We start from the raw sequence: 113,594 nt of genomic DNA on the forward strand, positions 1-113,594 counted from the left end.
GCGCTGGTCAAGCCCCTGCGCAAGCTGCGCGACGGCGAAACCGTGGTCTTCTCGCCCGACCTGTCGGCCACGGTCGAGGGGCGGGGCGAGGGGGCGGCGCTGCTGCGCTTCAACCTGGCGGGCGACGATTTCGACGCCGCGCTGGATGCGGCGGGCGCGATGCCGCTGCCGCCCTACATCGCCTCGAAACGCGCCGCCGACGCGCAGGACCGCACCGATTACCAGACGATCTGGGCCGCCCGCGCGGGCGCCGTCGCCGCGCCCACCGCCTCGCTGCATTTCGATGACGCGCTGCTGGCCGCCGTGCGCGCGCGCGGCGTGGATCTGACGCATGTGACGCTGCATGTCGGCGCGGGCACGTTCCTGCCCGTGAAGGTGGACGATGTCAGCCAGCACCGCATGCACGCCGAATGGGGCGAGGTGACGGCGGATGCCGCCGCCCGGATCGCCGCGACCCGCGCTTCGGGCGGTCGCGTGATCCCGGTCGGCACCACCGCGCTGCGCCTGATCGAAAGCGCCGCGGCGCGGGGGGCCATCGCGCCCTTTCGCGGCCAGACCGACATCTTCATCCGCCCCGGCCATGTCTTTCGCGTCGTCGACGGGCTGATGACCAATTTCCACCTGCCGAAATCCACGCTGATGATGCTGGTCTCGGCGCTGATGGGGGTGGATCGGATGCGCCGCGTCTATGCCCATGCCGTCGCGCGCGAGTATCGGTTCTTCAGCTATGGCGACGCGTCGCTGCTGCTGCCCGACGCCGACGGCGCGCGCGGCTGAATTGCGCGATTGCGCCGCGCCCCCGCACCCGGTACGGGCGCGGCAAAGGAGACGGCGATGTTCAAGGTGCTGACCGGCGGATGGGCGCTGTTTCTGGGCATGGGGTTCCTGATGGTCGGGAACGGCATGCAGGGCACGCTTCTGGGCGTGCGCGGCGCGATCGAGGGATTCTCGACCGGCGAGATGTCGGTCATCATGTCGGCCTATTTCGTGGGCTTTCTGGGCGGATCGCGCCTGGCGCCCGAAATGATCCGCCGCGTCGGCCATATCCGCGTCTTCGCCGCGCTGGCCAGCTTCATCTCGGCGGTGCTGATCCTCTATCCGTCGATCACCGACCCCCTGGCCTGGACGCTGCTGCGGGTGCTGATCGGGTTCTGCTTTTCCGGCGTCTACGTCACGGCGGAATCGTGGCTGAACAACGCCGCCACGAACGAAACGCGCGGGCAGGCCCTGTCGGTCTACATGATCGTGCAGATGCTGGGCATCATCGCCGCGCAGGCGCTGCTGGTGACGGGCGATCCGTCGGGCTTCGTGCTGTTCGTCATCCCCTCGGTGCTGGTGTCGCTGTCCTTCGCGCCGATCCTTCTGTCGGTCGCCCCCACGCCCCCCTTCGCCGCCGCCAAACCGATGAGCCTGCGGCGGCTGTTCCGCTCGTCGCCGCTGGGCTGCATGGGGATGCTGCTGACGGGCGGCGTCTATTCGGCGCAGTTCGGCATGGCGTCGGTCTATGGCGCGCTTCTGGGGCTTTCGGTGGCCGAGATCGCGCTTTTCGTCGGCGCGATCTATGCGGGCGGGCTGCTGTTCCAGTATCCCATCGGCTGGATGTCGGACCGGCTGGACCGCCGCAAGCTGGTCCTGGCCGCGTCGGTCGCGGCGCTGGCGGTGTCGGTGCTGGCCGCGCTGGTGCCCGAACCGTCGCTGACCCTGCTGATGGCGGCGGGATTCGTGCTGGGCGGCATGACCAACCCGATCTACTCGCTGCTCATCGCGCATACCAACGACTATCTGGCGAACGAGGACATGGCCGGCGCGTCGGGCGGGCTGATCTTCATCAACGGCATCGGCGCCATTGCCGGGCCGCTGATCATCGGCGTTCTGCTGGAATGGCTGGGCCCGCCCGGATTCTGGGCGTTTCTGGGGCTGATGATGGGGTGCCTGGCCGCCTATGCCGGCTGGCGGATGACCCGCCGGCCGACCGCCGACGAAACCACCGCCTTCGTCGCCATGACCCCCGCCAGCACCGCCGTCGCGACCGAGGCCGCGCAGGAATGGGCGCAGGAAAAGACCGAAAACGCCGGGGCTTGAAGGCTTGCCCTCGCGCGGCGCGCGGCGCAAGCTGTCCCCGAATGCGAGGAGATGGATCATGCCCCGTCCCGACGATGTGCTGCGCTTCTGGCTGGACGAGGTCGGACCGGACGGCTGGTATGTCGCCGACGACGCCCTCGACGCCACCATCCGCGACGGCTTCGGCGCGCTGGTGGACCGGGCCGCCGATGGCGGGCATTGCGACTGGGCGACGACCCCCCGCACGGCGCTGGCCTATCTGGTCGTCGCGGACCAGTTTTCCCGCAACGTCCATCGCGGCGACGGGCGCGCCTATGCCGCCGACCGCTGGGCGCGCGCCATCGCCAAGCTGGCGCTGCGGCTGGGCTGGGACATGGCCGTGCCCGAGCCCGGACGGCAGTTCTTCTATCTGCCGCTGATGCACGCCGAAAGCCTTCAGGACCAGGAACGCGGCGTGCGCCTCATTCTGCTGCGGATGCCGCGGACCGGCGCGCAGAACCTGCTGCATGCCCGCGCCCATCGCGAGGTGATCCGCCGCTTCGGCCGCTTCCCGCACCGCAACGCGGATCTGGGCCGTGCAACCACCGCCGCCGAAGCCGCGTTCCTCGACCAGGGCGGATATGGCGGCGTCGTGCGCCGCTTGCAGGAGGGTTGAAATGAAAAGCATGTGGACATGGACGGCGGTGCTGCTGGTGGGACTGGCGATCGTGGTGATCTATCCGTTCCTCAGCACCAGCGTCGCCGCCGACATCGACACGCCCGGCGTCTATCCCCAATGGGTGATCCCGGTCGGCTATTTCCTGATGCTGATCGGCGCGGGCGGTCTGGTGGTCGCCTGGATGGCGCGGCGCGCGCGCTGAGGGTCCGCCCCGCATCCCGCCAGTGACCCGCGATCGCACCGACTGGCCGCTGGTGGCGATGCTGTTCGTCGCGGGCCTGCTGGCCGCCGCGCAGTTCAGCAAGGTGTCGCTGTCGCTGGCCGAACTCGGCCGCGCCTACGAACGCGCGCCCGAATCGCTGGCGCATCTGGTGTCCATCGTCGGGCTGGTGGGCATCGCCTTCGGCGTCGTCGCGGGGTCGTTCGTCGCGGCTTTGGGCGCGCGGCGGGTGTTGCTGGGCTGCCTCGTCCTCGGCGGCGCGCTGTCCCTGGCCGAAGCCGCGCTGCCCGCCATCGGCTGGATGACCGCCCTGCGCGTCGCCGAGGGCGCGTCGCATCTGGGTCTGGTCATCGCCGGCCCGACGCTGATGGCCGGCGCGGCGGGCGACCGGGACCGGCCCGTGGCGATGGCGATCTGGGCCACCTTCTTCGGCGTGTCCTTCGGTCTGACGGCGCTGCTGCTGCCTCCGGTCCTGTCCGCCGGCGGCCTGCGGCTGATGTTCGTGCTGCACGGCGTGGGGCTGCTGGCCATCGCGGCGATCCTTGCGCCGATGCTGCCCCGCCAGCGGCGCGCGGCGCTGCACTTCGACCCGGTCCGCATGCACCGCGCGATCTATGGCACCGCGCATCTGGGCGCGCCGGGGCTGGGGTTCGTCTTCTATACGCTGATGTTCGTGGCGCTCATCACCTTCGTGCCGGGGCTTCTGGGGCGTCCGGGCCTGGCCGCGTCGCTGCCGATCCTCAGCCTGGCGGGGACGTTCGGCGCGGGCTGGATCGCGCGCCGCATCGCGCCCGATCTGGTGATGGCGGCGGGGTTCGCGGGCACGGCCCTGCTGGCGCTGGCGCTCTGGTCGGGGATCGACGCCGCGATCTGGCCGCTCTTCGCCGCGATGGGGCTGGTGCCGGGCGGCGCCTTCGCGCTGATCCCGTATCTGAACGCCACCGCGTCCGACCGCGCGCTGGCCACGGGCGGCATCGCGCAGATGGGCAATGCCGGCACGACATTCGGCACGCCGTTCTTCGCGCTGCTGCTGTCCCTGGGCGGTTTTCCCGCAGCCTGCGCCGGTCTGGCCGCCCTTGCCGTGGCCGGATTGGCCACCGTGCTGCTGCTGCGCCGCGCGACGCAACGCACCCGGTCACGTCTCGCGTGATCGTTCCTCATCCGTTCCCGTTCGCCATTGGAGATTGCGCCTCCTGCCGCTATGTAACGCGCATTGGTTAAGGGGTGGCTTATGGCCGAGCTGAAGAACATCGAGGTGCGCGGCGCGCGCGAGCATAACCTCAAGAATATCGACGTCGATATCCCGCGCGACAAGCTGGTGGTCATCACCGGGCTGTCGGGGTCGGGCAAGTCCAGCCTGGCCTTCGACACGATCTATGCCGAGGGCCAGCGCCGCTATGTCGAATCGCTGTCGGCCTATGCGCGCCAGTTCCTCGACATGATGCAGAAACCCGATGTCGACCATATCAGCGGCCTGTCGCCCGCCATCAGCATCGAACAGAAGACGACCAGCAAGAATCCCCGCTCGACCGTCGGCACGGTGACGGAGATCTACGACTACATGCGCCTTTTGTTCGCGCGCGTCGGCACGCCCTATTCGCCCGCCACCGGCCTGCCCATCGAGGCGCAGCAGGTGCAGGACATGGTGGACAGGGTGATGGCCATGCCCGAAGACACGCGCGGCTATCTGCTGGCGCCCATCGTCCGCGACCGCAAGGGCGAATACCGCAAGGAGTTTCTGGAGCTTCGCAAACAGGGCTTCCAGCGCGTCAAGGTGGACGGGCAGTTTCACGAACTGGACGACGCGCCGACGCTCGACAAGAAGTTACGCCACGACATCGACGTGGTGGTGGACCGTCTGGTCGTGCGCGAGGGGCTGGAAACGCGGCTGGCCGACAGCTTCCGCACCGCGCTCGACCTGGCCGACGGCATCGCCATCCTCGAAACCGCCGTTCCCGAAGGGCAGGAGCCCGAGCGTTTCACCTTCAGCGAAAAGTTCGCGTGCCCGGTCAGCGGCTTCACCATCCCCGAGATCGAGCCGCGGCTTTTCAGCTTCAACGCGCCGTTCGGGGCCTGTCCGGTCTGCGACGGTCTGGGGGTCGAGCTGTTCTTCGACGAACGGCTGGTCGTGCCCGACATGAACCTGAAGATCTCGGACGGTGCGCTGGCGCCGTGGCGCAAGGGCAAGTCCCCCTATTTCCTGCAAACGATCGAGGCGATCGCCAAGCACTACAAGTTTCCCCAATCCGCCAAATGGAAGGATCTGCCCGAAGACGTGCAACGCGTCTTCCTGTACGGATCGGGGAAGGAAGAAATCGCCTTCCGCTATGACGAGGGCGGGCGCGTCTATCAGGTCAGCCGCCCGTTCGAGGGCGTGATCCCCAACATGGAACGCCGCTATCGCGAAACCGACAGCGCCTGGATCCGCGAGGAATTCGAGCGCTATCAAAACAACCGCCCCTGCGGCGCCTGCAACGGCTTCCGCCTCCGCCCCGAGGCGCTGGCCGTCAGGATAGCGGGCCTGCATGTCGGGCAGGTGGTGCAGATGTCCATTCGCGAGGCCGCCGCCTGGTGCAAGGCCGTCCCCGAAACCCTGACCGTGCAGAAGAACGAGATCGCCCGCGCCATCCTGAAGGAGATCCGCGAGCGGCTGGGCTTTCTGAACAATGTCGGGCTGGAATACCTGACGCTTGCGCGCAACGCCGGAACGCTCTCGGGCGGGGAATCGCAGCGCATCCGCCTGGCCAGCCAGATCGGGTCGGGTCTGACGGGGGTGCTCTATGTTCTGGACGAACCCAGCATCGGCCTGCACCAGCGTGACAACGACCGGCTGCTGACGACGCTCAAGAACCTGCGCGACGCGGGCAACACCGTGATCGTGGTCGAGCACGACGAGGAGGCGATCCGAGAGGCCGATTATGTCTTCGACATCGGCCCCGGCGCGGGCGTCCACGGGGGCCGCGTCGTGGCGCACGGAACTCCGACGGAAATCCTACAGGATTCTCACAGCCTGACCGGCGATTATCTCGCCGGCCGCCGCGGCATCCCGGTGCCCGCGACGCGCCGCAAGGGCAATAAGAAGTCGGTGAAGGTCGTCAACGCCACCGGCAACAACCTGCAAAACGTCACCGTCGATTTCCCCCTGCGAAAATTCGTTTGCGTGACGGGGGTTAGCGGTGGCGGCAAATCCACCTTGACCATCGAGACGCTGTTCAAGACCGCCTCCATGCGCCTCAACGGCGCGCGCCAGACCCCCGCGCCGTGCGAGACGATCAAGGGGCTGGAACATCTCGACAAGGTCATCGACATCGACCAGCGCCCCATCGGCCGAACTCCACGTTCGAATCCAGCCACTTACACCGGGGCCTTCACCCCGATCCGCGACTGGTTCGCGGGCCTGCCCGAAGCCAAGGCGCGCGGCTACAAGCCCGGCCGGTTCAGCTTCAACGTCAAGGGCGGCCGCTGCGAAGCCTGCCAGGGCGACGGCGTCATCAAGATCGAAATGCATTTCCTTCCAGACGTTTACGTCACCTGCGAAACCTGCAAGGGCCAGCGCTATAACCGCGAGACGCTGGAAATCCGCTTCAAGGGCAAGAGCATAGCCGACGTTCTCGACATGACGGTCGAGGACGCGCAGGAATTCTTCAAGGCCGTGCCGTCCATCCGCGAAAAGATGGACGCCCTGATGCGCGTCGGTCTTGGCTACATCAAGGTCGGCCAGCAAGCCACGACGCTTTCGGGCGGCGAGGCCCAGCGCGTGAAGCTGAGCAAGGAACTGGCCAAGCGTTCCACCGGCCGCACGCTCTATATCCTGGACGAGCCGACGACCGGTCTGCACTTCGAGGACGTGAAGAAGCTGTTGGAAGTGTTGCATGAATTGGTCGAGGCGGGCAATTCGATGATCGTCATCGAACACAATCTCGACGTGATCAAGACCGCGGACTGGCTGATCGACATCGGCCCCGAAGGCGGCGATGGCGGCGGCCGGGTCGTGGCGACCGGCACCCCCGAACAGGTCGCCCAGGTCGAGGCCAGCCATACCGGCCGCTACCTTCGTCCGATGCTCGAACCGCGCAAGGTGGCCGCGGAGTAGGAGTTGCCCGGCGCGGCCCCATGACTGCGCCGGACAGGGGCCAAGCTATTGCTGCCCCTTGTAGATTGCCACCAGCCGGTCGAACATCGCCATCGCCTCGGACCGTTCGCGCTGGAAGCTGTTGCGCCCGATGATCGACCCGTTGCCGCCGCCGTCGCGGATGGCGCGGGCATCGTCATAGACCGCATCCTCGCCCTTCTTGGCCCCGCCCGAGAACACGACGATCCGCCGCCCGTTGAACGCCGACCGCATGCATTCCGCCACCCGCGCCGCCTGGGTCGAAATGTCGATCTGCTGCTCCTCGAAGACCTTCCTGGCCTCCTTCAGCTCCAGATGGTCGGTGGACAGCTTGATCTTGATGATATGCGCGCCCAGCAACGCCGCGATCTGCGCGGCATAGGCGGCAATGTCCACCGCAGTCTCGCCGTCCTTGCTGATCGCCTCGCCGCGCGGGTAGGACCAGATGACGGTGGGCAGGCCCAGGCTGGCCGCCTCGCGCCGCATCTCGGCGATCTCCTCGAACATGTCGAGCGCCATGTCCGAACCGGGATAGATGGTGAAGCCGATCGCCGCGCAACCCAGCCGCAGCGCGTCCTCGACGGTGCCGGTGATCGCCTGGTTCTTGCCCGCGGTATCCGACATCAGCGAATTGGCCGAGTTCACCTTGAGGATCGTGGGGATCTGCCCTGCGAACGTGTCCGCGCCCGCCTCCAGCATGCCCAGAGGGGCCGCATAGGCGTTCAGCCCCGCGTCGATGGCCAGCTGATAATGGTAATGCGGATCGTAGGCAGGCGGGTTCGGGGCGAAGGTGCGCGCCGGTCCGTGCTCGAACCCCTGATCGACGGGCAAGATGATCATCTTGCCGGTGCCCTTCAGCCGCCCGGTCATCAGCATCTGGCAAAGCCTGGCCTTCACGCCGGGCGTCTCGCCCTCGTAATTGGCAAGGATCTTGCGGACGGTGGTCGAGGCTTTCATGGCGATCTCCTGTCAGATGTCGCCAATGCGATAGGCATGGGCGGCCCTGGGCGCAATCGGTTTGGCGCTAACGGCCGCGCGGAATGTCGACTGCTATCGCGCGCCGAACCGCGCCGGCAGATCCCGGCTCAGCCAGTTATCCAGCGCGTCGCGTGCGGCGCGGGCCCTGGCCTCGTCCCAGGCGGCGCGCCCCGCCTCGTCCGCGCGCGCGGCCCGCGCCTCGACGGCGTCCAGCAGGCCGCGCGATTCGCCATCGCCCGCCGCCGCGCCCAGCGTCGCCCAGTAAAGCGCGCGCTCGTAATCGCGGCGCGCGCCCGACCCGCTGAGGGCATCGGCGGCGGCGTCGCGGATTTGCGCCAGCGTTTCGGGCGCGGCAGGCGGTTCGGCCCCGTCGCGCTGCAAGTCGAGGATGCGGGCGAAGGACAGATCCGCCTCGATCCGGTCCAGCAGCGTCGGGGCGCCATCGGCCCCCAGCGTTCCGGCATCCAGCGCGCGGCGATAGGCGGCGGCGGCGTCCTCCTTTGCCAGTGCCTCGGCCAGCAGAAGCGCCGTTTCGCCGTCCGTCCCGGCCTCGGGCCCCGACAGCAGCGCGATTGCGGCGGCGAGGTTGCGCGGCGCGCCGGTGCCGGTGGCCAGCGCGCGCCCGACGCGCAGCCGGTCCTCGGGCGAAAGTGCCGCGGCCCCGTCGCCCAGCGCCTGCCGCAGCAGATCGGCGGGAATTGCCGCGCGCGCCTGTCGCGGCGCAAGGTCGGCCAGGGGTTCCAGATCGTCGAAGGCGCGGCGCGGATCGCGTTCATAGGCGGCGAAATCCAGACGGCGGCTTTCAGCAGGATCGAACCCCGTCTCGACGACCATGGATCGGGGATCGTCCAGGAATTGCGGCCAGATCGCGGTTACGCTGTCGGCGAAATCCTGTTGCGCGGCGTTCAGCGGCGCGCCCGCGTTCAGCTCTGTCAGCCCCTGCCGCAGCACCGCGCCCAGTGTCGCCGCGCCCGTCGCGTCGTCGGCGAAGGCGGGCGGCAGGAATTGCCGCGCCATGTCCCAGCCGCCCAGATTCTCGATACGGATACTGCCCGAGGACAGATCGGCGACCAGGTCCGGTTCGGCCTCGGGGTCGTCCGATCCATCCCGAACCGAGACATAGGCGAAATCGGCCGACGCCTCGATCGCGGCCACACCGTCGATCTGCGCGAACAGCGTCGCGTCGGCGCTGGCCGATGGCAGGTCGTAATCCAGATCGACCGCCAGCCGCGGCACGAAAAGCGGGCCGAGGTCCATCGTCTCCGGCAGAACGCGGGCAGGGGGCGGCAGGCAGGTCAGCGGCACCGTCACGCCGCCCGCCTCGATCCGCGCGCGCAGACGGTCGGGCCGCGCAAAGCCGCCCGTGCGGAGCACCAGCCGGTCCGCCGCGATCCGGCAATCTTCGGCATCGGCATGATCCAGCGGCGGACGCAGCGACACGTCCGTCAGCGTCGCGGTGCCAGCCCGCAGATCGACGGCAAGGGCCGAATAGGTCAGATCGACCTGACTGCGCAGCGCCACGATGCCGGTCTGGATCAATTGCTGCGCCACGCGGTCGGGCGCCAGCAGTTCGGCCCAGCCCAACGGACCCTCCTGCGCGATCAGGGTGCCCGGCAGCAGGATCGTGGCGATGGCAAGGCGTTTCATCACGGGCTCCGTTCGGATTGGCGGCCCATGAAACGCGGCCCTCGCAGCGCGCGCAAGTCCGTTCAGCCCAAGGCCGCGACGCCCGGCAAGGTCTTGCCTTCCATCCATTCCAGAAACGCGCCGCCCGCCGACGAGACATAGGTGAAGTCCTGCGCGACGCCCGCCTTGTTCAGCGCGGCGACGGTATCGCCGCCGCCCGCCACCGATACCAGCCGTCCGTCCCGCGTCAGCCGCGCGGCTTCCTTGGCGGCGGCATTCGTGGCCGCGTCGAAGGGCGGGATCTCGAACGCGCCGAGCGGGCCGTTCCAGATCAGCGTGCGGCATTCGCCCATCGCCTCGCGGATCCGCGCCACGCTTTGCGGTCCCGCATCTAGGATCATCGCATCCTCGGGGCAGGCATCGGCGGGCAGGGTGCGGCTTTCGGCGTTGGCGCGGAACTCGGCCGCGACGACGACGTCCTCGGGCAGCAGGATGCGGCAACCGGCCTCGTCCGCCTTCATCACGATCTCGCGGGCCGTCTTCGCCATGTCGTGCTCGGCCAGCGACCGCCCGACATCCAGCCCCTGCGCGGCCAGAAACGTGTTGGCCATGCCGCCGCCGATCACCAGAACATCGACCTTGCGCACCAGGTTGCCCAGCAGGTCCAGCTTGGTCGATACCTTGGCGCCGCCCACGACCGCCATCACCGGCCGGTCGGGCCGACCCAAGGCACGGTCCAGCGCGGCAAGCTCCTCGGCCATCAGCAACCCCGCGCAGGACGGCAGCAGCCGCGCGACACCCTCGGTCGAGCCATGCGCGCGATGCGCGGCCGAGAATGCGTCGTTGCAATAGACGTCGCCCAATGCGGCCAGGTCGCGGGCGAACGCCGGATCGTTGGCTTCCTCGCCCTCGTGAAAGCGGGTGTTTTCCAGCAGCAGCACATCGCCCGCATCCATCGCCGCGACCGCCTGGCGGGCGGCATCGCCGATGCAATCCTCGGCAAAGGCGACGGACCGTTCCAGCGCCCGTTCCAGCGCCGGCACGATCTGGCGCAGCGACATGTCAGGCACGCGCCTGCCCTTGGGCCGGCCGAAATGCGCCAGCAGCACCGGCTCGCCGCCCGCATCCAGGATGGCCTCGACAGTGGGCACGATCCGCTCGATCCGGGTGGCGTCGGTGACGCGCCCGTCCTCGACCGGCACGTTCAGATCGACGCGGACCAGCACCGTCTTGCCGTTCAGGTCCATCTCGTCCAGCGTTTTCCAGGCCATCGCCGTCTCCATCCTCGGGTGGGCCGTTCATCGCCCAAGGCCGGCCCTTGCGCAAGGTTTCGCCTTTTCCTTCGCCGCGTCCCTGCCTACGTTGACCGCGACCCGGAAAACAGGAGGGCCGCATGGCCGAGATCAAGGATCCCGAGAACACGATCATCATCGAGCTGAAGGACGGCCCCGTCACGGTCGAGCTTCTGCCCGATGTCGCGCCCAAGCATGTCGAGCGGATGAAGACCCTTGCGCGCGCCGGCGCCTACGACAACGTGGTCTTCCACCGCGTCATCGACGGCTTCATGGCGCAGACGGGCGACGTGCGGAACGGCAATGCCGAGAAGGACTTCAACATCCGCAGCGCGGGCACCGGCGGGTCCGACCATCCCGACCTTCCGGCCGAGTTCAGCAAGCTGCCGCACGACCGGGGCACCATCGGCGCCGCGCGCTCGTCCAGCCCCAATTCGGCCAATTCGCAGTTCTTCATCAACTTCGCCGACAACAACTTCCTCAACGGTCAATACACCGTCTATGGCCGTGTCATCGACGGGATGGAGCATGTGGACAAGATCGCGCGGGGCGAACCGCCCGCCGATCCCGACCGCATGCTCAGCGTCAAGGTGGCCGCCGATGCTTAAGCTTGCCACAGCGCTCAGCCTCGTCGCCGCCCCCGCCTTCGCCGTCGGTCTGAACCTCGAGATCGCGGGCGAGGCGGACGGCACCATCGCCATCGAGCTTTTCGACGATGCCGCCCCCGCCCATGTCGAGCGGATCACCACGCTGGCCGAACGCGGCGCCTATGACGGCGTGGTCTTTCACCGCGTGATCGACGGGTTCATGGCCCAGACCGGCGACGTGCAATACGGCCGCATGGGTCAGGACATGCGCCTTGCGGGCACGGGCGGTTCGGACCTGCCCGACCTGCCGGCCGAGTTTTCCGATCGCCCGTTCGAACGCGGCACGGTCGGCATGGCCCGCTCGTCCGATCCCGACAGCGCCAATTCGCAGTTCTTCATCATGTTCGACGATGCCCCGCATCTGGACGGGCAGTATACCGTCGTCGGCAAGGTGACGGACGGGCTGGACGTGCTGGACGCGATCAAGCGCGGCGAAGGCGCGAACGGCGCCGTCATCGGCCAGCCCGACATGATCGAAAGCGCGACCGTCACCGACTGACGCCGCTTCAGGTGCCGCAGAAGGTCGCCGTCACCTCCTCGCCCGGCCGGGGCGGGGCGGCGAAGACCGGATCGTCCTGGAACGGCCGCGTCACGGCGGCCAGCAACGCGTCGAAGAAGGACAGATCGCCGTCCACCGCGGCGGCGATCGCTGCCTCGACATGGTGGTTGCGCGGGATGACCGCCGGGTTGACGGGATCGGCCTCGCGGCGGTCGGACCAGCGGGCGGCCCAGGCATCGAACGGGGCAGGGTCCGCGAACCCGGCCCGTGCCGTTCCGTCCGTCAGCCCCCGGAAGGTCAGCGTGAAATCCGCGCCTTGCGCCGCCATCGTGCCCAGCAGCGTCTGGATCAGGTCGGCATCGCCCGGATCGGGCGTAACCAGCCCCAGCTTGGCCCGAAACACCCCAAGCCAGGCGTCCCCGAACCGCGCGGGAAAGCTGTTGACCATCTCGGTCGCGCGGGGGATCCCGGCCTCGCCGCCCATCAGCGGCAGCAGGGCCGATGCGAACTGCGCCAGGTTCCACACGGCGACGGTCGGCTGCGCGGCATAGGCATAGCGGCCGAACCGGTCGATGGACGAAAACACCGTATCGGGGTGATAGGCGTCCATGAAGGCGCACGGCCCATAATCTATCGTCTCGCCCGAGACGGCCATGTTGTCGGTGTTCATCACCCCGTGGATGAACCCCAGCCCCATCCATCCCGCGATCAGCCGCGCCTGCGCGTCGATCACCGCATCCAGCAGGCCCCACGCATCGCCCGCCTGCGGATGAAGCCGCGCGATGACGTGATCGGTCAGCGCCGCCAGCCCGTCGGTGTCGTTGCGCGATGCCAAATATTCATAGGTGCCGACGCGCACATGGCTGCGCGCCACGCGGGTCAGCACCGCGCCGGGCAGGGGCCGTTCGCGCAGCACCGTTTCGCCGGTCGCCACCGCCGCCAGCGCGCGCGTCGTGGGGATGCCCAGCGCGTGCATCGCCTCGCTGACCAGATATTCGCGCAGCACCGGGCCCAACCAGGCGCGTCCGTCGCCACCCCGGCTCCACGGGGTGCGGCCCGCGCCCTTCAGCACGATGTCGCGGCCCGCCGCCTCGCCCAGAAGCACCGCGCGGCCGTCGCCCAGTTGCGGCGACCAGCCGCCGAACTGATGGCCCGCATAGGCCTGCGCGATGGGAAGCGTGCCCTCGGGCACAAGGTTGCCCGCCAGGATCTGCAACGCCTCGTCCCCGCGCAGCCAGCCGGGCGGCAGCCCCAGCTCGGCCGCCAGCGCGTCGTTCGCAGCCAGAAGGCGTGGCGCGGCGACGGGTGTGGGCGCGGTGTGAGACCACATCCGGCCGGGCAGGTCGGCATAGCGGCTGACGGTGATCGGTGCGTTCTGCATGGAACTTCTTTCGCTGGCGCCTTTCAACATGGGTCGCGCGCAACCGGGCAGCAAGTGGGCGCGCCGTCCTTCGGCAGATCGTCCGGAAATGCCCCGATCCGCAGGGCGACCTTTGTGCGCACTTCTTCCATTGTCGCAATGAGGCGGTTGACATGCACCGGAAGGACGGACGCTTCGGGGTCGTAGCGCAGAAGCAGATAGTCGCGCCGCCCTGTCATCGCGCGCAGATCCGCACGGGTCTTCTTGCGAAGGACCAGTCCCGTTTCTGACGCCAGGTCGAACATGCGCGCAACATTGTGCAGGCATGCCCGGATGTCGCCAGGATCGTGGCCGCAGCTCCGCAGCCAGGCGTTAAGATATAGCTCGATCGCATGCAGCGCGCAGTAGCGCGCGGGAAACCGGGCCAGCGGCCTTCCGCGCGCGCTGCCCTGCAACAACAGCAGGGCGGACGCCCGATAGGCCTCCGCAAGATCGAAGATCGCGGCGGACGATGCCATGCTGCCCGGATAGGGGAGTGGAGAATGGACGTTCACCGCACCAGAACGCATCCTGACGCGGCATATTTAAGGCAGGCGGGCCAGCCGTTCGGACAGCAGCGCGAAGAACCGTTCGTCGTCCACGCCGCCGACGAACAGGGCGTTGCGCGGACGGTCGGTGATCTGCCACCAGTCGGCCACCGTCATGCCCAGCGTCAGATCCGACCGCGTCTCGATCTCGACGTTGATCTGGCGTCCGGCGAACAGATCCGGCTCCAGCAGCCAGGCGATGACCGTGGGGTCGTGCAGCGGCGCGCCGTCGCTGCCGTATTTGGCCTTGTCGAAGCGCTCGAAGAAGTCGGTCATCTCGGCCACGGCGATGCCGGCGCGGGTGCCCAGCGCGCGGAACGCGTCGTTGCGCGCCTTCGTCACCAGCACCTTGTGCGTCGCGTCCAGCGGCAGGACCGTGATCGGCGCGCCGCAGCCGAAGACCACGGCCGCCGCTTCGGGATCGACGAAGATGTTGAACTCGGCCGCGGGGGTGATGTTGCCCACCTCGAAATAGGCGCCCCCCATCAGCACGATGCGCGCGATGCGGCCGGCGATGTCGGGCGCCATCCGCAGTGCCATGGCGATATTGGTCAGCGGCCCCAACGCGCACAGGGTGACGCTGCCCTCCGGCTCGGCGCGCAGCGTCCGCACGATGAAGTCCACGCCGTGCATGTCCTGCAACGGCATCGCCGGATCGGGCAGCACCGGCCCGTCCAGCCCCGTGCGCCCGTGCACATGCTCGGCCGTGACCAGCGGGCGCAGCATCGGCCGGTCGCACCCCGCGAAGACGGCGATGTCGGGCCGCCCGGCCAGTTCGCACACGATCCGCGCGTTTTTCTGCGTCAGCGCCAGCGGCACGTTGCCCGCCACCGCCGTCACCCCCAGAACCTCGATCTCGGGCGAGGCGAGCGCCAGCAGGATCGCCACCGCGTCGTCCTGCCCCGGATCGGTGTCGATGACGATCCGCGTCGTCATCGCGTGATTGCCTGAAGGATGCGCGCCCAGCTTCGCATGCCCTTGTGAAAGCTCTCCATGTCGTATTTCTCGTTCGGGGAATGGATGCGGTCGTCGTCGCGCCCGAACCCGACCAACATCGAATCCATCCCCAGCAATTCGTTGAAATGTCCCGCGATGGGGATGGATCCGCCTGCGCCCACGAACGCCGCGTCGTTCGGCCATTCGTCGCTCAGCGCCCGGCGCGCGGCCTCGAATGCCGGGTCGTCGATGCGCATCCGGCTGGCCCGCGACGCGCCGTGATCGGCGAAGGTCGCGCGGCAATCGGGCGGCAGCATGCCCCGCACCATGTCGCGGAACGCCGCCCGGATTGCCTGCGGATCCTGATCGCCGACCAGACGAAAGCTGATCTTGGCGCGCGCCTGGGCGGGCAGCACCGTCTTGAAGCCCGCACCCGCATAGCCGCCCGCGATGCCGTTGACCTCGCAGGTCGGGCGCGACCAGATCATCTCCAGCGGATCGCGGCCCGTCTCGCCCGCGGGATGCGACAGCCCGACCGATCCCAGGAACGCCGCCGCGTCGAAACCCAGCCCCTGCCATTGCGCGCGGATGTCGTCGGGCAATTCCGTCACGCCGTCGTAGAAACCGGGCACCGTCACGCGGCCCTGATCGTCGTGCAGGGCGGCGACGATGCGCGCCAGAACGCGGATCGGGTTCGCCGCCAGCCCGCCGAACTGCCCCGAATGCAGGTCCTTGTCGGCAGCGTGGATCGTCACTTCCTGCCCCAGGATGCCGCGCAGTTGCGTGGTGATGGCGGGCGTGTCGCGGTCGAACATGCCGGTATCGCAGATCAGCGCCAGATCGGCGCGCAATTCGTCCGCGTTCCGTTCCAGGAACGGCACCAGCGACGGCGATCCCGATTCCTCCTCGCCCTCGAACAGGAACGTCAGCCGGGCGGGCAGGGTGCCGTGCACCGCCTTCCAGGCGCGGCAGGCTTCGACGAAGGTCATCAACTGCCCCTTGTCGTCCGCGGCCCCCCGTCCGCGGATGACCCGGCCTTGCGGCGTCTCCTCGATCGCCGCGTCGAACGGGTCGCGGTCCCACAGGTCCAGCGGATCGACAGGCTGCACGTCGTAATGGCCGTAAAACAGCAGCGGCCGGCCGGTCCCGCCGCCATGCGCCACGACCATCGGATGCCCGTCCGTCGGGCGCACCGACGCGTCCAGCCCCATCCCCGACAGCTCGGCCGCCAGCCAGTCCGCCGCCGCGCGGCAGTCGGCGGCATGGGCGGGGTCGGTGGACACGGACGGGATCGCGATGAAACGCAGCAGCCGGTCGGCAGCTTGCGCAAGATCCGCGTCGATGCGGGACAGGACGGCGTCGAGGGACATGGAAAAGGCTCCGGCAGGGATGCGCCGAACCTTATCGCCGCCCCGCGCGGTGTCCAGCCGTCCGGGCGTTTGCGCCAGATCAAAGACGGGGTGCCCATGAAAGTGCCAATTGCACCTGTCACTTTGGCCCGTTTCGCGCTATCTGACCCCCTGAGACGAGAATGAGGCCCGGTTGTGAATTATGAAGCCAGCATCGACGCCGCTCTTCAGCGCCTGCACGACGAGGGCCGCTATCGCACCTTCATCGACATAGAGCGGCGGCGCGGGGCCTATCCCCACGCGGTCTGGCGCCGGCCCGACGGAACGGAACGGCCCGTCACCGTCTGGTGCGGCAACGACTATCTGGGCATGGGCCAGCATCCCGTGGTGCTGGCGGCGATGCACGACGCGCTCGACGCGACGGGCGCGGGGTCGGGCGGCACGCGCAACATTTCGGGCACCACGGTGCATCACAAGCGGCTCGAGGCCGAACTGGCGGATCTGCACCGCAAGGAAGCGGCCCTGCTGTTCACCAGCGCCTATATCGCCAACGACGCCACATTGTCGACGCTGCCGAAACTGTTTCCCGGCCTCGTCATCTATTCCGACAGTCTCAACCATGCCTCGATGATCGAGGGGGTGCGCCGCAACGGCGGCGCCAAGCGCATCTTCCGCCACAACGACCTCGACCATCTGCGCGAACTGCTCGCCGCCGAGGATCCGGCCCTTCCCAAGCTTATCGCGTTCGAATCCGTCTATTCGATGGACGGCGACTTCGCGCCCATCGCGGCGATCTGCGATCTGGCGCAGGAATTCGGCGCGCTGACCTATCTCGACGAGGTTCACGCCGTCGGCATGTATGGCCCCCGCGGCGGCGGCGTGGCCGAGCGCGACGGCCTGACGGGGCGTATCGACATCATCAACGGCACGCTTGCCAAAGCCTATGGAGTGATGGGCGGCTATATCGCGTCGTCGGCGAAATTGTGCGACGCGATAAGGTCTTACGCGCCGGGCTTCATCTTCACGACATCGCTGCCGCCGGCCGTGGCGGCGGGGGCCGCGGCCTCTGTCCGGCACCTCAAGACCGACCGCGACCTGCGCGACCGCCACCAGACCGCCGCCCGGACGCTGAAGATGCGGCTCAAGGGGATGGGCCTGCCGCTGATCGACCACGGCAGCCATATCGTGCCGGTGCATGTCGGAAATCCGGTGCATTGCAAGAAGCTCAGCGACCTGCTGCTCGACGATTACGGCATCTATGTCCAGCCGATCAACTTCCCCACCGTGCCGCGCGGGACCGAACGGCTGCGCTTCACGCCGTCGCCGGTGCATGGCCCCCTGGAAACTGAAAAGCTGATCCGCGCGATGGATGCGCTTTGGTCGCATTGTGCGCTGAATCGCGCCGAACAAAGCGCCTGAACGCAATTTGCCCGTGTGCACCGGCCCTTGGGTCGTGTAACTCTCATCGCAAATGAACGACCCGATCCGAATCGGAAACCGCTGGGCGGCAGGGTTCGGACAAGGGTTCGCGAGGCAGCGCGAGGGGCGAGCGGAATGATCGGGCGTTTCCGTCACAAGGAAACGAGGACCGTCGAAGAACCGACGGAAATCGTTCGCGGTTTTGACGATTACGACCTGCGGCTGGGCGATGTCATGCGCGGCGAACGGGCGACTTTGGGTAAGTCGCTGCTGGACGTGCAGCGCGAACTCAAGATCAAGGCCACCTATATCGCCGCGATCGAGAATGCCGATCCGTCCGCCTTCGAAACCCCCGGCTTCATCGCGGGCTATGTGCGGTCCTATGCGCGCTATCTCGAACTCGATCCCGACTGGGCCTATCGCGCCTTCTGCACCGAAGGCGATTTCGCCACCGCGCACGGCATGTCGCCCGCCGCGTCGTCGCGCCGCGCCGAACCCGCGCGCGTGACCGGCATGCGCGGCGATCCCTTCGCGGGCAGGGGAACGGGCTTCGTTCCGCCCTCGGAAAGCATGCTGTCGCGGGTGCAGCCCGGCGCCATCGGCTCGACCGCGGTGCTGCTGGGGCTGATCGCCCTGCTGGGATATGGCGGCTATTCGGTTCTGAACGAGGTGCAGAAGGTGCGCTTCGTGCCCGTCGAACAGGTGCCGCAGGTGGTGGCCGAACTCGACCCGCTCGATGCCGTGCGCCAGCCCGATCTCGATACGCCGGACGATCCCGGTATCGCGCCCGCCGCGTCCGACGGGTTCGAACGGCTCTACCGGCCCCAGGCGCTCGACGTGCCGATCCTGGTGGCGCGGGACGGTCCCATCGGCGCGCTTCGGGCCGACCGGCCCAGTGCGCTGGTCCGCGGTCCCGATGCCGCCGCCGATGCCGCTCGCACCGTCCTGGCCGCCGCCACCGACGCGGTCCCCGATACGTCCGACACCCCCGCCGATGCCGGCGCCGTGCAGGTGGTCGCGCAGGCCGTGCCCGACGTCGTGCTGATGGCCGTCCGCCCGTCCTGGGTGCGCGTCAAGGCCGCCGACGGCACGGTGCTATACGAACAGATCATGAAGGAGGGCGACCGTTTCGTCCTGCCCGCCACGGAAAAGCCCGCCACCCTGCGGACCGGCGAATCGGGCGCCATCTATTTCGCCGTGAACGGCACCGCCTACGGTCCCGCCGGCGGCAACGGGCAAGTGACCGGCAACCTCGCCCTCGACGCGGAAAGCCTGACGCAGACCTACCGCGTCGCGGATATGGAGGCCGACGCCGCCCTGGCCCGCGTGGTGGCCGAACTGCGATCCACCCCCGACACGCCGCCCGGAATCGCCGCCCCGTCCGAGTGAGGCGGTTGCGCGCCCGCGCCCGCGGCATACATTAGCCCCATTCCCGACCGGAGCCGCTTCATGTCGCTGAACGCCGTGCGTCCCTGGCGCAACATCCACCGCCGCAAGTCGCGCCGGATCATGGTCGGCACCGTCCCCGTGGGGGGCGACGCGCCGATCTCGGTCCAGACGATGACCAACACCGATACCGGCGACGCCGCCGCCACCATCGCCCAGGTCGTCGCCTGCGCCGAGGCGGGCGCCGACATCGTGCGCGTGTCCTGTCCCGATACCGACGCGACCCGCGCCCTGCGCGAAATCGTCCGCGAAAGCCCCGTCCCCATCGTCGCCGACATCCACTTCCACTACAAACGCGCGATCGAGGCGGCCGAGGCGGGCGCGGCCTGCCTGCGGATCAATCCCGGCAATATCGGCAGCGACGACCGCGTGCGCGAGGTGATCCGCGCCGCGAAGGACCACGGCTGTTCCATCCGCATCGGCGTCAACGCGGGCTCGCTCGAACGGGATCTGCTGGAAAAATACGGCGAACCCTGTCCCGAGGCGATGGTCGAATCCGGCCTGCGCCACATCGCCATCCTGCAAGACAACGATTTCCACGAATTCAAGATCAGCGCCAAGGCGTCCGACGTGTTCCTGTCCGCCGCCGCCTATCAGGCGCTGGCCGACGCTACCGACGCGCCCATCCACCTTGGCATCACCGAGGCGGGCAGCCTCAACGCCGGCACCGTCAAATCCGCCATCGGTCTGGGCAACCTTCTGTGGATGGGCGTCGGCGACACGTTGCGCGTCTCGCTGTCGGCCGATCCGGTTGAGGAAGTGCGCGTCGGCTACGAGATCCTCAAGGCGCTGGGGCTGCGGCATCGTGGCGTGAACATCATCTCGTGCCCGTCCTGCGCACGGCAGGGCTTCGACGTGATCCGCACCGTCGAGGCGCTGGAGGAACGGCTGGCCCATATCAAGACGCCGATGTCGCTGTCGATCATCGGCTGCGTCGTCAACGGTCCGGGCGAGGCGCTGATGACCGATGTGGGCTTCACCGGCGGCGGCAAGGATTCGGGCATGGTCTATCTGGCCGGCCGCCAGCATCACAAGCTGGGCAATGCCGGCATGATCGACCATATCGTCGATCTGGTCGAAAAGAAGGCCGCCGAGATCGAGGCGCAGACAGCCCTCGCTGCCGAATAGGCGCTAGTCGTCCTTCATCGCGTCGCGCAGGCCGGCGAAGGGGCGGGTATCCTCGTCGCGCATCGGCGCCGTTCCCGGTTCGGCATGCAGCACCTGACCGATCTCGGCACCCGGCGCGCGGGGGAATGCCGGCACGGCCAGCGCCAGCGCCTCGAACAGCACCTCGTCGAGATCCAGCGCCGCCGGAAGTGGCTCCTGCGTCACGTCCTGCGGCATCTCGACCTCGCCGCCGGGGGCGGCCGTGTCCATTTCGGCCAGATAGGTCCGCTCGACCGTGTCGTCGATCCGCGTCGTCACCGGCGCCAGCGTGATGCCGCAGGGTTGCACCACGGTCGCGCCCAGATCGGCCCGCAAGGTCCAGTCGCGCCGGCCGTGTGGCGTCAGCGTGCCCCGGAACCGCAGCTTGCGCAGCGCGTCCAGTCCCAGCGCGTCCGCCATCGCGGCGCGGGCCTCGGCATCCGGCTCGATCTCGAACTGCCGCTCGGTCCGGCGGGACGTATCGTCGAGACGCACAAGCGTCTTCCGCATCATGGCATCACCCGTTCTTGAACTTCCTGTCCCTCATCATGTAGTCCGCATGAAGGGCGGGGGAAACCGCGGCAAGGGGGCAGGCATGGCACGCGCATCGCGACTGACGCTGGGGGCGCTGCTGATCGTCCTGGCGGGCTGCACCACGCTTTACCGCAACCACGGCTATGTCCCGACCGACGACCAGCTTGCGCTGGTGCAGATCGGCGATAGCCAGCAGACGGTCGCCGATACCGTGGGCCGTCCCGTGGCGACCGGGGTGCTGGACGACAGCGGCTGGTATTTCGTCCGCTCGCGCTGGCGCGACTACGCCTGGCAGGCCCCGGTCGAGGTTGACCGCGAAGTCGTCGCCATCAGCTTCACGCCGCAGGGCACCGTCAGCAATGTCGAACGGTTCGGGCTTCAGCAGGGCCGCGTCGTGCCGCTGTCGCGCCGCGTCACGGAAAGCAACGTGCAGGGCGTCGGCTTCCTTCAACAGCTTTTCCGCAACGTCGGCAACTTCAATCCCGCCGATTTCCTCGATGGCGGCGACCGCTAGGTCAGGCGCCGCCGGTGGCCGGATCGAAGGTCAGCGCCACGCCGTTGATGCAATAGCGCAGGCCGGTCGGCTGCGGCCCGTCGGGAAAGACATGGCCCAGATGCGCCTCGCACCGCGCGCAATGCACTTCCGTCCGCTTCATGAAGAACTTGCGATCCTCGCTCGTCTCCACGTTGGCGGGATCGGCGGGCTGCCAGAAGGACGGCCAGCCGGTGCCGCTGTCGAACTTGGCCGCCTGGTCGAAAACCGGCAACCCGCAGCAGACGCAGTTGAACGTGCCCGGTTCCTTGGGAAAATCCTCGTGCGTGCCGGCGCGCTCGGTGCCGTGCTTGCGCGTCACCTTGTAGGCTTCGTCGCTCAACTCGGCGCGCCACTCGGCATCGGTCTTTTCGATCTTCTGCATGGGTCGTCCTTTCGGGTATCCGCGCCGTTCCGTCACGGCGCGCTGGCTGTGCCGAATCTAGGGCGTCCGCGCCGCCATCCAAGGCCGCGGCCGTGACCGCGCCCGGCACGATGCGCTACCGGGTCCGGCACGCGGCGGATGCGCGCGACCGGGCCGCCTGCCTCGATCTGCGCCGCACCGTCTTTCCCGCCGACCGGGCCGCCGCCGATCCCCTGGACGCTCTTTTCGCGCATGTGCTGGTCGAGGACGGGCAGGGCCGCGTCGTCTGCACCTTCCGCCATATCGTCCATCCCTCGGGCGGCGATGTCCATCGCGGCTATTGCGGCGGTCTTTACGCGCTCGACGCGCTGGCGCGGCAGCCCGGCCCGATGATCGAACTGGGGCGCTTCTGCATCCGCCCCGGCCCCGACGCGCCCGACATCCTGCGGCTGGCCTGGGGGTGGCTCGCGCGGCTGGTGGACGACAGCGGCGCGGCGATGCTGTTCGGCTGCGCGTCGTTTCCGGGCGCCGATCCGGCGGCGCACCGCGCGGCGCTCGGGCATCTTTACCGCCGCCACCGCGCACCCCCCGACTGGCGGCCGGGCAGGCGGGCCGGTCGCATTGTGGAACTGGCCCCGCTGGCGCGCGAGGGCGCGGACGCGATGGCGGGAATGCCCCCGCTGCTGCGGTCCTATCTGGCGATGGGCGGACGCGCCGGGGACCATGCGGTGATCGACGCCGCGATGGATACGCTGCACGTCTTCGTGGGCGTGCCCGTGGCCGGCATCCCGCCCGCCCGCGCGCGCCTGCTGCGTGCCCTGGCCGGCGCCTGCGACGGTCATTGACGCGGGCCGGGCCGCCGCATACCTCGCGCGTCATGGCGCGCACACCGATCCTACAGCTATCCGACGTTTCTCTTACATTCGGCGGAACCCCCGTTTTCGCGGATCTGAACCTGGTGGTTCAGCCCGGAGACCGCGTGGCGCTGGTCGGGCGCAACGGGTCCGGCAAGTCAACCTTGATGAAGGTGATGGCCGGTCTGGTCGAACCCGATGCCGGTCAGCGCGCCCTGCCGCCCGGCATCCATGTCGGCTACATGGAGCAGGAGCCGACGATGCAAGGCTTTGCCACGCTTGGGGATTTCGCGTCCTCAAGGCTCGACCCCGCCGAGGCATGGCGTGTCGAGGCGGTGGCCGAAGGTCTGCAATTCGACCTTGCCGCCGACCCCGCCACCGCCTCGGGCGGGGAACGCCGCCGCGCCGCGCTGGCCAAGCTGCTGGCCGAGGCGCCCGAACTGATGCTGCTGGACGAACCCACCAACCACCTCGACATTTCCGCCATCGCTTGGCTCGAAAACGAACTTACGACCACCCGAACCGCCTATGTTCTGATAAGCCACGACCGCACTTTTCTCAGGAATCTGACCCGCGCGACGCTCTGGATCGACCGCGGACAGGTGCGCCGTCAGGAAAAGGGGTTCGACGCCTTCGAGGATTGGCGCGACGCCGTCTGGGACGAGGAAGACACCCAGCGCCACAAGCTCGACCGCAAGATCAAGGCCGAAGGCCGCTGGGCCGTCGAGGGGATCAGCGCCCGCCGCAAACGCAACCAGGGCCGCCTGCGCGCTTTGGCCGCCATGCGCGAAGACCGCGCGTCGATGGTTCGGCGCCAGGGCACCGCGGCGATGGATCTGGAAGCCGGCGCACGATCCGGCAAGCGGGTGATCGAGGCGCGCAACATCTCGAAATCCTACGGCGGCCGGGTGATCGTCGCGCCCTTTTCGCTGCGCGTCCAACGGAGCGAACGAGTGGCGTTCGTCGGCCCGAACGGCGCGGGAAAGACCACCTTGCTGAGGATGCTGACCGGCCTTGAGGCCCCCGACACGGGCGAGGTCGTGTTGGGCACCAATCTGGAAATGGCCGTGTTCGATCAGACCCGCGCGCAGCTCGACCCCGAAATGTCGCTGTGGGACAGCCTGACGGGAACGCCCGAAATGCGGGTGTCGGGGGCGGCCGATCAGGTCATGGTGCGTGGCCAGCCGCGCCATGTCGTCGGATACCTCAAGGATTTCCTGTTCACCGAAGCGCAGGCGCGGGCGCCGGTGCGGTCGCTTTCAGGAGGCGAGAAGGCGCGCCTGCTGCTGGCGCGGATCATGGCGCGGCAAAGCAATCTGCTGGTTCTGGACGAGCCGACGAACGATCTGGACCTAGAAACGCTGGATCTGATGCAAGACCTGCTGGGCGATTATGACGGCACGGTGTTGCTTGTCAGCCACGACCGGGACTTCCTCGATCGCGTGGCGACGACCACTCTGGCCTTCGAAGGGGGCGGGCGCGTGATCGCCTATGCCGGCGGGTGGAGCGATTATCAGGCCCAGCGAACCGAGGCGCCGCCGGTAACGCCCGCGCGGTCCGAGGCCCCGCAGCCCGCACGCACCAGGACCAGCGGTCCTGCGGCATCGTCGCTCAGCTTCACGGAACGGCACCGGCTGGAATCCCTGCCGGCCGAGATTGCGCGGCTTGAGGCGGAGATTTTCAAACTGGAAACGCTTTTGGCCGATCCCGGCCTGTTCTCGCGCGAGCCCGTCAAGTTCGCCAAGGCGACCGAGGCCCTGACCGCACGGCAGAAAGCCCTGTCCTTGGCCGAGGACGAGTGGCTGGCGCTGGAGGAGCGCGCGGGCGCCTGATCTCACACCGCCCTCGCGGCTTCGTGACGGCGGTTCGTTGCCGTCAAACCCGCTATGCGTCTGGCGGGACTATCATTCACGAAGGGCGCGGCCTAGGTCGGTGGCAGCAGGCAGGCGCTGCCGCCTGCCCGAGAACGGAAGGAACGAGACATGAAACTATTCGCAATCGGATCGACCGCGCTGGCGGGTCTGATGATCGCCACCGCGTCGCAGGCCGGCGGCCTTGCCCCCGCGCAGCCCGAGCCCGTCGTTGCCGTCGCCGCGCCCGTCGTCGCCTTCGGCCGCGACTGGACCGGCGCCTATGGCGGTCTGTCGCTGGGCTATGGCAACGTCAATGCCAGCACCGGCAACGACGATGTGCTGGGTCTGACGAACGCGCTGGATGAAGCCGATGGCGCCATCGGCGGTATCTTCGCAGGCTACCAGTACGATTTCGGCACCTTCGTGCTGGGCGGTGAAATCGACCTGAACGCAGCCAATCTGGACTATGACGGCACCGACCTGTCCGTCGATCAGGTTCACCGCGTGAAACTGCGTGCGGGCTACGATGCGGGCAAGTGGCTGCCCTATGCCACCGTCGGCGCGGCCTATGCCAAAGCGAAGAACGGCGACGATCTCAGCGATACCGGCGTCGCATACGGTGTGGGCGTCGATTATGCCGTGACCGACCGGGTTCTGGTCGGCGGCGAGTTCCTGCGTCACGACTGGGACGATTTCGACGGCACCGACATTGACGTCAGCGCCAACACGATCCAGGCGCGGGTTGCGCTGCGCTTCTGAACGACGCCATTCGCGTTAGGGGGTCCGGCCAGGCCGGGCCCCTTGCCGTCCGGGGCGCGCGGCGCTAGACCGGCGCCATGAAGACCTGTCGCAGCATCTTTCCCATCTGACCCTGCCGCGGCGGTCCGGTCTTCTTGCCTTGCGTCCCACCGAGCCGACCGCCCTTCATAAAGGACGGCGCGACCCCATGACCCCCATCAGGCTGACCAACACCGCATCGCGCCGCAAGGTCGCGCTGGATCCGATCGACCCCGCGAATGTGCGCGTCTATGCGTGCGGCCCGACCGTCTACGACCGCGCGCATCTGGGCAATGCCCGTGCCGCCGTGGTGTTCGATGTCCTCTACCGGCTGCTGCGGCATCGGTATGGTGCGGACCATGTGACCTATGTGCGCAACATCACCGACGTGGACGACAAGATAAATGCCCGCGCGGCCGAGACCGGGCGCCCCATCGCCGAGATCACCGACGAGACGACGCGCTGGTATCTGGACGACATGGCGGCGCTGAACGTGCTGCCGCCCGACCACATGCCGCGCGCCACCGCCTATGTCCCGCAGATGATCGCGATGATCGAGACGCTGATCGCCAGGGGCCATGCCTATGAAGCGCAGGGCCATGTGCTGTTCGCGGTGGCGAGCTATGCGCAATACGGGGCGCTGTCGGGCCGCACGGTCGAGGACATGAAGGCTGGCGCGCGTGTCGAGGTGGCCCCCTACAAGCGCGACCCGATGGATTTCGTGCTCTGGAAACCGTCGTCCCCGGACCTGCCCGGTTGGGACAGCCCGTGGGGCAGGGGGCGGCCCGGCTGGCACATCGAATGCTCGGCCATGAGCGCGGAATTGCTGGGCGCGCATTTCGACATTCATGCGGGCGGCGGCGACCTGATCTTCCCCCACCACGAGAACGAGATCGCGCAAAGCGTCTGCGCCCATGAAGGCACGCCGATGGCGAATGTGTGGCTGCACAACGAGATGCTGCAAGTCGAGGGGCGCAAGATGTCCAAGAGCCTCGGCAATTTCTTCACCGTGCGCGATCTGCTGGAGGACGGGGTGCCGGGCGAGGTGATCCGCTTCGTTCTGCTGTCCACGCATTACCGCAAGCCGATGGACTGGACGGAAGATCGCGTGGCCGAGGCGGAAGCGACCTTGCGCCGCTGGCAGGATCTCGCCGCGGGCTGCGACGCCAGCGACGACGTTACGGCCGTTGCCGACGCACTGGCGGACGATCTGAACACGCCGGGTGCCATTGCGGCCCTCCACCGGCTGGCCAATGAGGGTGACGGCGCAAGGCTGAAGGCGGGCGCGTCGCTTCTGGGTCTGATGCAGCGCGGCTTGCCCGAGGTCGACGTTCCGGTGGACAGCGCCCTTATCGAGCGTCTTCTGGGCGAGCGGCGCAGTGCCCGGACTGCCCGGAACTTCGCCCGCGCGGACGCGATCCGCGCCGCGTTCGATGCGGCGGGGGTCCAGTTGCAGGACCGGCCCGACGGTCCGACCGAATGGAAGGTCAAGGCAGGCTTCGATCCCGTCCCGTTGAAGGCGCTGTCGTGACCGAGCGTCTGACGATCTACGACACGACGCTGCGCGACGGGCAGCAGACGCAGGGCGTGCAGTTTTCGGCGGCCGAAAAACGGCGGATCGCCGCGATGCTGGACGCGCTCGGCGTCGATTACATCGAAGGCGGCTGGCCCGGAGCGAACCCGACCGACAGCGCGTTTTTCGACGCCCTGCCGCCGACCCGCGCGACGATGACGGCCTTCGGCATGACGCGGCGCCAAGGACGGTCGGCTGCCAACGACGACGTTCTGGCCGCGGTGCTGAACGCCGGAACGCCGGCCGTCTGCCTTGTCGGCAAGACCCACGATTTCCACGTCCGCGCGGCCCTCGGCATCGAACTGGCCGAGAATGTCGAGAACATCGCCGCCTCGGTCGCCCATTGCGTCGGCAAGGACCGCGAGACGCTGTTCGATGCCGAGCACTTCTTCGACGGGTGGTTGTCGGACAGGGGCCATGCGCTGGATTGCCTCCACGCGGCGCTGCAAGCCGGCGCGCGCTGGATCGTGCTGTGCGACACCAATGGCGGCACGATGCCCGGCAGGATCGGCGACATCGTGGCCGCGGTGATCGCGGCGGGCATTCCGGGCGACCGGCTGGGCATCCACACGCATGACGATGCCGGATGCGCCGTGGCCGGATCGCTGGCGGCGATCGAGGCCGGCGCGCGGCAGGTGCAGGGCACGCTGAACGGTCTTGGCGAACGCTGCGGCAATGCCAGCCTGACGACGCTGATCCCCACGCTGGCGCTGAAATACGCCGACCGCGTCACGACGGGCGTGCCCGCCGATGCGCTGACCGGGCTGACCCGCACATCGCGCGCGCTGGACGACATCCTCAACCGGGTGCCGGTGGCGTCGCGCCCCTATGTCGGCGGATCGGCCTTTGCGCACAAGGCGGGGCTGCATGCCAGCGCCGTGGCCAAGAACCCTGCGCTTTACGAACATGTCGATCCGGCCCAGGTCGGCAACACCCGCATCGTGCCCATGTCGAACCAGGCGGGCCAGTCGAACCTGATCGCGCGGCTGGCGGATATGGGACTGGCCGTCGAGAAGGGCGATCCGGCTCTGGCGCGGATCCTCGACGCGGTAAAGGCGCGCGAGGCCGAAGGCTATTCCTATGACACGGCACAGGCCAGTTTCGAGCTGATGGCGCGCCGCGAGCTGGGGCGCCTGCCGCGCTTCTTCGAGGTGAAGCGCTATCGCGTGACGATCGAGCGGCGCAAGGACAAGCGCGATCGCATGGTGTCGCTGTCCGAGGCGGTCGTCGTCGTCAAGATCGGCGGCACCAAGACGCTGTCGGTCAGCGAGTCGATGGATGCGGGCGGCGGCGACCGCGGCCCGGTCAACGCGCTGGCCAAGGCATTGGCGAAGGATCTGGGGCCGTATCAGGCCCATATCGACGATATGCGGCTGGTGGATTTCAAGGTCCGCATCACCCAGGGCGGAACCGAGGCCGTGACCCGCGTCATTATCGAGCACGCCGACGGCGAAGGGCGGCGCTGGTCCACCGTCGGGGTGTCGCCCAACATCGTCGATGCCAGCTTCGAGGCGCTGCTGGACGGTATCCAGTGGAAATTGATCCGTGACGGCGCGACCCCCGCATGAGCGTGCAGGCCTGTGCCGAGATCGTCCGAAACGGCGATCCCGACCGGTTCCTGGCGACGATGGCGGCGCCGCCTGCGGCACGGACGATCCTGTTTCCGCTTTACGCCTTCAACGTCGAGGTCACGCGTGCCCCCTGGGTGACGAAAGAACCGATGCTGGCGCAGATGCGGCTGCAATGGTGGCGCGACCTTCTGGGCGGACCGCGATCCGCGAAGGATCCTGCGCGGCACGAAGTCGCCGCTGCGCTGGGTTTCCTCGATGCCGGATCAGCGGCCCTGCTGGACGGGCTGATCGACGCAAGGCACTGGGACATCGGCACCGATCCGCATGCAGACGACGCGGCGCTGGATGCCTACCTCGACGCGACGGCGGGCAATCTGGCCTGGACGGCTGCCCGTTCGCTGGGGGCGGTCGAGGAAGACGCCGTGCGCAGGCTGGCCCGTGCGGCGGGACTTGCCCGCTATCTCGCCGCCCTTCCCGCGCTGAAGGCGGCGGGCAAGCGTCCGCTGACCGATGACAGCCCCGAGACGGTGCGCGGCCTTGCGCGACGGTATCTGGGGGACATGCCGCGTGCGCGGTCACTGTCGCGGCCGGCGCGCATCGCCACGTTGGAAACGTGGCAGGCGCGGCCGCTGCTGACGGCAATCCTGCGCGATCCCGCCCGCGTGGAACGGGGCGCGGTCGGACTATCCGAAGGCGGCAAACGCCTGCGTCTGCTGGCCGCGTCCGTCTAGGCCGTCTGGCGCGGCCTGAGCCAGAGCCAGATCAGCGCGCCGCCCGCGAGCGCCAGAAACGGCGCCATCGCGATGTTCACCGCGTTCCAGCCATCGACCGGCGTTCCGCCCGAGCAGTTCATCAGACCGCCCGACGCGATCGACGCCAGCGCGACGCAACCCATGACGATGGCGTCGTTCATGCCCTGAAGCCGCCCGCGTTCCTCGGGCCGCTGGGCCGAGGCCAGCATCGACGTGGCGCCGATGAAGCCGAAGTTCCAGCCGACGCCGAGAAGGATCAGCGCCAGATAGAAATTCGGCAGATCCACCCCGGACAACCCGGCGATGCCGGACGCGGCCAGGATCGCCAGACCCAGCCCAAGGATACGCTCGACCCCGAAACGGGCGATGAGGTGGCCGGTGAAAAAGCTGGGCACATACATCGCGAGGACGTGAAACGACACGACATCCGCCGCATCCGCCTTGTCGAACCCGCACCCCACGACGGCCAGCGGCGTCGAGGTCATCACGAGGTTCATCAGCGCATAGGAGACCATGGCGCAGATGATGGCCACCGCGATGCGCGGCGTGCGCAACAGCTCGCCCCGGCTGCGGCCGATGGGCGCGTCGGCCGCGGGCGCCGGTGGCCTCGGAATGCGCAGCCCCAGAAACAGCAGCGATCCGACGAGGTTGATGGCGATCACCGCAAGATAGGTGCCAAGGAACGGCACCACCATCGCATCCGCCGTCACCTTGACCAGTTGCGGCCCGATGATCGCGCTGATCAGCCCGCCGGCAAGGACATAGCTGATCGCCTTGGGCCGGAAGGCATCCGACGCCGTGTCCGCTGCCGCGAAGCGATAGAAGCCCTGCGCGCTCAGGTAAAGGCCGGTGAAAAGCGAGCCAAGAAGGAAGATCGGAAAGCTGGCCGTCATCAGTCCCCAGGCGCCGATCAGCGCCCCCAGCGATCCGCCCGCCGTGCCGCAAAGAAAGCCCGCGCGCCGCCCATAGCGCTGCATGATCGCCGATAGCGGCTGCGCCGACAGCATCGAGCCGACGATGATCATCGAGATCGGCAAGGTCGCAAAGCAGACATTCGCGGCCAGCGATTGCCCCGCGAGGCCGCCGATGACGAAGATCATCGGCATCTGTGCGCCCAGAAACCCTTGCGCCGCGACGAGGATCGCGACATTGCGGCGGGCATGGCGGGCGGTTCGGGCGGCGTCGAGGTTGGTCATCGCCTTGCCATAGGCCGTCGCGGCGACGTTGGGAAGGGTGGCGGCAACCCTGCGGGACAGGCCATGGACGAACGGATCATCACCGGCGAGGCGTGCATTGCCGAAGGGGCGGATTGGCTTGTCCGGGTCGAACCGCGCTTCGGCCCTGTCCTGGCGGCGACCGGCCCCTGGCCGCTGCGCCTGCGTCCGGGCGGCTATCCGGCGCTGGTCGATGCCATCGTCAGCCAGCAGGTCAGCGTCGCCGCCGCTGCCGCCATCGCAGCGCGGGTGCGCGAGGCGGGATTTCACGACCCGGCCATCGCCCGACTCGCCGATGACGACGCCTTGCGCGCCTGCGGCCTCAGCCGCCCCAAGGCCCGCTATGTCAAGGCGCTGGCCGGGGCCGGTATCGACTTCGACGCGCTGGATCGCGCGCCCACCGACGAGGTGATCGCGCGTCTGGTCGCGGTGCCGGGCATCGGCGTGTGGACGGCCGAGATTTACGCGCTGTTTTCGCTGGGGCGTGCCGACGCCTTTCCGGCAGGCGATCTGGCCTTGCAGGAAGCGGCGCGGTTGCTGTTCGACCTGCCCGACCGTCCGCGCGACCGCGCGCTGCGCCAGCTTGCCGAGGGCTGGCGTCCCTGGCGGGGCGTTGCGGCCCGCGCGCTCTGGGCCTACTACCGTGTCGCGAAGGACCGGGAGGGCACGCTTTGACACGCATTCTGAAGGCCGGCCGCAGGGGGGCGCAGAAGGGCAGCGCGCGGCAGGCCGTCATCTTCCTGCACGGCTATGGCGCCAACGGCGCCGACCTGATGGGCCTGGCCGACCCGTTGGCGCCCCATATGCCCGGCACCGTCTTTCTGGCACCCGACGCACCCGAACGCTGTGCCGGGGCGCCGATGGGATTTCAGTGGTTTCCCATCCCCTGGATCGACGGGTCGGATCCCGCCACAGCGGAAGAAGGCATGGACCGCGCGGCGCGTGATCTCGACGCCTATCTCGACGCGGTGCTCGAGGATGAGGGGCTGACCGACGACCGGCTGGTGCTGATGGGATTCTCGCAAGGCACGATGATGGCGCTCGACGTGGCGCCGCGCCGGCCGCGGCCCGTCGCCTGCGTCGTCGGTTTTTCCGGGCGGCTGCTGCGGGCCGACGCGCTGGAAGGGCATGTCGTCAGCCGGGCGCCGATCCTGCTGGTGCATGGCGATCAGGATCAGGTCGTCCCGCCCGAATCGCTGCCCGAAGCCGCGCAGGCGCTTCAGGCGGCAGGCTTCGACGTCTTCGCCCATATCAGCAAGGGAACCGCTCACGGCATCGCCCCCGACGGGCTGAGCGTGGCGCTGGCCTTTATCCGGTCGCACCTGAGCCTTTCAGACGAAGCGCAGACCGGCACACGTTAAGCGCCCGGTAATGCCGTTGTGACACGGTGTGACCTGTTGCCCCGGTGAAACTTGGGGGCAGGTTGTATCAGGGGGAATGGCAAATGGCTTGCGATCCGGCTTTGCAGGGGGCATGGCCCTTTGATACCGCTAACCTTGCAGTTGGTCCCGAACCGGACCGGAACAGTGAACCCATGATGACCGCCACGCCTGCCGTTCGCGTCGACAAGGACGAATTCCGCGCAGCCGTTCTGCGACACCTGACCTATTCGCTGGGCAAGGATGCGGATCATGCGCAGATCACCGACTGGCGGCTGGCGTTCAGTTTCGCCGTCCGCGACCGGATCGTCGATCCCTGGTTCGCGTCCACCCGTGCCAGCTATGCCGCGCAGGCCAAGCGGGTTTATTACCTGTCGATGGAATTTCTGATCGGGCGCCTGCTCGAGGACGCGATCATCAATCTGGGACTGCGCGATGTCGCAGGCGAAGTTTTCGCTGATCTTGGCGTCGATTTCGAAACGCTGCTCGAGGACGAGCCGGACGCCGCGCTGGGCAATGGCGGGCTGGGAAGGCTGGCGGCCTGTTTCCTCGAATCCCTGTCCACCCTCGGCGTGCCGGCCTATGGCTATGGCATCCGCTACGAACACGGGTTGTTCCGGCAGAGTTTCGACAAGGGCCGCCAGATCGAGACGCCCGAGGATTGGCTGCACCAGCGTCACGTCTGGGAATTCGAACGTCCCGAGGCGGCGTTCCGCATCGGGTTCGGCGGCAACGTCGCCCTGGCCGGTCAGGGGGCCGTCTGGACGCCCGCGGAAACGGTGGTCGCCAGTGCCTTCGACACGCCGGTCATCGGGTGGCAGGGGCGGTGGGCGAATACCCTGCGTCTTTGGGCGGCCGAACCGGAACATGGCTTCGACCTCGCCAGGTTCAATCAGGGCGACTATGCCGGCGCGGCGGCACCCGAGGCTGCGGCGCGCACCATCAGCCGGGTGCTGTATCCCGACGACACGACCGATGGCGGCAAGCGACTGCGGCTGAAGCAGGAATATTTCTTCACCGCCGCCTCCCTGCGCGATATCCTGCGGCGGTTCGACAGCGAATACAACGACCTGCGGCTGTTGCCGCGCAAGGTCGCGATCCAGCTCAACGACACGCACCCTGCAATTGCCGGGCCAGAACTTGTCCGTCTGCTGCACGACGAAAAGGGCATGGCTCTGGACGAGGCGATCGCGACGGCGCGCGGATGCCTGAGCTATACGAACCACACGCTGTTGCCCGAAGCCTTGGAACGGTGGTCGGAATCCCTGATGGGCGATCTTCTGCCCCGTCATCTGCAACTGATCGAGCGGATCGATGCAGCCCACGCCAAGGACCATCCGACGCGGTCCGTCACCATGATCGGCGGCGGCGACGTGCTGATGGGACCGCTGGCTTTCGGCATGGCGCATCGGGTGAACGGCGTTTCGGGACTGCATACCGATCTGATGAAGAAGACCGTGTTCGCCGAACTTCACCGGCTTCACCCCGAGCGCATCGTCAACCAGACCAACGGCGTCACGCCCCGGCGCTGGCTGCTGGCCGCCAACCCGCGTCTGTCGGGTCTGATCACCGAAGCCATCGGCGACGGCTGGATCGACGATCTGGAACGGCTGGCCGATCTGGAACCGATGGCGGACGATGCCGGTTTCCGCGCCGCCTTTGCCGCGGTCAAGCGCGCGAACAAGGAAGATCTGGCGACCTTCCTCGCTCAGGGGGGTGCGGAAGTCGATCCGGCGGGGATGTTCGATATTCAGATCAAGCGCATCCACGAATACAAGCGCCAGCACCTCAACATCCTGGAAACCATCGCCCTGTGGCAGGAGATGCGGGACGATCCGCATGCCGACTGGGTGCCGCGCGTCAAGATTTTCGGCGGCAAGGCGGCGCCGGGTTACTTTTTCGCCAAGGAGATCATTCACCTGATCAACGCGGTGTCGGAAACGCTCAATTCCGACCCGGTCACATCGCACCTGCTGCGGGTCGTCTATCCGGCGAACTACAACGTCAGCCTGGCCGAGCGGCTGATCCCCGCCGCCGAACTGTCCGAACAGATTTCCACCGCCGGCAAGGAAGCGTCGGGCACCGGCAACATGAAATTCGCCCTGAACGGTGCACTGACCATCGGCACCCTCGACGGTGCGAATGTCGAGATCCGCGATCTGGTCGGGGCCGAGAACTTCTTCCTGTTCGGCATGGATGCCGCCGCGGTGGAAGATCGCCGCAAGATCGCCGGACATGCGGACCACGCCATCGCCGCCGATTCCCGGCTGGCACGGGCGCTGGCGGCCATTCGCGACGGTGTATTCTCGCGCGACGATTCCCGGCGGTTCGCAGGCATCGCCGACAATATCGCGGGCGAGGATAAATTCCTGGTTGCCTCCGACTTCACCGATTACTGGCGTGCACAACGCGAGGTCGAGCAGGCCTATCGCGATCAGGATGGCTGGAACCGCGCGGCGGTGCTGAACACCGCCCGATCCGGGTGGTTCTCGTCCGACCGGACGATCCGGGGCTATATGGCTGAGATCTGGGACGCACCAGGGATCGCGGCGGAATAGCGGATTGGATGGCAAGTCCGTAATGCAACCTGGCGTTGATCGAGGGCGGGTCCGGGGCGGAGCTGTCCATCATCTGGGAGGAAACCGCTTTACCGTCGCTGAACGTCCTTTAACCTGTCCCCAAGAAGAACGGCCTTTCAGCATGTTTGCGTGAAGGTCGCCAAGAGGCAGGGGACATCATGACCGACCGACCGAATGCGCGGCTTTCGTCACGAACGGTGGCGTTCGTGCTGGCGGGCGGGCGCGGCAGCCGATTGAAGCAACTGACCGACACGCGGGCCAAGCCCGCCGTCTATTTCGGGGGCAAATCGCGAATCGTCGATTTCGCGCTGAGCAACGCGCTGAATTCCGGCATCCGCAAGATGGCGATCGCCACCCAGTATAAGGCACACAGCCTGATCCGGCACTGCCAGCGCGGCTGGTCCTTCTTTCGCGCCGAACGGAACGAATTTCTGGACATCCTGCCGGCCAGCCAGCGCGTTAGCGAGGACAAGTGGTATGTCGGCACCGCCGATGCCGTTACCCAGAACATCGACATCGTGGACAGCTACAATATCGACTACATTCTGGTTCTGGCCGGCGACCACATCTACAAGATGGATTACGAGGTCATGCTGGCCGAGCATGTGGCAACGAATGCCGATGTGACGGTGGGGTGCCTGACGGTGCCGCGATCCGAAGCGTCGGCATTCGGCGTCATGGCCGTGGATGACGACCTGCGCATCACGTCCTTTCTGGAAAAGCCCGCCGATCCGCCGGGAATGCCGGGCGACGACAACCGGACTTTGGCCAGTATGGGGATCTACGTCTTCAAATGGTCCTATCTGCGTGAATTGTTGATGGCGGACGAAAGCGACCTGGACAGCCGACACGACTTCGGCGGCGACATCATCCCGTGGATCGTTCGGCACGGGCATGCGCAGGCGCACCGGTTCAGCGACAGTTGCGTGCGCCATTCGGTGGAAGCGCCGGTCTATTGGCGCGACGTTGGGACTGTCGATGCCTTCTGGAAGGCGAATATCGACCTGACGGATTTCACCCCCGAACTCGATCTATGGGACCGCAACTGGCCGATCTGGACCTATTCGGAAAGCGTGCCGCCCGCCAAATTCGTCCATGACGAGGCCGACAGGCGGGGGGTCGCCATATCGTCCCTGGTCGCCGGAGGTTGCATCGTTTCGGGGACAGAAATCCGCAATTCCCTTTTGTTCACGCAAGTGCATACCAATTCGTTCGCGCAGCTCGACCGTTCGGTGCTGTTGCCTTACGTCCGCGTCGGGCGGCATGCGAACCTGACGCGCTGCGTGGTGGATGCCGGGGTCGTCATTCCCGAGGGGCTGGTCGTCGGCCGCGACCGCGAAGCCGACGCGCGCTTTTTCGAGGTCAGCGATACCGGTGTCACGCTGATCACGCAGCCGATGGTCGATGCCTGGTCGGCCGGCCGCTGATGCGGGTTCTGTCGGTGGCTTCCGAATGTGCGCCGCTGGTCAAGACCGGCGGGCTTGCCGATGTCGTCGGCGCACTTCCGGCGGCACTGGCGGATTTCGGCGTCGACATGCGGGTCATGCTGCCCGGATACCGTCCCGTCATGCACCTCCTGAACGATGCGCATGTAATCTGGCAGGATCCGGCGTTGTTTGGGGGGGCGGCCCGCGTGCTGGAAGGCCGTGCCGGGGGGCTGGACGTTCTGATCGTCGATGCGCCGCATCTCTTCGACAGGCCGGGCGGGCCCTATCTGGACGAGGACTGGCGCGACTGGCCCGATAACATCGACCGGTTCGCCGCCCTTTGCCGCGCGGCCGAAGCGATTGCCGCCGGGCAGTGGCATGACTGGCAGCCCGAGATCGTTCATTGTCATGATTGGCAGGCAGGTCTGCTGCCCTATTTCCTGAAGCAATCGCATGTGCCTGTGCCATCGGTCCTGACCGTTCACAATATCGCCTTCAACGGATCGACCGCTGCGGACGCGGTGCGGCGGCTTGGGCTGGACGCGGCCGACTTTCACCCGGACGGCTATGAATTCTGGGGTCAGGTCAGCACGTTGAAGGCCGGGTTGGTCTGGGCCGACGCGATCACCACCGTCAGCCCGACCTATGCGAAAGAGCTGACGACGCCACAATTCGGCCTCGGGCTGGAGGGCGTCATTCGGGCGCGTGAGGGCGATCTGACTGGCATCCTGAACGGTATCGACACCGAAACCTGGGATCCGTCCCGCGACGCCCATGTCGTGCAATTCGATACTGCCGAGGGGAAGCGCCGTGCGACCCGCGCGCTGAAAGAGGAGCTGGGTCTGCCGCCCGGCGAGGGGCCGCTTGCTGTCGTGGTCTCGCGGCTGAGCGCGCAGAAGGGCCTGGACCTTCTGCTTGAGGCCTTGCCGGGTTTTCTCGATCGCGGCGGAATGCTGGCGCTTCTGGGTTCCGGCGAGCCGGCGCTGGAACAAGGCTGGCGCGACGCAGCCCGACAGCATCCGGGCGTCGCGGTGCGGATCGGCTATGACGAAGCGTTGGCCCACCGGATGATGGCGGGGGGCGAGGCGGTGCTGGTGCCGTCGCGGTTCGAACCTTGCGGACTGACGCAGCTTTACGGTCTGCGCTACGGGGCCGTCCCGGTCGTGGCCAGAACCGGCGGACTGGCCGACACGGTGATCCACGCGAATGCCGCCGCGCTTGCGACGGGGGTCGCGACGGGCATCGTGCACGATCCGGGCTCCGTTGCCGCGCTTTCCGGTGCCCTCGAAACGCTTGCAGACCTTTATGCCGACCGGGATGGGTGGACTTCGATAATCCGGCGCGCGATGAGCCATCCGGTCGGATGGGACGGATCGGCCGAACGGTATGCGGCCCTCTATCGGTCATTGTCGTCATCCCGCACCGAGTGAGCGGAGTGACATTGCAATGGAACCCGGGCGGCTGACGTCCATTGGCTGGCGCGGGGTCGGGCCTGCGGAACGGTGGAGCGGTGATTGATGGCTGATGTTATGACCCCAGAAGAAAGGGACGATGTGAGATTTGCCAGTTTCCGCCACGAGGTATTGCGTATGCTGGGCCGGGCATGAGTGGCGCATCGGCAAGCGGCGACGATCCCCGCGACGCCCTGGCAGCCGCTCTCGGGATACTGCCGGAATACGAGGACCAGACCGGCAAGACGCATCGCCTGTCACCGGCCACCCGCGATGCGTTGCTGGCCGCGATGGGGCAGCCGATCGACCATGCGGGTGCCCACGAGGCGGTGAAAAGGCGGACGGTGGACGATGCCGCGCGCCCGCTACCCGAATGGAAAGTCGTCGAAGCCGACCTGCCGCTGATTCTCGAGGGTCTTCGGACGCGTCGCTGGCGGCTGGAAACCGAAAACGGCGATGTTCGAGACGGCGAGGGGCCTGAAATAGGGGCGTTAGCCGTCGGCATCCATGCGCTCGATGTTGCAGGGTCGCGCTGCTGGCTGCTGTCCGCGCCGAAGTCCCTGCCTGAGCCGCCCCGCACCTGGGGCGTGACATTGCCGCTTTACGGGCTGGGACAGGGAAGCCGCATCGGCACCTATGCCGATCTGGGGCGGATGGCCGCCATGCTGGCCGAAACTGGTGCGGATTTCGTCGGCGTCAATCCGATCCACGCGGGCTTCTTCACCGATCCGGCGACATTCAGCCCCTATTCGCCCGCGCACCGCGCACATTTGTCGACCATGTATCTCGATGCCGGCCAGAAGGATGTCGCAGGCGACACGATCGACTATGCCGCCGGTGTGCCCGACCGTCTGAGGGCGCTTTCCGACGAATGGAACCGTCAGGGCAGCCCCGATGCGCCGGAAGACTGGACCCGCCGGCAGGGTTCGGGACTGGAGCAGTTCGTTCTGCATCAGGCCTTATCCGAGGCATTCGGCGGCTACTGGCCCGACTGGCCCGAGGCGCTGCACGATCCGAAGGGCGCGGCGGCGCAGGCATTCGCCGAAGACCACGCGGACGATCTGCGACGGCACCGGTGGCTGCAATGGCGTGCGGATCGGGCGTTGGGGGACGCCCAGCAGGCTGCACTCGACGCCGGAATGCGGTTCGGTCTTTACCTCGATCTTGCTGTCGGAACGCATCCGGCCGGGGCCGAGACCTGGGCGCAGCCCGATCTTTTCGCGCGCAACGTCAGCCTTGGGGCCCCGCCTGACTTCTTCTCGTCCGCCGGGCAAAGCTGGGGTCTTGCGCCGCTGCGCCCGGACGTTCTGGCGCGCGACGGGTTCCGGCCGCTGGCCGCGATCCTGCGTCGGCAGCTCGCCCATGCTCGTCTGTTGCGGATCGACCACGTCCTCGGGTTCGAGCGGGCCTTCTGGGTGCCCGACGGCGGCGAGGTGCCGGGCGCCTATGTTCAGATGCCCAAGGAGGCGATGCTAGCCGTCATCCGTATCGAGGCCGCGCGCGCCGGTGCCGCCGTGGTCGGCGAGGATCTGGGAAATATTCCGCAAGGATTGCAGAACGACCTGACTGAAAGCGGCATCCTGGGATGCCGTGTGGTGATGTTCGAGCAGGACTGGGACACCGGCCGTCCGCAGTTTCGGCCGGCATCGGATTATGCACGGGCGGCGCTGACGTCCTTCGGAACCCACGACCTGCCGACATGGGAGGGTTGGAAGCGCGGCCGCGACATCGAATGGCGGGAACAGCTTGGTGTGATGGACGCGGCAGGCGCGGCGAAGGCCAAGGAACAGCGCCGCGCCGAAGTCGACGCATTGATCGACATGCTGGGCAGCGACGATGCCGATACGATGCATGCCTTCCTGGCGAAAACGCCATCGCGCTTGGTCGCCGTGCAGGGCGAGGATGTGCTGAACCGGATGGAGCAGCCCAACCTGCCCGGCACGGTGGACACGCATCCGAACTGGCGTCGCCCCCTCGGCGTGACGCCGGACGATCCCGGTTGGCGCGCGGCCTTGGCACGCATATCGGCAGCCATGCGCGATGCCGGAAGACAGGAGTCCTGATTTGACGATCCTCACGATACCCACCCAGCCGATCGACGGGCAGAATCCCGGAACCAGCGGGCTGCGCAAGAAGACACGCGTCTTCATGGGCCCGCATTATCTGGAGAATTTCGTTCAGTCCGTATTCGACGCCATCGGCGGGCTTGCGGGCAAGACGCTGGTGCTGGGCGGGGACGGGCGCTATTTCAACGACAGGGCCGTGCAGGTCATCCTGCGCATGGCCGCCGCCAGTGGCGCTGCTCGGGTGATCGTCGGACAGCGCGGATTGCTGAGCACGCCTGCCGCGTCGCATCTGATCCGCGACAGGCAGGCCGATGGCGGTCTGATCCTGTCGGCCAGCCATAATCCCGGCGGTCAGGACGAGGATTTCGGCGTGAAGTTCAACACGTCGAACGGCGGCCCCGCCCCCGAAGATGTGACGCGGCGCATCCATGACGCCACCAGATCAATCGCCGACTATCGTATCATGGAGGCGCAGGATGTCGATCTGACGACAGCCGGCACCGTCAAGCTGGATGACATGACGGTCGAGGTTGTTGATCCGGTGCACGATTACGCGCTGTTGATGGAGCGGCTTTTCGACTTCGATGCGATCCGGCGGTTGCTGGACGGCGGCTTTCGCCTGACCTTCGATGCGATGCATGCGGTGACCGGACCCTACGCGAAGCGTATCCTCGAAGGCATACTGGGCGCGCCCGAAGGCAGCGTCGTCAATGCGGTACCCCTGCCGGATTTCGGGGGGGGGCATCCCGACCCCAACCCGATCTGGGCGCGCGATCTCGTCGGGCGCATGATGGCCGACGACGCGCCTAATTTCGGTGCCGCCAGCGACGGCGACGGCGACCGCAACATGATCATGGGTCGCGGCATCTGGGTCAGCCCTTCGGATTCGCTGGCGGTCCTGGCGGCCAACGCGCATCTGGCGCCGGCCTATGCGGACGGGCTGGCCGGTGTCGCGCGGTCGATGCCCACCAGCCGCGCCCTCGACCGTGTCGCGGCGGCGCGGAATCTGCCCTGCTACGAGACGCCGACGGGCTGGAAATTCTTCGGCAACCTGCTGGATGACGGTCGCATCACCCTGTGCGGCGAGGAGAGTGCGGGGACAGGCAGCGATCATGTGCGCGAGAAAGACGGGCTTTGGGCCGTTTTGCTGTGGCTGAACGTCCTTGCGAAGACGAGACAATCCGTTGCCGACCTGATGCAGGCGCATTGGACGGAATTCGGCCGCAACTACTATAGCCGGCACGATTACGAAGCTGTCGATGCCACCGCTGCCGCCAGGATGCTGGACGAGTTGCGGGGGCGTCTGGCAGACCTTCCCGGCACGATCGTAGCTGGCCGGCATATCGACAGCGCGGACGAATTTGCCTATCACGACCCGGTGGACGGTTCCGTTGCCCAAGGTCAGGGGATCAGGATCGTCTTCGACGGCGGCGGGCGCATCGTCATGCGGCTGTCGGGCACGGGCACGGCGGGGGCCACGTTGCGCGTCTATCTGGAGGACGCGACCGACGATCCCGAGCGCCTGAACCTCGACCCGCAAGAGGCGCTGGCGGACATGATCGCCGCTGCTCAAGAAATTGCGGGCATCACCCGCCACACTGGGCGCGATCAGCCAGATATTCGCGCCTGAACCTATGGAAAGGACCGGATGCTGCTCAAGGACCGCGTCACCGCCGATATTGAAACCGCGCGCAATCTGGCGCTGACCTGCCAGAAGGCGCTGACATCGGCCGAGACGGCCTTCGATGCGCATCGCAGTATCGCCCGGATGATGGGGGGGCATCCGTCGGGCGAGGTCGCGACCTTCGGATTCTGGACACCGGAATTACTGGACCATCGCATCCCGGACGGGGACGTGTTTCTGGAGGTTCTCGCGCCCGAAGAGCCGTTGGACCTCACCCGTGCCCATTCCCGCGTCGTCTTCCAGCGGGCCTATCTTCCCGTCGCGCGGTTCGAAGCGCACACATTCGCGGCCGTCCGCGGCATGCGGGCGGGGACGCGCAAGCACGGCGGCGATTTCTATGCGCTGGTCTGGCGCGACGCGCAGGACAAGTGGCACCGGATCCTCGATCCGCTGGCCGCGTCGCTGCCCTTCGGCGTGATGGCCCCGGCCGAGCTTTACGCGACGGACGACATGCTGGCGGCGCGCGGCGATGGCGATTACTTCCGCGCGCTGGCGCGGAACGGCACCCCTCACAAGTTTTCGGCCCCGACGAACATCCTGCAAATCCACGTGCCGACCGCGACGGCAGGCGGCACGCTGGCCAGTCTGACCCGCCATTTCCAGCGCCTGGGCGACCGTGTTTCCGCCGGGCTGCCCCTCGATCCGTTCGACGAGATCTATCTTGGCTACGATGCGGTTCAGCTTCTGCCGGTGGAGCCGACCACCGTTCACGAGGCCGGGCCGGAATTCTGGACCGAAGAACCCGATGCCGATGCCGATCGCGTAACCGTCAGCCTGACGCGTCCCGATACGACGAACTGGGGCTACGACATCGTCATCGCCGGCATGGCCACGGTCAATCCCGTCCTTCTGGAAAGCGGCCGGCCGGATGAACTGGTCGATCTGGCTGCTGTCCTGCATAATTTCCCGTCGCGGCCGAAAATGCTGATCCTCGATGTAGTGTTCGGTCACTCCGACAATCAGGGACTGCGCGCGTTGAATCCGCACTTCTTCGCAGGGCCGAACATGTATGGCCAGAACCTCGATTACCGCAATCCAGCGGTGCGCGCGATCCTGCTGGAAATGCAGCGCCGCAAGGTCGATTTCGGCGCCGATGGCATCAGGGTCGATGGGGCGCAGGATTTCAAATGGTGGGATCCGTCCACCCAGACGATGGAGCATGACGACGAGTATCTGTCGGAAATGTCCGCGATGGTTCAGCACGCGGCCGGCGTCCCTTATCGCCCGTGGTTCGTCTTCGAGGACGGACGTCCGTGGCCGCAGGAGGATTGGGAGCTGAGTTCTACCTATCGTGCCGTGATCGCCAATCAGGGGGACGCGGACGTCTTTCAGTGGGGGCCGCTGACATTCGCGCATAACACGCCGTTCATCTATGGCTATTGGCTGGGCAAGTGGTGGCGTATCCGCGAGATGCTGGAAGTCGGCGCGAACTGGATCAGCGGCACCGCGAACCACGACACCCTGCGGCGCGGAACCCAGGTAAATCCCAAGCTGAACATCAATACGCGGCTTGGCGAAACGCGCATGGAGATCCTGGAGAAGGCCTATGACAATCCGGCGGTATCCCTGCTGACCTACGCGGCGCTTCCCGGTGTTCCAATGGATTTTCTGAACGCGACGGCGCGGGCGAACTGGGGGTTCATCCGCAATCAGGACGACCGCTATGGCGTCAAGGTCGTCGCGGAGGAAGCGATCAGCCTGAAATGGCAGGTCGATGAATATGCATATTCCATTCCCGCAAATTTCCGCCGCCTGAAGGAACTGGGGTTCGAGACGCGTGCCGACCTTGCGCGGTTCCTGGAATTCCTGCCGGCGCTGGTCGAGGTGACGGAATACGACGTCGATCACATCGTTCGGCTGCTGAACGGGGTCGAACCGCCGCTGGCCGGCCCGGAAACATACACCGTCGCCGCGCTCAAGGGGATCGCGCGGGCCTGGATGGACGACATGCACGAATATTGCAACGTGGCCTCGACCGTCTCGCAACTCGATCCCGGACAGACGCGGTTCATGCTGAATTTGCGAAATTTCCGGCGTCGGAACGGCTGGTTGAGGGACAACCTGAAGACCGATGACCATTTCGACTATCTTCGCCCGGTCGATGGAAAGACGATCTTCGTCTCGCACCGCCGCGGCCCGGATAGCGAGGTGTTTGCGATCACCCATATGGAAGGTGCCGAAACCGCGCCTTTCGATCCGCTGAAGCTGCCGATTGACGGGTTGCGGGGGGCAGGGTGGCAATGCGTGCTGCGGACACCCGGCCTGCCGCCGGATTATACGGCCGGTCCCATCGTGCTGCGCGACAGCACCGGCCTGATCTTTGAACGGCAAGGAGTAGCGGCATGAAACGCATCGGTCCCGTCGAAAGGTTCGTGCCACTGTGTGCGGTGACGCTGCTGATGGCGCTGTCGTTATGGGGCGCGCTGACGGGGATCGGTTGGCTTTGGGCAGGCGTCGTCGTCTTCGGCGCTCTGACAGGGCTTGGGGTTTTCGACCTTTTGCAGGACCGGCATTCGATCCTGCGGAACTATCCGGTCATCGGTCATTTCCGGTTCATGTTCGAAACCATCCGCCCCGAGATCCGGCAGTATTTGATCGAAAGCGATCAGGACGAGGAACCGTTCAGCCGCGAAGCGCGATCCATCGTCTATCAGCGCGCCAAGAACGAGGAATCGGCACGGCCTTTCGGCACCAAGCAGAACGTCTATGAAGGCGGTTATGCCTGGATGACCCATTCGATCGCGCCGACGCATCTGGATCGTCATGATTTCCAGGTGCGGATCGGCGGGCCGGATTGTCGTCAGCCCTATGATGCATCGCTATACAATATTTCGGCCATGTCCTTCGGATCGCTTTCGGCCAATGCGATATCGGCGCTGAACAGGGGGGCCGCGATGGGCGGCTTCTATCACGATACCGGCGAAGGAGGCATCAGCCGGTATCACAAATCGGGCGGCGGCGATCTGGTGTGGGAACTCGGGTCGGGGTATTTCGGAGCATGTTCGGAGCCTGGGACTTTTGATCCCGAGATCTTTGCCGAGAAGGCTGTGGATCCGCAGATCAAGATGATCGAGATCAAGCTGAGTCAAGGCGCCAAACCCGGTCACGGCGGAATGCTGCCAGCGGCGAAGATCACGCGCGAGATCGCCGAGGCGCGGGGCGTTCCGATGGGACAGGACTGCGTTTCGCCAGCGGGGCATTCGGCCTTCTCGACTCCGATCGAGCTTTGCCGCTTCATCGCGCAACTGCGCGAATTGTCAGGCGGCAAGCCGGTGGGATTCAAGTTGTGCATCGGGCATCGGCGAGAATTCATGTGCATTGTCAAAGCAATGCTGGAAACGGGGATCGCTCCGGACTTCATCGTTGTCGATGGCACCGAGGGCGGCACCGGCGCGGCACCGCTGGAATTCGCGAACCATGTCGGCATGCCGCTGACCGAAGGGCTGACATTTGTGAACAATACCTTGCGCGGTGCCGGGCTGCGCGACCGGATCCGCATCGGGGCTGCCGGCAAGCTGATCCACGCCTTCGATATCGCGCGTGCGCTGGCACTGGGGGCGGACTGGTGCAATTCGGCGCGGGGCTTCATGTTTTCGGTCGGATGCATCCAGGCGCAGGCATGCCATACCAATACCTGCCCTACGGGGGTGGCGACGCAGGATCCGCTGCGCCAGCGCGCCTTGGTCGTTCCCGACAAGGCCGTGCGTGTCGCCAATTTCCACCGCAACACCATGCGTGCCCTGGCGGAAATGGCCGCCGCCGCCGGATTGGACGATCCGCGCTCGTTCATGCCGCATCACTTCATGCGCCGCGAAACGGACGGGGAAATGGTGTCGGGCAGCAAGGCTTGGGGCTACCTGCCGGTGAATTTTCTGATCGACCGGCAGGATGTCGGGGACGGGTATCTTCAGCGATGGGATCGCGCCAGCGCACACACGTTTCAGCCGCCGGAACCCGCCGGCAAGATCGTCAAGAAAGGCGAGATGCGGCGGCAAGCGGCCGAGTGACCGTCAGCCGGCACGCTGGCCCGTTCGCAAGCCGCGCAGATGCATGGCGCATCCTGTCAAGGCCGCATAATCGTCATCGACGGCCCAGACGGCGAACGCTTCCATGAACGTCGCAAAGCGTCCTTTCGCTCGCATCGCCGTTTCGAAACCGAAACGATCGAGATAGGGCACCATGGCCCGCGCGACGCCCCCGATCAGATAAATTCCGCCATAGGGCAGATGCAGCAATGCCAGATCGCCGGTCACGCGCCCGAGGCCCTGAACGAAGATGCGGACCGCTTCCGCGGCCAGCGGGTCGCTGCCATCTTCCATCGCCGTCATGATCGCTGCGGCCTTCTTTTCCGCGCCCCCGCTGCGCCAGGCATAGATGCGTTCCAGTCCGGGACCGGACAGCACATCCTCGACCGCCGGAAAGCCCTGTTGCGCCTCGATATGGCGGGACAGCTCCCAATCCTCCTCAGTCAGGACCGGGAAACCGGCATGGCCTGCTTCGCAGGGGGGAACATAACGGCCGGTTTCCGTGCGAAAGACCGGAACGGCATTGAAGCCTGTGCCGACGCCGATGACCAGCTTGGCGTTATGGTCGCCCGCCCTGGGGCCGCGCACGAGCGGCAACAGGTTTTGGGGTGCGATATGATCCATCGCATGACCCTGCGCTTGCAGATCGTTGAGGATCGCGACGGTTTCGGCACGCGTGGCGCGCGCCAATTGGTCACGGTCGAAGACCCAGCCGACATTGGTAAGCCGACCGACCCCGTCCATGACCGGACCCGCCATCGCGATGCAGGCGCCGGCGCAATCGGGATTGCCCTGTTCGGCCATGAATTGGCCGATGACGTCCCCAAGACCGGACGCGTCGGCATTGCGATAGCGCGTCACGGTATCCTGCTGGACAACACCGTCGAGCGCGAGCGCCGCGCGGGTATTGGTGCCGCCGACATCGGCGACGACGGAATAAAGGTCGGGGGGCAGCATCGGCCTAGCGCTGCAAGGCGCGGGCCAGCGCGTGATAGGATGCCTTTGGCGTGCGTTTGAACGTATCGAAATCGACATGGACGATGCCGAACCGTGGGTCGTAACCCAACGACCATTCGAAATTGTCGAGCAGGGACCACACGAAATATCCCTTGACCGGGATTCCTTCGTCGGCGGCCTGCTTCACCTTGGCCATGTGGGCGTTCAAGTAGTCGATGCGGCGGGCATCGTTGATGTCCCCGTCCTTGATCCGGTCTGGCGCGGCCATTCCGTTTTCCGTCACATAGAGGGGCAGACCGCGGGTATAGCCTTCGTGGATGCGCCGCAGGAAAGCATGCAGCCCTTCGGGAAAAATCTCCCAGCCGAGCTGCGTTTTCGGCAACGGCCCCGGCACTTCATGATGATGCGGCCAGGGGCCATCGTCGGGCGCGATCATCTTGCGGGTGTAGTAGTTGATCCCGAACCAGTCGAGCGGTGCGCCGATGGTGTCGAAGTCGTCCTGCCAACCCTTGGGCATATGGGGGCCGAGCCCTTCGAGAACGTCGGCTGGATAGGATTTGTTGAAAAGTCCCGACAGGAAGAAGCGGTTGTAATACCCGTCATAAAGCGTTGCGGCCCTCGCGGCCTCTGCCGACCCGTCGGCGGGCGTCGCATATTCAAAGTTGCAGACGGCACCGATGTTCGACATGCCCAGCCCGCGCATCGTCTCGACCGCGCGGCCATGCGCCAGAAGGACGTGGTGCATCGACCGGGCGGTGGCGCGGATGTCGCGCAGGCCCGGCGCGTGCTGGCCTGCGAAATGACTCAACCACGACACGCACCAAGGCTCGTTGATCGGGGCGGCGGACCACAGGCGATCGCCGATGCGGCCCATGATGAGTTCGGTGTAATCGGCAAACCAGTCGGCGATGTCGCGATTGCGCCACCCGCCGAGATCGGCAAGAGGTTGCGGCAATTCCCAGTGATAGAGTGTGGCGGCCGGCTTGATCCCCCGTTCAAGCAGTCCGTCCACCAGCCGGTCATAGAAGTCGAGCCCCTCGGCATTTGGCGTGCCCCTGCCTTCGGGCAGAACCCGCGCCCATGATGTCGAAAAGCGGTAGACGTCGAAATTGGCGTCACGCAGCAGGTCCAGATCCTCGGGCCACCGGTTCAAATGGTCGCAGGCCCGGTCGCCGTTCTGCGCTCCGACGACGTTTCCCGGCGTTGCCGCGAAGCTGTCCCAATGGGTCTTGCCCGCACCGCCCTGGGCATGTCCTTCGATCTGATAGCTCGACGTCGCAGCGCCGAAAACGAAGCCCTCGGGGAAGTCGACGCGGTTCAGAAACAGGTCTTTGCGGGGGGGCATTGGCATCTCCGGCGGGCATGGTCAGGCCAAGCGTAGGCGCGCGGCCATCAGACCGCAAGCCGCTGCCAAATGCCGCATCGCAGCAAGAGGCTTGGCAGATTTGTCTGGGATGCCAGCGTGTTTGCAAGCGTTGTTGACTTCAAGGCGGGCATGGGAAACGCTCGACCCGGAAGATGGTGTGCGGGCCGGCCCGCGACACCGCAAATCGGAAGCGCCGGCACCGACCGGCGCGGAGGGAGGTTCGAGAATGCAAAGAACGCTATACGCAAGTGTCGCCGCACTGGCGCTGGGAACGGGGTTTGCCGCCGCGCAGGACCTGATTTTCCCGGTCGGCGAGGGCGCCTTCAACTGGGACAGCTATCAGCAATTTTCCGACGCCACCGATCTGAGCGGCCAGACGTTGGACATTACCGGCCCCTGGACGGGCGAGGACAACGATCTTTTCACTTCGGTCATCGCCTATTTCGAGGAAGCGACCGGCGCGGAGGTCAATTATTCCGGGTCCGACAGTTTCGAGCAGGATATCGTCATCTCGACCCGGTCCAATTCGGCGCCGAACATCGCGGTTATTCCGCAGCCCGGACTGGTCGGCGATCTGGCATCCGAGGGATATCTGACGCCGCTCGCCCCCGAGACGACCGACTGGATCGTCGAGAATTATGCCGCGGGTCAATCCTGGGCCGATCTTGCCACGTTCGAGGGCCAGGATGGCCAGACGCAGCTTTACGCGTTTCCTTACAAGATCGACGTGAAATCGCTGGTCTGGTACGTGCCCGAACAGTTCGAGGAAGCCGGCTACGACGTCCCCGAGACACTGGAAGAACTCAAGCAGCTCAACGATCAGATCGTCGCGGATGGCGGAACACCGTGGTGCATCGGTTTGGGGTCCGGTGCCGCGACCGGCTGGCCCGCGACCGACTGGGTCGAGGACATGATGCTGCGGATCAATCCGCCAGAAATCTATGACCAGTGGGTGTCGAACGACATTCCGTTCGACGATCCGCAAGTCGTCGCCGCGATCGAGGAATACGGCCAGTTCGCCCGCAACGACAATTACGTGAGCGGGGGATCGTCCTCGGTCGCCAACACCGACTTCCGCGACGCGCCTGCGGGACTCTTCGAGTTTCCTCCGCAATGCTACATGCTGAAGCAGGCGACGTTCATCCCCACCTTCTTCCCCGAGGGAACGGAAGTCGGGACCGATGTGGATTTCTTCTATTTCCCCGCATCGGCGGAAAAGGATCTGGGCAAGCCGGTGCTCGGGGCGGGGACGATGTTCACCATCACCAAGGACAGCGACGCGGCCCAGGCGTTCATCGAGTTCCTGAAGACCCCCATCGCGCATGAATTGTGGATGGCACAGTCGGGTTTTCTGACGCCCTACAAAGACGCCAACACGGACGTGTTTCCATCCGATTCGCAGCGGAACATGAACGACATCCTGACCAGCGCGACGACGTTCCGCTTCGACGGATCCGACCTTATGCCAAGCGAGATCGGGGCCGGTGCGTTCTGGACGGGAATGGTCGATTACACGACCGGCGCTGATGCGCAAACGGTTGCAAGCCAGATCCAGTCCCGTTGGGAACAACTGAAATAGCATTGGTGCAGACCCTGCGCAGGATGTGACGTTCTGCGCAGGGCGAACCGAATGGCCCCAAGGGCCGGTTTCGTCAGTCTGAAAGGGTTCTACATGCCGGTGATCGTTCAGGGCCTGCTGACCATCGTGATCGGGGTCGGCGGCTGCATCGGCTATTTCTATCTGTCGAACCTGTTGCTCGACAAGGTCATCTTCCCTGCAAAGGGCGAGAACGCCGGAAGAAACATCAATCGCGCGAACCAAATTCGCCCGTGGCTGTTCCTGTTTCCCGCAATATTCGCGTTGGGGCTCTACCTCGTCTATCCGGTGGTCGGATCGTTCTGGCGGTCGCTTTATGGCCGCAGCCCGTCGGATTGGGTCGGCTTCGACAATTACGTCCAGCTTGCCGCCAGCAACGAATTCCAGCAGGCATTTTTCAACAATCTGCTTTGGGTGATCGTCGTGCCGGCCATGGCGACCTTCCTCGGTCTGCTGGTCGCGCAACTGACCGACAAGCTGAGCTGGGGGAACATCGCCAAGTCGCTGATCTTCATGCCGATGGCGATCAGCTTCGTCGGCGCCTCGCTGATCTGGAAGTTCGTTTATGCCAACGATGCCGATATCGGCCTTATAAACGCAATTCGGGCGTCCCTGGGCTTCGGCAACCCCATCGACGTGATGCAGATCCCATTCTGGAACAACTTTTTCCTGATGGTCATCCTGATCTGGATTCAGACCGGGTTCGCCATGGTCATCCTGTCGGCGGCCTTGCGCGGAATCCCCGAGGAGACGATCGAGGCAGCGATCCTCGACGGGGCGAATCCCTGGCAGTTATTCTTTAGAATCAAGGTTCCGCAAATCATGGGCACGATCGTCGTTGTCTGGACGACGATCACCATTCTTGTGCTTAAGGTGTTCGACATCGTCTACACGATGACGGGCGGAAATTTCGGAACCGAGATCCTTCCAAGTTACATGATGGACTTCATGTTCCGCGACGATGGACGCGCCACGGCCGTCGCCTTCATCATCATGATCGTCGTGCTGCCGGTGATGATCTGGAACATCGTTCAGGCCCGTAAGGAGATGCGCTGAGATGGACAATATCGCAGGGCATAAAAGCGGCCTCTCGTGGGTGACGAACATTTCCGTCGTCGTGCTGGTCGTTTTGTGGCTGATACCGACCGTCGGACTTTTCGTATCGTCGTTCCGCGAACGGGACCAGATCAGCGTCAGCGGCTGGTGGCAGGCCCCGTTCAGCGTGGAATTGACCTATAGAACCCGCGGAGACGGCGAGGTGCGTCCGGTCGATGGCGGCTATGTCATGGAAGGCAACATTTTCGATACGGGCGAGGTGCGAAGCAGCTTCGAAGGCGGCGCGAGCACGGTATCGGCCTTCGGCGACAGGGGCGTGGCGCCCGCCGAATACCCGGCGGGAACGGTCGCGGAGATCGGCGACGGCGAGACGCTTCAGGTGAATGCCGACGGGACGTATATCTATACTTCGGTCGAGGAACCGGGCAATCGCGGCCCTCGGGTCTATTTCGAAGCCGAAACGCCACCGCAATTCACGCTCGACAATTACCGGAACGTGCTGACGGCCGATGGCATGGATCGGGCCTTCATCAACACGCTGACAGTGACGATTCCGGCCACCGTCATCCCGATCCTCATTGCCGCGTTCGCCGCCTATGCCTTGGCATGGATGGACTTTCCCGGCCGCGGTCTGCTGATCGCGCTGGTCGTGGGATTGCTGGTCGTTCCCCTGCAACTGGCCCTGGTGCCGATGTTGAACCTGCATCAAAGGCTGGGTATCGGCCAGTCCTTCCTGGGCATCTGGCTGGCGCATACGGGCTTCGGTCTGCCCTTGGCTGTCTATCTGCTGCGCAATTACATGGTCGGCCTTCCGCGTGACATCATCGAGAGCGCCAAGGTGGACGGGGCGACCGATTTCCAGCTTTTCGTGAAGATCATTCTGCCGCTGTCCTTTCCTGCACTCGCTGCCTTCGCGATCTTCCAGTTCCTCTGGACTTGGAACGATCTGCTGGTGGCCAAGGTGTTTCTGCCGTCCGACGATGCCAGCAAGGTCATGACGGTGAAGATCGCCGACGACCTTCTGGGCAGCCGCGGGGGCGATTGGGGTATTCTTGCGACGGCGGCGTTCGTGTCGATCGCGGTGCCACTTGTCGTATTCTTCACGATGCAGCGCTTTCTGGTGCGCGGCCTGCTTGCCGGGTCCGTGAAATAGAAGCGTAACTGGGGGTAAGGTCACATGGCCGATCTGAAACTGACTGAAGTGGCCAAGTCCTATGGCTCTGTCGACGTGCTCAAGCATATCAACCTCGACATCGCGCGTGGAGAGTTGATCGTGTTCGTCGGTCCCTCGGGATGCGGCAAATCGACATTGCTGCGCATGATTGCGGGACTGGAAAAGATAACCGGCGGGGAGTTGCAGATCGACGGTCGTGTGGTGAACAACGTGCCCCCCGCCCAGCGGGGAATTGCCATGGTTTTTCAGTCCTATGCGCTTTACCCGCATATGACCGTGCGGGACAACATGGCGTTCGCTTTGAAGATTGCCAAGAAAAGCAAGGACGAGATCGAGGCCGCAATTTCCAAGGCCGCCCGTATCCTTCAACTCGAACCGTATCTCGATCGCCTTCCCAAGGCGCTGTCGGGCGGCCAGCGCCAGCGGGTCGCCATCGGCCGAAGCATCGTGCGTGATCCGAAGGTGTATCTTTTCGACGAACCGCTATCGAATCTGGACGCGGCTTTGCGTGTCGCCACCCGGATCGAGATTGCGCAACTGAAAGAGGCGATGCCCGACAGCACGATGATCTACGTCACGCACGATCAGGTCGAGGCGATGACGCTGGCCTCGCGCATCGTGGTGTTGGCCGGCGGCGGGATCAGTCAGGTCGGCACGCCGCTCGACCTATACGAGCGGCCCGAGAACGAGTTCGTGGCCCAGTTCATCGGCAGCCCAGCCATGAACCTGCTGCCGGGGCGGATCACCGGAACTGGGCGACAGACGGCCATCGCCATGTCGAACGGCGGAACCGCGCTGTCGGACTATCCGTCGACCGATGCGGATATGGGGGCGGAAGTGAAGGTCGGCGTCCGCCCCGAGGATTTTCGCGCCGCCGACGAGGGTGGCGCGCACATCTTCGCCGGCCGCGTGGACATCACCGAAGCGTTGGGCGAAGTCACGTTGCTTTATTTCGAGACTGGCGAATCGACCGACACCGAAAAGGGGGATGCCGCCGTCATCGCCAAATTGGGAGGCACCCATTCCAACCTCCGGGGGCATGAGGTCAGGCTGACGGCAGAGCCGGGAAAGGTTCACGTCTTCCGCGACGGCAAATCGCTGCTCTATCGTGACGGCAAACTGACCGCGCCCGAGGCTATTCCCGCGGAATAGGCGGCGGACATTAACCGTTCTTTCGGTTTTGCCGGCCATCAATCTTGCATGCGGATTATTTGGAACGAGTTGGGGCGGCAGGAATGGGGCGATGCCGTCGGCGCGGCCTGTCTGGCCCAGCAGTGGGATTACGGGACAGTCGCCTGCCGGTTGGGCGCAAGGGTTGCGCGGGCGCGTATCTGCGCCGGAGCCGAGACGCTCGGCTACGCGCAGGTCATCCTTCGTCGCTTCGGACCGCTTCGTCTCGCCTGGATGGGACATGGGCCAGTATGGTGCGACAGTTCCGATCCCGATCCTGACGCGCTGCGTTACCTCGCCGCCTCGCTTCGGCAAGGGGGGCGGTCGATCCTGATCGGCGCCGCCGGTGATCTGGACGCGCCCGGTCTGCGATGCGGCATGTCCCACATGGGCGCGAGCGTGGATCTGTTGGACGATCCGTCGGCGTTACGCGCGGCTCTGAACGGCAAATGGCGCAACCGCCTGGTTGCCGCGGAACGGGCCGGACTGGACGTGCGCGTGCATCGCTACTGCCCGGACTGGTTGGTTCAGGCCGAACTCGCGCAGCGGCGATCCATGAAATACAAGGCATTGCCGCCTGTCTGGTTGAAGTGCTGGAGCCGCGTTGCCCCTGCGGGGACCGTTTCCTTCGCAGCACAGTCCGGCGATCAGCCTGTGGCCGGAATTTGTCTTCTCATGCATGGCACGTCCGCCACATGGCATATCGGCTGGTCAGGGCCGGACGGTCGTCGCAGATCGGCGATGAACCTGCTGCTCTGGTCCGCGATGCTTTGGCTGCGTGAAGCGGGCATCGTGCGGCTTGATCTTGGTTCCTGCGATCCTGTCGCCGCGCCGGGACTTGCGCATTTCAAAGAGGGCCTGCCGATCCGGCATCGCCCTTCCGTTCCAACACGTCTGCTTTTAGACGGTTTTCTCGCGCGACCTGTGCCGCCCGGCCGGGCAGGATACGCAGCCGCGTCATGAAAGCGGTGCTGTTATCTTTCCGGCCGCTCTGTCATATCGTCGCCCCAAACAGGAGAGGCGAGAGATGGACATTCGCGAAGCCCTGACCTTCGACGACGTATTGCTGGTTCCGGCGGCGTCCAGCGTATTGCCGTCCACTGCCGATACCCGGACCCAGGTAACGCGCACGATCCGCATGAACATCCCGCTGCTCAGCAGCGCAATGGATACCGTGACCGAGGCGCGGATGGCCATTGCCATGGCGCAGTCGGGCGGTATCGGCGTCATCCATCGCAACCTGTCGGTCGAGGAGCAGGCGCAGGAAGTCCGGCGCGTCAAGCGGTTCGAGAGCGGTATCGTCTATAATCCCATCACCCTGTCGCCGACGCAGACGCTTGCCGACGCGAAAGACTTGCAGGATCGCTATCGCGTCACCGGATTTCCGGTCGTGGACGGCGCGGGGCGCGTCGTGGGGATCGTCACCAACCGCGACATGCGTTTTGCTAGCGACGATGCCACGCCCGTCTCGGCTATGATGACATCTGACAATCTGGCCGTGCTGCACGAACCGGCCGATCTAGACGAAGCCAAGGCGATGATGAAGGCCCGCCGGATCGAGAAGCTGCTGGTCACGGATGGCCACGGCAAGCTGACGGGTCTTCTGACCCTCAAGGACACCGAACAGGCGGTTCTCAATCCCGCGGCTTGCAAGGACGGTTTGGGCCGCCTGCGCGTGGGGGCGGCCAGCACTGTCGGCGATGCGGGCTTCGAACGCTCGGCCGCGCTGATCGATGCCGGGGTGGACATCGTGGTCATCGACACGGCGCACGGTCATTCCGAGGGGGTAGGGCACGCCGTCGAACGGGCCAAGCGGCTGTCTAATGAGGTTCAGATCGTCGCTGGCAATATCGCGACCGCCGAAGGCGCGCGGGCGCTGATCGGTTCGGGCGCCGATGCCGTGAAGGTCGGTATCGGACCCGGTTCGATCTGCACGACGCGCATGGTGGCCGGCGTCGGCGTGCCGCAGCTGACCGCGATCATGGATGCCGTGTCGGGCGCGGGGGACGTGCCCGTGATCGCCGATGGCGGCATCAAGTTTTCGGGCGATTTCGCCAAGGCGATCGCGGCAGGCGCATCCTGCGCGATGATCGGCAGCATGATCGCCGGGACCGACGAAAGCCCCGGCGACGTCATTCTGTATCAGGGGCGCAGCTTCAAGGCGTATCGCGGCATGGGCAGTCTCGGGGCGATGGCCCGCGGGTCGGCCGACAGGTATTTCCAGAAGGACGCCGCGTCGGACAAGCTGGTGCCCGAAGGCGTCGAAGGGCAGGTGCCCTACAAGGGCGCGACCGGCGCGGTTCTGCACCAGCTGGTCGGCGGGTTGCGCGCGGCCATGGGCTATACCGGCTGCGCGACCATCGCCGAGATGCGCCGCAATTGCCGGTTCGTCCGCATCACCAACGCGGGCCTGCGGGAAAGCCATGTCCACGACGTGCAGATCGTTCGGGAATCGCCCAATTATCGAGGTGCCTGAATGCCTGGTGTCCGGTCAGATACGGACGAGGTGATTGTCCCAGGCGCGCTCTGTTGCGCGCAGGGGTTGCAGGCGGTTGTCTGCGATACGCGATAGGCCGCCCAGACCGTCCGTAGCGGTAAATCCAATCTCTGCCGGACTTACGCCGCAGATATCCGGTCGCTCGATCTTGCCGATATAAGCGCCGTTTCCGTCGAACAGCGCCGCCAGCCCACCGCGCGGGCAGGTGATCGCAACGCTTTGGCCTTGCGCCGATGCGGCGACGCTGCCCGCATAGCCCTGGACACGGGATGCCACGGGGCCCGGCAAGTCGCAAAGAACCGGCTTGTGTCCCATCCGGTGCAGGCCCAGCAGCGGTGGCATGATGTCGCCGTCGCCTTCCCATTGCATCGCGAGGGCCACGGTGCCGTCATCGGCGATGGCCAGATGACGGATCGAGTTCTTGCGCAGGTCGGAATCAAGCTCGACCCGGTCGATCACACCGCCCGTGGGCGCCAGATAGCTGAGGCTCGGCCGCATCGTGTCGATGTTCAGCTTTGTGCGGTCATCATCCGGCGCGACGACGATCCCGCCATTGGCGACGACGATCACTTCGCGGCCGGGCAGGCGCAAGATCTCGTGCGGACCGATCCCGCCGGACGCGATCCAACCGGACCTCGCATAGCCCGAATCGACGTCCCAGAACCCGATTTGGCCGATCCCGGTCGCATCCTCAATCTCGGCCGTGTAGAGCGTCGTCGCGTCGAGAGAATACGTGCCGTGACCGCTGAAGTGATGGCCTTCCGGCGCGGCTAGGCGATGCAGAACCGTCCCGCGGGCACAATCGATGACCAGGGCATAGGTGCCGGGACGGCGCGCAAAGGCCACGGCCTGCGCGCGAACGGGATGACCCGCAGCGGCATGACCGCGCGCGGGTAGGGGGATACGGAGCGTATCCTGTCCCTGGGCCGTCAGACCGAACAGCGCAAAGGTGCCATCAGGTTCGCGTGCCGCGGCCAGATAATCGGGCGATCCGACCTCGGCCCATCCGGCGGCAGGCAGGGCGGCTGTCGCGGCAAGCGTGGCAAGGAACCGGCGGCGGCTGGTCATTCTCAATCTCCATCGGCCGAATTGAAGCCCGCCGAGACCCCCAAGGCCGGGCCCAGTTCCATCAGCGCCGTCTCGCGCGCATCGCGAACGGCTTGTTGAAGAACCTCGACCCGCAGCCGTCCGGTAGGATCGACGACCGCCCCGAAGACCGGATCGTCCAGCGTGTCGGCCAGATCCATGGCGCGCGAGAATGCCGCATCCGTTCGGGGCGTTCCGCTGTCCGCCAGTGCATCCGCTAGACCCGACAAGGCGCGCAGCGAAAGAATCACATTGCGCTGGCTGCGCCCTGCACGCCAGCTTTCGGCGCGGGCGGGGCGGGGCCGTTCGAACGTGCCCATCGGCCGGCCGAGGCGCTGATCGGCGATGAATTCTAGCCCGGTCAGAAGCGCGGTGAACAGCGTCTGCCGCGCCTCGCGTTCGCTGAGAAAGACATCGTTGCCCGGATCGCCGGCGTGACGCAAGGCGTCGGCATAACCGTTCTGCCACTCGTCCTCGATGCTGGCGGCCATTGCGGCAAGGTCGGTCGTCAGGGCGCGCAGCAGGGCGCATCCATAAGCGCCATTATCGTCGAATTGCGGATCGTAAAGGAGCAATTCCAGCGCATACAATCCTCGTGCCGCGACGGACAGGGTCGCCGTGCCTTCGGGCGTGTCGATGACCGGATCCCGAGCAATCAGAAGATCGGCCAACGTCCGGGCCGTCGCGCCCCGCGTGTCGGGCCAGAAGGCTATGGCAGTAGCCCGCCCCTCGGCCTCGGCGGGGCCGAAGCGCAGATGCCCGACACCGAGCCAGGCATCCATCGCACCATTCCAGTCGGGACGGATAGCCGCAGCGGTGCAGTCATTCATCGCGGTCTGCCGCAGGGCAGCCGTCGCATCGCTAAAGGCGGCATAGCCGGGCAGGATTTGGTCGTCGATCGCCTGCTCGACCCCGGCGGCGACGGAACCGGCCGCAATCGCAAGGCCGATGGTGAAGGCGACGGCGTATTTCATAGCGACTCCAGAAACCGGATCAGCGCGGCCCGGTCGGCAACGGACATCTCGACGACAGCATCGCGCGCAGCCTCGGCTTCGCCGCCATGCCAGAGAACCGCTTCTAGCAACGACCGCGCGCGTCCGTCATGCAGGTAATAGGTATGGCCGCTGACCTGTTCCGTCAGGCCGATTCCCCAAAGCGGCGCGGTGCGCCATTCGCGACCCGATGCGCGCCCTTCGGGGCGATTGTCGGCCAGTCCCGGTCCCATGTCATGCAACAGCAGATCGGTATATGGCCAAATCAGCTGAAAGCTTTGTTCGGGCTGATCGCCGAGGCGGTCGGTCACGTGTTTGGGCGTGTGACAGCCGGTGCAGCCGACCGTATGGAACATTTCCTTGCCGCGCAGAACCTGGGGATCGTCCACGTCGCGCCGCTGCGGCACCGCGAGGTTGCGCGAGTAGAAGGTCACGAAATCCAGCCCTTCGGTCCCGATCTCGGTGCCTTCCGGCGTGCCGGTGTTGCCGTTGGGGGCAGCCAGACATTCGGCCTGTTCTTCGGTACAATCGCCGGACGGTGCCGGAAATATCGGCGACGAGATCCCGATATCGCCGGCAAAGGCGCTGGCGGATTGTTCGCGGATCGTCGGCGCCCCGGCCTTCAACCCGAACCGCCCCAGCATCGGGCGATCGAACTCGAACGACCAGACGATTTGCGCACGCCCGGAAATGCCGTCGCCGTCCGCATCGTCGGGGTCGGCCTGCGCCAGAATATCGGCGGCGGGGATCGCTTCCAGCAGGCCAAGCCCGATCATCTGCGGGGCGACACGGGGGCTGAGCATCGCGCCATCCGCAAGGGGGCCATACCCCAGATCCTCGGCTGTATAGACAGGGCTTCGCAGCATCGCCGTCTCGCCGCCCGAAAGCGGCACCTCGATCTCGTCATACGCGATGCCAAGGCGATATTCGGCCGGATGGCCCTGCAAGGCAAAGTCCTGCAATTGCCCGCCATAGACGGGATCGGGTGCCGTGCGTTCGCTGCTGTCGCCAAGACTGAGAAGGAAGGCATCGAGCGCGTCGATATCTGCGGTGTCCGGTGCCGGGACCGACACACGCAGGAACATCGACACCGCATCGTCGTCCGGCCCTTCCGGCGGATGGCCGCGACCGTCCTTCAGATGACAGCTTTGACAACCGCGCGAATTGTAAAGCGGCCCGAGACCGTCGGAAACCTGCGTCGAGGACGGCGCAGAAACCCAGAGCTTACGAAAAAGACCGTTGCCGACCTTGAAATCCAGCTCCCGCTCGAACGGCATGTTCGCCGATGACAGCGAAAAGGCGTCGGCGTCGTTGCGGACGGGGACGGTCGCAGCGCCGCCGCCATTGGCCTCGAACGGTTCGGCCTCGTCAAATTGCGTCGCGGGCGACGTGACATCCGCAACACGCCGCGCCTCATCCGCCGTGCGCGGGATGACGTCGAGATGCGGACGCGTCAGGTCGACGTCATGATGTCCTGCATCGCCCGCACCGACAGCCGCCGCGCATCCCAGCGCGGCGACGGTCAGCATCGGCATGGCTTTCTTCATCGTCATTTCCGGTCCGGCGAACGTAGCCTATTGAAACACCGCATCAGGCGCGTCGAGCGAATCCGAACCCTCGACCTCGATAGCGCCGAGGTCGAGCGCGGCGACAGCGCGTTCGATCGCGCGGGTCTGGGCCACCAGCGCATCGACCGCATCCATCACCAGCTTTTCACCTTCGGCATTCCCGCGCGCAAGCATCATGTCATAGGCCATGCCATCGTTCGCCGCATCGCGGACCCGGTCGAGCGCTTCCACCGACGCGTCGAGCCTTTCGCGCAGTTGGGCATCGACCTGCGGATCGGCGGCGGCGACCAGATCGGAGGGCGAGGGGCCGGATACGACGCTGCCATCCATTCGGGTATAGCTGGCCAGATAGGCGTTCTGCATCCCAACTCCGTCATAATAATGGCTTTCATGCGTGTTGTCGGAAAAGCAGTCGTGCTCTTCCTCGGGATCGTTCAGCAGGACGCCAAGCTTCATCCGCTCACCGGCAAGTTCGCCGTAGGACAACGACCCCATCCCGGTCAGGATCGCCGCCATCCCGGCCTCTTCGTCCGCCGTCAAATCTGCGCGCGCGGCACCGTTAGCGCCCCAGGCCCTCGCCATTTCGTCCAGATCGTCAACCAGCAGATCCGTCACCACGCGCAGATAGTCTGCCCGACGGTCGCAATTGCCATTGGTGCAGTCGTCGCCCGATGCGTAATCGGTCCAGGGCCGGTCGCCCGCGCCCGCATCGGTTCCGTTCAGATCCTGACCCCAGAGCAGAAATTCGATGGCGTGATATCCTGTGGCGACATTCGCCTCGACTCCGTCCGCCTCCTGCAACACGTCTTGCAGCAGGTCCGGCGTGATCCGGGACGCATCGACGGTCCGGCCCGACAACTGGAATTGCGGGTTGGCGATGACGTTGAGCGCCGCATACTCGTTCTCGTCCGTAGCGCCGCCATAGGTCGGATCGACATAGTCGATCAACCCTTCGTCCAGCGGCCAGGCATTCACGCGCCCTTCCCATTCATCCACCATCGGATTGCCGAAACGATAGACTTCGGTCTGCATGTAGGGAATACGCGCCTCGCGCCAGGCGGTGCGGGCCGCGTCCAGACCCTCGGCGGACGGCGCGTCAATAAATTTGTGTATCGCTGTCTGAAGCTGTCGCGCCGCATCTCGGCTGTCGGCATACTTCGCGGCGGCGATATCGGCATAGGTTTCGAGAACGTCCGATCGTTCGACGGCAAAAGCGGGCAGGGCGACGAGCGCACTGGTGGCGACGGCGGCGGCAAGGGTTCTGGTCATTCGCAATCCTCTCAATGGGTATAGTCGGTCGGTCGGGGACGGTGTGTCGGGGCCGGGCCGCTTCGGGACAGGCAAAGGAATGTCTGCGCCAGCGACTCGGCCAGGCAGATGGCGGACCAGGCCGCGTGACCTGTCAGCAGGGTGCTGGCAAAAAGCAAGGCGTCGTCGCGGTCCTGGGCGGCAGCCGCCCCGATCATGTGGGCGAACGCACTTTCATCCGCCCCGACGCAGCGGCAACCCTGCCGGTGGTGCATCAGCGGACGGCGGCACTGACCGACCACAAGGCGCATCAGATCGTCGAAATCTGACACGGCGTCGCGACCCCGATCCTTGCCCATGACGTGTTCGAAGTCGGCTTTGACGGCGGCCCTGCCGATATCGCCGTCGCACCACGCCCGCAGATAGAGCACGGCCGCCCGTTCGATCATGGGCAACGCGCCAAGTTCCGCGACGGGCGCCGCACCGCGTGCCGTCGGCGCCGAAGGGTCGAAGTCGTGGCGTGCCTTCATCGTGTCGTTTCCCGAATATGTCCGGTCGAAGAACGAAAGGATCCCGAACCCTTCCCTGCATAACTGATTGGTTGACTAAAATAGTCAGAGATGTCAATCGCGGTTTCGGCGCGGTTCTTGCGACTTGGCAAAGTATGCCGGGCGGTCGCGTCCTAGATCGCCATTGTCGCTATCACTTGTCGGAGATGGAACATGAAGGCACAGGGCACGGCCGCGCTGTCGCGGGCATGGACGGGACCGGCGCTTTTGTCCTTCGGCTTTCGTCCGTTCTTCCTGTTGTCGGCCGCATGGGCCGCGTTGGCGATGGCCGTATGGATTGTCATGCTTGCCGGGCGCCTCGACCCCCCGCCCCATTTCGATCCGATCTCCTGGCACGCGCACGAATTTCTCTTCGGCTATCTTGGCGGCGTGGTTGCGGGGTTCTTGTTGACCGCGGTGCCGAACTGGACGGGGCGCCTTCCGGTGGTAGGGTGGAACCTGGGGTTGCTGGCGCTGCTCTGGCTTGCCGGACGGGCGGCGGTCGCCGGGGCCTTCGATCTGAGCCTCCCTGCGGTCGCTGTCGTCGATCTGGCTTTCCCCTTGATCCTGGGCGGCGTCATCCTGCGCGAGATCGTCGCCGGGAAGAACTGGCGCAACTTGCCGGTCCTGGCCTTGCTGACGGTTTTCGCCATCGCGAACGGCATCTTCTATTGCGAGGCGGCGATGGGGCAGTTTGCAGCGCAGGGCTATGGTCTGCGACTAGGGCTGGCGACGGGTCTGGTGATGATCGCCCTGATCGGCGGCAGGATCGTGCCGTCCTTCACGCGCAACTGGCTGGTCAAGCGCGGATCGGACCGTCTGCCTGTCCCGCCGATGCAGCGTTTCGACAAGATCGTCCTGCTCGTGACCATTGCCGCCCTCCTGCTTTGGGTTCTGCTGCCGCACGAGCGTTCGACCGCTGCCGCGTTGCTGCTGCTGGGCGTGCTGCATGCGGCGCGGTTGTCGCGATGGCAAGGGCGGGCGACGCTGGCCGAGCCGTTGCTGACTATCCTTCATATCGGCTATGCGTTCGTGCCTTTGGGGGCTGTTGCGATGGCGGCAGCCATCTGGTGGCCCCAGTTTGCCGGCGAAGCGGCGGCGCAGCATCTGTGGATGGCCGGCGGCATCGGCACGATGACCCTGGCCGTGATGACGCGTGCGACGCTGGGCCATTCGGGACGCGACCTGCATGCGGGGCCGGGCACGGTGGCCATCTATGGCGCCCTGATCGTCGCCGTCATCGCACGGGTGGCCGCGCCAGGTTTCCTCGAGTTTCAGGTCAGTCTGCACATCGTCGCTGGACTGGCCTGGATCGCGTCCTTCGGCGGGTTTGCGCTGCTTTACGGTCCTCTCCTCCTGCTGCCGAAAGAAGGATGAGCCGATGGGCTGGGCGGGTTTCGCCGCGGCTTTCGTCGCGTTTTTCGTCGTGCATTCGGTGCCGCTGCGACCGCCGGTGCGAGGCAGGTTGACGCACATCTTGGGGCAGAGGGGCTTTACGCTGATCTACTCGATCCTGTCGCTCGCTGTCCTCATCTGGTTGATAATCGCGGCGGGCAGGGCGCCGTGGATCCCTTTCTGGTATCCGGCCAGCTGGCAGCCGTGGGTGCCGATGGCCGGCATGGCACTGGCCTGCGTGATCCTGGCCGTGGCACTGGGACGACCGAACCCGTTTTCCTTCGGCGGTCCTTCGGCGGGGTTCGACCCGCAGCATCCGGGTGTCGTCAGATGGATGCGGCATCCGGTATTGTGGGCGCTGGCGCTTTGGGCCGGGTCGCATCTGGTGGCCAACGGCGATCTGGCGCACATCGTCCTGTTCGGCACCTTCGCGGTCTTTGCGATTCTTGGCCAACGCATCATCGACCGCCGCGGAAAACGCGCGATGGGAAACGAATGGGACGTCTTGCACAGACGGGCAAAGGCCGCATCGCTGTTCGCGCCGATTTCGTGGCCCGGCGCGATCCTTCGTATTTTGATGGGGTTGATCGTATGGGCGGCCCTTGTCCTTCTCCATCCCGTCGTGATCGGCGTATCGCCCTTGCCGTGGTAAACGCCGTTGCGTTCAGTTTCGCGACAGCGGATAGAGACCGAAGCAGGAAGGCGGGCAATGGCAGGGGACTGTCAAAACGGCAAAGCGGTTGACGCACGAGGTCGCGTATGATGCGAGCCGCTATACTTGTCGCTGCGGTCATGACAGCCTGTCAGGCGGATGATCTCCAAACCGTCGAGGACGTACCAGGCCCTGACCGCATCGCGCGCGAGAAGGCCATGTGCGAGGCGCGCGGCGGTCGATGGGGACCGGGCGGGAAGGGCGCATTGGTGTGCTATACGCTTACGAAGGACGCCAATCGCAGCTGTTCCCAGCAATCGGAATGCGAGGGCCTGTGTCTTGCGCGATCGCGGACCTGTACGCCCGTCACGCCCGTTTTCGGTTGCAACGAAATCCTGCTGGCAGGCGGAACGCAGGCGACCTTGTGCCGAGACTGATCCTTCTGACCCTGCTGTTGTTGGCGGCATGCGGTGGCGAGCGCGCGGCCCCCGTAACGACCGACCGCGATCCGTCAGCCCCTTTCGCATCCATCGCCTCGTTCGATCCGGTCCGGTTCGGGGGCCGGTGGTATGAGGTCGCGGCATTCCCTTCAGTTGCCGCTATCGCTTGTCTATCGTCGTGGACGGAGTATACCCCGCGGCCGGACGGAACGCTCGGCCTTGGGCGGTTCTGTCGCAGCGCCGACGGATCCGTGACGCAGACCGCAGGGCGCGCGATTCCGGTCGGTCCCGGTCGGCTGTCGGTCACATTCGCCGGTGACGATGGGCAGCCAGCAACGTGGTGGGTGCTTTGGGTCGATGAAGGATACCGGACCGCCGTGATCGGGACGCAGTCTGGACGCGGCGCCTGGGTCTTGAACCGCGACCCGAATGCGCCAGCCGACCGTCTGGCGGCGGCGCGGGAAATTCTGGACTTTTACGGCTACGATCCGTCGCGACTGCGGCAGGCCGAATGACGACGACACGTCATTCCGCCGCCTTCAGACAGAACCCCTGTGCCACGCGATCCGACGGGATGACGGGGTAATCTCCCGAAAAGCAGGCATCGCAATGTTGCGGCGATGCGTTGTTGCGGCCCTGCGCTTCGCCCGTCGCGCGGTAAAGCCCGTTTAGCGAGATAAACCGCAGCGAATCCACGCCCAGATGCGCGCACATCTCTTCCTCGGACATGGACGAGGCCAGCAGCTTGTCGCGATCCGGCGTATCGACCCCGTAGAAGCAGGGCCAGGCGGTCGGAGGGCTGGCGATGCGGAAGTGGACCTCGGCTGCGCCTGCATCCAGAACCATCTCGCGAATCTTGATGCTGGTGGTTCCCCGCACGACCGAATCGTCCACCAGCACGACGCGCTTGCCGCGGATGAGGGCGCGGTTGACGTTCAACTTCAGCCGGACGCCCATGTTGCGGATCTGCTCGGTCGGCTCGATGAAGGTTCGACCCATATACTGGTTGCGGATGATCCCCATCGCATAGGGGATCCCCGATTCCTGACTGTAGCCGATGGCCGCGGGGGTGCCGCTGTCGGGGACGGGGCAGACCAGATCGGCCTCCACCGGCGCCTCGCGGGCCAGTTCCACCCCGATGGCGCGCCGGGTCTCATAGACCGACCGGCCGCCCAGAATCGAATCGGGGCGGCTGAAATAGACGTGCTCGAAAATGCAGAAACGGGGCTTTTGCGGTGCGAAGGGGCGGTGGCTGGCAACCTCGCCATTCTCGATCACCACCATCTCGCCCGGTTCGATCTCGCGGACGAAAGCCGCGCCGATGATGTCGAGCGCGCAGGTCTCGGAACTCAACACCCATCCGCACCCGTCGAGCCGCCCCAGAACCAGGGGCCGCACACCCAGGGGATCGCGGACGCCGATCAATTTGGTCCGCGTCATCGCCACGATGGAAAACGCGCCCTCGACCCGCCGCAGGGCGTCCTGCATCCGGTCCGGCACCTTGCGTTGCAGGGACCGCGCCATCAGGTGAATGATGCATTCGCTGTCGCTGGCGGATTGAAAGATCGACCCGGCTCCGATCAACTCCCGCCGCAGCGCGTCCGCATTGGTGATGTTCCCGTTATGCGCGATGGCCGCGCCGCCCATGCTGAATTCGCCGAAGAAGGGCTGCACGTCGCGCAATTGCGTCGTGCCCTTGGCACCCGTCGTTGAATAGCGCACATGCCCGATCGCCAGCGGTCCGGGCAACGTCTCCATCAGCGACGCTTTGGTGAAATTGTCACGCACATAGCCCATGCGCCTGGCCGAATTGAACCCTGCGGTCGCGTCGTGGCTGACGATGCCGCCCGCTTCCTGCCCGCGATGCTGAAGCGCATGCAATCCCAGCGCGACGAAGTTCGCGGCATCCGCGACGCCGGAGACGCCGAACACGCCGCATTCCTCGTGCAGCTTGTCGTCGTCGAAAGGATGGGCGAAGGGCCTGGCGCGCATGGCATGCTCCTGGGGCGGTCGTCATCCTCTAGGGTCAAAAAGCCCCCGTGTCACGCGAATGCACCTTCACCGCGACGTGACCGGGCGTTGATTGCCTTGTAAGGGGGCGGCTGGCACCTTGCAGGCCAGAACAATAAACGCGGAGACGAGGAATGAGCAGCAAGATCGACCGGCGGGGATTGTTGATCGGGACGGGCGCCGCCCTGTTTGCGCCAGCCATCGCGTTCGGCGCTCCCCAGACGCCTTCGAACCTGCCCGAAACGTCGCGGCACAACATGTCGGCCTTTGCGATGCAGCGTTGGGAAGACCACTTCGACAATGTGGACCGGGTGACGCTGGTGGCCGATACCGGCGCGCGGGCGCTGCATTACTGGGCGGCCGGTGGCGGCGATTACCGGCTTTATCCGACATCCGTTCCCATGAGCGAGGAACTGACCCGCCGCGGCTATAGCGAGATCGTGCGCAAGCGCGAAGGCCCCGACTGGCGCCCGACCGCCAGCATGAAGGAACGCGATCCGTGGTTGCCCGACTACATGCCGCCGGGGCCGGGCAACCCCTTGGGAACGCACGCCATGTATCTCGATTGGCCGGCATATCTGATCCACGGCACACACGACACGCGCAAGATCGGACGCCGGTCGTCGTCCGGCTGCATCGGCCTTTACAACGAGAAGATCGCCGAGCTTTTCGCCATCACGCCAGTCGGCGCGCAGGTGCGCCTGATCTGACCGAATAGCGTGCCTGCGCCTTCAGGCGGCGCAGGCACCGACAAGCTGTTCGTAACGCAGAACGATCCAGCCCGGCGCATCGTCGGGAATTGCGCCGTCGATCCGATCCTGGCTGCGCGAGAATATGGCGGCGGTGCGGCTGTCATCGACCATGGGGATGCGGCCCGTGACCATCGCCCGGTCGTAGACGATCAACGCCACCGCGACCAACAGCACACCGCGCGCGACCCCGAAGAGAAAACCCGCCCCCTGATCCACCGGCCCCAGGGCCGAATCGCGGATCGCGCCCGAAAGCAGCGGCGTGAAGATCGACACGACGACCAGGGCCACGGCAAAGACCAGCGCGAACGCGGCGATGATGCCCAATTCACAACTGTCGTTCAGAAACCCGCCCACGACCGGCAATTCGCCCACCAGCGGGCGGACAGTCGCGGCGAAGACGAACGCGACCATCGCCGCGACGATCCACCCGACGATCGCCATGCCCTCGCGCACGAAGCCGCGCGAATAGGCCAGGATGGCCGATATGACGATCACCGCGATCACCAGACCGTCGATCAGCGTGAAAGAATTCATCCTGCGTTCCTATCAGCCGGCGCCGAACATGTCGCCGACAAGCGTGGCCAGATCGGGGAAGGGGCGCAGCACGATTGCAGCGCCGGCTTCGCCTGCCAGCTCGGCCCGGCCGGGCAACGGCGCGATTGCGGTGGTGAAACCAAGTTTCGCGGCTTCTTTCAACCGCAATTCCGTCTGGCTGGCGGGACGCAGCCCACCCGACAGGCTGATCTCGCCGAACACGACCGACTGGGGCGGCAGCGCCACATCCTCGCGCGCCGAAAGCAGCGCGCATGCGACCGCCAGGTCCGCGGCGGGTTCGCGGACGCGCAGACCGCCCGCCACGTTCAGGTAGACGTCGAGCCCGGCGAACGGCACCGCGCAGCGGGCCTCGAGAACGGCAAGGATCATCGCCAGCCGCCCGCCATCCCAGCCCACGGCCGACCGACGCGGCTGACTGTGCGGGGTAGGGGCGACCAACGCCTGCATCTCGCACAAGACCGGGCGCGACCCCTCGATCCCGGCGAACACCGCGGATCCGGGCTGGGGCGACTGGCTGTCGGTCAGAAACAGCGCAGACGGATTGGCGACCTCGGCCAGCCCCGCGCCCGTCATCTCGAACACCCCGATCTCGTCCGCGGGACCGAAGCGGTTCTTCACGGCACGCAGAATGCGGAATTGATGGCCGCGCTCGCCCTCGAAATAGAGGACCGTGTCGACCATATGCTCGACCACGCGGGGCCCGGCGATCTGGCCTTCCTTGGTGACATGCCCCACAAGAATGACCGACGTTCCCTGCCGCTTGGCAAAGGCCGTCAGCTCGTGGGCCGCCGCGCGCACCTGACTGACGCTGCCGGGGGCGCTGTCGACATTGTCGGCCCACATGGTCTGAATGGAATCGATGATCGCCAGATCGGGTTTCTCCGCTTCCAGCGTCGTCAGAATGTCGCGCAAGGCGGTTTCCGCCGCCAATCGCACCGGCGCGTCGCCGAGGCCCAACCGTTGTGCGCGCATACGGATTTGTGCCGCCGCTTCCTCGCCCGAGACATAGATGCAACGCAGCCCGTTCGCGGCAAAGGCGGCCGCGGCCTGCAACAGCAGCGTGGACTTGCCGATGCCCGGATCGCCGCCGACCAGAATGGCGCTGGCAGGCACCAGACCGCCGCCCAGCACACGGTCGAGTTCGTCCAGGCCGCTGCGGCTGCGCGGTGGGGGCGCTTCGGCGGCGGCCAGATCGGTCAGCACCATGCCCTTGCCGCGCCGTGCCCCAAGCGATTTCGACGCCGGCCCGACGCTGAGCGGCGTTTCCTCGACAATCGTATTCCAGGCGCCGCAATCGTCGCAGCGACCGGACCACTTGCCATGCGCGGCCCCGCAGACCGTGCAGACATAGTTCAGTGATTTCGCCATGCGATCCTCTTGCCGCGATGCGGGGCGGCGGGCAAGCGCCGCAGCCGGGTCACGCGGCGTAATGCCGTTCGTAACGATGGCCCAGCGAGGTGAGGATTTCGTAGCCGATCGTCCCGGCAAGGTCGGCCAGCGCGTCGATGCCCTGATGTTCGCAAAGCATCTCCAGCGTGTCCGGCACTTCGTCCAGATCGGTCACGTCCACGGTCAGCAGATCCATCGAGACGCGGCCGATAATGGGGCAGGCCGTCGCGCCGGCATAAACCTTGGCGGAACCGCTTTGGCCTATCGCCCTTGGCAAGCCATCGGCATAACCCGACGCCAAGGTCGCGACGCGCGAGGGACGGTCGGCGTGCCAGGCGTTGCCATAGCCGACGCTTTCCCCAACCGCGACATCGCGCTGTTGCACCACGGGCAGGGACAACCGGACGGCCGGAACGGCGTCTGCATAAGGCAATCCGCCGTAAAGCCCGATACCGGGGCGGATCATGTCGAAATGCCACGCCCGGCCCAGCAACGCCCCACCCGTCGCCGCAAGCGATCGGGGGGCATTCAGACCTTCGGTCATCTCGACGAAGGTCCGCAGTTGTGCGGCGTTCGCGGAATGGTCCGGTTCGTCAGCGCTGGCCAGATGGCTGATGGCCAGACGCGGGCCGTTCCCATCGACAAGGTCGCGCAGACCCCGCCAGTCGTCCGGTTCAAGCCCCAGACGGTTCATGCCGGTATCGAGTTGCACGCCGAATGCCGCCCGCGGCAGAAGGCGGAAATGCCGTTCGACCTGCTCGGGCGAGTTCAGCAGCGGGATCAGGTCGGCGTCCCGAATTGCGGCCGCATCGCCGTTCATGTGTCCCGCAAAGACGTAAATGTCCGGCCCCGGTCCAAGGGCCTTGCGCAGGGCTGCCCCTTCCTCGGCGACGGCGACGAAGAAATCGCGTGCCCCCGCCTGCGCCAGTGCAGGGGCGACCCGGCTTGCCCCCAGCCCGTAGGCGTCGGCCTTGACCACGGCACCCGTGCGGCAGGACCCGCCGCCAAGCGCATCGAGCGCGCGCCAGTTCGCCGCTATGGCGGCAAGGTCTATGGTCAGCGATCCGGTGGCCAATCGTCAGAAGCTCACATCGCCGGCGCTGCCCTGCTGCCAGGGCTGCACCAGATTGCCGAACCGCGTGAACCGTCCTTCAAAGCTCAAATCGACGCTGCCGATGGGGCCGTGGCGCTGCTTGCCGATGACGACTTCCGCGCGCCCGTGCAGACGTTCCATCTCCTGCTGCCAGTTGGCGATCTTTTCAAGTTCGTGATCGCCCGGTTTCTCGCGTTCCTTGTAGTATTCTTCCCGGAACACGAACATCACGACATCCGCGTCCTGCTCGATCGACCCCGATTCGCGCAGGTCGCTGAGTTGCGGGCGCTTGTCCTCGCGGTTCTCGACCTGGCGGCTGAGCTGCGACAATGCGACCACGGGAATATCGAGCTCCTTGGCGATGGCCTTGAGTCCTTGGGTGATCTCGCTGATCTCGTTCACGCGATTCTCGTTCCGGCCGGTGCCGCGAACCAGTTGCAGATAATCGACGAACAGCACGTCCAGCCCGTGTTCGCGCTTCAGCCGCCGGGCGCGGGCGGCAAGCTGGCTGATCGGCAGGGCCGGGGTGTCGTCGATATAAAGCGGACAGGCTTCGAGCGACTTCGCGGCCTCGACGAAACGGCGAAACTCGGCCTCGTTCATGTCGCCGCGCCGGATTTGCTCGCTGGGAACCTCGGACGCTTCGGAAAGGATGCGCGCGGCAAGCTGCTCGGCGCTCATCTCGAGCGAATAGAAGCCGACGACGCCGCCATCCACCGCGCCCTCGGTCCCGTCCGGCCGGGTGCCCCGGCGATAGGCTTTGGCGATGTTGAACGCGATGTTGGTCGCCAGCGACGTCTTGCCCATCGACGGCCGCCCGGCAAGGATCAGCAGGTCGGACTTGTGCAGCCCGCCCAACTTCCTGTCGAGATCGACCAGACCCGTCGAGATACCCGCCAGCCCGCCCTCGCGCTGATAGGCCGCGTTGGCGACATTCACCGCATCGGTGACGGCGCGCAGGAACGACTGAAAGCCCTGGCTGCCCTTGCCGGCCTCGGCCAGCTTGTAGAGTTCCTGTTCGGCAGCGACGATCTGATCGCGCGGTTCCGACAGCACATCAACGCGCGCGGCCTTGGCGGCGATGTCGCGGCCCACGTCGATCAGCTTGCGCCGGATCGCCAGATCATAGACCGTCTGCGCATAGTCCCGCGCGGCATAGCTGCTGATCGCGGAACCGGCCAGCCGCACCAGATACGATGCGCCGCCCAGTTCCTGCAAACCCGGTTCGTCCTGCAGAAACGCCTTGAGCGTGACCGGAGAGGCCAACGCGTTCACCGCGATTCGGGCTGCCGCGACCTCGAAGATGCGGGCATGGACGGGATGATAGAAATGCGTCTCGTTCAGGATGGCCGCAACGCGGTCGTAGATGTCGTTGTTGGTCAGGATCGCGCCCAGAAGCTGCGCTTCGGCCTCGATATTGTGGGGCAGGTCGGGAAGCGCGTCCTCGGTGGATGCGCCCGGTCCGCCCGGCATGAAACGTGCCACCTCGCTCATCCGCCTGCCCCTCGTCTGCCCGCCTTGGGCATAGCGCCCCCTGGGCCGGGGGATCAATGCGCAATCGTGCCGGTCGTGTCGTCGGGACTGCCGAAACGTGGCGTGACCCATCGCCGCGCGGTCTGGCGGGTCTATCCGCTGGCGGCGCGCCAGCCTTCCGGATCGCGCAGGAAATCCTCCACGGCGGCCAGCGTTTCCGCGTCGAAACTTCCCCGCCGCCGCGCCTCCGCCAGAACGTCCCACCATGTGCACAGGTGATGCAGCGTGACCTCATGCGCCGAGAGCGTCGGAATGGTCTGCGGAAAGATGCCGTAGTAGAAGATCACCGCCGTATGGGCGCAGGTCGCGCCGGTGTCGCGGATCGCGTCCACAAAAGAAAGCTTGCTGCCGCCGTCCGTCGCCAGATCCTCGACCAGCAGAACGCGCTCGCCCTCGCTCATGCGACCCTCGATGCGGGCATTGCGGCCATAGCCTTTCGGCTTCTTGCGCACATAAGTCATCGGCAGCGCCATTCGTTCGGCCACCAGCGCCGCGAAGGGAATCCCGGCCGTCTCGCCGCCGGCGATGTTGTCGAACGCTTCGAACCCCGCGTCGCGCATGACCGTCAGCGTCAGGAAATCCATCAGCACCGACCGGACGCGCGGATAGGAAATGAGCCGCCGGCAATCGACATAAGTGGGTGCCTTCTGGCCGCTGGCGAAGGTATAAGGGTCGGCGGCATTGAAGGCGACGGCCCCGACCTCGAGCAGCATGCCGGCGCTGAGGCGCGCAATCTCCTCGCGGGTGGGAAAGCTGGCCGGGATCATGGTGCGCATCCTTCTTCGGCGACGCGCCAGCCGATCGCGCGGCCGGGATCGAACACCGTCAACGGCCCGTCATCCGTTTCCACGTTGGCAAGCAGTGTCGGCGCCTTACGTTCCAGCGTCAGCGTCCCGGTATTGAGCGGTAGGCCGTAGAATCGCGCGCCATGCTCGGACGCGAAGCCTTCCAGCCGGTCGAGCGCGCCTTCCGCGTCGAACAGATCCGCCAGCAGCGGCATGGCGACGGGCGCGGTAAAGCAACCCGCGCAGCCGCAGGGCTGCAACTTCGCCGCGTCCACATGCGGGGCGCTGTCGGTGCCCAGAAAGAACGAGCTGTCGCCCGACAGCGCGGCTTCGACCAAGGCGCGGCGATGCGTTTCGCGCTTTAGGACCGGCAGGCAATAGTAGTGCGGCCGTATCCCGCCCGCCAGCATATGGTTGCGGTTCAGCACCAGGTGATGAACCGTGATCGTCGCGCCCAGATCGTCGCCGCCGGATCGCACGTACTCGACCGCATCGCGCGTCGTGACATGCTCCATCACCACGCGAAGGCCGGGGATCTGCCGGCGGAGGGGATCGAGAACGCGGTCGATGAACGCGGCCTCGCGGTCGAATATATCGACATCGCTATCGACGACCTCGCCGTGGACACAAAGCGGCAGGCCGATCTGCGCCATGTTTTCCAGTACGCGCATGACCTTGCCCATGTCGCGCACGCCGCTTGCGGAATTGGTGGTCGCGCCGGCGGGATACAGCTTGACCGCTATGATCAGGCCGATCTCGGCGGCGGCCCGCACGTCGCGGGGCTGGGTTTCTTCCGTCAGATAGAGGGTCATCAGAGGCCGGAAACCCGATCCGCGCGGATTGGCGGCGAGGATCCGGTCCCGGTAATCGGCGGCGTCCGCTGCGGTGACGACCGGGGGCACAAGGTTCGGCATGACAAGCGCGCGGGCGAACTGGGTCGCGGTATGCGGCAGAACCGCGCGCATGACAGCGCCGTCGCGCAGGTGCAGGTGCCAGTCGTCGGGGCGGCGAAGCGTCAGTCTGTCCATGATCCGCCTCTAGCAAGGCCGGCGAAGAACCGCCAGTGGCGGGGTCTGACAAGGACCGATCCGGCCGGGCAACAGAAAAGTGCGGGTCCGAGGGTGGACGTCGCGCATCCAGTCACTACCCTATTCTAAAGGAAAGCGGCGCTCGGCGCCCCGGCATTCTTCGAGGACGACATGAAAAAGCTCATCGACCTGCTGATCGAAGCGCTCGACGCGCTGGCACCCCGTCCGGCCCCACAGCCGCGTCCGATTCCCGTCCCGACAAGGTCCGCATCGCGCCGTTGACGGACCCGGCCGACCGGGCGGTGTCGAAAGTGCAGTCCATTGACGACGTGCAGGCGTTGCTGGCCGGGCAAGATTATATCTGCGGACGGTCGCTGGCCACCGTCACGTTTCTTGCGCTTCGGCTTGGCCGACCGTTGTTTCTGGAGGGCGAGGCGGGGACCGGCAAGACCGAGATCGCGCGGGCGCTGGCCAATGCGCTTGGGCGGCGGCTTATCCGTCTGCAATGTTACGAAGGGCTCGATTCGTCGAGCGCGGTCTACGAATGGAACTTCGCGGGGCAGATGATTGCCATCAGGGCGGCGGAAGTCAGCGGAATGACCGACCGCGACGCGCTGCGGTCCGAATTGTTCACCGAGGATTATCTGATCGCGCGTCCGCTGCTGGAAGCGCTGCGCCCCCAGCCGGGCGGCGCGCCCGTTCTGCTGATCGACGAGATCGACCGCACCGACGCCCCCTTCGAGGCGTTCTTGCTGGAGGCGCTGTCCGATTTCGCCGTCACCATTCCCGAACTCGGCACGATCCGCGCGCCCGAGCCGCCGATTGTCGTCCTGACATCGAATCGCACCCGCGAAGTCCATGATGCACTGAAGCGCCGCTGCCTCTATCACTGGGTGGACTACCCTGACTTCGACCGCGAGATCGCCATCCTGCGTGCCCGCGCGCCCGAGGCATCCGAGAGCCTGAGCCGCGAAATCGTCGCCTTCGTCCAAGCGCTGCGCGCCGAGGATCTGTTCAAACGCCCCGGCGTGGCAGAAACGATCGACTGGGCCCGATGCCTTCTGGCGCTGGACATGATGGAACTCAGCCCGCAGGTCATCGCCGACACGCTGGGTGCGATACTGAAATATCAAGACGATATCCAGCGCCTGCAAGGGGCCGAGGCCACGAAGCTGCTGGATCAGGTGCGCCGGAAGCTGACGGGATGACAGATTGTCGCCCGCCTGCGGATCGCGCACTCGACTTGCCGGACGACCCCAAGCTGATGCAGAATATCGTCTGGTTCGCGCGTGCGCTTCGCAAGGCCGGCATTCCCATAGGTCCGGGCCGCGTTCTGACCGCCCTGCGCGCGGTCGCCGTGGCCGGTTTCAGCGACAGGCGGGACTTCTATCATGTCTTGGCCTCCTGCTTCATCGGCCGGGCCGAGCATCGCGCGATCTACGATCAGATTTTCCGGCTTTACTGGCGCGATCCCCGTTATGTCGAACATATGATGGCGTTGCTCGTGCCATCCGTCCGCGGCACGCAGGATCAGCGGAGAGCACAGCCCGCCGAAAGACGCGCGGCCGAGGCGCTGCTCGACGGGGCGGCCGCCGACCCGCCGCTGCCCGTAGCGGACGACGAGGCGCTGATCGAGATCGACGCACGCGGCACGCAATCCGACACCGAGCGCCTGCGGCATCTGGATTTCGAACAGATGTCGGTGGCTGAAATGACCCGTGCCAAGGCTGTCATCGCCCGGATGGCGATGCCAGTCCGCCCCCTTCCGTCACGGCGCGGCGTGCCGGATCCGCGCGGCAACCGGCCGGACTGGCCTGCGACGATGCGGGCGGCGGCCCGCACGGCGGGCGAATTGCGGCAGCTTCGTCATCGGCGCGTCGGCACGCGGATGCCCTCGCTGGTCGCCATCTGCGACATATCGGGTTCCATGTCGGTCTACAGCCGCTTTATCCTGCATTTCCTGCATGCGATGGCCAATCGTCCGCAACCCGGCTGGTCGCAGATCCACGCCTTCACGTTCGGGACACGCCTGACCAACATCACTCGCCATCTGCGTCACCGTGACGTCGATGCCGCGCTTGCCGCAGCGGGGGCCGAGGCACAGGATTGGGAAGGCGGCACGCGCATCGGCGCCTGCCTCACCGCGTTCAACAGGGACTGGTCGCGCCGGATCATGGGGCAGGGGGCGGTCGTGCTGCTGATCACTGACGGGTTGGAGCGGGGCGATTCCGTGCTGCTGGGCCGGGCCACCGAACGCCTGCATCTGTCCGCCCGCCGGCTGATATGGGTCAACCCCCTGCTACGCTTCGATGCTTTCGCACCGCGTGCCGCCGGTATCGCGGCCATGCTGCCGCATATAGACAGCCTGCGCGCCGGTCACGACATCGCGTCCCTTGAAGGGCTTGCCGAAGCATTATGTAGCCCGCACGATAACGGCGACAAAGCGCGTCTGCTCGCCCTTGTGTGAAGGAACGAAAATGTCGTCCTTTCGTTTGGCAGACGCCCCTGCCTTGAAGGACGCCCCATGCGACAGACGCTGAAAACGACGACCGCCCTGCTGGCCAGCCTTGCCCTGATCGTGCCCTTGCCGGTCGTCGCGCAGGATGCCACGAGCGAAGAAACGGTTGTCTGCCCCGAAGGCACCGAGGATTGCGCACCGACCGGCGGGGCCGATGCGGAGCCTTCAAATGGCGATGCGGACAGCGATGGGGTGGAGGAGCCGACACCCGAGGCAGCCGGTGAACCATCGACGGAAACGCCGATTGAGGCGCAAGCGGAGCCAGCCGAGCCTGCTGGCGATCCCGCCGACCCGACCGAAGGGTCGGAAAGCGAAGAAACACCTGCCGACGAGGACGGCGCGGCAGAGGTTGAGACCGAACAGGAGGAAAGCAGCGAGGCGGTCGTCCCTCCGGCCGAGGATCAAGGCGGAGTGGCACCGGCTGGGTCCGACGAAGGTAGCTTGCCCGTAGAGGACGCGGCTGCCGAGGAAGCGTCCGATCAGGAGGCCGAGACACCGCCTCCCGCGCAGGATGCCAGCGAAGCGCAGGATGGGCCAGACGCCGACGCCAACGAACAGACGGATAACGTAGTCGCTGACGACGCTGCGACATCGGACGCGGAAACAGGCGAGACGTCTACCGATCAGGATCCTGCACCGACTCAACCCGATACGCCAGAGGCAGAGCCTGATGCCGCATCCGCGGCTCCTGCCGACGAAGCTGCCACCGCCTTGCCAATGGAGGACGCGACCGGAACGGAACCCGATGCCGATGACGAACAGACCGAAACAATCGCCGACAAGAATGGTGATGAGGAGCCAGTCGAAACCCCGCAGGCCGCCGCGGTAGCGGCCGACAGCGATTCGGCGGGGGATGTAGAGACCGAAGTCATCGCGGAAGACGATGTCAGAACCTCGGACCAAGACTTCGCCACCGCGATCAGCAACGACGAAGACGCCGACGACGATGACGATGGCCTGTCCAATCTGGAGAAGGCGCTCTTGCTGGGGGCTGGGGCCGTCGCGGTGGGCGCATTGCTCAGCAACAACCGCCAGGTCGTGGCCAGGTCCGATGACCGGATCGTGGTCAGTGATCCCACGGGCGGCTATCAGTTGCTCAAGGACGACAATGCGCTTCTGCGCCAACCCGGCAATGAAGTGCGGACCGAGACGTTCGACGACGGATCGACCCGCACGACCATCACGCGCGAGGACGGCAGCCGCATCGTGACGATCCGCGACAACGAGTTGCGCGTCCTTCAGCGCAGCCGGATCGCGCCGGACGGCACCGAGACGCTGCTGATCGACGATACCGCCGAAACGCGGCCGGTCAATCGCGCCGCGTTGACTGCGACGGCAGCAGCCCCGTCCTCCGACTATCGCCCGGAAGACCTAGAAGGTCTGCGCAGTGCATTGGCGGAACAGGGCGTGTTCGACCGGTCCTATTCCTTGAGCCAGGTTCGCCGCATCGCCGAAGTGCGCCGTCAGGTTCCCGCCGTCGATCTGGACAACATCACGTTCCAGACCGCATCGGCCGCGATCACGCCGGAACAGGCGGACGAGTTGGCATCCCTCGGCAGGTTCATCAGGGACAGTATCGAGGATGACCCCTCGCAAGTCTTTCTTGTCGAGGGCCATACCGATGCGGTCGGCGATGCGGCCTATAACCTCGCCTTGTCGGACCGCCGGGCCGAATCGGTGGCGCTTGCCCTGACCGAGTATTTCAATGTTCCGCCCGAGAACCTTGTAGTGCAGGGATATGGCGAACAGTTTCTGAGGATCGACACCCAGGAAGCCGAACGGGCCAACCGGCGTGCGACGATCCGGAACATCACACCCTTGTTGCGGACCGCCAGGAACGATTGACGCGCAGCGCCATGAACGCATCCGACCATGACGACATTCCCGCGATTGCATTGGCTTGGCATCGCGCGGGGCAGGGCGCCGCCCTTGCCACCGTGGTGGAAACATGGGGGTCGGCCCCCCGCCCGGTGGGCAGTCAGCTTGCGGTTTCGGCGGACGGAAAGATTGCCGGTTCAGTCTCGGGCGGATGCGTCGAAGGTGCGGTGATCGCGCAGGCGTTCGAGTCCATTGCCGAGGGCGGCAGCACGATACTGGAATTCGGCGTCGCCGACGAGACAGCCTTCGCCGTCGGCCTGGCCTGCGGCGGGACCATTCGGATCCTCGTGGAACCTGTCCGCGAGGGAGACTTTGCGCCCGAGCTTCTGAAGCAACTGGTCGCATTCAGGGCGGATCGGCAGCCGGTGGCCTATATGATCGATCCATCGGACTGGTCGCGTCGGTTGATCGGCCCCGAGGCTTTTCCAGACCGCTTTCGCCTGGATCGGTCGGGCTTCGACGACGAAGGGCGGTTCATTTGCATCCACAACGTGCCCCTGCGGTTGAACGTGATCGGCGCGGTTCATGTTGCCCAACCCTTGCTCAAGATGGCAGATTTGCTGGGCTATGACTGCACGTTGATCGACCCCCGGTCGGCCTTCGCGACGGCAGAACGGTTTCCCGACCGCCGTCTGCTGGTCGATTGGCCCGAAGATGCATTGAAGGATATCGCCATCGACGCTCGCAGCGCAGTCGTTACGCTTTCCCACGATCCCAAGATCGACGACCCGGCATTGGCTGCGGCCTTGCGGTCGGATGCGTTCTATATCGGCGCGCTCGGTTCGGCCAGGACACACACGCTAAGATTGAAACGCCTGCGCTCGGCCGGCTTCGACGATGCGGATCTCTCGCGGATCAACGGCCCTGTCGGTCTGCCCATCGGCGCACGGTCGCCTGCGGAAATCGCGGTGTCGATCGTCGCGCAGATGACTGCAAGGTTGCGTCAGGGTTGATTGCACAACCAGTCTGAATCGAAAAGGCCCGCCGGTAAGGCGGGCCGCCAACAATCGTTAGGTTCAGCGGGTGGGTCCGATCAGCATGACCATCTGCCGGCCTTCCATCTTCGGGAAATTCTCGACCTTGCCAAGTTCCTTGGTATCTTCGGCCACCCGTTCCAGCAAATCGCGGCCAAGGTTCTGGTGCGCCATCTCGCGGCCACGGAAGCGCAACGTGATCTTCACCTTGTCGCCCGCTTCCAGGAATTTGAAGACATTGCGCATCTTGACATCGTAATCGTGGGTGTCTGTGTTCGGGCGGAACTTGACTTCCTTGATGTCGATCGTCTTCTGCTTCTTGCGCGCTTCGGCCTCGCGCTTCTGGTTTTCGTACTTGAACTTGCCGAAATCCATGATCTTGCAGACCGGCGGCGTCGCGTTAGGCGAGATCTCGACCAGGTCCAGACCGGCGGCTTCGGCCAGTTCCATGGCGCGATCGGGACTGACCACGCCGACATTTTCGCCATCGGCGCCGATCAGGCGGATTTCATGGGCCCTGATGCGTCCATTGACGCGAGGGCCGGTGTCACGCACCGGGGGCGCGTTATGAGGTCTGCGAGCGATGGGGGTCGTCCTTTCAATAACTTTGCCTGCCGTTATCTAGCCCTGCCGGCAGGCCCGTTCAAGCGGATCCGCGCCTGTATCGACGGGCACGGGGAACCGGCACCCACGCCGACCGTTGCCCTGCCGAAGCAAGGAAATGAATTGGAAGGAGTCTGCAATGGCTGGACGACTTGTATCCGTAATCGCCTTCGTGGCGGCGGGAAGCCTGGTCTCGGGATGCTGGGACGACGATGACGAGGTGACAGTAGCCGAAACCGATACCGGCGTTGCGGAAGTGACGACGGAGGCCCCGGTTGCCGCGGTCGAGGATTCGGCCGAGGTGGTGGTCGTCGAAGAACCCGCGGAAGTGGCGGCGGTTGAACCTGTCGAGGAAGAACCGCCTATCACCGCAAACCCTGCCGCGATCGACGCCGACGAGAATGTCGACACCGACAGCGAAGCCACTTTGGTCCAGATCGAGCCGGTCGAAGATGCGGCCGATACGTCTGCCGACGAGAGCGAGGCGGATGTGCAGATTGTGGACATCGGCACCGACGATGCGACGGATACGAGCGAGGGCGGTCTGGTCGACTATCTGACGCCCGAAACCTTCGACTACGAGGAAGTCGTCGCGCAGGTGAATGCCTCGGACCTCGATGCCGGGCAGAAGGAAGAACTGATCGACCGTCTGCGCGAGGCTCGGGAAAATCCCGACGACCTCGCCATCCTGTTGACCGAAATGCGGACGGCGCTCGGGATCGATTCCTAACCGACGAACGCCTTTTCGACGACATACTCCGCGGGGTCGCTGTTGGCGCCCTCGCGGAGGCCGAAACCTTCGAGGATCTCCTTGAGGTCGGTGTTCAGACCGATGGACCCGCATACCATGGCGCGGTCGGTCTCGGGATCAATCTCAGGAACGCCCAGATCCTCGAATACTTTTCCCGAACGCAGCAGGTCGGTTATCCGTCCCATACGGGCGCTCTGTCCACGCGTCGTGGTCGGGTAATACCGCAGCTTGCCGCCGACCAACTCGCCGATCAGCGGGTCGCCCGGCAAACCGTCCACAAGCTGCCGTCCGTAGGCCAGATCCTCGGGATCGCGGCAGGTATGGGTCAGAATGACCTCGTCGTATTTTTCCCATGTCTCGGGTTCGCGCAGAAGCGATGCGAACGGCGCGATGCCCGTGCCGGTCGCGAAGAACCAAAGACGCTTGCCGGGGATCAGCGCGTCATGCACCAGCGTGCCAACGGGTTTGGGCCGCAGGATGATCTGGTCGCCCGGCCGGATGTGCTGAAGGCGGCTGGTCAGCGGTCCGTCCTGAACCTTGATCGAATAGAATTCCAGCTCGTCGTCCCATGCGGGGCTGGCGATGGAATAGGCACGCAGCAGCGGCCGCCCGTCCTCTTTCATTAGCCCCAGCATCACGAATTCTCCCGACCGGAAGCGCAGACTGTTGGGTCGCGTCACGCGGAACGAAAAGAGGCTGTCGGTCCAGTGGGTGACTGACGTGACAGTCTGCGCGTCAGGCAATGTCGGTTGAATGGCGGGCTGAAGTTCTGGGGCGATCACGGGCGTCAACCTTGTCATGGCATCCTTGCGGGCTTGCGCCCGTCCTCTTTCTAACGGTCGGGGACTGGAAACTGAAGGCGATCAGCCGCGCAGCATGGCGCGATAATCGCATTGCCGCCAATCGGCGCAGGCAAGCCATTGGTCCTGCGGCTGTCGTGCAGCAAGCTGATCGGAGATTTCGACCTCGTCGAACCCGCAGCGACGCGCCATCGCGAACTGATCGGCGAGGACGTGACCCGCTGCGCGCAACCGCCCCGAAAATCCCCGTCTCCGCAGGTCCGAGGCCAACGTGAAACCGCGGCCATCCGAGAACGACGGAATGACGATCCGAATCGCCGGGACGGACCCGAGATCGGGCAACGATGCCAGGTCGCTGTCCGTCGAAAGGTCGATCATCTCGCCGGCATCGTCCGGCCCGAAACCCTCGTCGGTCACAATCACGCTCATGCCGGTTCTCCTTTGGTCGGCGGCTGACGAACGGCGCGTCCGCCCACGAAGTGGATACCGCATTCGACCTTGTTGATACCCCGCCAACGCCCGGCCCGGTCGTCTTCGCCTTCGGCGACGCGCGTGGTGCAGGGCATGCACCCGATGGATTTGTAACCGCGACTGACAAGCGGATGGCGAGGCAGCCGGTTGTTGATCAGATAATCGCTCACATCCTCACGCGACCAGTGCGCCAACGGATTCACCTTGATACGCCCGTCGCTGTCGGCTTCGAAAAATTCGAGCGCCTTTCGTTCGGCGCCCTGAAACCGCTTGCGCCCGGTAATCCATGCATCGAAAGGGGCCAGCGCGCGGGCCAGCGGCTCGGCCTTGCGCAGCACGCAGCATGCGTCGGGGTCGGTGCGATGCAACAGACCGTCGGCGTCACGCTCCAGCATCGCCGCGCGGTCGGGGCGGATGCGGCGAATGTCCGTCAGCCCAAGCTGGCGCGCCACGGTGGACTGATAGTCCAGCGTTTCGGGGAACAGCATCTCGGTGTCCAGAAACACGACCGGGACGCTGCGATCCGCGACGGCCAGCAGGTGCAGAAGAACGACGGATTCGGCCCCGAAGGACGAAATCAGCACGATCTGTCCGACCTGCGGGTCGGACAGGGCATGCTTGAGAACCGCGCTTGCCGAATGATGGGCATAGCGCGCATTGAGTTCCGCCGCGCGTTCGGCCGCAGTGGAGAGGGGGGCTTCAAGCGGCATCGGCGCGCTCCGTTTGATAAATCGCGGCCTTGAACGGTGCCATTCCCAGACGACGGTAGACATCGAGGAATGTCTCGTCCCTCGTCCGGCGTAGTTCCAGATAGGCCAGGATCAGCCGTTCGACGGCCGGCACCACCTCGTCATAGGCGAATCCCGGCCCCGTCCGGTCGCCAAGCGCCATTGTCTCGGTGCCGTCGCCGCCAAGCGTGATCTGGTAGGTCTCGACGCCAGCCCGATCGAGGCCGAGGATGCCGATATGGCCGACATGATGGTGGCCGCACGCGTTGATGCAGCCCGAGATCTTGATCTTCAGTGCGCCGACCTCATGCTCGATCTTCAGCGCCTCCAGCCGCAATGCGATGGATTGGGCGACAGGAATGGAACGGGCCGTCGCCAGGGCGCAATAATCCATGCCGGGGCATGCGATGATGTCGGAGGCTAGCCCGATATTCGCCGTCGCCAGCCCGGCCGCCTTCAGTGCGGCATGGACGGCCGGCAGATCGCCCTTGTGGACATGGGGCAGAATCACGTTCTGCTCATGGCTGATCCGCAGCTCCGAATGGCCGTGGCGTTCGGCAAGATCGGCAAGAACCTCCATCTGTTCGGCGCTGGCATCGCCGGGCGTGGCACCGGGGGCCTTCAGACTGACCGAGACGATGGCATGTTCGGGATCGCGGTGGGGCGTCAGATTGGTGTCGGCCCAGCTGCGATAGACAGGGTCGGCGGCATAGGCGCGATCATGCGCGCCAACGGGTCCGTGCCGCAGGTCGGGCAGCGCGAACTGCGCTTCGATCGCGGCCAGAATCTGTTGATCGACCCCCGTAAATTCCGGGCGAATCGCCGCAAAACGGTCTTCCACCAAACGGGTTATCTCTTCGATACCGTGCTCGTGGACCGCAATCTTGATGCGGGCCTTGAACTTGTTGTCGCGCCGGCCAAGCAAGTTGTAGACGCCCAGAATCGCCTCGACGTAAGGCAGCAGGTCCTCGCGCGGCAGGAAATCACGGATCACCTTGCCGATCATCGGGGTGCGCCCCAGGCCGCCGCCGACGATGACCTCGAATCCCGGCTGGCCGTTCTGCACAATCATGCGCAATCCGATATCGTGCGCCCTCGTCACGGCGCGGTCCGTCGGGCTGCCGGTGATCGCGATCTTGAACTTGCGGGGAAGGAACTGAAATTCGGGGTGGTCCGTGGACCATTGCCGCAGCAATTCGGCCACCGGGCGGGGATCGGCGATTTCGTCCGCGGCGGCACCGGCGAAATGGTCGGCGGTGACGTTTCGGATGGTGTTGCCGCTGGTCTGAATGCAATGCATCCCGACATCGGCCAGCGCATCCAGAATATCGGGCACATCGGTCAGCTGAGGCCAGTTGAACTGAATGTTCTGACGCGTGGTGAAGTGCCCATAGCCCTTGTCCCATCGCCGCGCGATCATCGCAAGCTGACGCATCTGGCGGGACGAGACCGTTCCATATGGAATGGCCACCCGCAGCATGTAGGCATGCAGTTGCAGGTAGAGACCGTTCATCAGACGCAGCGGCTTGAACTCGTCCTCGGTCAGCGACCCGTCGATGCGACGCGCGACCTGACCGCGAAACTGGGCCACGCGCCTTCTGACGAAGGCTTCGTCGAAATCTGTGTAGGCATACATAAGATTATCCTTCGGCCTGCTTGCCGTGAAAGCGGTTGGATGGGCCGCGCGTGCGGAACTCCTCGCGGAAGTGCACGGGTCTGGGGCCATCATGGCCGGGCGCCGCATCCGTCAGATAAGCGCCGACGACTTCGTGGGGCCGGCTTTGCGCATGCAGCAGACGCATCTGGGCATGTGCCTCATCCTCGATCAACTCGGCCTCGGCCATATCGGTCGACCAGGTATCGTCCTCGGTCAGCCAGACGGCGTCGCCTGCCAGAAGCCTGTTTGCGGTGACGACCTTGGGGGTGTAACGGCGGGTCATATCGCGGCCTCCAGTGCGGGGATTGCTGCTGTTTCGTGCGAAGTCCGCGGTGCCAATCCCAGCAGGACCAAAGCCGGTCCATCGAGGGCCGCGTCGCGCAGCACCGGTTCCATCTGGGCCAGCGTCGTTGCGATGATGCGGGCATCGGGGCGCGACGCATTCTCGATTGCCGTGACCGGGGTGGCGGGATCCGCCCCGTGCATCAGCAGCCGGCCCTGGATGTATCGGGCCGCGCGCTTGCCCATATAGATCGCCGCTACCTCGTCCTTGCGGGCAAGCGCCGCCCAGTCGTGATCGGCGAAGCCTCGGGTATCGTGCCCGGTCATCAACCGGACCGACCCGTTCCGTCCACGCCGCGTCAGGCTTTGGCCGATGGCGGCCACGGCCGCGCTGGCGGCGGTGATGCCAGGCACGATGGTATAGTCGATGCCGGCCGCGACGACGGCCTCGATTTCCTCGTCCAGCCGCCCGAACACAGTCGGATCGCCCGATTTCAGTCGCACGACCTGCAACCCTTTGGCCGCAAAATCGACGATCATCGCGTCGATTGCCGATTGCGGCGTCGCCGGACCGAAGCCTTCCTTGCCGACATCGACGATGCGCGCCTCACGGCGGGCCAGCTCCAGGATCGCAGCCGGGACCAGCCGGTCGTGAACCACCACATCCGCCCAGTCCAGCGCGTGCCGCGCCTTCATGGTCAGCAGGTCCGGGTCGCCTGGTCCGGCACCGACGAAATGCACATGGCCCGTCGCGCCCCGCCGCGCGATATGCCGGTCGAGAAGACGGGACAGCGCCTTGTCCAGATCCGCAGCTGCCGCGATTGCGGCCGGTCCCGCGCGATCGTACCATTCCGCCCAGAAGTCCCGCCGCGCCCGGCCGTGGGGCAGTGCCGCCGCCCGGTCCCTGAACCGCTTGCCCGCCTCTGCCAGCGATCCCAGCGACGAGGGCAGTCGTTCTTCCATATCGCGCTTGATCGCGCGGGCGAGGACAGGCGCAGCGCCCTCGGTGCCAATCGCCACCGTGACGGGATCGCGGTCGACGATGGCGGGAGTGATGAACGCGCTGTCGGTCAGGTTGTCGACGATATTGACCAGCGCGCCATCGGCACGGGCAATTGCGGCCGTGCGGGCATCTTCCGCCGCATCCTCGTCGGCGGCATAGAACAACGTCGCGCAGACCGCATCGCCGGGCGCCATCGCGCGGTCGATCAGCGTCAACCGCTTCGCTGCCGCCCAAGCCCTGATTTCGGGCGCCGGATCCGTTGCGAAGACAGTCAGCCGCGCCTCGGTCTTCAGCAGCAGACGCAGCTTCGCCAACGCCGCATCGCCACCACCCGAAAGCACCACGCGGCGGCCCGCAAGGTTCACGTAGATCGGAAAATGCTGCATTCTGCGCTCCCTCTGTGGGAGGGAACATAGAATTATATTCCGCTTTCGGGGAGGTGCTGGCAGAGATAAGGAACATCAGACCAGACATCCCGCAAATGCAGGTTGTATGTTCGGGTTTCAAGGAGCAGAGCAGATGACCGTCCGCCTCGACGACCTCGATCGAAAAATCCTGCGTGCGATCCAACGCGACGCCAGCCAGTCGCTCGATGACATCGCCCGCGAAGTAGGGTCGTCCAAGACGCCGGTCTGGTCGCGGATCCGCAAGCTGCGCGGGGCGGGCATCGTCGGGCGGCAGACGGTCATCCTGGACGCCGAGGCACTGGGCTTCGAAGCCTGCTTTTTCGTGCTGATCCGCACATCCGAACACGACGCCGACTGGCAGTCGCGATTTCTGGAAACGCTTCAGGCCCGCCCCGAAGTGCAGGAAGCGCACCGGCTTGCAGGGGATATCGACTATATCCTGAAGGTGCGCGTTGCCAATGCGCGGGCCTATGATGCATTCTATCAGTCGCTGATCCGGCAGGTCCGCATCCACAACGTCACCGCGCTGCTGTCGATGGAAGAGCTGAAAAGCACGACCGATCTGCCGCTGTGACGGTCCCGCGCCCTTTGCGCCCCCGCAAACTGTGATCGGTTTGTCGCTTCAACTCGGCCGACCGATGCCTTAGATACTGACGGCGAACAACGATAACGGTCGCCGGACGCCCGGCGGCCCGCCGCAACAGGGAGAGACCCGCATGCTCAACAATATCGGCCTTCCCGGCCTTCTGCTGATCGCCGTCGTTGTGCTGGTCCTTTTCGGACGCGGCAAGATTTCATCGCTTATGGGCGAAGTCGGCAAGGGGATCACGGCCTTCAAGCGCGGCGTGAGCGACAGCAGCGCCGATGACCGCGACGAGCAGCGCGCGGCCAGCGCGCGCGAGATTTCCGCGCCCGAGCACGGCGATGCGACCCCGCCGGGCCCCGCGACCGCGCATGTGAAGCCCGACGCCCGCCTCGACCCCGAGACGCGCAAGGGCTGACAGCGCCCGGAGGGCCCGCCGCATGTTCGATATCGGCATGAGCGAACTGCTGGTGATCGGTGTCGTGTCGCTGATTGTCGTCGGCCCGAAAGACCTGCCCGGCATGTTCCGCACGCTTGGGCGTTTTACCGGCAAGATGCGCGGCATGGCGCGCGAATTCCAGCGCGCGATGGACGATGCGGCGGACGAGGCCGGCGTCAAGGACATCCAGCGCGATCTCAAGGGCCTGACCAGTCCCAAGAAGCTGGGGCTCGACCGGCTGAACGAGGCGGCCGAGCGGTTCGAGAAGTGGGATCCGGGATTGTCGAAACCGGTCAAGCCCAAGCACGGGCCGGAAACGGCGGCGCTTGCGCAAAGCCAGTCGGAACGGCGCAAGTCGGCGCAGGACTTCGTAGACAGTCTTGCCGATGAAGGCGCGCGCACCGGCGATGCCGCGTCCTATCTGGCTCAAACCGCCGAGCCGGCCAAACCCGCCGGCGAAAAGGCGCGCACGCCCCTGTCCGGGCCTGTCCCCTCGGAGACCGAGACGTGAGCGCCCAGGACGAGATCGACGACAGCTCGGCCCCGCTTATCGAACATCTGGCCGAACTGCGCACGCGCCTGATCCGGTCGGTCCTCGCCTTCGTGGTGGCGATGATCGCCTGTTTCACCGTGGCCGAACCGATCCTGAACTTTCTCGCTCAGCCCATTGCCGATGTGCTGCGCACGCGCGGCGAAAATCCGCAGCTTATCTTTACCGCCCCGCAGGAAAAGTTTTTCGTCCTGATCCGCATCTCGGTCATCGGCGGCTTCGCCCTGTCGTTCCCCGTCATCGCGCATCAGCTTTGGCGGTTCGTGGCCCCCGGCCTCTATAAAAGCGAACGGAACGCCTTTCTTCCGTTCATCGTCTCGTCCCCGCTTCTATTCCTGCTGGGGGCGGCCTTCGCCCATTTCATCGTCACGCCGCTGGCGATGAACTTCTTCATCGGCTTTTCCGACGCGATCCCCGCGCTTGTCGACATCTTGTCGGGGCAGGGGCTGGACGAAATCGTCGTGCTGCCCGAGACGCAGGAATTGCGCACCGTCTTTCTGGGTTCCGTGCGCGAATCCCTCGATCTGTCGCTGAAATTCATCTTGGCATTCGGGCTGTGCTTCCAATTGCCGGTGCTGCTGACGCTGATGGGCAAGGCCGGGTTGGTCAGCGCGCGGGGTCTGCGGGATGTGCGCAAATACGCGATCGTCGGCATTCTGGTTCTTGCCGCGCTGGTGACGCCGCCCGATGTGGTGACGCAGATCATCCTGTTCACTGTCGTCTACGCCCTTTACGAGGTGTCGATCTTCCTTGTCGCGCGGGTCGAGAGGAAGCGCACCGAAGAACTGCGCGCCGAAGGCATCCTTGGTGAGGATGAAGAGCTTTACGATTATTCCGATGACCTGCCCGGCGACGTTCCGCCCGAAGACGGCACCAAGCGTCCGTGACCCCGCTCGACCGGATTGCCTTGGCGCTGGAAAGGCTGGCGCCCCCGCCGGCTCCCGCGCCCGATTTCGATGCCGCCGATGCCTTCGTCTGGCACGTCGCACCCGACCGGCTGTGCCCCGTGGCTCGCGTCAACCGGGTCGAACTGCCGCTTCTCGTTGGGATCGACCGGGCACGCGACACGCTGCTGGCCAATACCCGGCAGTTTGCGCGCGGCCTTCCAGCGAACAACGCGCTGCTCTGGGGCGCGCGGGGCATGGGCAAGTCGTCGCTGGTCAAGGCCGTCCATGCCGACGTGCTCAGACATCACCCGCTGAAACTGGTCGAACTTCAGCGCGAAGACCTGCCGAGTGTCGGGCGGCTCATGGCGCTGCTTCGGCAAACGTCCCACAGGGTCGTGCTGTTTTGCGACGATCTGTCCTTCTCGCAGGATGACGAGCATTACAAGTCGCTCAAGGCTGTGTTGGATGGCGGGGTCGAAGGGCGTCCGGCGAACGTACTGCTTTATGCGACCTCGAACCGCCGCCACCTCATGCCGCGCGACATGATCGAGAACGAGCGCGGTTCGGCGATCGCCCCATCCGAGGCGGTGGAGGAAAAAGTCTCGCTGTCCGACCGCTTCGGTCTGTGGCTGGGCTTCCATCCCTGCGACCAGGCGACCTATCTCGCGATGATCCGCGGCTATTGCGATTCCTACGGGATCGAGATCGACGAAACCGCGCTTCGCGCCGAAGCGATCGAGTGGCAGGCGACGCGCGGCGCACGGTCCGGTCGCGTGGCCTGGCAGTTCTTCACCGATCTGGCCGGACGGCGCGGCATCGCATTGGATGCCGCCTGAACCGCAATCCGCGCCGCTTCATTCGAGATAGCCGACCGGATCGACGCTTTCGAAGCCTTCCCGCACTTCGAAGTGCAGCGATGGCGTCGCCGTGTCGCGGATGCGGGCAATGGTCTGACCGCGCCTGACGCTGTCGCCCTTGTTGACCTCGATATCGTCCACACCGGCATAGACCGTCAGGATATTGCCGGGATGGCGCAACACGAGAATGGGCACCTGATCGGTATCGCGGGTTATGGCCGCCACGGTTCCGCCGTCAGCGGCCTTCACAGCGCTGCCCGCCGGGGCGGAAATGTCGATACCGTCGTTCTTGCCCTTGGAATAGGGACGGATGATCGGCCCCGCCACCGGGAACACGAACTTGCCTTCGGACTGGGCGGTCTGCTGCTTGCCCAAGTCTGGCGATGGCGGCGTGTCCTTGGGCGGCGCGCCGGCCACCTCGTCGCGTTCGGGCAGCGGTTTGGCGGCAGATGGCGGCACAGGCGCGACGCTGCCGGCTCCGGGCGGCGTTTCGCGGACAGGGGCGGGGCTGGCGACCGGGATCAACAGATACTGCCCTTCGCGCACCGCCATATCCGGGCCGAGTCCGTTCCATTCGGCAAGCGCCTGTGCCGGAACGTCATAAAGCCGGGCGATGGTGAACGCGGTCTCGCCGCGTCCGACCTTGTGGCGGACAGGTTCCGCCCCGGTCTGCGGGGCAGCCGCCGTGCGCTGCGGAACGGGCTGGGCCGCGGGCGTCTCGAGCGGCGTCGAAGTGATCGTCTGCGCGGAACGGGTCGGTCCGGCCATCACGGTGCCGGTCGCGGACGAGGGTTCGGTCACACGCCGGGGCAGGGCCACCACCTCGCCCTGGCGCAGGGCGACAGTGGCGGGAAGGCCGTTATAGCGGGCGATTTCATCCGCAGGCAGTCCGACGCGACCGGCTATCGTCGCCACCGTGTCGCCCCTGTTGGCGACCGCGACCTGATAGTTCGGATAGGAGATGACCCCGCGGCGGTCGGGGGTCGGCCGGCTGTCCACGCGCCGCGCCACCGCATCGGACGTATCGAAGGCGTTGGCGATGTTGCCGCGCAGGTCCCAGTCGAAGCCCTGTCCCGGTTCATTGCAACCGGCGAGGATCAGAAGCGCGACCGCCCCTGCCGACAGGGGCGAACTGCGCCGAAGGGCGGTCTTGGATGCCATCTGCTCGTCCTTTGTGCTTTCCGGCGGCGGCCTTCTGTGGGCCGTTCGCCGCGTCCGTCGCCGTCAATCGCGCCCCATGCCTTCCAGCAAGGGAACGAACCGCACCGGCCGCAATTCCTCGTAGTCATACCCTTCGGCAGTGCGCGTCACCTTGATCAAGGTCTGCACCGCGTCGGACTGGCCGACCGGCAGCACCATGATACCGCCCACCCGCAATTCCGCCAAGAGCGGACCGGGCGGATCCTCGGAAGCGGCGGCGACGAGAATGCGGTCGAACGGCGCCTGATCCGGCAGGCCGCGGCTTCCGTCCGCCGCGAAGGCGGTGATGTTGGTCAGGCCCGTGGCCTCGAACACTTCTCGGGCCTCGCGGACGAGGCGGCGATGCCGGTCCACCGTATAGACCCGCCGCGCGAGATGCGACAGGATCGCCGCCTGATATCCCGACCCTGTCCCCACTTCGAGGACCTTGTGGCGCGGATGCACGTCGAGCGCCTGCGTCATCAGGGCGACGACTGACGGCTGGCTGATCGTCTGGCCGCAGGCGATGGGCAGCGGCATGTCCTCATAGGCGCGGTCGGCGAAGATACCGCGAACGAAATTGCCGCGATCGACCTTCTCCATCGCCGCCAGCACGCGCGCATCCAGCACGCCACGCGACCGTAGCGTATAAAGAAACTGCATCCGGGCTTCGGCGTCGAAGCTCATTCGAACGCCTTTGACAGCGATGCCAGCGCGGCGCGGTCGGTCAGATCGGCGCGCATGGGCGTGACGGAAATGCGGTTGTCGAGGTTGACCGCGGCGTCGGTTCCCGGTGCCGTCGCGACCTGCTGATCGCCCCCCCGGATCCACAGAAACCGCCGCCCGGCAGGCGATACATGCGATTCGGTAGTGAACGCCGTGCCCGGTCTGAACCCTTGGGCCGCGGCGGACAATCCCCTGACGTCACCGGCAGGGCACGGCGGAAAGTTGACGTTCCAGAACAGGCGATACCCGTCATCTTCGGTCCTCGGCATCGTGTCGAGAATCGCGCGGACCGTCCGCACGCCCCACCGGCCCGCCGCCTCGAACGGGTCGGGCGCGCGGCCATTGGCGGGGCCGAAGAATTGCGACAGGGCGATTGCGGGAATGCCTTGCAGCGCGGCCTCCATCGCGCCGCCGACAGTGCCGGAATAGAGGACATTCTCGGCCGCGTTGTTGCCCCGGTTGACGCCCGACAGCACAAGGTCGGGACGTGCAGGAAGGATGTCGTGAAGGGCGGCCAGGACGCAATCGGCCGGCGAGCCTTCGGCGGCCCAGCGGCGCGGCGCAAGCTCGGCGATCATCATCGGATGGGTATAGCTGATGCAATGACCCACGCCCGACTGCTCGAACGCGGGCGCGACCGTCCAGACCTCGCCGTCCGGTCCGGCAATCTCGGCGGCGATCCGATCCAGCACTTCGAGACCGGGCGCGTTGATGCCGTCGTCATTGGTGATCAGAATGCGCAAGGCCGGCCCCCTTTTGACGCCTCAATAGGCGACCGGCCCGAGCACGGCAAGCTTGGCCGGTCAGTCTGGGATTGCCAGAAGTCGCCGGGCTTCCGCCAGCGGATCGGCCAGCGCCGTGCGATCCTCGCCCGGAAAGAACCGGGCACGCGTCGCCGTCGGCATGGGGCGGGGGGAAAGTACATCGACCCTCGGTCCGGTGTTCGCGGTCTCGGCGGCCCAGGACCGGACGAGTGCCATCTGGGCGGCCTTGCTCGCACCATAATGACCGAAGAACTTCTGGCCGGCGCGGGGATCGTCGAAAAAGACTGCTCGGCCCGTCTTTGCCGCCCGCAGCAGCGGCTCGACCATCGGAATCAACATCGCTGTCGCGGTTGCATTGACCGCGACCGACTTGTTCCAGTCCTTGATGTCGAGATGCCCCGCCGGAGCGAGCGGTCCGGCATGGATGGCCGTATGCAGCCAGAGATCGACATGCCCCCAGCGTTCGTGGATGTCGCGGCACATATGCGCCATCGCGTCCCTGTCGGTCACGTCGAGAGGGGCCAGCGTGGCCGCGCCGTTTACATCCCGGATCCGATCGTCGAGATCTTCGAGACCGCCGGTCGTGCGGGCAACGGCGACGATGTGATGCGTCGGGGCGAGCGCGAGCGCAAGCGCGGCCCCCAGCCCTCGCGATGCACCGGTGACAAGGGCGATCTGCGACATGCGCGCCGTTTGGGACGGAACCGCGGCGGCGTCAAGCCGAGAGGGCGGCCGTCAGCGAAGCGCGGCGTTGGCGATGGCGATATCTTCGTCGTCGTTTCGAAAGAACGGGATTCGGTCGGGCGGCGACAGATCGGGCAGGCGCGTCGCGATCTCGGCCAGCGCCACCGTCGTGATGAACGGCAGATCGAGCTTGCGTGCCTCGGCGATGGGCACCCAGTGTAGATGGCCCAGCTCCTCGCTCGCGGCATCGAAATCGTCGGGATCGGTTTGCAGGTTCGCCGCGTCGGTCACGAAGAAGCGGGCGTCGAAGCGCCGGGGCCGGCCAGGCGGGGTGATCGCGCGAAACACATATGTCAGCCGCGCGGCATCGGGTAGGAACCCGCGCGCGGCGAAGCCCGTCCAGTCCGGCGGCGGATCGGCCCAGTCGCCGGGTTGCCCGAGGATCTGTCCGGTCTCCTCCCACAACTCGCGGATGGCGGCGGCGGCCAGCGCATGGGGCGACGCTTCGCCGGGCAGAACCAGCCGCTCGGCGCAGACATTCGGCAAGGGCCGGGCAAGCGCGATGTCGTGATCGCCCGGATCGACCGCGCCGCCCGGAAAGACGTATTTCGATGGCATGAACACCGCCGAAAGCCCGCGCTGCCCCATCAGGACACGCGGCAACGGACCGGCGGGATCGCGGATGACGACGATGGTTGCGGCGTCGCGGATGCGGTCTGCCGCCAGATCGGTCATGCCCTGAAGCCGTGCATGCGGCGCGCCCACTGGAACGCCACCAGCATTCCCTTGATCCGCGGCAGCAAATATAGCGACAGGGCGACGCAGCCCAGCGTGAAGATCCCCGCCAGCACGATCGGTTCGGGCCGGAAGCGGACGAACACCAGATGCAGCAGCGGCGCCATCAGATGCCCCACAAGCAGGATGGTCAGATAGGCAGGTCCGTCATCCGCGCGCGCATGGCGGAAATTCTCGCCACAGACCGTGCATTCGTCGCGCAGCTTGAGGTATCCCAGCATCATCGGACCCGCCCCACAACTCGGACAGCGCCGGTGCAGCCCGCGCAGCAGGGCAGGTCGCAATTCCCGTTCCCGGCGTTCGGGGTCAGACCGTAAAAGCGGATCGGCGCCAGCAGGATCGGTGGGAATGTCGGGCATCGAAGACTCCGGAGGCGGTTGCCGGAATGTAGGGCAAGACTGCATGCAGGAACAGGCCCGGCACGGATTACGCGGTGTCGCGTCGCAACGGCGCTTCATCGGCGGCAGTCCGGGACGGCTTCTGCGCATCGGCGATGGCGGCAAGAACCACCCTGTTGCGCCCGGCGCGCTTGGCCTCGTAAAGCGCGACATCCGCGGCATCCAGCGCGCGCTGCGGCGCAACCGGGCCGCCCATCGCGCAGGTCGCCCCGATGCTGACGCTGACGGGAAGGGTTCTGCCGTCGGGCAATATCGCGGGCCTGTCCGCGATGGCCAGACGCAGCCGCTCTGCCGCCAAGGCGGTTTCGGAAGGCGACGTGTCGGACAGGGCCACCAGAAACTCCTCGCCGCCGATGCGCGCGATCAGATCGACGTCGCGGATGTTGTCCGATAGCTGCCGCGCCACGTCGCTCAGCACAGCATCGCCGGCCGCGTGCCCGTGTCTGTCGTTCACCGCCTTGAAGCGGTCGATATCCAGGATCAGGACGCCGTATCCCCGCCCTTCCAGACGGGGACGCGCGGCCAGTTCCGCCAGATGATGAAGCGCATAGCGACGGTTATAAAGACCCGTAAGCGAATCCCGCGCGGCCATCGCAAGGCCTGCATCGACCGTAGCGCGCAATCTGTCCGCGTCGCGCTTCAGCCGGACCTGTCGGGCAATCCGCAGCGCCAGTTCCTGCGGGTCCGCATCCGTCTCGAACAGATCGCTCGCCCCCAGATCGAGGGCGCGTCCCGCATAGGTCCGGTCGTCCTGGTCGTATCCGATTAGAATGGCGGACCGGCGGGTTTGCGGACGCGACCGCAACTCGGACAGCAGCCACAGCATTTCGTCCGCCGGGGCGGTGTCGGCCAGCACGACGACATCGGGCGGCGCGCGATCGTCCCCAAGCGACAGCGCCCCGGACGACGGGATGACGGCGATGTCGTGCTGCAAGCGATGGCGCAATGCGTCGGCGGTCGCGGCGGACTCCTCCGAACTGCCGATGAACGCGATCCGCGCAGGGGCGTCGAACGATCCGGCCGCTTCCGAAAAGCCCAGCCGCGAGGCCGTCATGTCCCTGCGCCGCAGTTCTCCGCGCGTTTCCGCCGCCCGCAGGACCGAGCGCAGGTTGGCGAGAAGCCACGCGCGGTCGGAGGGGCGGGAAATCAGGGTCGCCGCACCCGCTTCCAGCGCTGCCAGCCGTGCATCGGGCGTCTGCGTCGCCCCGATCAGGATGACCGGCAGATCCGCGTTCCCGGCGGTCTTGACGATACGGCGGCAAAGTTCCGTCCCGCTCATGTCGGGAAGGTCCTGCGCGGCGATCACAAGGTCCGGCGCCGCGGCAGCGATGTCTTTCATCGCCGTCGCGCCATCCGCCACCGCATGCACGTCATAGCACGCGTTCCCCAGGGCGGACCGGAGGGCGATCCGGTTGATCGCAAGGTCATCGACGATAAGAATGCGCCTCGACATGCGGGATCCGTTGCAAAAGGGACGACCTTCGACCGTATCTTGCGGCCGATGCTTTACCAATCTGACATAAGCCTTAAGAAAACCTTTCGCAAAATCGGGGTTGGTAACGATGCGGCGCGAATCTGCCGAAACGGTCGCGGTCGAGGCGCTGGCCTGGATCGCATCGGACGACGATGTCCTGTCCGAATTCATGGGTGCCACCGGTTCCGACCCTGCCGACATTCGGCAGCGCGCCGGCGACGCCGAGTTCTTGGGCGCCGTCCTCGATTTTCTGCTGATGCAGGATCGGTGGATCGAAGGGTTCTGCGACAGGAACGGATACGCCTATGACGTTCCGGGTCGCGCGCGCGCTGTTCTGCCGGGCGGCGATCTGCCCCACTGGACCTGAGCCGCCGGTAACCGAACCTTAAAGTCCGACGACTAGCGTGGGGCCGTCTTGGTCGCGCGGTAATTGGCATGCACGGATTGGTGAACAGGTCGCTACAGGGTTTTTTGCAGGACACCTATGGCGACGAGGTCTGGCGCGACATCGCACGGCGGTCCGCACCCGACCTGACCGGGTTCGAGCCGATGATGGAATACGAAGATGCGCTGACCCACGATGTGATCGCGGCGGCCTGCCGCGCCTTGTCAAAGACGCAGCCGGACCTGCTGGAAGATCTGGGAACGTATCTGGTGTCGCATCCGAACATGTCGCGTGTGCGTCGCCTCATGCGCTATGGCGGCGACGATTTCCGGGCGTTTCTCCATTCGCTCGACGACCTGCCCGAACGGGCGCGTCTGATCCTTCCCGACGCGCCATTTCCGGGGCTTCGGCTGACGGATATGGGGTCGGGTATCTACCGGCTGACATGCCGCGGTGGCATGCCGGGGGTCGAGCATGTGGTGATGGGAATCATCCGCGCGATGGCCGACGATTACGGCGCGCTCGTGGTCCTCGATTGGGCGGAAACCGCCGACGGCGGGCCCGATAGCGCCACGATAGACATTCACATGCCCGCCGACCGCTTTCACGAGGGGCGCGCCTTTGCGCTGACCGACGGGCTGGCGTCATGATGGCCGATATGGACCGGCGCGACGTCATCGACCGTGTCGCCATACCGCGGAAAGACGATGATTTGCTGTTGGGACGCCACGGGCTCGACCTGCTGATGCCGATGCATGCCATGATCGATCCGGAGGGGCGGATCGTTCACATCGGCCCGAGCCTGTCGCGCTTGGCCGGCAATCGACCGCTTGTTAACCGAAAACTGACAGACTGCTTTTCATTCAACCGCCCCCAGACTGTCCGCGGACCGGCGGATCTGCACGGGATCGGCGGTCATCGCCTCGACCTTGCTTTCCGCGACGGGCGCGCGGTGCGGCTTCGGGGCGTGGCGGCGCCGCTGGCCGGGGCGGGGGGGCTGGTTCTGAACCTGTCCCTCGGCCTGCGCGAATTGGCCGATCTAGGCGGCGCGGGTCTGACCTGCACCGATTTCAGCGCGACGGACATGACCGTGGACATGCTCTATCTGATCGAGGGCAAGAATGCGGCGATGACCGAATCGCAGCGGCTGATCATGCGCCTGAACGGGGCGCGGCAGATGGCCGAGAAGCAGGCATTCACCGATACGCTGACCGGCCTGGGAAACCGCCGCGCCCTCGACCGGGCCTTGGCCGACCTTGTTGCCGCAGGCATTCCCTTCGCCCTTTGCAACGTGGATCTCGACTATTTCAAGCAGGTGAACGACCGCCACGGGCATGCCGCTGGCGACGAGGTGCTGAAGGCGGTGGCCCATGTGCTGACCGACGTGACCCGCGACAGGGATCTGGTCGCGCGGACGGGCGGCGACGAATTCGTGATTCTCTTCCGCAACCTGGTGGATCCGGCAATCATCGACCGGATCGCGCGGCGCCTCATCGTCGGCGTGGAACAACCGATCACCGTCGGGGACGCGACCTGTCGCATCTCGGCGTCGATGGGGACGGCCCTGTCAACGGCATACGACGTGGCCGACCCCGTGCAGATGATGGCGGATGCCGACCTGGCGCTCTATGCATCCAAGAGGGCCGGGCGTTCGCGGCACGCGGTCTTCGATGCGTGCCTGCATGTCCCGCCATCCGAGTAGATTGCCGGCAAGGCGGCCGGAGGGTCAGATCACAGCCCGATGACCGCGCTGGCTTCGGGCCGCGCATCAGGAATCAATGCGCGCCGCCATAAGGGCGATTGCCTGCTGATAGACCGAGGCGGCGTTCCAGGCCTGGATGACGGCATAGTTCGGCTGGCCCGGCTGATAGCCTTGGCCGGGCCGCCAGCCCTTGCCGCGCAGATAATTCGCCGTGGAAGCCAGGGCGTCCACCTCGCGGGTCAAGTCGACCCGGCCATCGCCGTCGCCGTCCACCCCATAGCGCAGCACGTTGTCCGGCAGAAACTGCGTATGCCCCAATTCGCCATGACGCGCGCCGACGGTCTGGGCCGAAATCCAGCCGCGATCCACCATGATCAGCGCGGCAAGGGCATGGGGCGTGAAGAAATCCGAACGTCGGCAATCATAGGCGAGGGTCGCGATGGACGAGACGACGTTGCTGTCCCCCATGAAGCGGCCGAACCCCGTTTCCATGCCGTGAATGGCGATCAGCACACCGGCCGGAACGCCGTATCGCTGTTCCAGCGCGTCATAAAGCCCCGGATTCGCCGCCTTGCGCTGTCGCCCCTGCGCGACAATGGTGTCGGCGCCCCGAACCTGAAGAAACTTGTCCAGCGAATAGCGAAAGCTTTTCTGATTGCGATCGGCGTTGATCGTTCCCTGGGCATAGCGGGAATTGGCGAGGGCCTGCAAACCCCGCTGCCCGACGCCGACGGCGGCGGCCTCCTGCGCGAAGGCGGCCTTCCAGGCGTCATAGCCGGCGGCGGTATTGCCGCATTGCGCCGCCTGGGCGCCTGTTGTCGTCAGGGCAAGCAAGAGGGCCGCGCGCAGCAGCGTCAGCGATCGGGTCATGGAAAGCTCCGGGCATCGTACAGGTTCGATGCCGAATGTAGCGGGGATCGCCAATAAACCAAGCGGCTTGCGCGGACGCGCCAATTGCGCCGACACGCCTGTTACCCAAGCGCGGCATGCGTTAGGGGCATCGCATGCCGATTTTCGATATCGAAACTGTTCGATGACCTTCGCACCTGACTCTCTCGATGCGTTTCGCAGGGCCGCGTTCGACGACATCATCGACGTGCGGTCGCCGTCGGAATATGCCGAGGATCACGTTCCGGGGGCGATCAGCCTGCCGGTCCTCGACGATGCGGAACGGGCCCGTATCGGCACGATCTACGTTCGGCAAAGTGCGTTTCTGGCGCGCAAGCTGGGGGCGGCCTTGGTCGCCCGCAATGCCGCAGCCCATATCGAGGGGCCGCTCGCCGATCGTGACGGGGGCTGGCGGCCTCTGGTCTATTGCTGGCGCGGCGGGCAACGGTCCCGGTCGTTCGCTTCCATCCTCGACCAGATCGGCTGGCGCGTTGCGGTCCTCGAGGGGGGCTATCGCACCTACCGGGCGCTGGTGCGCCAGGCGCTATACGAGGCAGAGTTTCCCGCGCCCGTCATCCTGCTGGACGGCTACACGGGAACGGCCAAGACCGAACTTCTGCACCTGGTCGCGCAAAGAGATGTGCAAATCCTCGACCTTGAAGGCATGGCGCGGCATCGCGGGTCGGTCTTCGGCGGTCGTCCTGCCGATCAGCCGTCGCAAAAGGCGTTCGAATCGCAACTTGCGGAACAAGTGGCGTTGCTCGATCCCGCCCGGCCTGTCCTGATCGAGGCGGAAAGCAGCAAGATCGGCGCCCGCGTGATCCCGCCGCGCTTGTGGCAAGCGATGCGCGCCGCGCCGCGATTGACGGTCGCGGCGCCCGCTGCCGCGCGGGCCGCCTATCTGGCCGGGGCCTATGCCGATATCGCGGCGGATGGTGCCGTGCTGGACCGTATCCTTGTATCGCTGACACCCCTTCAGGGCCGCGACCGGATCGCGGCCTGGCGCGATCTGGCCCAGACCGGCCGTGTCGTGCAGTTGGCCGAGGCGCTGATCGTCCACCATTACGATCCGCGCTATGCCGCCCAACGCGACCGTGCGGCGAAGGGACACACGACGACGCTCGAGACGCCCGGCCTCGATCCCGACGCCCTTGACCGTCTGGCGGACAGGATCGCGACCGAGATGCGCCGGTTCTAGACGATTTCGATCCCGGTATCGGGTTCTGTCAACGCGCCGATTATCGCGGCCCTGGCATCGACTTTTTGCAACTCGGCCAGCAGGTCCGTTGCCCGATCCGACGCGACGGCCGCCAGCAGGCCACCGGCTGTCTGCGGATCGAAAAGAATCTCGGCCTCCGCCCGGTCCCGCAGGATCAACGGACCGGCCGATGCGCGGTTCGCACGGTGCAGGGTGGACCGTATGCCTTGGCGCAGCAATTCCGCCGCCCCGTCCAGCATCGGCAGCCGGTCGAGAACGATCCGCGCCCCCGTGCCCGATGCTAGGCAAAGCGCTGACAGATGGCCCTCCAAGCCAAACCCCGTCACGTCGGTCATCGCATGGGCGTGCCGCAGAATTTTCGCCGTGACAATCTGGGGCGTCGCCATGGTTCTGAACGCCTGCTCGACCCACGTGCCGCGCGCCTGCGTCGCCATCTCGGCCGCAAGGATGACACCCGTTCCCAACGGCCGCGTCAGGATCAACGCGTCACCCACTTTGCCGCCATCCAGTCCGACCGCCTCGCCTTCAAGCAGCCCCGTCACCGTCAGACCATAGGCCGCTTCCGGCCCCGTGGCGGTGTGTCCACCGACAATCGCCGCGCCGGATCCGGTCAGGGTAGCGGCGGCTTCGGCCATGATTTCGGCCAGAGTGCGTTCTTCCAGGCGGGGCGAAAGGCGCGGCAGGGTCAGGGTCAGCAAAACGGAATGCGGCACGGCGCCCATGGCAAGGCAGTCGTTGACCGCGTGAGTCGCCGCAATCCGCATCATCAGTGCGGGGTCGTCCGTCACCGGACGAAGCTGGTCAACGGTCAGCACCTGTAGCCGGTCGCCGACCCGGATCACCGCGGCGTCGTCGCCGATGCCTTTGACGACAGACCCGCCGATGTCGGGCAATTGTGCCAGCGCCGCGGTCAACGCGCCGCGTCCGACCTTTGCCGCACAGCCGCCGCAAGGGGCCTGCCCGTCTGCCAGCGCCGTCAACCCGGCCGCACGCATCCGGGGCAGGGCCAGCGCGTCCATCCGCGGCAGGACGGAGAGCTTTCGCATGAACTTGCGGTCGATCCGGTCCTTCCAGCGCCACAGCAAAGTCCCCTGCAGTCGAAGACCCGCCTTGTCGGCGACCGCCGCCTTCCGGCCGGTCGATATCAGTTTGAGGTAGTCCCGCTGGGGCCGATAGCGGCGCATCCTTCCGTTTTCGGCCAAGGCAACCCGCAGGTTGTGATGCAGGATAGGCGCCTGCCGCACGGCGAATACGCCCGCCTTGGGACGCGGCGCATGGGTCATGTGCGCGCAATCGCCCGCGGCGAAGATCGCCGGGTCGTTCACGGATCGCAGGGTGGCATCGACCGCGACAAAGCCCTGGTGAAGCGTCAGCCCGGTTTCGCCCAGCCAATCATGCGGCCGTGCCCCCGCGGCCCCCGTCACGAAGGCGGCGGGAAAGCGACGGCCATCCGTCAGAATCACCGCGTCCTCCGTGATGCGTTCGACACTCGCCTTCTCGATCAGCGCGATGTTCTGTTTCGTCAGCTCGGCCCGCAGGGCGCGTTCGGCCCCGTGCCCGACGCCCGCCAGCGCGCGGCCCGCGTCGAGAACGGTCAGCGGTCCGTCCGGTCCCGCGCCGTGCCGCATCGCCATCGCCAATTCCGCCCCGGCGACGCCGCCGCCGATCACCGCGATGCCGCGACGGGCCAGCGACGGATCGTCCTTCAGAGCCGCCAGATGCTTATCCCACCGCGCCGCGAAGGGGCCGAGCGGCTTGGCGGGCACCCCATGTTCGGCAAAGCCCGGAAGGTCCGGCATGTCCGAATGGATGCCGATATCAAGCGATGCGACATCGTAGCCGACAATCCTGTCCCCGAGGATCGTGTCCTCGACCGCGATCTGGCGTTCGGCCCGGTCGATCCCCGTGGCCCGTCCGAACACGATCCGCGCACCGGCGAACCGGGCAAGCCGCACCAGGTCGATATCCAGAGTGTCGCGGTCGTAGTGGCCCGCGACATGGCCCGGCAGCATCCCGGTATAGGGCGTCGTCGCCGCGGGATTGACCAGCGTCACCCGCGCGCCCGGCAGGGGGGTCATTCCCCAACGGCGCAGCAGCAGGGCATGGGCGTGCCCACCGCCGACAAGGACGAGGTCACGGGTCTGGGGCAGGTCGGGCTGGCGCATGGCACGCTCCTAGCCCAGGGCGCGGGGACGGACCAGCCGCCCTGCCGAAGGCGCGGTCATTCGTATCCGGTCATCTCCAGATATCCCGCGCCATCGTGAGACCCCTCGAATGTCACCGGTCCTTCCCAATAGGGAAACGCCAGCGGCATCCATGCCTGCTCGTTGAGAGCGGCCAGTCGAATGTCGAGACCCTTCTGCGCCAGCCTCAGCCGCCACGCGACGGGGACCCGACGCCCTGCGACGGTGACATGGCGTCGGGGATCGGCCTGAAACGCCCCGTCGGGCATCGGATGCGGCGTTCCGTCGGCGTCGATCCAGGTCGCGGCCGTGAAGTCGGACGTCCCGCGCAGTCGGAATCCCATCAGTTTCTCGCCCGCGCCCAGATGCAGGGAAAACCAGTCCCACCCCGTCTGCCCCGCTTCCAGCGGTTGCGACGACCATTCCCGGTCGAGCCATGCGCGCCCGGTAACGGCGCGCGGCCCATCCGGGAAAAGCAGGTTGCCTTCCACCCGATAGAACGGCTGCGAATAATAGTGGCTCGCCTGACCCGCCGCCGATTTCACCGAATAGCCGCCGATGCCCTGCGCGACGAAAGGGCCGCTTGCCGCCAAGGTCAGGTCATAACCGAAATCGGGGCCCGTGGCCTGCATCCGTACCGATGACAGCGACGGACCGGCCATCCGCCATTCGTCGATCCAGGCGGCAAACGGTTCCGCGACGACCCCGGCCTGTCCGATTCCACCCCGCGCCAGCCGCTCCGCCGCGAAGTGGCGGTCTGGCAGCGTCAACCCCGCGTGGCCCATCCAGGCCTGCGGCGTCTGCCAACCCGTGACCGGCCCTTCGGGCGCAAGGGCCGAGCGGAAAAGCGTCCATTGCACGCCGCAGGGCGTGCCATCCGCCAAAGCCAGGTTCGCGGTCACATACCACCATTCGATGCGGAAGGACGGATGCGGGCCGTGATCGCGCGGAAAGCGGAACCTGTAATCGGGGTCCGGCTGTGCGAAATCGCCCGCCGACCGGCCAAGCCCGGCGAAACCCTGCGTCCAGGCGGGCGGCGCAGCCAAGGTGGCGGCCCCACCCAGCACCAAGGCCCGCCTGCGTTTGTCGAAGGACCAGCGATCATCGTTCATTCGCGAAAACCCCCAGAAGGCGCGATGGCGGGATCCGTGACAGCTGCAACGCGGGCGGCAGACTCGCCAGCGCCGCCGCAAGCAGCGACAGACCCCCAAGCCAGATCCAGTCCGATGGGAAGACGTGCATTGGCAGCCGCCAGCCGAAGGCCTGCACGTTGATGACCGCCAGCAGTACGAAAGCCAGCAGCAGACCAACCGGCAGCGCGACGATCAGCGTCAGAAACGCCAGCAGCAGGGCGCGCAGAAGTTCCAGCAGCGCCAGCCTGCGCCGCGTCAGTCCCAGCGCCCAGACCGGTGCAAGCTGCGGCAGGCGCATGGTGGCCAGCGTCAACAGCGACGTGAGAATCGCAAGTCCGGCAACCGAAAGCGTCAGCACGTTCAGCGCCGCAGTCACGGTGAACGTCCGCTCGAACACGTCGAGCGAGAATTGCTTGAGGCTGGCCTGATCGACCATGTTGTCGGGCGGCAGGCCGAACTCGTCGATCAGCGCCTGTCTGAGGCCGGCCACCGCCCCTTCGGGAACGCGCAGGCCGAAGCGCAATTCGGGCGCCTGGGGGAACATGCGGTCGAACGAGGCCAGACCCACCAGCACCTGCGCCAGCGGGTTGCCGTAATCGCTGTAAACCCCGGCAACCGGCGCGTCCCAGTCGCCGGGCAGCGTCACGCGACTGCCGGGCCACAAGCCGTCGCGCCGGGCCAGTTGTTCGTTCACCAGAACGGCTTGCCCCGCGGCCACCCGGTCCCAGACATCCGGCCCCGCCGCGATCAACGGCCAGTTATCGCGATAGGTCGGATCGTCGGCCACGCCATAGATTTCGCCCGGTGCGTCGCCGATGCGGATATCGACGCTCTTGATCGGCAGGATCGCGGTCGTGCGCGGCGCCAGAAAGGCTAGCAAATCCGCCGCCTGAGCCTCGGTTTTGGCGGTGACATAAAGTTCGGAGGCAAGCCGCTGATCCAGCCAGCCCGTAAAGGTCAGCCGGAAGGACGACACCATCGTGCCGACGCCGATATTCGCGGCCAGCGCCAGCAGCAGCGCCATCAGGGCGAGGCTGAGGCCGGGAAGCTGCTGGCGCGTATCCGCCCAGAACCATTCCCCCATCGGACCCCGGCTGAAACGCGCAAGCCCCGCCAGCGCCGCATGCAGCAGCGGCGGCAAAAGAAGTGCCGCGGCCACCAGCAACGCGCCCAGAAGGACGAAGCCGCCCACCAGCCCCGAGGGCGTCAGCGCCAGTGCGATTGCAACCGCGACCAGCGCCATCGCGGCCGCGACCTGCCAGCGCAACGCCGCGACGCTGGCGCGGGCCCAGGCGCGCGGTTGCGCCGGGGCAAGCAACGGCAGTCGCGCGACCTGCCACAACGACCCCGCCGCCGACAGGGCGGTACCCGCGACCGCGATGCCGATGCCGGTTGCCCACCAGCTGGGGCGGAGGGTCAGTGTGCCCTGAACCTCGGCCCCGTAAAGCCCGCGCAACGTAGCGGCCACATCGGGCAGAAGCATCGTCGCCACCAGCCAGCCCAAAGCGACGCCGATGGCGCCCGCGATCAGCGCCAGCACCGTCAGCTCGGCCATCAGCAGGGCCAGCAGGATGCCCCGCGTCAGCCCCAGGGCGCGCAGGGTGCGAAAGACCGGGCGCCGCTGTTCGAATGCCAGGCCGACCGCGCCGCGCACGATGAACAGACCGACAGCGAAGCTGAGCAGCCCGAACGCCGTCAGGTTCAGGTGAAAGCTGTCGGTCAGCGCGGCGATGTCGGCGCCGCTCTCCGGCGCGCGCCGTTCCAGCTCGGGCGCGATCCGGTCCAGCGGGGGTGCGCCCAGGGCCGGTTTTCCGGTCAGCACCAGCCGCGATATGCGGCCGTCCAGTCCCAGCAGACGTTGCGCCACGCCGATATCGGCATAGGCGATGCCGGGTGCGACGCTCTCGAGCGGTATCGCGGGCGGCAGGTCGGCACCATCCAGCCGCTCGGCCGTCTCTGGCGCGACCAGAAGACGGCCCTCGGACCCGATGAAATCCTGCCCGGTCGCGGCATCGCCCGTGCCCTGTGGAAGATCGTCCCGCGGCAGGGTGAAGGGATCGACGCCCACCAGCCGCAGCGCGCCGCCGGGCAGCGGAAGCCGCCCCTCGATCAGGGGCGAGACCGGCCAGCCGGCACGGCGCAGCGCCAGATAGGTATCCTGCGCGATCGTATCGCCGTCACGTGGCAGAAGCGTCGCGCGCGGCGGCCCGGCCAGAACGCCCGCCGCGCGGTCATAGCTGGCGCGCGCCTCGGCATTGATGGCCTGCACCCCTGACCAGAGCGCGGTCGCCGTCGCCAGTCCCAGCATCAGCGTCAGCAACTGGAACGGCCTTCGCATCCAATGCGACAGCAACGCTTGCAGGCCCGCGCCGATCATCGGGCGACCGCCTTGCCGTCTTCCAGAAGCAGCCTGCGATCCATCCGCGAGGCCAGGCGCTGCGAATGGGTGACGGTCAGCAGGGCCGCGCCGGTTTCGGCCACCAGGTCCAGCATCAGCGCCAGAACGGCCGCACCGCTTTTTTCGTCCAGATTGCCCGTCGGCTCGTCCGCCAGCACAAGCCGCGGTCGCGCGGCCAGCGTGCGCCCGATGGCCACCCGCTGCTGCTGCCCGCCCGACAATTGTTCGGGATACTTCGCCAGATGCGGCGTCAACCCCAGACGGTCGGCCAGCGCCGCGTTCCAGTCCCTGTCCGACACGCCCGCCAGACGTGCCTGGAAAGAGATGTTCGCGGCCACGTTCAAGGACGGGATCAGGTTGAACTGCTGGAAAACGACGCCGACAAGGGTTCGCCGTATCCGCGCACGCTCGCCGTCGCCCAGCGGGGTCAGGTCCGTCCCTTCCAGCACGATCCGCCCCCCGTCCGCCGTATCGAGCCCGCCGACAAGATGCAGCAACGTCGATTTGCCCGAACCCGACTCCCCCGTCAGCGCCAATGTCTCTCCCGCCATCAGCGTCAACGACACGCCGCGCAGAACGGCCACCGGGCCGTCGGCGCCAGGATAGGATTTCGTGACATCGACGACGTTCAGCAACCGCCCCTCCCTCGATCCATCGGCCGATACGCGGCCACGAGGCCCGCCATATAGGGCGCCTGCCTCAAAGATCGTGCGGCCGTCCGTCCCATGTCTTGAACACACCGGTTGTCGCAACCGTCAGGGCATCGAACCGTGCCGCCAGTCCGGCAGCCGACTGGCGCGTCGTGATCGCCGCATCCGGACCGCCCATGTCGGTCCGCACCCAACCCGGATGATAGATGCCGACGGCCACGCCGTCGGCGGCCAGTTCGATCGCCAGATTGCGTCCCAGATTGATCGCCGCCGCCTTGGACGCGCGGTAGATCAGCCGCCCGCCGCCCGCATGGGTCGAACTGCCGAGCTGACTGGACAGGATGGCGATTTTGCCCTCGGCCTCGCGCAGCGACGGCAATACCGCCTGAACGGCCAGGAACACGCCCATGACGTTTACGGCAAAGGTCTCGGCCCACATTGCCGCAGGATAGCCGTGATCCAGCGTTTCGTTCCGGCCGGGCAGGATACCCGCATTGCACACCAGAAGGTCCAGGGGCTGCCCGGCCAGCCGATCATGCAAGGCTTCGAACTGCTCGGGCTGCCTGACATCGAGCGGGATCTGACCAGGCAGCGGACGGCGCGCCGTGCCTATCACCGCGTCGCCGCGTGCTGCGAACAGATCGGCCAACTCGGCGCCGATTCCACGGCTCGCTCCCACGATCAGGACGCGCATCGCCTGCCTCCTCAATTCGTCCGCGATTTGGGGATGAAGGGCAGGGGGGCCACCGGAACGCCGTCCTCGATCAATCCGCGCAGCGCGGTCGGCCGCGCTTCGCCATAGATGCTGCGATGCGGACGCTCACCTTCGTGAATGGCCCGCGCCTCGGTGGCGAAGTCCGCCCCGACATAGGTGGCTTCCCTTTCGATCCGGCGGCGCAGGGCGGCCAGGGGATGCTCGGGCGGGGCGGCGGCACTGGCGTCGCCCGCGACCCTCGGGGCCATCAGCGCCTTGACGATCCCGGTATCGCCGCATTCCGGACAAGCAATCCGGCCACCCCGCAACAGCGCCTCGAAGGCGTCGCCGGACTGAAACCAGCTGTCGAAACTGTGATCGGCGGCGCATTTCAAGGCGTATCGGATCATCGGCATTTCCGTCCAGGAACGGTGCAGATAGGCATCCGCCGTCATCGCTGCAATCGTTGCTTCACCGGCTGGTGCACGGTGGAACGAAGTCCCGCAGGAGAACGGCAAGTTCGGGTAACGCGACAAGTTGCGATGCCTTGCGCGGCGAAACCCAGCGTCTTTCGCGCTCGGCCGCTTCGGGCCAGTCGTCGTGCACTCGGTCCACCCTCAACGGGAACAGGGCAACGATGCAAGGCAGGGCAGGGCCATCGTCCATCACCTTCGTATAGGGGAAGAAGCCGACGCACCGGTCATCCATGCGGCCTTCGACGCCCGCCTCCTCGAACGCTTCTGTCGCGGCAGCCTGGGCCGGGGTCGCCCCGCTGATCGGCCAACCTTTGGGCACCATCCAACGCCGCGTCGTGCGCGTCGTCACCAGGCAAAGACGCAGCCTGTCCTGTCGCATCCGCCAGCAGATCGCGCCGAATTGCGTCCTCACATCGCGTTTGCGGGTGGGGGCGATGCGCAAGGCGGCGCTCATGCCCCGTTCGCCGATCATCTCGTCCGGTCCTGCCCTGTCGGTGAACGTCATGCGTCCAATTCTTTTCATTATAACAACGATAGTGCGTTATTGCGTCGAAGCAACATAGTGCGCGCCACGAATTGACGGCCTGTCGGCAAGACATATCTCGACAGGATGAACAAAGTCTTCACGCTTTCCCACCGCCCGACAGGTCTTCGCCGCGCATGACCGCGCGGTTCATAGGATCCGAAATCTATCGCGGGTCCAGCTATGGCGGGTCGCACCCTCTGCGCATCCCGCGCGTCTCGACCGTCATGGATCTGGCGCGCGCCCTGGGATGGCTGCCACCCGACCGTTATCTGACGTCGCCGCGCGCCAAGCCCACGGCCCTCGCCGCCTGGCACGACCCGGCCTATCTGACCGCGCTTCAACAGGCCGAACGCCAAGGCGGCGTCGATCCGGCAAGCACCGCGCGATTCGGATTGGGAACGGCCGCCAATCCCGTCTATCCCGAGGTCTTTCGCAGGCCGGCGACAGCGGCGGGCGGATCGCTGCTGGCCGCGCATCTGCTGCGCGACGGCGGAATCGTCCACAATCCTGGCGGCGGCACCCATCACGGCATGCCGGACCGCGCCAACGGATTCTGCTATCTCAACGATCCGGCACTGGCGATCCTCGCCTTCCGGCGTCAGGGCCTGTCCCGTATCGCCTATGTCGATATTGACGCCCATCACTGCGACGGGGTCGAACACGGTTTTGCCGACGATCCCGATATCCTGTTGGTTTCGGTGCACGAGGAACGGCGCTGGCCCTTCACCGGCGCGCTGGAAGATCGCGGCGCGGGCAACGTCTGGAACATGCCGGTGCCGCGCGGTCTGAACGATACCGAAATGGCGTCGATCGCGCAGGCCCTCATCCTGCCCCGCGTACAGGCTTTCAGGCCAGAGGCGCTGATCGTGCAATGCGGGGCGGATGCCCTTCTGGAAGATCCGCTGTCGCGTCTCGCCTTGTCGAACCGGGCACACCTCGATCTGCTTCGCGATCTGATGCCGCTGGCACCGCGCCTGCTGGTCCTGGGCGGCGGCGGCTACAACCCCTGGAGCGTCGGGCGCCTGTGGACGGCCGTCTGGGGCCTGCTGAGCGGTGCCGACCTGCCCAATCGTTTGCCCGCACGGGCGCAGGCCGTGCTCGGCGCGCTCGACTGGCAGAAGGCGGGGCGCAGACAGATGCCCCAGCCTTACCTCACCCGGACCCTCCTCGACGAACCCCGCCCCGGCCCCGTTCGTGACGAGGTGACGGCGCGCCTCGACATCCTCGCCGCGCGCGCGGCGGTGTGGGTCTAGGACGCCGTTCCGCGCGACAGGGCGGCCACGCCGGTCCGCGCGACCTCGACCAGCCCGAGGGGACGCATGAGTTCGGCGAAGGCCTCCACCTTCTCGGGCGTTCCGGTGATCTCGAACACGAAGCTCGTCAACGTGCTGTCGACCACGTTGGCGCGGAAAATGTCCGCAAGACGCATCGCCTCGACCCGCTTGTCGCCCGTTCCCGCCACCTTGAACAACGCGAGTTCCCGCTCGACCGTGGCCCCCTCGACGGTCAGGTCGTGCACGTCGTGCACCGGCACGATCCGGCCGAGCTGCGCCTTGATCTGCTCGATGACGGCAGGCGTTCCGGTGGTGACGATGGTAATGCGGCTGGTATGGCCGGCCTTGTCGATCTCGGCCACGGTCAGGCTTTCGATGTTGTAGCCGCGCCCCGAAAACAGCCCGATCACCCGCGCCAGCACGCCCGCCTCGTTGTCGACGAGGACCGCCAGAGTATGCGTCTCGACGATATCGGAATGGGGGTCGCGCAGGTCGTAGGCCGAATGGCTGGACGATCCGCGCTTCAACTTCAATTGAGACATCCGGCCCTCTTCATCTTTCCGCAAATACCTCGGGGTCCGGGGCGGCGCCCCGGTCCGTCGGTTCAGACCAGAACCGCGCCCACCGCCGTGACGCCGCCCTGCAACCCGGCATTAGCCAGCAGCATCTCGTTATGCGGCTTGCCCGAGGGGATCATCGGGAAACAGTTCTCGTGCTTCTCGACCAGACAATCGAACAGGACCGGCCCGTCATGCGCGATCATCTCGCGGATGGCGTCGTCCAGATCGGCCGGGTCCGAACATTTGATGCCCTTCGCGCCGAACGCTTCGGCCAGCTTGACGAAATCGGGCAGTGCCTCGGACCAGCTATGCGAATACCGCTCGCCGTGCAGCAGTTCCTGCCATTGGCGCACCATGCCCAGTCGTTCGTTGTTGAGGATGAACTGCTTGACCGGCAGGCGATACTGAATCGCCGTGCCCAGCTCCTGCATGTTCATCAGCCACGACGCCTCGCCCGCGACGTTGATGACCAGCGCGCCCGGATGCGCCATCTGCACGCCGATGCTGGCCGGATGGCCGTACCCCATCGTCCCCAGACCGCCCGAGGTCATCCAGCGGTTCGGTTCCTCGAAATCCAGATACTGCGCCGCCCACATCTGATGCTGCCCGACCTCGGTGCAGATATAGCGGTCGTGCCCACGGGTCAGCGCTTCCAGCCGCTTCATCGCATGCTGGGGCTTGATCGCCTTGTCGGACTGCCGGAACGCCAGGCAATCGACCTTGCGCCACTCGCCGATCTGCCCCCACCACTTCTTCAGGGCCGCCTTGTCGGTGCGCGATCCCATGCCGCGCCACACCTCCAGCAGGTCTTCCAGCACCGACGCGACATCGCCCACGATGGGCATGTCGACATGGATCACCTTGTTGATGCTGCTGGGGTCGATGTCGATATGCGCCTTGCGCGACCGGGGGCTGAAATCCTCGACCCGTCCGGTGATGCGGTCGTCGAACCGCGCGCCGATATTGATCATCAGGTCGCAGCCATGCATGGCCAGATTGGCCTCGTAAAGTCCGTGCATGCCCAGCATTCCCAGCCATGCCTCGCCCGAGGCGGGATAGGCGCCCAGACCCATCAGCGTCGAGGTGACGGGAAATCCCGTCTCAGCCGCCAGCTCGCGCAGAAGCTGGCTGGCGCGCGGCCCCGAATTGATGACCCCCCCGCCGGTATAGAGGATCGGGCGCTTGGCCGTCTGCATCGCTTCGGCCAGCAGTGCAATCGTCTCGGGGTCGCCCTCGATGCGCGGGTTGTAGCGATGCGTCGGCGCACGGTCCTTGGGCTGGTAGGATCCGCTGGCGAACTGCACGTCCTTGGGAATATCGACCAGGACCGGGCCGGGCCGGCCGCTGACGGCTACATGAAACGCCTCGTGGATGGTGGCGGCCAGGCGGTCCGTCTCCTTCACCAGCCAGTTGTGCTTGGTGCAGGGGCGGGTGATGCCGACCGTGTCGGCTTCCTGGAAGGCATCGTTGCCGATCATGAAGGTCGGGACCTGGCCGGTCAGCACGACGATGGGAATGCTGTCCATCAGCGCATCCGTCAGCCCGGTTACGGCATTGGTGGCGCCGGGCCCGGACGTCACCAGACAGACGCCCGGCTTTCCGGTCGATCTGGCATAGCCCTCGGCTGCATGCACGGCGGCCTGTTCGTGACGCACCAGGACATGACGGATATCGTTCTGCTGAAAGATCTCGTCATAGATCGGCAGGACCGCGCCGCCGGGATAGCCGAAGACCACGTCGACGCCCTGATCCTTCAGCGCCTGCACCACCATCTGCGCCCCGGTCATCTGTCTGGTCATCGTCCCGTCCTCATACACGAATGTGTCGCGATGAAGGCTCGTCGAAGGGCCTCTCACGCACGTTCGACGGTTATTCCGTAGACCGGGCGGGGTCAACCGACGTCATAGTGTTTTATATCTCTGGCATAAGCAGCAAGGAAACATTATTGCGTGATCGCATTGATGCGACCTTGCGGCGCGCCCTGCCGGAACGAGTGTGCGGCAGGCGACGTTCGCTGATTGGCCAGAACGGAGGAACGAATGGCGCGCAAGACCCGAGCCCGCATAACGCCCGGAGCGGCAGCCATCAGGGACGGATCCCGGCCCGCCCAAAACCCCAAGAACGCCGGTCGCGGACGCGGCGCGACGAGTCCAACCCAGATTCCCGCGAAGGGCTGGAAGGACATCGCCCTGCGCGTGAAGGACGAAATCACTCGTGACCGCGTCGGCCTGGTCGCGGCCGGCGTGGCGTTCTACGGCCTGTTGGCCATCTTTCCGGGCATCGCCGCCGTCATGGCCATCGCCGGTTTGATCGTCGATCCGCAAGAGGTCGTGGCGCAGATGGACCAGTTGACGCAGATCCTGCCTGCGCAGGCGGCCGAGATCATCATCGGGCAGGCGCGCGACGTGGCTGCCGGCGGCGGCGGCGGGCTGGGGCTGGCGGCCATCGTCGGCATCCTGATCGCCATCTATTCGTCGTCCAAGGGCCTCGGCTCGCTCATGCAGGGCATGAACATCGCCTATGACGAAGAAGAAGACCGCGGGTTCGTCATGTATCAGGTGACGAAACTGGCCCTGACGCTGGGCGTCATCGTCGGCCTGCTTCTGGCCATCGCCGTGGCGGTGGGGTTGCCGCTGATCCTGTCGTTCCTGCCGCTTCAGAACTTCACCCAGACTGTCGTTCTGGTACTGCGCTGGCCGCTGCTGATGCTGATCGCGGCAACCGGGCTTGCCATCTCCTATCGTTACGGCCCGTCGCGCGACGCGCCGAAATGGCGCTGGATCACGCCGGGAGCGGGCATCGCCTGCATCCTGTGGGTCGTGGGCACGGGCGCCTTCGCGATCTATGTCCGCAACTTCGCCAACTACAACGAAACCTTCGGTGCGTTGGGCGGTGTCATCGTGCTGCTGATGTGGCTGTGGCTGTCGGCCTATATCGTCCTTCTGGGGGCCGAGATCGACAGCGAGATGGAAGCGCAGACGCGGCACGACAGCACGGTCGGGAAAAGCCAGCCGATGGGCCAGCGCGGGGCGGTCAAGGCCGACAACCTGGGGCCGGCGACCGACTGACGGCTCAGCCGCGCGCCACCGAATCGGGCAGGTCGATCCGCGCGACCTGTTCGGCAATCGGCTCGGCCGTCCGGGGCCGGCCGATTTCGGTTTGCGCGGCCGGGTCCCTCAACGCCCGCCATGCCCCGCCGACATAGATTTCCAGCGCGTCGAACTGAGCCTTGTATCCCATCTTGGCGCTGCCCGGCACCCAATAGCCCAGATAGACGAAGGGCAGCCCCGCCTCGCGCGCGATCTCGATGTGATCGAGGATGGCATGGGTGCCCAGCGAATCCCCGCGCCGGTCGGGATCGTAGAACGAATAGACCATGCTCAGCCCGTCATCGAGAAGGTCTGTCAGGCACACGGCAGCCAGATCTGTCCCGCCATCCCCATCCCGCGCGGTATACTCGACGACCCGGCTGCGGATCGGCGTTTCCTCGATCATCGCGGCGAATTCGAAGATGTCCATATCGGCCATGCCCCCGTCGGCATGGCGGCTGTCCAGATAGCGGCGGAACAGCGCGAACTGATCCTCGGTGGCCCACGGCGCGCTGAACCGGCGCGTCAGCGGCGCGTTGCGGCGCATCACGCGCTTCTGGGTCCGGGAGGGCCGAAAGTCGGCGACGCGGATGCGGGCGGAAAGGCAGGATGCGCATTCCGCGCAGGCCGGACGATAGAGCACGTTCTGGCTTCGCCGGAATCCCTGCTTGCTCAGCGCGTCGTTCAGCAATTCCGCCGTATCGCCCTGCAGGGCGGTGAACAGCTTGCGCTCGGTCCGGCCGGCCAGATAGGGGCAGGGCTGGGCGGCGGTCACATAGAATTGCGGCGCGATCGGCAGGCTGTGTCGCATGGCTCCCCACGGCGTTCCCGGCAAAAGCCTAGCAACGCCGCCTGCGCCCGCCAAGCCCCCGCGCGCGGGGCCAGATCTGTCAGTCATCGGCAGCGCGATTGATCATCGCGGTGCCCAGTGCAAGATCGACCAGACCCTGCCCGCGCGGCGTGATCAGCATCAACGCGACAGAGATCAGCTGCGCCGGGAAGAACGCCATCGCGGCGGTATAGAGGGCGGTGTGCAGAAAGGCGGTGATCGGATCCAGCCGCTGTCCGCGCAGATCGCGCAACTCGATCGACAGGGCCCGCATGCCCCATGTCGCCGAGCCTCGCGCCAGTGTCACCCAGCGATAGGCTATCCCGATCACCAGGAAGAACACCGGAAAGTAGAAGATCGCGGTGAACAGCGTCAGCGGCATCAGCACCAGCGACAACAGGGCGATCAGCGTGAAATCCAGCACCCATGCCAGAAGACGCTTGGTCGGCACGCTGTCATAGAAGGCGGCGTGCAGGGTCGGGTCGGGAAGGCCGATGGCGGTCATGGTCTTGTCCTGCATGAATGGCGGCCCACCCTTCGGGGCAGGCCGGGTCGATATGGGAACGGAACGGTCAGGCGTCCACCGCTTCGTCGTCCTGACGCTGCGATTTGCGGGCACGGTCGCTCATGAACTGGTCGAACTCGGCCTTGTCCTTGGCGTCGCGCAGCCGTTCGAGGAAGGCCTGGAACGCGTCCTGTTCCTCCTCCAACCGCCGCAGGGTCTCGGCGCGGTAGGCATCGAAAGCCGAGTTGCCGGTCGAACGGGTCATGGCTAATCCGCTCCGGGCACGCATGCGGCATCCTTTCGACATCGAGAATTTCCTTCCCCAGAGCATGTAGGCCAGGATGGCCAGACCGACGGGCCAGAACAGGATGAAGCCCAGCACCATCGCGGCGATCCAGGCGCCCTTGCCTCGTTCGTCCATCCAGCTTTCCGCGCGAACGAACCAGTTCGGCCGGGATTGCGGCAGATCGGCATAAGTGGTCATCGTCATGGTCCTTCCCATGTTAAAGCGTTTCACATTTCCGAAATGGGTGCCGCCGGGTTTCCCGTCAAGCGGCATGTGAAAGTTATTTACATCAGGCGGGCGGTCGCGTGCGCTTGACCCTGCCAAGGGCCTAGTCTCACCCTGGTCCATGACCTTCGCCGACCGCATCACCCGCCTGCCGCGTCCGCACGAACCCGACCGCGCAAAGGACGCCCTTGCATCCTGCCCGTCCATGCCGTCGCCGCTTGGCGACCTTCTAGTCGGCGCCGCGGGATCGTCGCCGCATCTGGCCGACCTGATCCGCCGCGAAGCGCAGTGGATAGCCGCAGCGCTTCAGGATGCGCCCGAGCGCGCGCTGCGATCCGCTCTGGACGATCTGCGCGCCGCCGACGACCGCGAACTGGCCGCCGCGCTGCGTCTGGCCAAGCGCCGGATCGGTCTGCTGACGGCCTTGGCCGACCTGGCAGGCGTCTGGCCGCTGAAGGATGTGACCGGCGCGCTGACCGGGTTGGCCGACCTTGCCGTCGCGCGCGCCGTCACGCGCGAGGTGGGGATCGAGATCGCACGCGGACGGTTGCCGGGGCAGGGACCGGACGACGTTGCCACGGCAGGGGGCCTGTTTGTGCTGGCCATGGGCAAGATGGGCGCGAATGAACTGAACTACTCGTCCGATATCGACCTCATCTGCCTTTTCGACGACGAGCGCTATGCGCCGGGCGACGTGGCGACGGTCCGCTCGGTCTTCGTCAAGGCGGTCCGGCGCGCGATGGCGCTGCTTAGCGATACGGGACCGGACGGGTATGTCTTTCGCACCGACCTGCGCCTGCGGCCCGATCCCGGCGTCACGCCCATCGTGATGAGCGCCTCCGGCGCGGAAAGCTATTACGAACAGCTGGGCCGCACATGGGAACGCGCCGCCCACATCAAGGCGCGGCCCTGCGCGGGCGACATTGCCGCCGGAATGGCCTATCTCGACCGCCTGCGGCCCTTCGTATGGCGGCGGCATCTGGATTTCGCCGCCATCCGCGACGCCCACGACATGCGTTTGCGCATCCGCGACCATCGCGGGCTGCACGGCCCCCTGGTTCTTGAAGGGCACGACATGAAGCTGGGCCGGGGCGGCATCCGCGAGATCGAGTTTTTCACCCAGACGCGGCAGATCATCGCGGGCGGCCGCGATCCGTCGCTGCGTGTGTCGCAGACGGTCGCGGGGCTTGAACGGTTGCGGGATGCGGGCTGGATCGGCGCCGATACCTGCACGACGCTGATCGCGGATTACCGTGCCCATCGCGAGGTGGAGCACCGCCTTCAGATGATCGCCGATGCCCAG

The 113,594-nt window shown here is 66.1% G+C and carries 105 protein-coding genes (1 of these 105 running past the window's edge); 54 read left to right on the forward strand and 51 right to left on the reverse strand.

Going from position 1 to position 113,594, the window contains the following annotated elements:
* From queA to uvrA, 6 genes are all read left to right on the forward strand, one after another.
* On the forward strand, positions 1–777 hold a 777-nt coding region (gene queA, locus OCGS_RS03580), incomplete at its 5' end, for a tRNA preQ1(34) S-adenosylmethionine ribosyltransferase-isomerase QueA (RefSeq protein WP_040610472.1).
* 57 nt (positions 778–834) lie between these two features.
* Positions 835–2,082 carry an MFS transporter gene (locus OCGS_RS03585; RefSeq protein ID WP_007425862.1) on the forward strand — a complete coding sequence of 416 codons (1,248 nt, stop codon included), beginning with the start codon at positions 835–837 and terminating at the stop codon, positions 2,080–2,082.
* A 58-nt stretch (positions 2,083–2,140) separates the two neighbouring features.
* Positions 2,141–2,716 carry a DUF924 family protein gene (locus OCGS_RS03590; RefSeq protein WP_007425863.1) on the forward strand — a complete coding sequence of 192 codons (576 nt, stop codon included), beginning with the start codon at positions 2,141–2,143 and terminating at the stop codon, positions 2,714–2,716.
* Position 2,717: 1 nt separating this feature from the next.
* Positions 2,718–2,921, forward strand: a complete 204-nt coding sequence (locus OCGS_RS03595) for a hypothetical protein (RefSeq protein ID WP_040610473.1) — start codon at positions 2,718–2,720, stop codon at positions 2,919–2,921.
* A gap of 22 nt (positions 2,922–2,943) precedes the next feature.
* On the forward strand, positions 2,944–4,089 hold the full coding sequence (locus OCGS_RS03600) for an MFS transporter (protein ID WP_007425865.1): 1,146 nt from the start codon (positions 2,944–2,946) through the stop codon (positions 4,087–4,089).
* An 81-nt stretch (positions 4,090–4,170) separates the two neighbouring features.
* A complete protein-coding gene (gene uvrA / locus OCGS_RS03605; protein ID WP_007425866.1) occupies positions 4,171–7,032 on the forward strand; it encodes an excinuclease ABC subunit UvrA in 2,862 nt (953 codons plus the stop codon).
* A 45-nt stretch (positions 7,033–7,077) separates the two neighbouring features.
* Here the strand turns inward: uvrA and OCGS_RS03610 are convergent, their stop codons facing one another.
* The 3 genes from OCGS_RS03610 to OCGS_RS03620 all read right to left on the reverse strand — a co-directional run bounded on the left by OCGS_RS03610 (position 7,078) and on the right by OCGS_RS03620 (position 10,925).
* The gene (locus tag OCGS_RS03610) at positions 7,078–8,007 is read right to left on the reverse strand and encodes a class I fructose-bisphosphate aldolase (protein ID WP_007425867.1); all 930 of its coding nucleotides are present in this window, start codon (positions 8,005–8,007) and stop codon (positions 7,078–7,080) included.
* 93 nt (positions 8,008–8,100) lie between these two features.
* Entirely contained in the window at positions 8,101–9,675 is a 1,575-nt protein-coding gene (locus tag OCGS_RS03615) for a hypothetical protein (protein ID WP_007425868.1), read from the reverse strand.
* 62 nt (positions 9,676–9,737) lie between these two features.
* Positions 9,738–10,925 carry a phosphoglycerate kinase gene (locus OCGS_RS03620; protein ID WP_040610498.1) on the reverse strand — a complete coding sequence of 396 codons (1,188 nt, stop codon included), beginning with the start codon at positions 10,923–10,925 and terminating at the stop codon, positions 9,738–9,740.
* A 122-nt stretch (positions 10,926–11,047) separates the two neighbouring features.
* On the opposite strand from OCGS_RS03620, the gene OCGS_RS03625 reads away from it, so the two are divergent.
* Together OCGS_RS03625 and OCGS_RS03630 are read left to right on the forward strand one after the other, a co-directional pair.
* Entirely contained in the window at positions 11,048–11,554 is a 507-nt protein-coding gene (locus OCGS_RS03625) for a peptidylprolyl isomerase (RefSeq protein ID WP_007425870.1), read from the forward strand.
* Entirely contained in the window at positions 11,547–12,092 is a 546-nt protein-coding gene (locus OCGS_RS03630) for a peptidylprolyl isomerase (protein WP_007425871.1), read from the forward strand. The genes OCGS_RS03625 and OCGS_RS03630 overlap by 8 nt, the downstream gene beginning before the upstream one ends.
* A gap of 7 nt (positions 12,093–12,099) precedes the next feature.
* Here the strand turns inward: OCGS_RS03630 and OCGS_RS03635 are convergent, their stop codons facing one another.
* From OCGS_RS03635 to OCGS_RS03650, 4 genes are all read right to left on the reverse strand, one after another.
* Positions 12,100–13,473: a protein adenylyltransferase SelO gene (locus OCGS_RS03635; RefSeq protein WP_007425872.1), complete on the reverse strand. Its 1,374-nt coding sequence runs from the start codon at positions 13,471–13,473 to the stop codon at positions 12,100–12,102.
* 23 nt (positions 13,474–13,496) lie between these two features.
* Positions 13,497–13,970, reverse strand: a complete 474-nt coding sequence (locus OCGS_RS03640) for a HEPN domain-containing protein (RefSeq protein WP_007425873.1) — start codon at positions 13,968–13,970, stop codon at positions 13,497–13,499.
* A 66-nt stretch (positions 13,971–14,036) separates the two neighbouring features.
* Positions 14,037–14,975: a nucleoside hydrolase gene (locus tag OCGS_RS03645; protein ID WP_007425874.1), complete on the reverse strand. Its 939-nt coding sequence runs from the start codon at positions 14,973–14,975 to the stop codon at positions 14,037–14,039.
* Positions 14,972–16,345 carry a M20/M25/M40 family metallo-hydrolase gene (locus tag OCGS_RS03650; RefSeq protein ID WP_007425875.1) on the reverse strand — a complete coding sequence of 458 codons (1,374 nt, stop codon included), beginning with the start codon at positions 16,343–16,345 and terminating at the stop codon, positions 14,972–14,974. Before OCGS_RS03650 ends, OCGS_RS03645 begins: the two co-directional genes overlap by 4 nt.
* A gap of 174 nt (positions 16,346–16,519) precedes the next feature.
* On the opposite strand from OCGS_RS03650, the gene hemA reads away from it, so the two are divergent.
* The 3 genes from hemA (at position 16,520) to ispG (ending at position 20,317) form a co-directional block, all read left to right on the forward strand.
* Positions 16,520–17,743 carry a 5-aminolevulinate synthase gene (gene hemA / locus OCGS_RS03655; protein ID WP_007425876.1) on the forward strand — a complete coding sequence of 408 codons (1,224 nt, stop codon included), beginning with the start codon at positions 16,520–16,522 and terminating at the stop codon, positions 17,741–17,743.
* Between the two features lie 135 nt (positions 17,744–17,878).
* Complete coding sequence (locus OCGS_RS03660) at positions 17,879–19,132, forward strand: helix-turn-helix domain-containing protein (RefSeq protein WP_007425877.1); 1,254 nt, start codon at positions 17,879–17,881, stop codon at positions 19,130–19,132.
* 60 nt (positions 19,133–19,192) lie between these two features.
* Entirely contained in the window at positions 19,193–20,317 is a 1,125-nt protein-coding gene (gene ispG, locus OCGS_RS03665) for a flavodoxin-dependent (E)-4-hydroxy-3-methylbut-2-enyl-diphosphate synthase (RefSeq protein WP_007425878.1), read from the forward strand.
* A gap of 3 nt (positions 20,318–20,320) precedes the next feature.
* Here the strand turns inward: ispG and OCGS_RS03670 are convergent, their stop codons facing one another.
* Positions 20,321–20,848 (reverse strand): YceD family protein, encoded by a 528-nt coding sequence (locus tag OCGS_RS03670; RefSeq protein ID WP_007425879.1) that lies wholly within the window; start codon positions 20,846–20,848, stop codon positions 20,321–20,323.
* Between the two features lie 82 nt (positions 20,849–20,930).
* On the opposite strand from OCGS_RS03670, the gene OCGS_RS03675 reads away from it, so the two are divergent.
* Complete coding sequence (locus OCGS_RS03675) at positions 20,931–21,383, forward strand: outer membrane protein assembly factor BamE (RefSeq protein ID WP_040610501.1); 453 nt, start codon at positions 20,931–20,933, stop codon at positions 21,381–21,383.
* Between the two features lies 1 nt (position 21,384).
* Here OCGS_RS03675 and msrB read toward each other — a convergent pair whose 3' ends face one another.
* Positions 21,385–21,786 (reverse strand): peptide-methionine (R)-S-oxide reductase MsrB, encoded by a 402-nt coding sequence (msrB, locus tag OCGS_RS03680; RefSeq protein ID WP_007425881.1) that lies wholly within the window; start codon positions 21,784–21,786, stop codon positions 21,385–21,387.
* 92 nt (positions 21,787–21,878) lie between these two features.
* Here msrB and OCGS_RS03685 point away from each other — a divergent pair, with 92 nt between their 5' ends.
* The 6 genes from OCGS_RS03685 (at position 21,879) to OCGS_RS03710 (ending at position 29,124) form a co-directional block, all read left to right on the forward strand.
* The gene (locus OCGS_RS03685) at positions 21,879–22,610 is read left to right on the forward strand and encodes a GNAT family N-acyltransferase (RefSeq protein WP_007425882.1); all 732 of its coding nucleotides are present in this window, start codon (positions 21,879–21,881) and stop codon (positions 22,608–22,610) included.
* 32 nt (positions 22,611–22,642) lie between these two features.
* On the forward strand, positions 22,643–24,451 hold the full coding sequence (locus OCGS_RS03690; RefSeq protein ID WP_040610474.1) for an ABC-F family ATP-binding cassette domain-containing protein: 1,809 nt from the start codon (positions 22,643–22,645) through the stop codon (positions 24,449–24,451).
* Between the two features lie 150 nt (positions 24,452–24,601).
* Positions 24,602–25,231: an outer membrane protein gene (locus OCGS_RS03695; RefSeq protein WP_007425884.1), complete on the forward strand. Its 630-nt coding sequence runs from the start codon at positions 24,602–24,604 to the stop codon at positions 25,229–25,231.
* A gap of 187 nt (positions 25,232–25,418) precedes the next feature.
* Positions 25,419–26,780 carry a cysteine--tRNA ligase gene (cysS, locus tag OCGS_RS03700; RefSeq protein WP_007425885.1) on the forward strand — a complete coding sequence of 454 codons (1,362 nt, stop codon included), beginning with the start codon at positions 25,419–25,421 and terminating at the stop codon, positions 26,778–26,780.
* A complete protein-coding gene (cimA, locus tag OCGS_RS03705; protein WP_052026120.1) occupies positions 26,729–28,390 on the forward strand; it encodes a citramalate synthase in 1,662 nt (553 codons plus the stop codon). Before cysS ends, cimA begins: the two co-directional genes overlap by 52 nt.
* Entirely contained in the window at positions 28,387–29,124 is a 738-nt protein-coding gene (locus tag OCGS_RS03710; protein WP_007425887.1) for a squalene/phytoene synthase family protein, read from the forward strand. Before cimA ends, OCGS_RS03710 begins: the two co-directional genes overlap by 4 nt.
* On the opposite strand, the gene OCGS_RS03715 is transcribed toward OCGS_RS03710, so the two are convergent.
* Positions 29,121–30,341: an MFS transporter gene (locus tag OCGS_RS03715; RefSeq protein ID WP_007425888.1), complete on the reverse strand. Its 1,221-nt coding sequence runs from the start codon at positions 30,339–30,341 to the stop codon at positions 29,121–29,123. The genes OCGS_RS03710 and OCGS_RS03715 overlap by 4 nt on opposite strands.
* Before the next feature lie 63 nt (positions 30,342–30,404).
* On the opposite strand from OCGS_RS03715, the gene OCGS_RS03720 reads away from it, so the two are divergent.
* From OCGS_RS03720 to OCGS_RS03760, 9 genes are all read left to right on the forward strand, one after another.
* Positions 30,405–31,034 carry a DNA-3-methyladenine glycosylase family protein gene (locus tag OCGS_RS03720; RefSeq protein WP_007425889.1) on the forward strand — a complete coding sequence of 210 codons (630 nt, stop codon included), beginning with the start codon at positions 30,405–30,407 and terminating at the stop codon, positions 31,032–31,034.
* Positions 31,031–31,720 (forward strand): alpha/beta hydrolase, encoded by a 690-nt coding sequence (locus OCGS_RS03725; protein ID WP_007425890.1) that lies wholly within the window; start codon positions 31,031–31,033, stop codon positions 31,718–31,720. Before OCGS_RS03720 ends, OCGS_RS03725 begins: the two co-directional genes overlap by 4 nt.
* A gap of 173 nt (positions 31,721–31,893) precedes the next feature.
* On the forward strand, positions 31,894–34,296 hold the full coding sequence (locus OCGS_RS03730) for a glycogen/starch/alpha-glucan phosphorylase (protein ID WP_007425891.1): 2,403 nt from the start codon (positions 31,894–31,896) through the stop codon (positions 34,294–34,296).
* Between the two features lie 179 nt (positions 34,297–34,475).
* On the forward strand, positions 34,476–35,744 hold the full coding sequence (glgC, locus tag OCGS_RS03735; protein ID WP_007425892.1) for a glucose-1-phosphate adenylyltransferase: 1,269 nt from the start codon (positions 34,476–34,478) through the stop codon (positions 35,742–35,744).
* Complete coding sequence (gene glgA, locus OCGS_RS03740) at positions 35,744–37,174, forward strand: glycogen synthase GlgA (protein WP_007425893.1); 1,431 nt, start codon at positions 35,744–35,746, stop codon at positions 37,172–37,174. The genes glgC and glgA overlap by 1 nt, the downstream gene beginning before the upstream one ends.
* A gap of 173 nt (positions 37,175–37,347) precedes the next feature.
* Positions 37,348–39,258 (forward strand): 4-alpha-glucanotransferase, encoded by a 1,911-nt coding sequence (gene malQ, locus OCGS_RS03745; protein WP_007425894.1) that lies wholly within the window; start codon positions 37,348–37,350, stop codon positions 39,256–39,258.
* A gap of 1 nt (position 39,259) precedes the next feature.
* Complete coding sequence (locus OCGS_RS03750; protein WP_007425895.1) at positions 39,260–40,891, forward strand: alpha-D-glucose phosphate-specific phosphoglucomutase; 1,632 nt, start codon at positions 39,260–39,262, stop codon at positions 40,889–40,891.
* Positions 40,892–40,909: 18 nt separating this feature from the next.
* A complete protein-coding gene (gene gghA / locus OCGS_RS03755) occupies positions 40,910–43,291 on the forward strand; it encodes a glucosylglycerol hydrolase (protein WP_007425896.1) in 2,382 nt (793 codons plus the stop codon).
* Positions 43,288–44,952 (forward strand): FMN-binding glutamate synthase family protein, encoded by a 1,665-nt coding sequence (locus OCGS_RS03760; protein ID WP_007425897.1) that lies wholly within the window; start codon positions 43,288–43,290, stop codon positions 44,950–44,952. Before gghA ends, OCGS_RS03760 begins: the two co-directional genes overlap by 4 nt.
* A 3-nt stretch (positions 44,953–44,955) precedes the next feature.
* Here the strand turns inward: OCGS_RS03760 and OCGS_RS03765 are convergent, their stop codons facing one another.
* Positions 44,956–45,927 (reverse strand): glucokinase, encoded by a 972-nt coding sequence (locus tag OCGS_RS03765; protein ID WP_007425898.1) that lies wholly within the window; start codon positions 45,925–45,927, stop codon positions 44,956–44,958.
* 4 nt (positions 45,928–45,931) lie between these two features.
* Positions 45,932–47,272, reverse strand: coding sequence for a GH1 family beta-glucosidase (locus tag OCGS_RS03770; RefSeq protein WP_007425899.1), 1,341 nt, complete (start codon positions 47,270–47,272; stop codon positions 45,932–45,934).
* Positions 47,273–47,519: 247 nt separating this feature from the next.
* On the opposite strand from OCGS_RS03770, the gene OCGS_RS03775 reads away from it, so the two are divergent.
* The 6 genes from OCGS_RS03775 (at position 47,520) to guaB (ending at position 54,766) form a co-directional block, all read left to right on the forward strand.
* On the forward strand, positions 47,520–48,872 hold the full coding sequence (locus OCGS_RS03775) for an ABC transporter substrate-binding protein (RefSeq protein ID WP_007425900.1): 1,353 nt from the start codon (positions 47,520–47,522) through the stop codon (positions 48,870–48,872).
* Between the two features lie 93 nt (positions 48,873–48,965).
* A complete protein-coding gene (locus OCGS_RS03780; protein ID WP_040610476.1) occupies positions 48,966–49,946 on the forward strand; it encodes a carbohydrate ABC transporter permease in 981 nt (326 codons plus the stop codon).
* 1 nt (position 49,947) lies between these two features.
* Entirely contained in the window at positions 49,948–51,099 is a 1,152-nt protein-coding gene (locus OCGS_RS03785) for a carbohydrate ABC transporter permease (RefSeq protein WP_007425902.1), read from the forward strand.
* A 24-nt stretch (positions 51,100–51,123) separates the two neighbouring features.
* Positions 51,124–52,272 (forward strand): ABC transporter ATP-binding protein, encoded by a 1,149-nt coding sequence (locus OCGS_RS03790; RefSeq protein ID WP_007425903.1) that lies wholly within the window; start codon positions 51,124–51,126, stop codon positions 52,270–52,272.
* A gap of 48 nt (positions 52,273–52,320) precedes the next feature.
* A complete protein-coding gene (locus tag OCGS_RS14735; protein WP_083848188.1) occupies positions 52,321–53,253 on the forward strand; it encodes a GNAT family N-acetyltransferase in 933 nt (310 codons plus the stop codon).
* 64 nt (positions 53,254–53,317) lie between these two features.
* Positions 53,318–54,766 (forward strand): IMP dehydrogenase, encoded by a 1,449-nt coding sequence (gene guaB, locus OCGS_RS03795; RefSeq protein WP_007425905.1) that lies wholly within the window; start codon positions 53,318–53,320, stop codon positions 54,764–54,766.
* A 15-nt stretch (positions 54,767–54,781) separates the two neighbouring features.
* Here the strand turns inward: guaB and OCGS_RS03800 are convergent, their stop codons facing one another.
* From OCGS_RS03800 to OCGS_RS03820, 5 genes are read right to left on the reverse strand one after another with little or no spacing between them, the layout of a single operon-like run.
* A complete protein-coding gene (locus OCGS_RS03800; protein WP_007425906.1) occupies positions 54,782–55,855 on the reverse strand; it encodes a DUF1513 domain-containing protein in 1,074 nt (357 codons plus the stop codon).
* A 2-nt stretch (positions 55,856–55,857) separates the two neighbouring features.
* Positions 55,858–56,847, reverse strand: a complete 990-nt coding sequence (locus tag OCGS_RS03805; RefSeq protein ID WP_007425907.1) for an imelysin family protein — start codon at positions 56,845–56,847, stop codon at positions 55,858–55,860.
* Positions 56,844–58,418, reverse strand: coding sequence for a di-heme oxidoreductase family protein (locus OCGS_RS03810; RefSeq protein WP_007425908.1), 1,575 nt, complete (start codon positions 58,416–58,418; stop codon positions 56,844–56,846). The genes OCGS_RS03805 and OCGS_RS03810 overlap by 4 nt, the downstream gene beginning before the upstream one ends.
* Before the next feature lie 21 nt (positions 58,419–58,439).
* Positions 58,440–59,702 carry an imelysin family protein gene (locus tag OCGS_RS03815; RefSeq protein WP_007425909.1) on the reverse strand — a complete coding sequence of 421 codons (1,263 nt, stop codon included), beginning with the start codon at positions 59,700–59,702 and terminating at the stop codon, positions 58,440–58,442.
* An 11-nt stretch (positions 59,703–59,713) separates the two neighbouring features.
* The gene (locus tag OCGS_RS03820; protein ID WP_040610477.1) at positions 59,714–60,211 is read right to left on the reverse strand and encodes a hypothetical protein; all 498 of its coding nucleotides are present in this window, start codon (positions 60,209–60,211) and stop codon (positions 59,714–59,716) included.
* Positions 60,212–60,403: 192 nt separating this feature from the next.
* Here OCGS_RS03820 and OCGS_RS03825 point away from each other — a divergent pair, with 192 nt between their 5' ends.
* From OCGS_RS03825 to OCGS_RS14740, 3 genes are all read left to right on the forward strand, one after another.
* A complete protein-coding gene (locus tag OCGS_RS03825) occupies positions 60,404–61,606 on the forward strand; it encodes an NnrS family protein (RefSeq protein WP_007425912.1) in 1,203 nt (400 codons plus the stop codon).
* Between the two features lie 4 nt (positions 61,607–61,610).
* Positions 61,611–62,276: an NnrU family protein gene (locus tag OCGS_RS03830; RefSeq protein WP_007425913.1), complete on the forward strand. Its 666-nt coding sequence runs from the start codon at positions 61,611–61,613 to the stop codon at positions 62,274–62,276.
* Between the two features lie 322 nt (positions 62,277–62,598).
* Positions 62,599–63,231 carry a lipocalin family protein gene (locus OCGS_RS14740; protein ID WP_238538217.1) on the forward strand — a complete coding sequence of 211 codons (633 nt, stop codon included), beginning with the start codon at positions 62,599–62,601 and terminating at the stop codon, positions 63,229–63,231.
* Positions 63,232–63,241: 10 nt separating this feature from the next.
* On the opposite strand, the gene purF is transcribed toward OCGS_RS14740, so the two are convergent.
* Positions 63,242–64,708, reverse strand: coding sequence for an amidophosphoribosyltransferase (gene purF / locus OCGS_RS03840; RefSeq protein WP_007425915.1), 1,467 nt, complete (start codon positions 64,706–64,708; stop codon positions 63,242–63,244).
* Between the two features lie 152 nt (positions 64,709–64,860).
* Between purF and OCGS_RS03845 the strand changes: the two genes are divergently transcribed.
* Positions 64,861–65,436, forward strand: a complete 576-nt coding sequence (locus OCGS_RS03845; RefSeq protein ID WP_007425916.1) for a L,D-transpeptidase — start codon at positions 64,861–64,863, stop codon at positions 65,434–65,436.
* A gap of 21 nt (positions 65,437–65,457) precedes the next feature.
* Here the strand turns inward: OCGS_RS03845 and OCGS_RS03850 are convergent, their stop codons facing one another.
* The 6 genes from OCGS_RS03850 to pyrC all read right to left on the reverse strand — a co-directional run bounded on the left by OCGS_RS03850 (position 65,458) and on the right by pyrC (position 71,861).
* Entirely contained in the window at positions 65,458–66,012 is a 555-nt protein-coding gene (locus tag OCGS_RS03850; protein ID WP_007425917.1) for a CvpA family protein, read from the reverse strand.
* A gap of 12 nt (positions 66,013–66,024) precedes the next feature.
* The gene (radA, locus tag OCGS_RS03855) at positions 66,025–67,401 is read right to left on the reverse strand and encodes a DNA repair protein RadA (protein ID WP_007425918.1); all 1,377 of its coding nucleotides are present in this window, start codon (positions 67,399–67,401) and stop codon (positions 66,025–66,027) included.
* A gap of 49 nt (positions 67,402–67,450) precedes the next feature.
* Complete coding sequence (alr, locus tag OCGS_RS03860; RefSeq protein ID WP_007425919.1) at positions 67,451–68,497, reverse strand: alanine racemase; 1,047 nt, start codon at positions 68,495–68,497, stop codon at positions 67,451–67,453.
* 3 nt (positions 68,498–68,500) lie between these two features.
* Entirely contained in the window at positions 68,501–69,988 is a 1,488-nt protein-coding gene (locus OCGS_RS03865; RefSeq protein WP_420798910.1) for a replicative DNA helicase, read from the reverse strand.
* Between the two features lie 152 nt (positions 69,989–70,140).
* On the reverse strand, positions 70,141–70,815 hold the full coding sequence (locus OCGS_RS03870; RefSeq protein ID WP_007425921.1) for an orotate phosphoribosyltransferase: 675 nt from the start codon (positions 70,813–70,815) through the stop codon (positions 70,141–70,143).
* The gene (pyrC, locus tag OCGS_RS03875; protein WP_007425922.1) at positions 70,812–71,861 is read right to left on the reverse strand and encodes a dihydroorotase; all 1,050 of its coding nucleotides are present in this window, start codon (positions 71,859–71,861) and stop codon (positions 70,812–70,814) included. The genes OCGS_RS03870 and pyrC overlap by 4 nt, the downstream gene beginning before the upstream one ends.
* Before the next feature lie 278 nt (positions 71,862–72,139).
* Between pyrC and OCGS_RS03880 the strand changes: the two genes are divergently transcribed.
* Genes OCGS_RS03880 through OCGS_RS03895 form a run of 4 tightly spaced genes read left to right on the forward strand, consistent with a single transcriptional unit; the run spans position 72,140 to position 77,210 of the window.
* On the forward strand, positions 72,140–73,069 hold the full coding sequence (locus OCGS_RS03880; RefSeq protein WP_007425923.1) for an AAA family ATPase: 930 nt from the start codon (positions 72,140–72,142) through the stop codon (positions 73,067–73,069).
* Complete coding sequence (locus OCGS_RS03885) at positions 73,066–74,328, forward strand: vWA domain-containing protein (protein WP_007425924.1); 1,263 nt, start codon at positions 73,066–73,068, stop codon at positions 74,326–74,328. Before OCGS_RS03880 ends, OCGS_RS03885 begins: the two co-directional genes overlap by 4 nt.
* A 57-nt stretch (positions 74,329–74,385) precedes the next feature.
* Positions 74,386–76,224 carry an OmpA family protein gene (locus tag OCGS_RS14745; RefSeq protein ID WP_040610479.1) on the forward strand — a complete coding sequence of 613 codons (1,839 nt, stop codon included), beginning with the start codon at positions 74,386–74,388 and terminating at the stop codon, positions 76,222–76,224.
* 11 nt (positions 76,225–76,235) lie between these two features.
* The gene (locus tag OCGS_RS03895) at positions 76,236–77,210 is read left to right on the forward strand and encodes an XdhC family protein (RefSeq protein ID WP_040610480.1); all 975 of its coding nucleotides are present in this window, start codon (positions 76,236–76,238) and stop codon (positions 77,208–77,210) included.
* A gap of 63 nt (positions 77,211–77,273) precedes the next feature.
* Here the strand turns inward: OCGS_RS03895 and infC are convergent, their stop codons facing one another.
* Positions 77,274–77,786, reverse strand: a complete 513-nt coding sequence (gene infC, locus OCGS_RS03900; protein WP_040610481.1) for a translation initiation factor IF-3 — start codon at positions 77,784–77,786, stop codon at positions 77,274–77,276.
* Positions 77,787–77,973: 187 nt separating this feature from the next.
* Between infC and OCGS_RS03905 the strand changes: the two genes are divergently transcribed.
* Complete coding sequence (locus tag OCGS_RS03905) at positions 77,974–78,564, forward strand: hypothetical protein (RefSeq protein WP_007425928.1); 591 nt, start codon at positions 77,974–77,976, stop codon at positions 78,562–78,564.
* On the opposite strand, the gene OCGS_RS03910 is transcribed toward OCGS_RS03905, so the two are convergent.
* The 6 genes from OCGS_RS03910 to cysG form a co-directional block, all read right to left on the reverse strand.
* A complete protein-coding gene (locus tag OCGS_RS03910) occupies positions 78,561–79,385 on the reverse strand; it encodes a ferredoxin--NADP reductase (protein ID WP_007425929.1) in 825 nt (274 codons plus the stop codon). The two genes, OCGS_RS03905 and OCGS_RS03910, sit on opposite strands and share 4 nt — an antisense overlap.
* A gap of 63 nt (positions 79,386–79,448) precedes the next feature.
* Positions 79,449–79,814, reverse strand: coding sequence for a DUF934 domain-containing protein (locus tag OCGS_RS03915; protein WP_007425930.1), 366 nt, complete (start codon positions 79,812–79,814; stop codon positions 79,449–79,451).
* Positions 79,811–80,566, reverse strand: coding sequence for a phosphoadenylyl-sulfate reductase (locus OCGS_RS03920; protein ID WP_007425931.1), 756 nt, complete (start codon positions 80,564–80,566; stop codon positions 79,811–79,813). Before OCGS_RS03920 ends, OCGS_RS03915 begins: the two co-directional genes overlap by 4 nt.
* The gene (locus OCGS_RS03925) at positions 80,556–82,220 is read right to left on the reverse strand and encodes a nitrite/sulfite reductase (protein WP_007425932.1); all 1,665 of its coding nucleotides are present in this window, start codon (positions 82,218–82,220) and stop codon (positions 80,556–80,558) included. Before OCGS_RS03925 ends, OCGS_RS03920 begins: the two co-directional genes overlap by 11 nt.
* A gap of 4 nt (positions 82,221–82,224) precedes the next feature.
* Entirely contained in the window at positions 82,225–82,524 is a 300-nt protein-coding gene (locus OCGS_RS03930) for a DUF2849 domain-containing protein (RefSeq protein WP_007425933.1), read from the reverse strand.
* The gene (gene cysG / locus OCGS_RS03935; RefSeq protein ID WP_007425934.1) at positions 82,521–83,912 is read right to left on the reverse strand and encodes a siroheme synthase CysG; all 1,392 of its coding nucleotides are present in this window, start codon (positions 83,910–83,912) and stop codon (positions 82,521–82,523) included. The genes OCGS_RS03930 and cysG overlap by 4 nt, the downstream gene beginning before the upstream one ends.
* A 133-nt stretch (positions 83,913–84,045) precedes the next feature.
* Between cysG and OCGS_RS03940 the strand changes: the two genes are divergently transcribed.
* The 5 genes from OCGS_RS03940 (at position 84,046) to OCGS_RS03960 (ending at position 87,228) form a co-directional block, all read left to right on the forward strand.
* Complete coding sequence (locus OCGS_RS03940; protein WP_007425935.1) at positions 84,046–84,507, forward strand: Lrp/AsnC family transcriptional regulator; 462 nt, start codon at positions 84,046–84,048, stop codon at positions 84,505–84,507.
* Between the two features lie 142 nt (positions 84,508–84,649).
* The gene (locus tag OCGS_RS03945) at positions 84,650–84,934 is read left to right on the forward strand and encodes a twin-arginine translocase TatA/TatE family subunit (RefSeq protein ID WP_007425936.1); all 285 of its coding nucleotides are present in this window, start codon (positions 84,650–84,652) and stop codon (positions 84,932–84,934) included.
* Between the two features lie 22 nt (positions 84,935–84,956).
* Complete coding sequence (gene tatB, locus OCGS_RS03950; RefSeq protein WP_007425937.1) at positions 84,957–85,466, forward strand: Sec-independent protein translocase protein TatB; 510 nt, start codon at positions 84,957–84,959, stop codon at positions 85,464–85,466.
* Positions 85,463–86,392 (forward strand): twin-arginine translocase subunit TatC, encoded by a 930-nt coding sequence (gene tatC / locus OCGS_RS03955; RefSeq protein WP_007425938.1) that lies wholly within the window; start codon positions 85,463–85,465, stop codon positions 86,390–86,392. The genes tatB and tatC overlap by 4 nt, the downstream gene beginning before the upstream one ends.
* On the forward strand, positions 86,389–87,228 hold the full coding sequence (locus tag OCGS_RS03960) for an ATP-binding protein (RefSeq protein WP_007425939.1): 840 nt from the start codon (positions 86,389–86,391) through the stop codon (positions 87,226–87,228). The genes tatC and OCGS_RS03960 overlap by 4 nt, the downstream gene beginning before the upstream one ends.
* Positions 87,229–87,246: 18 nt before the next feature.
* Here the strand turns inward: OCGS_RS03960 and OCGS_RS03965 are convergent, their stop codons facing one another.
* From OCGS_RS03965 to OCGS_RS03995, 7 genes are all read right to left on the reverse strand, one after another.
* Positions 87,247–88,410: a LysM peptidoglycan-binding domain-containing M23 family metallopeptidase gene (locus OCGS_RS03965; RefSeq protein WP_007425940.1), complete on the reverse strand. Its 1,164-nt coding sequence runs from the start codon at positions 88,408–88,410 to the stop codon at positions 87,247–87,249.
* Positions 88,411–88,473: 63 nt separating this feature from the next.
* Positions 88,474–89,115, reverse strand: a complete 642-nt coding sequence (locus OCGS_RS03970) for a protein-L-isoaspartate(D-aspartate) O-methyltransferase (RefSeq protein ID WP_007425941.1) — start codon at positions 89,113–89,115, stop codon at positions 88,474–88,476.
* On the reverse strand, positions 89,112–89,897 hold the full coding sequence (surE, locus tag OCGS_RS03975) for a 5'/3'-nucleotidase SurE (RefSeq protein ID WP_007425942.1): 786 nt from the start codon (positions 89,895–89,897) through the stop codon (positions 89,112–89,114). The genes OCGS_RS03970 and surE overlap by 4 nt, the downstream gene beginning before the upstream one ends.
* Positions 89,898–89,957: 60 nt before the next feature.
* Entirely contained in the window at positions 89,958–90,602 is a 645-nt protein-coding gene (locus OCGS_RS03980; protein ID WP_007425943.1) for an SDR family NAD(P)-dependent oxidoreductase, read from the reverse strand.
* Positions 90,603–90,653: 51 nt separating this feature from the next.
* On the reverse strand, positions 90,654–91,337 hold the full coding sequence (locus tag OCGS_RS03985; protein WP_040610509.1) for an NUDIX hydrolase: 684 nt from the start codon (positions 91,335–91,337) through the stop codon (positions 90,654–90,656).
* On the reverse strand, positions 91,334–91,756 hold the full coding sequence (locus OCGS_RS03990) for a DUF983 domain-containing protein (protein WP_007425945.1): 423 nt from the start codon (positions 91,754–91,756) through the stop codon (positions 91,334–91,336). The genes OCGS_RS03985 and OCGS_RS03990 overlap by 4 nt, the downstream gene beginning before the upstream one ends.
* Positions 91,757–91,823: 67 nt before the next feature.
* Positions 91,824–93,248: a diguanylate cyclase gene (locus OCGS_RS03995; RefSeq protein WP_007425946.1), complete on the reverse strand. Its 1,425-nt coding sequence runs from the start codon at positions 93,246–93,248 to the stop codon at positions 91,824–91,826.
* A 109-nt stretch (positions 93,249–93,357) separates the two neighbouring features.
* On the opposite strand from OCGS_RS03995, the gene OCGS_RS04000 reads away from it, so the two are divergent.
* The 3 genes from OCGS_RS04000 to OCGS_RS04010 all read left to right on the forward strand — a co-directional run bounded on the left by OCGS_RS04000 (position 93,358) and on the right by OCGS_RS04010 (position 95,356).
* On the forward strand, positions 93,358–93,636 hold the full coding sequence (locus tag OCGS_RS04000; RefSeq protein ID WP_007425947.1) for a DUF3572 domain-containing protein: 279 nt from the start codon (positions 93,358–93,360) through the stop codon (positions 93,634–93,636).
* 68 nt (positions 93,637–93,704) lie between these two features.
* Positions 93,705–94,304, forward strand: a complete 600-nt coding sequence (locus tag OCGS_RS04005) for a heme NO-binding domain-containing protein (protein WP_040610484.1) — start codon at positions 93,705–93,707, stop codon at positions 94,302–94,304.
* Positions 94,301–95,356, forward strand: a complete 1,056-nt coding sequence (locus tag OCGS_RS04010) for a GGDEF domain-containing protein (protein ID WP_007425949.1) — start codon at positions 94,301–94,303, stop codon at positions 95,354–95,356. The genes OCGS_RS04005 and OCGS_RS04010 overlap by 4 nt, the downstream gene beginning before the upstream one ends.
* Before the next feature lie 66 nt (positions 95,357–95,422).
* Here the strand turns inward: OCGS_RS04010 and OCGS_RS04015 are convergent, their stop codons facing one another.
* Positions 95,423–96,226 (reverse strand): lytic murein transglycosylase, encoded by an 804-nt coding sequence (locus OCGS_RS04015; RefSeq protein ID WP_007425950.1) that lies wholly within the window; start codon positions 96,224–96,226, stop codon positions 95,423–95,425.
* Between the two features lie 163 nt (positions 96,227–96,389).
* Between OCGS_RS04015 and mnmH the strand changes: the two genes are divergently transcribed.
* A complete protein-coding gene (mnmH, locus tag OCGS_RS04020; RefSeq protein WP_007425951.1) occupies positions 96,390–97,442 on the forward strand; it encodes a tRNA 2-selenouridine(34) synthase MnmH in 1,053 nt (350 codons plus the stop codon).
* Here the strand turns inward: mnmH and selD are convergent.
* The 7 genes from selD to OCGS_RS04055 all read right to left on the reverse strand — a co-directional run bounded on the left by selD (position 97,439) and on the right by OCGS_RS04055 (position 105,502).
* Positions 97,439–99,628, reverse strand: a complete 2,190-nt coding sequence (gene selD / locus OCGS_RS04025) for a selenide, water dikinase SelD (RefSeq protein WP_007425952.1) — start codon at positions 99,626–99,628, stop codon at positions 97,439–97,441. The genes mnmH and selD overlap by 4 nt on opposite strands.
* 56 nt (positions 99,629–99,684) lie before the next feature.
* A complete protein-coding gene (locus OCGS_RS04030; RefSeq protein WP_083848192.1) occupies positions 99,685–100,758 on the reverse strand; it encodes a lipocalin-like domain-containing protein in 1,074 nt (357 codons plus the stop codon).
* Positions 100,748–103,156 (reverse strand): ABC transporter permease, encoded by a 2,409-nt coding sequence (locus tag OCGS_RS04035; protein ID WP_007425954.1) that lies wholly within the window; start codon positions 103,154–103,156, stop codon positions 100,748–100,750. The genes OCGS_RS04030 and OCGS_RS04035 overlap by 11 nt, the downstream gene beginning before the upstream one ends.
* A complete protein-coding gene (locus OCGS_RS04040) occupies positions 103,153–103,812 on the reverse strand; it encodes an ABC transporter ATP-binding protein (RefSeq protein WP_007425955.1) in 660 nt (219 codons plus the stop codon). Before OCGS_RS04040 ends, OCGS_RS04035 begins: the two co-directional genes overlap by 4 nt.
* Positions 103,813–103,876: 64 nt before the next feature.
* Positions 103,877–104,521: an SDR family NAD(P)-dependent oxidoreductase gene (locus OCGS_RS04045; protein WP_007425956.1), complete on the reverse strand. Its 645-nt coding sequence runs from the start codon at positions 104,519–104,521 to the stop codon at positions 103,877–103,879.
* Positions 104,522–104,532: 11 nt separating this feature from the next.
* A complete protein-coding gene (locus OCGS_RS04050) occupies positions 104,533–104,931 on the reverse strand; it encodes a DUF1178 family protein (RefSeq protein WP_040610513.1) in 399 nt (132 codons plus the stop codon).
* Positions 104,932–104,992: 61 nt separating this feature from the next.
* Positions 104,993–105,502: an NUDIX hydrolase gene (locus OCGS_RS04055; RefSeq protein WP_007425958.1), complete on the reverse strand. Its 510-nt coding sequence runs from the start codon at positions 105,500–105,502 to the stop codon at positions 104,993–104,995.
* 155 nt (positions 105,503–105,657) lie between these two features.
* Between OCGS_RS04055 and OCGS_RS04060 the strand changes: the two genes are divergently transcribed.
* Entirely contained in the window at positions 105,658–106,776 is a 1,119-nt protein-coding gene (locus OCGS_RS04060; protein ID WP_007425959.1) for an acetoin utilization protein AcuC, read from the forward strand.
* Here OCGS_RS04060 and ilvN read toward each other — a convergent pair.
* Complete coding sequence (ilvN, locus tag OCGS_RS04065; RefSeq protein WP_007425960.1) at positions 106,773–107,339, reverse strand: acetolactate synthase small subunit; 567 nt, start codon at positions 107,337–107,339, stop codon at positions 106,773–106,775. The two genes, OCGS_RS04060 and ilvN, sit on opposite strands and share 4 nt — an antisense overlap.
* A 62-nt stretch (positions 107,340–107,401) precedes the next feature.
* Entirely contained in the window at positions 107,402–109,156 is a 1,755-nt protein-coding gene (locus tag OCGS_RS04070) for an acetolactate synthase 3 large subunit (RefSeq protein WP_007425961.1), read from the reverse strand.
* A 240-nt stretch (positions 109,157–109,396) separates the two neighbouring features.
* Here OCGS_RS04070 and OCGS_RS04075 point away from each other — a divergent pair, with 240 nt between their 5' ends.
* Positions 109,397–110,425, forward strand: a complete 1,029-nt coding sequence (locus OCGS_RS04075) for a YihY/virulence factor BrkB family protein (RefSeq protein WP_007425962.1) — start codon at positions 109,397–109,399, stop codon at positions 110,423–110,425.
* Between the two features lie 4 nt (positions 110,426–110,429).
* On the opposite strand, the gene OCGS_RS04080 is transcribed toward OCGS_RS04075, so the two are convergent.
* The 3 genes from OCGS_RS04080 to OCGS_RS04090 all read right to left on the reverse strand — a co-directional run bounded on the left by OCGS_RS04080 (position 110,430) and on the right by OCGS_RS04090 (position 112,264).
* Positions 110,430–111,257: an arginyltransferase gene (locus tag OCGS_RS04080; protein WP_007425963.1), complete on the reverse strand. Its 828-nt coding sequence runs from the start codon at positions 111,255–111,257 to the stop codon at positions 110,430–110,432.
* A gap of 79 nt (positions 111,258–111,336) precedes the next feature.
* Positions 111,337–111,780 (reverse strand): RDD family protein, encoded by a 444-nt coding sequence (locus OCGS_RS04085; RefSeq protein WP_040610516.1) that lies wholly within the window; start codon positions 111,778–111,780, stop codon positions 111,337–111,339.
* Positions 111,781–111,847: 67 nt separating this feature from the next.
* Complete coding sequence (locus tag OCGS_RS04090) at positions 111,848–112,264, reverse strand: DUF2852 domain-containing protein (RefSeq protein ID WP_007425965.1); 417 nt, start codon at positions 112,262–112,264, stop codon at positions 111,848–111,850.
* A 148-nt stretch (positions 112,265–112,412) separates the two neighbouring features.
* Between OCGS_RS04090 and OCGS_RS04095 the strand changes: the two genes are divergently transcribed.
* Positions 112,413–113,594, forward strand: partial view of a [protein-PII] uridylyltransferase family protein gene (locus OCGS_RS04095; RefSeq protein ID WP_007425966.1) — the beginning only. Its footprint extends 1,587 nt past the window's final position; 1,182 of the gene's 2,769 nt are visible here — the first part of the coding sequence; it begins with the start codon at positions 112,413–112,415; its stop codon lies beyond the right edge, outside the window.

The organism is Oceaniovalibus guishaninsula JLT2003, assembly GCF_000299575.1.
Classification (GTDB): Bacteria; Pseudomonadota; Alphaproteobacteria; order Rhodobacterales; family Rhodobacteraceae; genus Palleronia; species Palleronia guishaninsula.

What these genes read in the sequence shown, in the direction of transcription:
- OCGS_RS03995 (WP_007425946.1), bottom strand. Translation starts at nt 93,248, where the DNA reads ATGTCGAGGCGCATTCTTATCGTCGATGACCTTGCGATCAACCGGATC.
- OCGS_RS04085 (WP_040610516.1), bottom strand. Translation starts at nt 111,780, where the DNA reads ATGACCGCCATCGGCCTTCCCGACCCGACCCTGCACGCCGCCTTCTAT.
- ispG (WP_007425878.1), top strand. Translation starts at nt 19,193, where the DNA reads ATGTCGCTGAACGCCGTGCGTCCCTGGCGCAACATCCACCGCCGCAAG.
- OCGS_RS03925 (WP_007425932.1), bottom strand. Translation starts at nt 82,220, where the DNA reads ATGTATGCCTACACAGATTTCGACGAAGCCTTCGTCAGAAGGCGCGTG.
- glgC (WP_007425892.1), top strand. Translation starts at nt 34,476, where the DNA reads ATGACCGACCGACCGAATGCGCGGCTTTCGTCACGAACGGTGGCGTTC.
- OCGS_RS04010 (WP_007425949.1), top strand. Translation starts at nt 94,301, where the DNA reads ATGATGGCCGATATGGACCGGCGCGACGTCATCGACCGTGTCGCCATA.
- OCGS_RS03845 (WP_007425916.1), top strand. Translation starts at nt 64,861, where the DNA reads ATGAGCAGCAAGATCGACCGGCGGGGATTGTTGATCGGGACGGGCGCC.
- OCGS_RS03910 (WP_007425929.1), bottom strand. Translation starts at nt 79,385, where the DNA reads ATGACAAGGTTGACGCCCGTGATCGCCCCAGAACTTCAGCCCGCCATT.
- OCGS_RS03780 (WP_040610476.1), top strand. Translation starts at nt 48,966, where the DNA reads ATGCCGGTGATCGTTCAGGGCCTGCTGACCATCGTGATCGGGGTCGGC.
- selD (WP_007425952.1), bottom strand. Translation starts at nt 99,628, where the DNA reads ATGCGCCAGCCCGACCTGCCCCAGACCCGTGACCTCGTCCTTGTCGGC.
- uvrA (WP_007425866.1), top strand. Translation starts at nt 4,171, where the DNA reads ATGGCCGAGCTGAAGAACATCGAGGTGCGCGGCGCGCGCGAGCATAAC.
- guaB (WP_007425905.1), top strand. Translation starts at nt 53,318, where the DNA reads ATGGACATTCGCGAAGCCCTGACCTTCGACGACGTATTGCTGGTTCCG.
- OCGS_RS03770 (WP_007425899.1), bottom strand. Translation starts at nt 47,272, where the DNA reads ATGCCCCCCCGCAAAGACCTGTTTCTGAACCGCGTCGACTTCCCCGAG.
- purF (WP_007425915.1), bottom strand. Translation starts at nt 64,708, where the DNA reads ATGCGCGCCAGGCCCTTCGCCCATCCTTTCGACGACGACAAGCTGCAC.
- mnmH (WP_007425951.1), top strand. Translation starts at nt 96,390, where the DNA reads ATGACCTTCGCACCTGACTCTCTCGATGCGTTTCGCAGGGCCGCGTTC.
- OCGS_RS03645 (WP_007425874.1), bottom strand. Translation starts at nt 14,975, where the DNA reads ATGACGACGCGGATCGTCATCGACACCGATCCGGGGCAGGACGACGCG.
- OCGS_RS03830 (WP_007425913.1), top strand. Translation starts at nt 61,611, where the DNA reads ATGGGCTGGGCGGGTTTCGCCGCGGCTTTCGTCGCGTTTTTCGTCGTG.
- OCGS_RS03930 (WP_007425933.1), bottom strand. Translation starts at nt 82,524, where the DNA reads ATGACCCGCCGTTACACCCCCAAGGTCGTCACCGCAAACAGGCTTCTG.
- OCGS_RS03945 (WP_007425936.1), top strand. Translation starts at nt 84,650, where the DNA reads ATGCTCAACAATATCGGCCTTCCCGGCCTTCTGCTGATCGCCGTCGTT.
- OCGS_RS03850 (WP_007425917.1), bottom strand. Translation starts at nt 66,012, where the DNA reads ATGAATTCTTTCACGCTGATCGACGGTCTGGTGATCGCGGTGATCGTC.
- OCGS_RS03775 (WP_007425900.1), top strand. Translation starts at nt 47,520, where the DNA reads ATGCAAAGAACGCTATACGCAAGTGTCGCCGCACTGGCGCTGGGAACG.
- OCGS_RS03595 (WP_040610473.1), top strand. Translation starts at nt 2,718, where the DNA reads ATGAAAAGCATGTGGACATGGACGGCGGTGCTGCTGGTGGGACTGGCG.
- OCGS_RS03650 (WP_007425875.1), bottom strand. Translation starts at nt 16,345, where the DNA reads ATGTCCCTCGACGCCGTCCTGTCCCGCATCGACGCGGATCTTGCGCAA.
- pyrC (WP_007425922.1), bottom strand. Translation starts at nt 71,861, where the DNA reads ATGGACAGACTGACGCTTCGCCGCCCCGACGACTGGCACCTGCACCTG.
- cysG (WP_007425934.1), bottom strand. Translation starts at nt 83,912, where the DNA reads ATGCAGCATTTTCCGATCTACGTGAACCTTGCGGGCCGCCGCGTGGTG.
- OCGS_RS04050 (WP_040610513.1), bottom strand. Translation starts at nt 104,931, where the DNA reads ATGATCCGATACGCCTTGAAATGCGCCGCCGATCACAGTTTCGACAGC.
- OCGS_RS03785 (WP_007425902.1), top strand. Translation starts at nt 49,948, where the DNA reads ATGGACAATATCGCAGGGCATAAAAGCGGCCTCTCGTGGGTGACGAAC.
- OCGS_RS03920 (WP_007425931.1), bottom strand. Translation starts at nt 80,566, where the DNA reads ATGCCGCTTGAAGCCCCCCTCTCCACTGCGGCCGAACGCGCGGCGGAA.
- OCGS_RS03790 (WP_007425903.1), top strand. Translation starts at nt 51,124, where the DNA reads ATGGCCGATCTGAAACTGACTGAAGTGGCCAAGTCCTATGGCTCTGTC.
- cysS (WP_007425885.1), top strand. Translation starts at nt 25,419, where the DNA reads ATGACCCCCATCAGGCTGACCAACACCGCATCGCGCCGCAAGGTCGCG.
- OCGS_RS14735 (WP_083848188.1), top strand. Translation starts at nt 52,321, where the DNA reads ATGCGGATTATTTGGAACGAGTTGGGGCGGCAGGAATGGGGCGATGCC.
- OCGS_RS03990 (WP_007425945.1), bottom strand. Translation starts at nt 91,756, where the DNA reads ATGCCCGACATTCCCACCGATCCTGCTGGCGCCGATCCGCTTTTACGG.
- msrB (WP_007425881.1), bottom strand. Translation starts at nt 21,786, where the DNA reads ATGCAGAAGATCGAAAAGACCGATGCCGAGTGGCGCGCCGAGTTGAGC.
- OCGS_RS03635 (WP_007425872.1), bottom strand. Translation starts at nt 13,473, where the DNA reads ATGCAGAACGCACCGATCACCGTCAGCCGCTATGCCGACCTGCCCGGC.
- OCGS_RS04090 (WP_007425965.1), bottom strand. Translation starts at nt 112,264, where the DNA reads ATGACCACTTATGCCGATCTGCCGCAATCCCGGCCGAACTGGTTCGTT.
- OCGS_RS04045 (WP_007425956.1), bottom strand. Translation starts at nt 104,521, where the DNA reads ATGCGCGTCCTGATCGTGGGAGCGAGCCGTGGAATCGGCGCCGAGTTG.
- OCGS_RS03715 (WP_007425888.1), bottom strand. Translation starts at nt 30,341, where the DNA reads ATGACCAACCTCGACGCCGCCCGAACCGCCCGCCATGCCCGCCGCAAT.
- OCGS_RS03620 (WP_040610498.1), bottom strand. Translation starts at nt 10,925, where the DNA reads ATGGCCTGGAAAACGCTGGACGAGATGGACCTGAACGGCAAGACGGTG.
- OCGS_RS04030 (WP_083848192.1), bottom strand. Translation starts at nt 100,758, where the DNA reads ATGAACGATGATCGCTGGTCCTTCGACAAACGCAGGCGGGCCTTGGTG.
- OCGS_RS03815 (WP_007425909.1), bottom strand. Translation starts at nt 59,702, where the DNA reads ATGACCAGAACCCTTGCCGCCGCCGTCGCCACCAGTGCGCTCGTCGCC.
- OCGS_RS03810 (WP_007425908.1), bottom strand. Translation starts at nt 58,418, where the DNA reads ATGACGATGAAGAAAGCCATGCCGATGCTGACCGTCGCCGCGCTGGGA.
- OCGS_RS03610 (WP_007425867.1), bottom strand. Translation starts at nt 8,007, where the DNA reads ATGAAAGCCTCGACCACCGTCCGCAAGATCCTTGCCAATTACGAGGGC.
- OCGS_RS03870 (WP_007425921.1), bottom strand. Translation starts at nt 70,815, where the DNA reads ATGATCCCGGCCAGCTTTCCCACCCGCGAGGAGATTGCGCGCCTCAGC.
- OCGS_RS04035 (WP_007425954.1), bottom strand. Translation starts at nt 103,156, where the DNA reads ATGATCGGCGCGGGCCTGCAAGCGTTGCTGTCGCATTGGATGCGAAGG.
- OCGS_RS04000 (WP_007425947.1), top strand. Translation starts at nt 93,358, where the DNA reads ATGCGGCGCGAATCTGCCGAAACGGTCGCGGTCGAGGCGCTGGCCTGG.
- OCGS_RS03970 (WP_007425941.1), bottom strand. Translation starts at nt 89,115, where the DNA reads ATGAGCTTCGACGCCGAAGCCCGGATGCAGTTTCTTTATACGCTACGG.
- OCGS_RS03765 (WP_007425898.1), bottom strand. Translation starts at nt 45,927, where the DNA reads ATGCTGCCCCCCGACCTTTATTCCGTCGTCGCCGATGTCGGCGGCACC.
- radA (WP_007425918.1), bottom strand. Translation starts at nt 67,401, where the DNA reads ATGGCGAAATCACTGAACTATGTCTGCACGGTCTGCGGGGCCGCGCAT.
- OCGS_RS03615 (WP_007425868.1), bottom strand. Translation starts at nt 9,675, where the DNA reads ATGAAACGCCTTGCCATCGCCACGATCCTGCTGCCGGGCACCCTGATC.
- OCGS_RS03585 (WP_007425862.1), top strand. Translation starts at nt 835, where the DNA reads ATGTTCAAGGTGCTGACCGGCGGATGGGCGCTGTTTCTGGGCATGGGG.
- OCGS_RS03865 (WP_420798910.1), bottom strand. Translation starts at nt 69,988, where the DNA reads ATGCCGGGCGGACCGGGCGCATCCACCGAGGACGCGCTTCCCGACCTG.
- OCGS_RS03710 (WP_007425887.1), top strand. Translation starts at nt 28,387, where the DNA reads ATGAGCGTGCAGGCCTGTGCCGAGATCGTCCGAAACGGCGATCCCGAC.
- OCGS_RS03690 (WP_040610474.1), top strand. Translation starts at nt 22,643, where the DNA reads ATGGCGCGCACACCGATCCTACAGCTATCCGACGTTTCTCTTACATTC.
- OCGS_RS03630 (WP_007425871.1), top strand. Translation starts at nt 11,547, where the DNA reads ATGCTTAAGCTTGCCACAGCGCTCAGCCTCGTCGCCGCCCCCGCCTTC.
- OCGS_RS03760 (WP_007425897.1), top strand. Translation starts at nt 43,288, where the DNA reads ATGAAACGCATCGGTCCCGTCGAAAGGTTCGTGCCACTGTGTGCGGTG.
- OCGS_RS14745 (WP_040610479.1), top strand. Translation starts at nt 74,386, where the DNA reads ATGCGACAGACGCTGAAAACGACGACCGCCCTGCTGGCCAGCCTTGCC.
- OCGS_RS03625 (WP_007425870.1), top strand. Translation starts at nt 11,048, where the DNA reads ATGGCCGAGATCAAGGATCCCGAGAACACGATCATCATCGAGCTGAAG.
- OCGS_RS03820 (WP_040610477.1), bottom strand. Translation starts at nt 60,211, where the DNA reads ATGAAGGCACGCCACGACTTCGACCCTTCGGCGCCGACGGCACGCGGT.
- OCGS_RS03985 (WP_040610509.1), bottom strand. Translation starts at nt 91,337, where the DNA reads ATGACCGATCTGGCGGCAGACCGCATCCGCGACGCCGCAACCATCGTC.
- OCGS_RS03965 (WP_007425940.1), bottom strand. Translation starts at nt 88,410, where the DNA reads ATGGCATCCAAGACCGCCCTTCGGCGCAGTTCGCCCCTGTCGGCAGGG.
- OCGS_RS04015 (WP_007425950.1), bottom strand. Translation starts at nt 96,226, where the DNA reads ATGACCCGATCGCTGACGCTGCTGCGCGCGGCCCTCTTGCTTGCCCTG.
- OCGS_RS03805 (WP_007425907.1), bottom strand. Translation starts at nt 56,847, where the DNA reads ATGAAATACGCCGTCGCCTTCACCATCGGCCTTGCGATTGCGGCCGGT.
- OCGS_RS03590 (WP_007425863.1), top strand. Translation starts at nt 2,141, where the DNA reads ATGCCCCGTCCCGACGATGTGCTGCGCTTCTGGCTGGACGAGGTCGGA.
- OCGS_RS03670 (WP_007425879.1), bottom strand. Translation starts at nt 20,848, where the DNA reads ATGATGCGGAAGACGCTTGTGCGTCTCGACGATACGTCCCGCCGGACC.
- malQ (WP_007425894.1), top strand. Translation starts at nt 37,348, where the DNA reads ATGAGTGGCGCATCGGCAAGCGGCGACGATCCCCGCGACGCCCTGGCA.
- OCGS_RS03980 (WP_007425943.1), bottom strand. Translation starts at nt 90,602, where the DNA reads ATGTCGCAGATCGCCCTTGTCACCGGTGCATCGCGAGGGCTGGGGGCC.
- OCGS_RS04075 (WP_007425962.1), top strand. Translation starts at nt 109,397, where the DNA reads ATGGCGCGCAAGACCCGAGCCCGCATAACGCCCGGAGCGGCAGCCATC.
- OCGS_RS03940 (WP_007425935.1), top strand. Translation starts at nt 84,046, where the DNA reads ATGACCGTCCGCCTCGACGACCTCGATCGAAAAATCCTGCGTGCGATC.
- cimA (WP_052026120.1), top strand. Translation starts at nt 26,729, where the DNA reads ATGGAAGGTCAAGGCAGGCTTCGATCCCGTCCCGTTGAAGGCGCTGTC.
- OCGS_RS03800 (WP_007425906.1), bottom strand. Translation starts at nt 55,855, where the DNA reads ATGACCAGCCGCCGCCGGTTCCTTGCCACGCTTGCCGCGACAGCCGCC.
- tatB (WP_007425937.1), top strand. Translation starts at nt 84,957, where the DNA reads ATGTTCGATATCGGCATGAGCGAACTGCTGGTGATCGGTGTCGTGTCG.
- OCGS_RS03660 (WP_007425877.1), top strand. Translation starts at nt 17,879, where the DNA reads ATGATCGGGCGTTTCCGTCACAAGGAAACGAGGACCGTCGAAGAACCG.
- OCGS_RS04055 (WP_007425958.1), bottom strand. Translation starts at nt 105,502, where the DNA reads ATGACGTTCACCGACAGGGCAGGACCGGACGAGATGATCGGCGAACGG.
- OCGS_RS03675 (WP_040610501.1), top strand. Translation starts at nt 20,931, where the DNA reads ATGGCACGCGCATCGCGACTGACGCTGGGGGCGCTGCTGATCGTCCTG.
- OCGS_RS03695 (WP_007425884.1), top strand. Translation starts at nt 24,602, where the DNA reads ATGAAACTATTCGCAATCGGATCGACCGCGCTGGCGGGTCTGATGATC.
- OCGS_RS03825 (WP_007425912.1), top strand. Translation starts at nt 60,404, where the DNA reads ATGAAGGCACAGGGCACGGCCGCGCTGTCGCGGGCATGGACGGGACCG.
- OCGS_RS03905 (WP_007425928.1), top strand. Translation starts at nt 77,974, where the DNA reads ATGGCTGGACGACTTGTATCCGTAATCGCCTTCGTGGCGGCGGGAAGC.
- OCGS_RS04060 (WP_007425959.1), top strand. Translation starts at nt 105,658, where the DNA reads ATGACCGCGCGGTTCATAGGATCCGAAATCTATCGCGGGTCCAGCTAT.
- OCGS_RS04080 (WP_007425963.1), bottom strand. Translation starts at nt 111,257, where the DNA reads ATGCGACACAGCCTGCCGATCGCGCCGCAATTCTATGTGACCGCCGCC.
- OCGS_RS03640 (WP_007425873.1), bottom strand. Translation starts at nt 13,970, where the DNA reads ATGGCATCGTCCGCCGCGATCTTCGATCTTGCGGAGGCCTATCGGGCG.
- OCGS_RS03730 (WP_007425891.1), top strand. Translation starts at nt 31,894, where the DNA reads ATGATGACCGCCACGCCTGCCGTTCGCGTCGACAAGGACGAATTCCGC.
- gghA (WP_007425896.1), top strand. Translation starts at nt 40,910, where the DNA reads ATGCTGCTCAAGGACCGCGTCACCGCCGATATTGAAACCGCGCGCAAT.
- ilvN (WP_007425960.1), bottom strand. Translation starts at nt 107,339, where the DNA reads ATGTCTCAATTGAAGTTGAAGCGCGGATCGTCCAGCCATTCGGCCTAC.
- OCGS_RS04005 (WP_040610484.1), top strand. Translation starts at nt 93,705, where the DNA reads ATGCACGGATTGGTGAACAGGTCGCTACAGGGTTTTTTGCAGGACACC.
- OCGS_RS03915 (WP_007425930.1), bottom strand. Translation starts at nt 79,814, where the DNA reads ATGAGCGTGATTGTGACCGACGAGGGTTTCGGGCCGGACGATGCCGGC.
- OCGS_RS04070 (WP_007425961.1), bottom strand. Translation starts at nt 109,156, where the DNA reads ATGACCAGACAGATGACCGGGGCGCAGATGGTGGTGCAGGCGCTGAAG.
- OCGS_RS03720 (WP_007425889.1), top strand. Translation starts at nt 30,405, where the DNA reads ATGGACGAACGGATCATCACCGGCGAGGCGTGCATTGCCGAAGGGGCG.
- OCGS_RS14740 (WP_238538217.1), top strand. Translation starts at nt 62,599, where the DNA reads ATGCGAGGGCCTGTGTCTTGCGCGATCGCGGACCTGTACGCCCGTCAC.
- OCGS_RS03895 (WP_040610480.1), top strand. Translation starts at nt 76,236, where the DNA reads ATGAACGCATCCGACCATGACGACATTCCCGCGATTGCATTGGCTTGG.
- OCGS_RS03885 (WP_007425924.1), top strand. Translation starts at nt 73,066, where the DNA reads ATGACAGATTGTCGCCCGCCTGCGGATCGCGCACTCGACTTGCCGGAC.
- glgA (WP_007425893.1), top strand. Translation starts at nt 35,744, where the DNA reads ATGCGGGTTCTGTCGGTGGCTTCCGAATGTGCGCCGCTGGTCAAGACC.